This is a genomic window from Paenibacillus oryzae (assembly GCF_001675045.1).
Taxonomy (GTDB): Bacteria; Bacillota; Bacilli; order Paenibacillales; family Paenibacillaceae; genus Pristimantibacillus; species Pristimantibacillus oryzae.
The window spans coordinates 346,029-441,962 of the sequence record NZ_LYPA01000080.1 but is presented as its reverse complement, the minus strand read 5'-3'; the positions used below and the strand labels follow the sequence as shown (position 1 = coordinate 441,962).

Sequence of the window (95,934 nt, the reverse complement as noted above, 5' to 3'; positions counted from 1 at the left end):
TTAAATGACTCATTCGGCATCGAGGCCCTTAGTTCCTGTTTGTTCCAAAAATTCACTTAGTAGAGCACCTAAGTAGTAACGTTTCTTCGTACAAAACTGCACGACTTCGACGCCGGGGCGACCTGTTTGTATGTTTTTTCATACAAACCGAGGCTGCCGAGGACCCATAGCGCACACTTTGTACGATCTTCCATACAAAACTGGGTCCGCCGATTGTAAATAAGACGTCGATTGGACGTTTTTTCATACAAACGATGTCTGCGATGTCTGCGATGTCTGCGATGTCCGCGATGTTTGCCAAGAAAAAACAGTTACAGCTGCAGCACTGAAATGGCCTCCCCGTTGAAAGCTTCGCCGTTATCGCGGAAGCCAAAGCACTCGTAAAGCTTTTTGGCGGCAAAATTGTCCTGCTTATAGGGAATCCAGCAGCACTCCGCCGACCCTGCGGGGAAGGTACGGATAAACGCTGTTATTTGGGCCATAGCCCGCCGTCCATAACCCTTGTTCTGGTGCGCCTTGTCGATCATCAAACGCAAAATACAATAGTTGTCCACCGCAAACGACGGTTCATCGTAGCCCGTTGTTCCGTATACAATCATAACAAACCCGACCGGCTGCTCATCGGCATAAATAATAAAGGGAAAAGGCTGTGCTCCATTCGTCGCAAGCACGTAACAGGATGCCACGCTGGACAGATTGGATGCAACATATTGCCGCTGCTCCTCCGTTACCTCCAGGTTAAACATGGCGCGCCGGTTTTCCAGTGTTATCGTTCTGAGCGTAATTACCGGACTTGCAGGAGGTGTCGATTTCATAGGTATCATAGATGCCGTTTCCTTCTTTCTTTAAATGATTGCGCCGCGGTCGCACCATTAACCTTACTCATTTATCGAAAAAAGGTATAGACTGATATTTTATTTTTTTATATACTATTGTTTATCCATGCCATTTTTAGAGGTGTGGTTTTTTTATCCCCCCATCTCACCGCTTTTGTTTTCTCTTACAGCTTAGCTCCCTTCAAACGCTTACTTGGGATTTTCATTAATGTAGAGCTCGCTGGGCTGGATCTTATGCTGACCTGTATGCAGCAGCTCCGGCAAGCGTCCAATTCGTTCGGCCAAGCGGGATAGCTTCTGCTCATTAAAATTAGCTAACCCCGTATAAATCCGGTCATGGAATGGATCAATCCATCTTTCCTCCAAGCTATTGGGACCAAAATATACGCCAAGCAAAGAACCGGCAGTTGCCCCAAAGCTGTCCGTATCGTTGCCCTGCATGACCTGCTTGCAAATTCCGTCACCCACGTTTTCTGCAAATAGGAACGTATTTATTAAGGTGCCTATTTCTTGATATACTTGACAGTGCGAATAACGGCCGTATTTTTCATTAATGCTATGGTAGGCTTCCAGCCAATCGCTTGCATTCGCAACCAGCTGCAAGCAATCCTGGGCAATCTCGTAGAATCGGCTTCTTCCGGGTACAAATTGCAGAGCGGTTCTTACGATTTCAATACGATCATGAAGCACGTGAGCGACAGAAATCGCCGCGGCAATAAACATGGTCGCGTACACGCCGGTACGGCGATGGGTAAAGCTTGCGTCTCTCCATGCCAGCTCGGCGGCAAGAGCAGGTTGACCCGGGCAGGCATAGCCATAGGCATCCGAGCGAATCGCAGCTCCACAAAGCTCCGTATCCTGCACCAGGAGGTCTGGCCAAGCCTCGATTTCAGAAGGATTGAAATGGTCTTTATCATGCTCCAAATAGCTCATACCCGAGCGCAGCAAAATGGCTCTTTCCGGTCCCCAGGTGTTGATTAATGGAAGGTGATTTAACCATAGATCCCTTACATTTCTTTTCGTAAACCCGGCTCCGAACTGCTCTAGCGCGATCATTCCCATCAGTGTGTAATTAATATCGTCGTCAGGCGCGACATAAGAAATACGTCCCCGGGCCGTCTCGTACCAAGACCAATGGCGCCGGCCTAAAGCTTGTAGAGCTTCAACGGAAATATAATCGTTTAGCGGCCATTCCCCTGAAGCCATCAGCGCTTGACGCAATTCCGACAGACTGGGGTTTATCTCAATAGGCTTTCCCAGCATAGAGCCGCAAACGGATGCAAGAAACGCCGCCTCGACCCGCTTGGCGCTGTCCCTTACATTCAGAATGCCAACCTGACCGAGAGGCCGGGCCGGATCACATTCCGACCAAATCTCATCTAAATCATTTGGCTCATAGTAGGACCAATTTTCCCTCATCGGGATGACAGCCAGCTGCTGCGCGAACTCAGCATATGCGTCGTAGCTTTCCGGCAGCTGCGCCAGCTTGGCCAAGTAGCCTGAGGTTTGATGTCCCTGCTCGAATTTATTGTACAGAATCCCCTCCAGCTGGCGTTTAAGAAACGGGAGTGATGGAAGCATAGTTGTATCTCCTTCTCAGATTCCATTATTCTTTTACAGATCCCAACGTAATTCCGCTAATAAAAAATCTTTGCAAAAACGGATAAATAACTAGAACAGGCATCATGGCAATAAAAATTTTGGCTGCGTTTAATGTCTGATTGGAAAGCTCGCTCATTTTTTGAATTTGTTCCGCCGTCATGGTTTGCGCATCAATAATAACGACCAATTGCTGGATGTAGGTTTGCAACGGATACATATCGGCATTGGACATCAGAACCAGCCCGTTAAAAAACTCATTCCAATGGTACACTATGCTGAATAAAGTGACCGTTGCCAATACAGGCACAGCGACAGGCATAAAAATGTTAATAAGCATTTGCCACGGTCCCGCTCCATCTACCAACGCCGCCTCTTCCAGCTCCTTGGGAAGATTACGAAAGTAGTTGATGACAAGAATAACACTGAATACGGGAACGCTATGCCCCAATACAAGCGCCCAAATATTATTGATCAAGCCAAGTGATTTAATGGTTTGATACCAGGGAATCAGACCGCCATTAAACAGCATGGTAAACACTAATATCCACATGAATACATTACGAAAGGGCAGCACTGCCGCATTTTTGGATAATGGATATCCCAAAAGAAGGATGATAACAAAATTAAGACTCGCACCTAAGGCGACACGCTGGATCGAAATCCAGAACGAATTAAAAAACTTGCTGTCACCCATTATTTCCTGATACGCGCTCAGATTAAATCCTACCGGCCACAGCCCTACCCGCCCAGCGGAAGCCGCTGCATTTTCGCTTAACGAAACGGAGAGCGTATACCATAAGGGAAGCACGCACAATAGAGCTGTTCCGCCCAAAAACACAACAAGCAAAACATCAAATAATTTGGAGCCGAATGTTTTTTCTAAAACCATAATAATGCTCCTTTAAAAAATTCGATAGTTGGCAAACTTGGCCGCCAGGAAATACGAAGCTGCGATTAGCACAAAGCTAATAACGGATTTCAACAAGCCCATTGCCGTTGCTAGTCCATACTGCAAGTTCAATAAACCGGTTCGGTACACCCAGGTGTCGATGATATCCCCGGTTGAATAAACAAGAGGATTATAGAGGTTGAAAATTTGTTCAAAGCCGGCATTCAAAACATTGCCTAGACTTAGTACAGAGAGCAAAATAATAGTGGTCATGATGCCCGGGAGTGTAATGCTCCGCAAACGCTGCAGGCGCGACGCGCCGTCGATTGCAGCCGCTTCATATAAAGAGGGATTGATTCCCGTTAGAGCCGCTAAATAAATGATCGTGTTAAATCCAAACTCCTTCCAAACATCGCTGCCAACAATAATAAAGGGAAACAAATCAGCTCTGGCAAAAAATAAGGTTGGACTTACACCAAACATAGATAAAACAGCATTAATCGGCCCATTAAATGAAAAAATATCCAGCAAAATGCCTGAAAGAATAACCCATGATAAAAAATGGGGTAAATAAACGATGGTCTGAATCCATCTTTTTAACACAGATATACGCAATTCATTCAACAGCAAGGCAAAAACAAGCGGTACAATCAAATTCGCCACAATCTTCATCACAGCAATAAAAATGGTATTGAAAAATATGCTTTTACTATCATTAAGCGTAAACATATACTTGAAGTTTTCCAATCCGATCCACTCGGAACGCAGCATGCCTAAACCCGGATTAAAATCCTGAAAAGCGATAACGATCCCAAACATAGGCACGATGCTAAAAAGAGTCAACCAAATAAATCCGGGAAGAAGCATAAGATAATAATGCTTGGCATAACCCCTGGTCTTCATATTGCATGTCACTTCCATTCTTCCTTGGTAAGAGAAAGAGGCTGTCCGAAGAGTCAAGTGGAATAAATAACTATTCAGCAGAGAGGACCGGACGGGAAAGGGTGTCTTGAGGGCGAGTTTTTTTGTCTGCTTTTTTCCACTAAAAATAGGATCAAAATAAGGCGGACAAATAGGTTTGAAGCTTCCAAGACACCCTTTTCCGGTAGGGACCGGTTTTACTGAATAATGATTCAACGTAACAAACTTTTCAGACAGCCCTTGCGGGGTTACGGGTTTATAAGCTCATCAACTTCAGCAAGAATTTCATCGCCGCCTTGCTTCTTCCAATCGATCACAAATTGATCAAAGGAATCTAATGGAGCGGCGCCCATAATAATTTTGAGAAAGGTTTCCTTTTCCAGTTTATCTAAGGTAGCCCATTTTCTCTCCATTGTTTTGGTCTGCGAATAGGTAAGGCTGTACGTTCTCTTAAATGGCTGCTGCAATGGGGCTATGCCAACAAGCGTAGAGTACATCCGTTTCCACACGCCTATATCCGCATCAGGGTCCCAATACTGAATGTCATTGTTATCATAAGGCTCAAGCTTAACCTTCTTGACGTTTTCGGCATCTGACTTCAGCAGGTTATATCCGGGGCGGTCTACCTCGTCAGGCTGCTTCGTCCCTGCCAAAATCTCCTTCATCACATTATAGGTAACATCCATAACATCCATCGGGGCATAAACCAAACGTAATGGATAATTTCCGATGGCAACATTTACATCAAATTTGGATTCATCGCGATAAAGCAAATTTTGCATTTTAATTGCTGCCTCCGGATGCTCATAGCCCTTGCGTACAACCAGATATTGGTTTGACGGATTACCCATATGCGGAGTAAACTCGCCGTTACTATCGAGAGGTACAGCATAAGCCTGCCAATTGGCTTCCGGGTTGTTTTTGATTGCATCAGCTAAAGGCCCATATCCGCCCGACCACCATACACCAAAGTAAATACCAGCGGTACCGTTCTTAACCAGCTCCTGGGCATTTTTGCGAATGCTCATTTCCTTGTCAATTAAACCCTTGGCATAGAAGTCGCGCAGCTTAGAAAGCGCTTCCTTTGTTTCCGGCTGAATGGAGCCATACGTTGTTTTCCCCTCAGAATCCTTTATCCAAAAGCCGGGATAGGCATGAAAGGAAGAGAAGACCGGGTCAAACCCGAAATTATTGTTGTTGGGATTTAAGAAATCCGCATGGAGGTTCCCGCCTAATTGCGGGCCCGAAATTCCGACTGTATCTGCCTTTCCGTTGCCATCGGGGTCCTGCTCAACAAATGCGGTTGCCACCATTTCCAGCTCATCTATCGTTTTCGGCGGCTCCAGGCCAAGTTTATCTAACCAATCTTTACGAATCCACATGTAATGAACCATATCGGCTTCAGGCGTTACATTGGGCAAGGCATACATTTTTCCATCAACGGTGACGGATTGCATAGCAAGTCCCTTCGTTGTTTCGATGATCTCTTTGAGGGTTGGCGAAGCATATTTATTAAATGCCTCAGTTAAATCCTCCAGCTGGCCGCTTTTAACCATTTGCCGAAATTGCGTCTCTTTTACGACCATAGCATCCGGCAAGTCATTGCTGGCAATGGATAAATTAATTTTTTGCTCAAAATCTTTACCGGCAGCCGCCTGCCAAACAATCTTTGTATCTACGTTCAATTGCTCTTTAACATGGCGGGTGTACTGGTTGTTTTCAGGAGAATCTCCCGCTGGAAGGCTCTTATCCGTCGCATCAATTTCTTTTCCGATTCGAATGGTTACCGGTTCCTGGAATTTGCCGAACGGATCTTCTTGCGTGTAAGTCTCACTTGGCTTTACTTCTCCCGTTGCAGGATTGGGTTCATTGGAAGGCCCCGAATTACTGCATGCAGGTAAGATGACTAACATCGTTGCAAGTAACAGCTGAAATCTCTTTTTTATTCTGCTCATGCGTGTCCCCTCTTTCGCATTTGAATTTGTCTGCAACTAAAAGTTAACACACAAAAGCTTCTTGTTTAGATAGACGGAAGTACCGTAAATAGAGAGATAAATGACCGGAGATTAGCCACGTATTACGCTCCCTTTATGCAGCTTTCGCACAATCCTCTCCTATAGAACGGTCATATCTCTACCTATTGCTGCTCTCTAGCGTGCATTTGCCGGTATTTACTCGGAAGCATTCCCGTCTGCTCGCGAAAGGTTCGGCTAAAATATTTTTCATCCGCATAACCAACGCTTTCTGCGATCCATTGAACTGTTTTGTTGGTATACAGCAAATATTCCTTTGCTTTTTCCATACGCACCTGACGTAAATAATCGCTAAAATTGCTACCGGCAATTTCTTTAAAGCATTGGCTAAAGTAGCTCCGGCTCATATTGACCCTCTTTGCAAGATTAACCGCTGTTATCTGCTGGCTCATTTCGTCATGAGCAATTTGGACAGCTTTAAGAATACATTCCACAACCTCTTGGGAGAATGAAGGTCTAATTATGGCTTTACGGATCGTATTGCGTATAGTTATACACCAGGAATAAACATGTTCCCAGGAATCAAATGAATCCGGCAGCTTGATTTTGTCCACACCAACGGAATAAAACAAAAGATTCCATTTATCAATTAACGAATACAGCAAGCCTAACAGCATAGCTTGAGGTAAGCGCATCAGCTTCAAAGCATGGAGATGCTCATGAAATACGCCGTCCTGATAAATCCATTCATTCGATGACCATTGCTCCTTCAAACGATCCATGCTTTCCTCAGACCGTACCTGCTTGTGGCTGTCAGCCTCTTGAAGCGAAAGAGACCCAACGCCAGAATCCGGCACATAGTCGTAAAAGAAATCTTTGTCTCTATATTCTCTTAGCCGCCGATGAACATCCTTATCATGCTTGCCCATAAGACCGCTCAGCCTAATCAGGCTCCAGCCCGGCTTTGTTCCCATTTCCTTTAAAAGCCGTTCCAGCCACAATTGATTCGACTGCTCCAACGGCTGCGTCCAAAACCACAGATTAGTATCCGCCTCAATCATGGATATGTCTGATTTATCGTGCCACTCCTTTATCCAGTACTCTCGAGTCGTTTTGTTTACGGACAACAAGACAAACCCCGTATCTATAGAAATACTCTCATTTGCATTGTAATCTCGTCTTGGTTCTTCCATCATTCGGTTATAAATTCTTTCAAGCACTTCCTCAAAGCAATCCTTTTCAAGCTGAACTTTAGCAATATAATCAATTGCGCCTAATCGGAGCGCCTCCTGGATATACTCAAAATCTTGATGAAGCGTCAAAACGACCGTATAGACATGCGGGAATTCTTTTCGAGCCCTTCTAATTAGTTCAACACCTGACATTACGGGCATAGCTAAATCGGTTAGCATTAAATCAACGTTATGGGATTCTAAAAATTCCAACGCTTTTAATCCATTGCTTGCTTCACCAACAACCTCCATGCCAAACTTCTTCCAGGGCATTACAGAAATTAACCCCTTGCGGACTAAATTATCATCGTCAACAACCATCACTTTAATCATGATTTGGTTCAACCTCCACGAGAGGAATTCGTAACAAAACACTCGTCCCTTTTCCCAGCACGCTATTAATGTTCAACTCTGCCCGTTCGCCATATTGGGATTCAATGATACGCTTCACATAGCTCATCCCTATCCCCATGCCAACCTTGTTATTTTCAACCTCCGAGCTATTCAGCAGTTTATCAATGGTTTCCTCTGACATTCCCGCACCGTTATCATGAATGGAAATATGGATCATTTGCGATAACGTTACATTAACCCGTATGAAGCCTTCATCGTTTAAACCATGATAAAGCGAGTTTTCTACAATTGGCTGCAGGATGAACCGCGGAATCGGCATTTTTAATACTTCTTCATCTATATGAATCTGTACATCAAACTGAAAATTATAACGAATTTGCTGCAAAATCAGATATTGCTTCAAGGCCTCGAGCTCTTCCTGAATGGTCGAGGATTTTCCTAGCTTGCCTAAATTATAATGGAGCAGCTTATTTAACGATGATACCAGCCTGTCAATTTCATTCTGCCCATTCATGACCGCCAGCCAATGTACAGTATCCAGCGTATTCATCAAAAAATGAGGATTGATCTGGTAAAGCAGCTTTTCGACTTCAAGATTTGCTCTGCTTCTCTCCTTCTGCTCAACCTCCGCAAACAAATCCCAAATCTGCACTTTCATTTGCCTAAATTGATCCAGGAGGAAGTCAAACTCTGGTATTTTTGTTTTTGCTATTCCCGTCTGGGTACCGTTTTGAGACATCAGTTTAATTTCTTTATTGAAGCCGCTTAATGGCCGATATACCATTTTCCACAATAGCCAAGCCAAAAATAAACTCATGCCCAAAAAGATGACCGAAAATAATAAAATTTGAACAAACCATTGATTCATCTCTTTGTTATATTCTGCTTTTGGGATCACAGAAACAATGCTCCAGCCTTGGCTACCAACCTTCCTGAACCATTTATATCCCTCATATGTGCCAGAAGCTTCCTTTTCTTCAAAGCCAGGGAACGTTGTATTTAATGCAAATGTCTCTGGTACCTCGCTATACGTTATTTTGCCGTCATTATCAAGAAATATATGGTAGCTCTCTCCCCCGGTTCGATCATTATTAAGAATGTTTTGCGTTAAGCGCAATCCTGTTTCGATATAAACATATACATCATCCCGAGTGGGCAGCTCGACTTTTCTTAAAGCAGACAATACGTATTGATTATCGAAACGGTTATTGCTTACATGCGGGCCATAATAGGAAATTCCTGAGTATTGGGCAAGCAGCGGCAATTTCTCTGGAAAAAAATCCTCTCTGACTCCGGAATTTTCAAGATCATAGGAATGGTCATTCTGAAAATAATACAATGTTAATCCAATGCTGGGGTTCGTAAAGGTGATAAGGCTTAATTGCTCCTTCAGATTGCTTATCATTTTGTAGCGTTCAAAGGGCTTGCGCTCCTTACTTGCCAGCAATTCATCCAATTTCTTGCCTACGCTGCCTTCAAAAGCAAGCTGTTGCGAAACATGATTTAAGTTGCTGATGGTGTTTTCTAACGAAAGCTCAACTTGAGTTAAATTGCTTTGAATGCCGCTTTGAATTTTGTTGGTCAGAATGGAATAGATAGTGTAATAGGATATGAGGCCAATACTAATAAACGGGACGAGCGTGCTAAGTAAAAAGATATATATAATTCTCTTTTTCAAGGTTAAATAATCATAAAAAAATGATGTTAACCTGTTCTTCATGCCATAAAACATATAAATGCACGCCCCTATAACAAATGGATTGTGAATCAATCCTGACAAAAATGATTTATTAATAACTTTATAGCGCAAATAACTAAAAACGGCAAAGCCTTATTTATGCAGCTTTGCCGTTTTCGATATAAAAAATGATTATTGTCTCTGTTATCAATTTTTCACTCTGTTAATTAGCCGTTAAGGCCGGGCCGAGGTCCCGTCGGGAAGACGAGCCAGCGTCCAGGCGGGAAGCACGTTTTCACATGGAAACCTGGCAGCCATTTTTTCATCCATATCAATGCCGAGTCCTGGTTTCTCGTTGGGATATACGTACCCGTTCCTAGCTTCCGGTATTCCGGAGAATACTTCGTAAACCTCGTCCTTAAAGCCATTCCATTCCTGTATGCCGAAATTGATGGCACTGACATCCAGATGAACATTTGCCGCATGTCCGACAGGCGAAACATCGCCAGGGCCATGCCATGCCGTACGAATGCCATAGGCTTCACAAAGCGAAATCAGCTTGCGGGCTGGAGTGATTCCGCCAATCTGGCTGACGTGAATGCGAATAAAGTCGATTAAACGTTCCGTGATTAACGGCATCCATTCGTTTGGATTGTTAAACAGCTCGCCCATCGCGACAGGTGTTGTTGTATGCTGGCGAATATGCTTAAACCATTGTATTTGCTCCGGAGGCAGCGCATCCTCCAAATAAAACAGCTGGAATTTCTCTAGCTGCTTAGCGAAGCCTACCGCATCAATTGGCGTCAGCCGTTCATGGACATCATGGATAAGCTCTGCCTCCCAGCCAATAGTGCTCCGTAAGTGCTCGAACATTTCAATAATGCCTCTCATATATGCCTTAGGATCATAGTAAATACCGTCCAGCGCTTGGTCGGGCTTCACCATTTTTTGATCGCGGCCACCATACAAGCCCATTTGACAACGAATATAACGATAACCCTCGTCCAGACATTTACGCACATTGTTTTCTACTTCTTCTTTGCTGCCGCCATCGGCATGCTTATAGATTGCCGCCCCCTCGCGGCACTTGCCGCCAAGCAGCTGATAAACCGGCAGCCCCGCAATTTTGCCCTTGATATCCCAAAGGGCCATGTCTACTCCGGACAATGCATTGTTAAATTCCGGCCCGTTTCTCCAATATCCGCTGACCATTGCAGTCTGCCAAATATCCTCGATGCGGTGCACATCCTTACCCAGCAAAAACGGTTTCAAGTAATCCTCAATAGCGGAGGCTACAGTCAAATAACGCTGAGTAAATGTAGCACAGCCCAGGCCATACAAACCAGGCTCTGAGGTTTCAATTTTTATAACGACCAGATTAATGCCCTCTGGAGCAGTCAAGATGGCTTTTACATCGCGGATTGTAATCATATATGTTCTCCTTTAATCCTATATGTTGGCAGGGGGCTAGGCCGCCGCGAGGAAGGATCTTCCGATCGCAGTTGTTTCCAGATTTCTTGATTGTATTTGTATAATGTAGAAATCCGGAAACACAAGCGAACACTCCGCTTCTCCAGAACCATCCTCACTTTGGCCTGCAGCTGCCAGTTTTTAGTTGAACTTATGTTGTTCAATTTATAACTATCAATCGATCCATATTAACAAGGTAACATATAAAAGCCTTCTCCGAGGTAGACGCAGGTACCGCGTTTAGAGCGGTAATTGACCGGAAAAAGGCAAGACTTAGCGGCTTATCTTGTAATATTCCTGCAATTATCTACCTATCCACCGGTCATCTTTCTACCTGATCTATAGAATACATTGCTGGAGCTTAGCCAAGGGGCAGCGGAATCGTTGTCCTGTTTAATGACTTGCTGTCCGGATTGGCGAAAGCAGATATATAGCCGATTCAATGGCATCGCTTGGTTGGATAATGAGGGGACTCCAACTCCCGGTATACCTCAGGATCACAAACATGCTTTTCATGGAGCGCAGAATATCAAGCAAAAACCCGCTGTTCAAAGCTAATGCAAAGTTTTCCCCGCTTCTATCCGTTAAGCTGACCTCATCTCTGACATCGCCTATTTCCGCCGTTTTGGACAATAAAAAAAGCGCCTTGCCTGCTGTCGACAGCTGTAAAATACCTTCTCCCGCCAAAACCGCCGCTCGTTCTACCGCATGAAGGAAAGCTGCCGTTTCCGTTATGGCCTCCGAAAGATACCTCTTTGGTATAATACTCTGGACAACGGGATAGGCGCCTTCAATCAACGCCGACTGAATCAGCAGATTTTGGGCCGAGAAACAAATCTGGTTACTGCTAATTCCGATTGTGGCCGCGCTATCCGCATCCTGGAGCAGCTTGGCTGCCTCAGCGGCATTTTTTCCCGGCACAATTGCGCTGAAGCCCTCGCATCCCTGATGTTCATGCTGAATTATTCGGGATGCCAGCCGAACTCCGTCCGTAGCCGTCAGATGAAGCCCTTTATCTCCCCATTCAAAATAAATCCCGCTCAAAACCGGCCTGCTCTCGGAGGTAGAGACAGATGGGAACACCTGCCTGACAGATTCACTCAACAGTTCAGCCGGAATGCTAAACGACGTTAAGAAAGCCGAGCCTTTTGCACCCCGGATTGGTGGAAACTCCGACGCGTCCATGCCGCATAACGAAATGTGCGATTTCCCTGACGTAATGGTAAGCTTCAACCCTTCTAATATCTCCAAACCTATCCACTCATCGGTGCATCTCCGGATAATATCGTAGAAATAGCGCGCCGGTACAACGATGGCCCCGCTCCTGCGGACCGTCACTCCCCTGTCCCCTTGATGTATTTTATATTGAATGCTCATGCTGGAGCTGCTCCCTGTAATAATCAGCTCCTCCGGCAGCGCCTGAATGCTTATCCCCGTCAGGATAGGGTATGGACTGTTAGCCGACACCGCTCTCAATACGAGCTGGAGCGCTTTTACAAGGCAATCCTTAACGACATAAACCAACACGGCATTTACCTACCCTTCAGAGTGGGATGCAGAAAAATAATTCTCCAGCATATGACGAAGCGCTTCCGAACGGGATAATTGCCGGCTTGAGCAATGCTCCTCCAGCTTCTCCCATATCTCCTCCGTTAAGGTGATGGAAACTTTTTTTGTGACGCCAATGCTTTTTCTGCCGGCGCCCTCACGAAGACCTCCTTTTGTCGATAAAAAACCTAATTGGCCTTCTTTATTGGAAACGCCGATTTTTATTTTGTCGCTCAACTTCCGCTCACACCCTTTTATTGATTTAAGTTACCTAAATCTAATTGCCTATATTAAGTCTAGCACACCCATTCGCACCTTACAATAACTGCCTTTGCACTAAAACAAATCTTTTTGTACAGCAAAAAAGGCCATCCTGACGGACAACCCCTTCTGATGACCAAAGGCTGACGACAGTGGTCGTCAGCCTTAACTATTTTTCCTACAATACCAGCCTCAATGCTTCTTACTTCACTGCTGCCACTCGCGCAACGATGCGGTTGTTTTCATAAGTGAGGGTTACCTCATATCCGGGGGCCGTTACGGAAGCAAATTGGCCTTTAATTTTATCTGCCGTCATCAGAGTAAATTCCGCGGAATCGCCAATGTTGAGGTTAGAGAAATCCAGATTCAGATTTCCGCCCTCCAGATAAAGAGTTCCTCCCACCTTCACTTGACTGCTGTCCTGGTCCATCCCCAGCGTTAAAGCACCCGCATTCATCGTGAAATGACCGTCAATATTCAAGCTGCCGGCGGTCCGAACCTCAACCGTTCCGTTCTCTACATAAAGATCGCCTTTGCCAAAAGCAGTGGCAGATTCCGCTACCAGCGTGCCGCCTTCCAGCACGGTTCCTCCCGTATAGCTGTTGTTTCCTGTCAGGACAAGCGTTCCTGTGCCTTGCTTCGTGAGCATGCCAGTGCCGCCAATGTTATTTCTCCACCAGTCCTTGGCATTGAATCTTCCTTTGGATGCATCCATATTTACCGTCACATTGTCCAGGAATGCGCCATATCCGTCCGCCGCCATAACGAGATCGATTCTGCCCCAGCCATTGGATTCGTCGATTACCGGGTAACCGGAATCCAGCTCGGTTGTGTACAACACCTCTCTGCGCTGTTCAGCCGTCAAATAAGGCTGGCGCATTTCCAGCAGAACCTCTGCACCTTCGGGCACAACAGGGGCCAGACCTTTTACGCCGGTTTGCGGAATGCCTGACGTCATTTTTTCGCGGTAAAAGGCTTTGTTGGCTTCATGGTTTTCCCATTTCGTTGGACCATACGCGGTTTCAAAGGTATAAGGCTCCGTTACGGTATGGGCATACTCATACAAGCTCATGCCTTTTGCTTCAGCCAAAGCGCCAAATACTTCTCCTGTGTTCTTATAGGCGTTATCCAGAACTTCCCTGCTCTGAGGAAGATGCAGCGCATAAGCAGCCATCGCCGTAGACATTATTCTTCCGCCAATAACATCAAACGGGGAATGCATGCCGGTGACGATCCGATTTTCGCCATATTGAGCAGAACGCGTTAAAAATTCAGAGTATCGTTCCGGGATAGCAAAGGCAAAAGGAAACGCAGATAGATACCCCGCATTTGTATGTCCGCTTGGGAAGGCTCCATCCTTCCCGGCCCCTTCCTCCGCCGCTCTTTTTACATATTCAAGGGCAGGAATGATTTTGACGTTTGTTTCATATTGCTGGTAATTCTTTTTCCCGCTTGTTTTTCTGCCGCCTGTCGGCAACGCTTCTTCAACCTTGGCGCCGCTGCCGATGGAGGTCCAGACAGCAAGGCCGTTTTCATCAACCACTTCCTTGACCTCTCCCTGAGCATTCATTCTCCAAGGTCTTGGCGAAGAATAGAAGTATTTGGCCGGATTAGATGAAGCAGGGATTTTGTAGCGCACCATATCGACCAACTTCACCAAATCAGCCAGCTCGGTAGTTTCCCAGTTGGAGCCTAGGCCTATTCCTTGATTTTCGTCCTCCGCTGTTTCTTCCTCCAGCACCGTATTCATCTCGCTGATATCCCGTACAACTGCGGTGGTCGCTCCTACTGTGTCAACATACGTATTGGCCAACGGGCCTAACGCGTCCAAAACGCCGTAAATTTTATCCCGCTGATCATCATAATACGCAGCTAAAGCCTCCTCATCCGTCCGGTTTTGCGTCGCATTTTCTACATACCTGATATTAGCGACCCAGGCCTCCGGGTTTCTGATTTCTGCATTCGCAAACGTTTTTTTGTTTGCTACAATGGCGTTTGGATCATTCTTGTACCCGTCAAAATATACCTCAGGCCCATCTCCGTATTTAGCCGTTCTTCCGTTTTCTCCAATCGTTGCTGCGGTCCCGTCTGTCCAGGTTGGCTGGTTCAGCGACCAGACCTTGTCAAAGCCGCCGAGAATGTTAATAAAGGGATTGGTTGCAGCAATATCCTTTGTGGCGCTGTCACCCGCAAGAGCCCCGTTTTTAATGACAGGCAAAGGAAGCGAAACCGTTGGCGGAGCAACATTCAGTTCATTGGTTGTTCCAACTGGCTTGGCCGGCTTGGAAATCACGCTGCCGCCGGGAATGGACGGACCGGGATTAAAGACTGGCGGGTTTGCGGTTGCGCCAGGAGCCGGAGTTGCCGTTTGGGTTGGCTCTGGCTTTACTTCTTCACTGGGAGCAGGGCTTGGGGTTAAAGCCTCCTGGTAATCCAAAGCATTATCCAAAGCGGCAACGGCTTCTGCGCGCGTCATTTGCTTGAGCGGTCTAAACGTTTGATCCCCGAACCCAACCATAATAGCCGAACCGGCTACCGCCCCGACATAACCTTTGCTCCATGCTGCAATAGAAGCTGCATCCCTGAAGGCATTAGCCATATCCTCATCCGGCTCCAATTGGTTGATCGACGCTATAATTTTGGCAGCTTCCTGACGTGTGATCGGATTTTGCGGCCGCATAGTAGCATCGCTATAACCGCTCATATAGCCTGCAGCGCGGGCAATGGATACCGCCTCGTAAAACCACGCATCCTTAGGGACGTCAGTAAAGCTGATGTCGGCTTCTTCCGTAAAATGAAAGGACGTATTAACCAGACTCATAAATTCCGCTCTAGTCATGTAATTGTCCGGCTTGAAGGAACCGTCCTGATACCCCCGGACCAAGCCCTCATTAATCCAGTCCTGTATTTTTGCCTCTGCCCAGTGTCCTTTAATATCAGGAGCCTGACCTGTTTTATTTGCGGCGAAGCTTTCGCCATGGAATGTTGGGATAACTATAGATAGCGCTACAAGCAATGCCAATGCCCTTTTACCTTTTGAACCTTTAGACAACGTGATCCTCTCCTTGGCCTTTGTTGTTTTTCTGCTGCACCTTGACGATCAGCCTGAACCGATCATCCTTGCAGGTACGCTGTTAATGTAGCATTGGCGAGGTCCGTCATCTATAGAACGATTTCCGTTTTATATGAATATTGTACGATCTGCTTGTATTCCGGTAGAAAAATCGTATGCTGCTGGCGGGAATGGGTAAGGTTTTTCTTTTCAAGGAGGGGAAAAGCTGTTAGGATAGTGTCTATCTGCTTTAGCAGCCGCGGTTCGAAACTATCCCGCGTTACCAAAACTATAGGAGGCTTTTTTGTTATGTTTAATTTCGTTTGGGGCATTTTCTTTATGCTCGCTCACTTCGGCCTGTTTCTGCTGTGCTACCGTTTTTTCGGCAAAAAAGGGCTTTACGCCTGGATCGGCTTTGCCACGGTTATCGCCAATATTCAGGTTGCCAAAACGATCGAGATGTCTATCGGCACCTTCGGCATCGTCATGACGCTGGGCAATACCATCTATACCTCAATCTACATGTCCACGGATTTGCTCAATGAAAAATTTGGGCAGAAGGCGGCTAAGCAAGCTGTATGGTTCGGATTTTTTACCCTTATTTCTTCCACGATCCTGATGCAAATGACGCTTGGTTTTGTTCCGCAGGCAGAGGATTTTGCCCATGAGCCGATGAAGGCGTTGTTCGGTTTTCTCCCGCAGGTTGCGGCGGGAAGCATGTGCGCGTATTTTGTCAGCCAGTTTCTGGACGTGCGCGTTTTCAGCTATCTGAAAAAGAAGTTTCCGGTGCGCAATCAATTCTGGATTCGGATAAACGGCAGCTCGCTTGTCAGTCAGTTGGTTGATTCGCTTGTGTTTTGCAGCATTGCTTTTTACAAAATCCATTCCTTCGATATCTGGATTCAAATTTTCCTGACGACTTATCTGCTGAAGCTGCTCATTTCCTTCCTGGCTACGCCAGTGCTCTATTGGGCTAGAAATATGAAGGTTTCCGAGGACTAAATAATGGCCCGGCTAAAAGGGAGCCTTTGACTCCTTGGGCTTTAACATAGGACGAAGGCGGGGCTGTTTTTTCTTCCCGAAACACAAAACAGCCCCCGGAATAATACCGGGAGCCGCTTAACAGAGCAGATTTAGGGAATAAAGCCAGGATTAGAGCCTGACCGGTTTCTGGCTTACCTCTCTGTCGCGCCTGTTCTGAACATTTCGCCTTCCATTACGGGACTTTCTTTTGCCGTGATATGGCGCGGAACAAGCCGGCAAACTTGAACAGGCCCGCCGAATACCGCCGATCTGTACTTGTCGACATGCTGCTTGGACAAAGGCCGGTTATAATAGCCCGGCACGTATTTATTCAGCATTTCCTGAAGGACGCCGGTAGCCTCGTCCAAATCCGCGATGGGCTCTGCTTGTCCAAAGAGCATGACGCTCATATAGGCGGTATCCGTTTTAGCGGGCACTGGATCGGCAATGGTGCCGTATTCCTCGCAAACCGTAAAGCACACCTCAGAGTTTTCGCTCATGACCCGATTGCGTCTTCCGTCTCCCGCTCCGTGAAAATAAAGCTTGCCATCCATCCACACATAATTAAGCGGCACAACATAAGGGGCATTGCCGTCAGCCAGCCCAAGATAGCCGATTCTTGTCCGCTTCAAAAAAGCATCAATCTTCTCCTGATCCTTACATTCTCTTACCTTATAACGAACGGTATCTATTTTAAACAGCTCCTCTCACCCTACAACCTTCCACTCCCGGCATCAATAGTTTGCAAAGCCTGAGTGTTTATTTCGGTAGTATAGCAGTGATTGGCAGTTGCTAAAATATCCAAAGATGATCATTTTGAACAATCCATAATCTTACGCTTTATTGGTGATCATCGTATGAGCCTTACTCAAATTGGACCTGAAATAGGTCGTAAAGCTCCAGTGTTGATAACGCTGCGGCACCTCTATCTCATCCATACTTTTTTCACTTTGAACGGCATCTTGCACAAGCGCCATAATATCGGCTATATCCCCCTTCACCTCATAAAGCTCCTGCAGGGAGCATACTTCTCCATGCCCCGGAACTATGGCTTCAATATCCAACTGCTCGACCTGCTCCAGAATATCCAGCCAATCCTGCGGATGGGCATTCGTTAACACCGGATGATGCTTGGAGAGCACCAAGTCTCCTATGATCAAGATTTTGTCTTGGGGAATGTAAATGATGGTGTCACTTTGCGAATGCCCGCCGCCAAAGGTGAGGAGCTGAGCGCTGCGCTTGCTGCCATAAATCGTCAATTGCCGATCAAAGGTTAAATTCGGCGGAGATAGCACTAGAGCGGGGAGAGATTTCATATATTCACGGTCGCTGGCATGCTCCCATGTCATTTCCATTTTCAGCTTTTCATTGCTTTCTTTTTGTATATTTCCTTCAAGCTCGTCGATAGCCTGAAGCAGCTGCTCCGGGTTTTCCTGAAAACGGGCTAACCGCTCTCTGGCAAACGTGTCCATAACCTCGCGGGTAACGGCTGTTGAAATGATTGGCGACACGGGGGAAAACACCTGATTTCCAGAGGTATGGTCGCTGTGCCAATGCGTGTTGATGACATACGATACCGGCTTTCCTGTTATGTATTCCGCCGCTGCTTTTAAATCCTCCGCTGCCTGGATTGTTGCGAAGGTATCTACCACCATTGCAATATCGCCCAAATCAATAATGGACGCGTTCCCCACAGCGCCGCTTCCCGGAGCCGCTATCGCCGCAATGACGGAATCAGCGACGTAATGGAGCCGGAAATGGGTGGAGCCTTGAAATGATTCAATCCTGTTTTTCATGGTTGCCTCTCCCTTCCAATATGGGAATAAATTATAAGCCAAATGGCTGGGGCAGACAATCATTTTTTTAGGTTACGATTACGGTAGGCGTCGCCCAATATCCCCGCGATGCAAAAAGCGAGCAGACGCTTAACCGCGCTGCCAGTGCTGCGCTTATGACGGCAAAGGAAATGGGGCGCAATCAGGTAGCCTTGGCCCCCAACGAGGAGATGGTTATGAAATCCTGCTACTATCCTTCAACCGCTGTGCGCCAATTAAAAATACTCGCCGAGCAACTGAAAAAGAAAGAATCTGTCTTGCTCCGCGAAGCCTTAAACGACCTGCTGAGGAAATATGATAACCAATAAAGAGACTAGGACGTGTCTGAAAACCCGCTTGAGGTCATCTTGCACCGCCTTTTCTCCCCCTGCTGCGTCAGTTTTGCTTGACTTACCCCCGGTAAGCCTGCACAAAACTTCCTTGTAGGGAACGAAAATTCGGCACAACCTGTTCCTCTCGGAGTATTCNCCCGCTTGAGGTCATCTTGCACCGCCTTTTCTCCCCCTGCTGCGTCAGTTTTGCTTGACTTACCCCCGGTAAGCCTGCACAAAACTTCCTTGTAGGGAACGAAAATTCGGCACAACCTGTTCCTCTCGGAGTATTCAGACACGCCCTAGTATTATCATTAAGTAACGAAAGAGGAATGGATGTTGCTTTTTTCATAACATTCTGACAAAATGTATTTAGTTGTTAGGTATGCGTAACTGGCGAAACGTGGAGTACCACGGGGGAGCGCATACTTCATATGGCCGGTCGCCTGGGCAGAGGTAAGGAGATATTCTCCTTGCCTCTTTCTGTTTTTTAACAAACTGAGAGGGATGATGACAATGAACGCCAATTTACTCATTCTGGACGGTAATCAGGTTGCCGCAAAAATCAAGGAGCAATTAGAAGCTCGCATATCAAGACTCGCTACAAAAGGAGTCGTCCCTTGCCTGGCCACAATCCTGGTAGGCGACGATCCGGCTTCAACGACTTATGTACGGATGAAAGGCAATGCTTGCAAACGGCTTGGCATCAAATCCATTCGCATTGATTTGCCTGCGGAAACATCAACGGATCAATTGATAGCGACAATAAAACAGCTTAATGAGGATTCAGAGGTTCATGGTATCTTGTTGCAGCACCCAGTCCCTCATCACATTGATGAACGTGCCGCCTTCGACTCTATTTCCATTGACAAGGATGTAGATGGAGTGTCGACACAAAGCTTCGCTCAAAACGCTTTTGGCTTTGCAGCTTTTCCCTCTTGTACGCCGGCAGCTATTATGGCGATTCTGGAGTATTACAAGCTGCCGGTGTCAGGCAAGCACGCGGTAGTCATCGGCAGAAGCCCTATACTCGGCAAGCCCGTTTCCGCTATGCTGCTGAACAAAGATGCAACGGTGACAACGTGTCATTCAAAAACCACCGAATTGGAGCGTTTCGTTCGCTCGGCGGATATTGTCATCGCTGCGGTCGGGAAGCCTAATTTCGTTCAGGGTGACTGGATTAAACCCGGGGCCGTCATCTTGGACGCCGGGTATAATCCCGGGAATATCGGGGATGTGGACTATGAGGCATGCCTTCCGTACGCTTCTGCTATTACTCCTGTCCCTGCCGGAGTTGGTCCTGTTACAATCGCTACCTTGTTGAAGCATACCGTTGACTCGGCTGAGAAAAAACAGGGAATATGAACGTTTGTCCCTGCCTCCAAATGACGAAAGGACATCCCCTGCGAGATTAGCCGCTTTCCATAAAAGAAAAAGTTGGGCGGAAAACATTACGTTTTTCGCTCAACTTTTTTATATAGAACTTTTCAGATACCCTTTTAAAAAAATTCATATAGACCTTCAAAGTAACTCACTTCTTCTCTAGACACCTTGTACCGTGTATAGCCTTCATAGAAAGCATGCAAGAACGCAGGATTATCGTGAAAGTGACTAATGGCTAATGTCTCGTCATACCGGGGGTCCCCAATTGTCATACCTGAAACATCAATAAACATATGTGCTTTACCATCCAATACAAGGACATTGTCCGTTGTACAATCACCATGAACAATGGTTTGAAGGACAGGATCAGGTTTATTGCACTCTAAAAATCGTAATAATTGAGGACTTCCGCTGGTCAATCCGCCCTCGACATATTCTCTTGCAGTTGATAATTGCCTTTTCAGCCAATCTCCATCATTTTGTACTACAGCCGATACTTCCTTCATATGAAATCGATTCAAAAACTGTCCAAAGCTTCGAATTAGTACTAACTTCTCTGACTCAGATTCCGCTTTATGAATAGCAGCAGTCAATGTGCTGCCAGGTTCATAGGACATTAGTAGATGACTACTATGCTTGTCCTCGAAAAAGCCAATGTATTTAGGAAGAGGAATACTCTTTTGCCGGCCCATATCCTTCAACACTTTTGCCTCATTCATCAGCCAGCTTCTATATTTTTCTTTTGTGACACTTTTGAGAATAAAAGAACCTTCAGTTGTCATAATGCGACTTACTTCTGAGGTACATCCTTGTTCATCCAAAATGATTACCTCTGCCATTCGCCCAACGATTTGTTCTATTTGCTGTTTCAAGCTGTGATTAATAATAGTCATGCCCCCTTCAGTACATTAACCCTTATTTCCGACCAGCTTTTCCTCAGCCTCGGGAGCCTCCTCCCCCTGCCACAAAAGCCGCATTTCTTCGCTTGTTGCCAGCAATTCGGACAAGCTGCCTTCCGCCTCGATCCGGCCATCCTTCAAGACGATGATATGATCAGCCTTGGACAGCGCGGCCCTCCGGTGAGATACGGCGATGCAGGTCATATCGGGCTCCTTGAACAAGCCGTCCCATACCCTCTGCTCGGTCTCCACATCAAGCGCGCTAGACAAGTCGTCAAAAATATACAGATCGGCGCCCGTCATCAGCATGCGTGCAGTCGCGGCCCGTTGAATCTGGCCGCCGGACAACATGACGCCTCTTGGTCCAACGGCCGTTTCCAAGCCATTATCCAGATCGCCAATATCCTTATCCAGAACGGATAATGCTATCGCGCGTTCCAGAGCGGACTCGGACTCGCTGTCCTTTTTGCCTACCGTTATATTTTCCCTCAGCGTATCGCTGAACAAGCGCGGAACCTGCGGCGTATACGCAGTATAAGGAGGCATTAGAAAGCTCGACGGATCAACCTCCCGCCCGTTCCAGGCTATGCTTCCTTGCTGCTTGGGCAACAGCCCGAGCAGCGTCCTGACCAGCGTCGATTTGCCCGAGCCGATACGGCCCGTAATGACGAGGAATTGCCCCCGCTTCAGCTTCAGTTTAATATTTTCGATCCCGTTTTCCGAATCGGGATAGCGGTAGGTCAAACCGCTTACCTCCAATTCCCGCAGCTTTTCACCTTCAGCTCGCGGCGTCTCCGTTTCCACGGGCGGGTCCTTATGCAGATAGGTTTCCCGATACTCCATAATGCGGTCCTCTTCTCCCGCACGGAACAGCATCCGCATCCGGTCAAATGAGACCTTCAGCCGCTTATGCTGAAACACCATATAGCCAAACAAAGATATGCTGTAGCCGATATTCATCAGATAGCTTGAAAATAACGCAAAATCGCCTACCGTAAATTGCCCGGCCTTCATCTCGGAAGCGCACATGAGAAGAACAAGCCCGGTGCTGATGCTTAGCACATGCTGGCTGAGCGATTTCATCCATTGCTTGAACAAATCATCCTTAAGCGCCGCCTGACGACGCGTTTCGTTCAAATGCTGAAAGCGTCTGAACACATTATCCACCGCTTGCCCAAGCTTCAACGTTTGCACGGCTCCAAAGGTTTCGGCAATAAAGCTCGTTACCTTCCCTGTCGCTTCGCGGTTTTGCTTTCCATAGCGGCGGGCACGATTTCCCGACAAGTTGTTGATCAGCGTCACCAGCGCAAACGGCAGCAGTGCAACAAGCGTGATTTTCCAGTTAATCGAAGCCATAATGCCGACAGATAGGACAGCGAATACGAACATTCCCCAAAAATCAACCCAGGATTCCACGTATTCAACCGCTTCATCAACATCATCCCGAAACCGGCTCATCGCCTCGCCGGGCGTTGCGGGCAAATTCCTTCCGGGCCAGCGCATAATACCCGCCAGCATATTCGTACGCAGAATGGCTTGAATGTGATAGATATAAGTAATCCATGTATAAAACGCCCCGAAAAATACGCCAACCCGTCCCAGCCTGACAATCGCAATTAGCACCAGCGGTGCGGCCAGCCACATAAACTCCGCGCCTTCAACGGCCACCCGATCAAAAAACTGCTGCATCCCGATACCGATCAGCAGCGGAAGTGAATGAAAGGTGCACCATAACAGTCCGTTTACAAGAAACAAGACCAGTCTGAAACGGAAGAGTCGGCCAATAAATCCCGTAATGGTCATGCAAGCTCCTCCTCTCGTCCGCTTTGCAGAAGTCTGGCGTAATGGGATGATGGATTCCCGGCCAGCTCCTTCCGCGATCCAAATTCCAGTAAACGGCCGTCTCCTACCACCATAATTTTATCGACCTGCTCAAGCGTAGCCAGCCGATGGGCAATGATTACGCCCGTGCTTTGCCGGAGCAGCCGATCTACCCCGGATTGCAGCATCGCCTCCGTTGCGGCGTCTAGCCGGGAGGATGGTTCATCCAATACAATCAGGCTTGGCTTGGCAAGAAACACTCTGGCCAGCGCGAACAGCTGCGCTTCTCCGGCCGACAACGACGAGCCGCTCGCCGACAAATGGGTGTCCAGCCCTTCTGGCTGTGCCAAAATCCACGGACTGAGCCCCAATTGTTCAATCGTCTCCATAATGGCCTCATCGTCCACTTTTTCATTAAACAAGGTCAAATTGTCGCGCAGGGTGCCATCGAACAATTGAACATCCTGTGTCACCATGCCTACCCGGCGATAAAGAGCCGGTAAAGACAGCCCTGCGATATCAACCCCGCCGATGCGAATAACGCCGCTGTCCAGATTGTACAAGCGAAGCAGCACCCGGCTCAGGCTGGACTTCCCGCTGCCTGTTCGCCCGATGATGCCAAGCCGCTCTCCCGGCTTTAGCGAAAACGAAATATTTTGCAGGACAGGCTTATCCTTGTTATAACTAAAGCAAACCTGGTCAAACTCCAGACTAAGCGCACCCTCCGGAAGCTGCTTGTCTTCGCCGTCCTGAATGTCCGATTGCTGAGACAGCAATTCCCGGGAACGCAGCATGCCCGACTTTGCCTTTTGGAATTCCTGCACCTGGTCGCCAAGCCTTTCAATGGGATCATTCAGCATTTGCGTATATTGATAAATCAAATACAGCATGCCCAGGCTGATCTCGCCGAGCATATATGATCGAACGCCCAGCAGCATAACAGCCGTCACCGCCAGCGTAAACAACGAAACCGTTACATTCCAAGGCACAACCCGGAGCATCCATGCTTTTCTTCCTTTTAAAAAGACGGAGCTCATGGCCCGGTAGAAGCGATTCATGACGTAAGGCACATGACCGTTCGCCTGTACGTCTTCAATACCGGCAATCCTTTCTTCGATCAAGCCAAACAGCGTTGCGCTTGCTTCGCGATCATTTTTGGAGGACTGAACACCCAGATTCCGGATAATCATCATTCCCAAAATGGATAAAAGCGTAAATGCCGTCATGACAACAGCAATTGGCACATTAACGGTAAACATAAACCCGAGGATGCCGGCAAGCAATACAAAGCTGCCAATAACCTGCACGATAAACATGGAAAAAAAGTTGGAAATGCTGGATACGTCGCCGTCAATCCGTTCGATCATCTCGCCCGGCGTTTTCCGGTTGTGAAAGCTCATATCCAGCCGCAGGCAATGCCTCAGCAAATCGCCGCGCAGGCGGTTCGTCGTACGCCAGGATACATCACTTCCCAGGTAAGTGACCACAACCCCCATAGTCTGATTAACAACAGCGAGCACAAGAAACAAAGCCGCAAGCTCCAGCAGCTCGGCCATTCCACCGCTTCCCGCCGCCTCATCAATAAACCTTTGAATGACTTGCGGATTTATTAATTGCAGCCCAGTCGTTCCAAGCAGCAATATAAACAACAGTGCGATTCTGCCCTTAACTGGCTTTAAATAGCGCAGCAACCAAAACATAGATATTTTCTGCTGGTCAGCCATGGCAATTCCCCCTTCATTTCGGCAACCACAAAGAATAGTCTATCCGATGTTCAGGCATGCCGCCAGATATAAAACGGTTATAGTTAAACTCACTTGGACGGCAGTCATGAAAAACCAGATGTTTTACCCGACGCGGGCATTTTCCTGAAGCAGGCTTTTCCTGAAGCAGGTATTGTCCTTAAATCAAAGCCCAAAAAGAACAGAAAGTTACATTTTAATGTTTACAAAGGTAACTATAGGTGATAATATGTAATCAAACGGACAGCGGAGGTGTTTGAAATGGCTGATTTGTTTACGGTTGATCAATTGGCTCAAATGCTCGACATGCATCCTAGAACGATCAGAAGATACATCCGGGAAGAGCAGCTCAAAGCATCAAAGGTTGGAGGCGAATGGAGAATACGGAAGGAGGACGCCGAAATGTTCATTGGCAGCAAGCTGGACGAAATCAAGTCAGATGCGATGGACGATATTCAGGCTTTTATCGAAGGAAAAGACAGCGTGGTTGAAGGTCAGCTTCAAGTATGCACGATGCTGGATTGTTACGTTGATACAGAAGAGGCCGTCCACATTTCCGAGATCATCATGCGCCACATGAATCAACCCGACCCTTCCAGAGGAAAAGCGAAGATGCAATATTTTTTCGACGACAATGAACAAAAAGGGCGTTATATCATCTGGGGAACGCCCGCCTTTATCGGCAAAGTCCTTTCAGCCGTTGGCGAAGCCGTGAAGAAATAGATTCAGAAACAGATACGGGCGGCGGCGAATACGCAACTAACTGACCCAATCACCGCTAGCGGACATAAAAGTCCGCTAGCGGTAATTTTTGAGTCTTTTTGCAGATGCAAGAGACATCCATGTCCGCTACAGCAAAGAAACCACGTAATTATAGCTGTTTTACTTATGTAGCGGACATACATTTCCGTTACAGTGACAGCAAAGCTGCTTTTGCACTTCTAACGGACTTTTTTGTCCGGTTAAAAATCGGCGGCACTCAGAACAAATTCGATAACATCCTTTGCGAATCGGTCAGGTTCTTCAAAATGCGGCAGATGTCCGCTCTCCTCATACAGGTTGACTATTCCGTTCCGGACCTCTTTTACAAACGCTTCAGTTTGTTCTTCGCAAATAATAGGATCATGTCTGCCTTTTATCAAAAGAACGGGCATAGGCAATGTTCCTAGCTTCGGAAGCAGCGATTCAAAAATACATCCTTCATCAACCAGCTTGGAAAAATGGATGCTGCTGCGTCTTCCAAACTCCTCCATCTGACTTTCGGAATAAAGTATTGTTTCATAGTTATCGCCGTCGTTTGGCGTATAAACCTTCATCCTGAGCTCGCCTAATCCTTGACTCAGCTTAATAAAGCCATTTAAGGTATCCAGCGGAGATTGATTACCATCCGCCGTTCCCAAGCATTCCCGCGCCTCTTCCGTTTTCCCGATGCTTTCATATAGACTTGCCGCTTTGCGCAGCCAATTTTTTAAAGACTTGCTGAGGTCAAATGAAGGCCCTTCCAAAATGAGACATTCAATGGTATCTGGATGACAACTGGCATAACGCACTCCCAATAAACCTCCAAAAGAGTGCCCCAGCACCGACCACTTCTCAATGCCCAGTTGTTTGCGAAGCTGCTCGCAATCCTCCACCAAATCCTGAAGCCGGAGCGTCTCCTCCTCCTCAATGGCATGGGAGCGCCATACCCCGCGCTGATCAATGCCAATTAATCTAAGCTTCTCGGACAGCTTTTGGGCCTGATGCAGCATAAATTCATAACAGCTTTCTCCTGGACCTCCATGAAGGTATAATAGCGGCGGCGCCTCTTCGTTACCGTGAATTTCCACATATAATCCCTTTCCGTTGACTTCAATCCATTCACCAATCATGTAAGCGCCTCCATTTTTATAGATGTTATGCCGCCATCTTTACGGATGGGATTTTATCATTAACCGTTATAATTAGTCAATATTACCAGCTTTCGATGGACTCTTTTCGCCATAACTGACAAAAAGGATTTGCAGCCTTATAATGGTTTCATACTATCCATATACAGCAATAACCAGGGGGACCTTATGTTATTTCAACCAGTCTACAATAATGGAGAAATGTTTCTTCCAAAAATTGAATTGCCCATGAGAGACAATCAAACCATTGGCGTTATAACGGACTTGAAACGAAGACAATACTTAATGAATCAATTGATGGACCCTTCCCGTTACTATTTGTTCCGGGTTCAACAAAATGAATATATGCGTTTAACCGTAGAAGAGCTCCTAACCTTTCTTATTCATGTATCTGAGCGAAATGAAAGCGCCGATCGGCTTCTGGATTATTTTTCAATAAAAGAGGACCGGAAAACGAAAGTCGGGGCTTTGAGCCCCTCCAAAAAAATGTATGTAACCTTGCTCCGCGTCTACTTTGCCCATCAGCCTACGCTTGTGCTGGAGGAGCCTTTCTTTTTTCTGGAGGAAGGAGACCGCCGCAAATTCAAGGTCATTCTGGACGACCTTTCGAGAGAAAAACAAATCCTGATTCTAACCTCGAATTTGGAGGACGCCCTTATTTCCTGCGATGCCATCTTTCGTATAAATGAGCTTGGCTTTCATCCATTGGATATTCAAGATTCAGACGAGGAGAAACAGGAAACGCCGGAACAGGATTCAGCAAATATAACCCTGCAAAAAATTTATACCAAAAGAAACGGCAAGGTTATTTTATTCAATCCGCCCGAAATTGATTTTATCGAAAGCGTGGAAGGCTCCATTCTTGTTCACGTGGATGGGGAAAATTACGACTGCGCGTTGACGCTGACGGAGCTTGAGCAGAGATTGGCCAATTTCGGTTTTTTCAGATGCCATCGCTCCTATATCGTGAATCTGCAAAAAATAAGAGAGATTATTACCTGGACCAAAAACAGCTACAGCCTCCGGTTGATTACCGGCAAAGATGCCGTAGTTCCGCTATCCCGTTCAAAGCTGCAGGAATTAAAGTCCCTTCTTAACCTTTAATAGCCCCATAATGGCGAATCAGTCAACCATTTCAGGGTACAATTCAGCTCCAAACAGCTACATTTCAGGGGATTTTGATGGCTGACTTCGCGCAATCCCGATATAGTTAAGCCATCAACTCGAAGGAAGTGGTGTTCATGGCTGTTATCCAGGTCGATCATATTCGGAAGAGCTTTGGAAAGAAGGATGCGCTGTCCGATGTATCTTTTTCTATTCCAAAAGGAGAAGTTTTTGGTTTTCTGGGCCCAAGCGGCTCGGGAAAAACAACCTTAATTAAGCTATTAACAGCACAGCTAAATCCAACCAGCGGGCAAGCAAAGGTTTTTAACGAGCCTGCGGAAATGATGCAGAAATCGATTCAGAAAAAACGGTTTGGCATTTTGACAGATAACAGCGGTCTATACGAGCGTTTAACAATAGAGGAAAATCTGGAGCTGTATCGCCAGCTCTACGATCTTCCGGCATCCTCCATTGATAAGGTGCTGCAGTTTGTAAACATGAGCGGAGAGCGCAAAAAGAAATTTAATCAATTGTCCAAAGGAATGCGTCAGCGCATCCAGCTGGCAGCCGCCATTATCCATGAGCCGGAGCTGCTTTTTCTGGATGAGCCTACCTCGGCTCTGGACCCCGTCAACTCGGCTCATATCTACAAGGGCTTGCGCTATTTGAACGAAAACGGAACAACGATTTTTCTGACGACCCATGATATGGCGGAGGCAGAATTGTTATGCAATCGGGTAGCTATTCTGTATAAGGGTCAAATCCAGACCATCGGCTCGCCCAAGGAGCTTAAAAAGCAGCATCGCGAAAACGTCGTTTGCGTTGAATTAGCGAATGGAGAAGCCTACGAGCTCCCCTTCAATGACGAAACCGCTGATAAAATCAATCACTGGATGAAGTCGGGATTAATTGACCGCTTGGAGACAAAAGAACCTACCTTAGGCGATATTTTTATCAAAATGACAGGAAGTGAGCTGCTATGAATATCTCAATAAAGCGCGTGCGAGCCATTTTCGTAAAGGATTATAAGGAGTTTTCGCGCAATTATGCGGTTTCCATTTGCCTCACCTTCCCGCTTATATTTGCTTTTATATTCCGCGGCGCCGGTTCGGACATGTCCCATGCTGCTTTAGCCCAGTCAGCGGGATTTCTTTTTAACGTTTCATTTGTCATTGTGACTTGTTTAGTGCAGGCATGCCTGATCGCCGAGGAGAAGGAGCGCAATACGCTGCGATCCTTAATGATGACTCCGGCTACGACCACGGATGTTTTAATCGGTAAAAGCTCGCTGGCATTTGTTTTGTCGGCCGTTATCCTGGCTATTTCTACGTATATTTTGGGCTATGAGCCTGCGAGCCTGTGGGCGTTTGTTGGCGGCATCGTTTTTTCCACTCTTTTCTACATCGCAGCCGGAACGATCTGCGGTTTATACTCCAAGTCGGTGCTTGAGGCCTCGTTAGCCGTGCTGCCTGTTGGGGTTATATTTACCGGGGCGACCTGGGGTGCGCTTCTGCAGAGCCGTTATCCAATCTTTAAAGTGCTGGACTACATGCCAAGCAGCCAGTTTAATCACTTGCTGGGGTTATCCCCCGACTTTACAATGGGCGATGTCCTGAAGCCCCTTCTTATTATTTTGGCATGGACGATTGTTCTAACGATTGTGGCTGTTATGTTGTACAAGCGGCGCTTAAAGGATGAGTAAACTACAAATTTTCAACACTCAAGCAAGGGCGTGCTTCCAAAGACGTCCTGGGCCAGGGGGGTTCAAATTTCCATGAAAACTGCCGTCAAATTTGTTCAGCATTTCCGGGAACGGGACGCCCGCCTCAGACTGCAGCGGTATTGGGACAAAGTCGCACTCATCACTCAACGAAATTTGGAGGCATGGGATAAGGAGCAGCTGCAAGCGGAATCTCTCCGTCTCAAAGGGGAGGCTTTGGCGGGCACGCCCCTTGACGATTTGCTTATAGATGCCTATGCGCTTGTTTGCGAGGCAGCCAAAAGAACGCTTGGCTTGCAGCCCTATGGTGTTCAAATAATGGCGGCTATCGCGCTGCACGAAAGGTATATGATCGAGCAGCATACCGGCGAAGGCAAAACGCTTTCGGCCGTTATGCCCGCTTATCTGCATGCTTTAACCGGCGAAGGCGTTCATGTGTTGACCTTTAACGATTATTTGGCCAAGCGGGATGCAGAGTGGATGGGCCCGATCTATGGCTTCCTGGGGCTGACGGCCGATGCGGTTCAGGCAGGCATGGACATGCAGCGGAAACGGAGTGCGTATGCCGCGGACATCACCTATGTGACGGCCAAAGAGGCTGGCTTCGATTATTTGCGGGATACAATCGCGCTGGACGAAGCCGATACCGTACACCGCCCCTTCCACTACGTCATCGTCGACGAAGCGGACTCGCTGCTCCTTGACGAAGCACGGGTGCCCCTAGTTATTGCAGGCGATCCCGGCGCCTCCAGCCAAGATAACAATAGCCTTAACAACAGCAAGCCCAACAACCGTAACTTTAATGACAACAGCTTAAACGCCGACAGTAACTTAAGCAGCAGCATTGAAGGCTATAGAAGCAACGACCATAGCTTCGCCGCTGGAAGCAGCGGCTGCGATGGCGAGGTTTTGGCGGAAATAGTCCGGCAGCTTCATGAGGAGCATTACGACTTCGACGAGTTCAAGCGCAACGTTTATTTAAGCGAAGCAGGTTCGGCAAAGGCGGAATCGCTGCTGGGCTGCGGCAACTTATACGAAGCACGCAACGATCAGTTATTAATGTCGTTAAACTGTGCGCTGCATGCGGAGTTGTTATTAAAGAAGGACGTCGATTACATCGTCCGCCACGGCAAAATCGAGCTTATCGACGAATATACCGGCCGCGTAGCGGAAAACAGGCATTTGCCGGAAGGTTTGCAAGCGGCCCTCTACGCCAAAGAAGGGCTGCCGCCCAACACCGTGGGCAGAGTTCTTGGCACCATCACCCTCCAGCACTTTCTTAGCCTGTATCCAAAGATTAGCGGAATGACGGCCACCGCATATGTGTCTGCCATCGAATTTGAAGAGATTTATGGCCTTGAGGTGGTGCAAATCCCGCCAAACCGGGCGAATCAGCGAATTGACTTTCCACATCGGATTTTCACCCATAAGGAAGCTAAATATAAGGCGCTGGTACAGGAAATTAAGGCCATACATGGGTCGGGACGCCCGATACTCATTGGTACATCAAGCGTCGAGGAATCCGACTTGCTGGCGGAGGCGCTGGCCCTCGCCGGTGTCTCTTGTCAGGTTCTGAATGCCAAAAATGATGCCGAAGAAGCCGAAATTATTGCCAAAGCGGGAGAAATCGGCGCTGTGACGGTATCGACGAATATGGCGGGACGCGGCGTGGATATTCGGCTTGGCGGCGGCAATCCCGAGCAAGGCGAAGCCGTCGCCAGGCTGGGCGGCTTATACGTGATTGGCACGCATATGCATCAAAGCGTACGAATCGACAATCAGCTGCGCGGACGGGCTGGCCGCCAGGGCGATCCGGGAGCCTCCGTCTTTTTCGTTAGCCTGGAGGACGAGCTGCTGGTTCAATTCGGCCATGCCATAATGAAGCACAGCCACAGGCAGGATGAAGCGCTCAAGGACGCGGCGCTCCAGGACAAAATCGACCATATCCAGCGTACGATTATGGGCCAAAACTTTCATATCCGGCAGGAGCTGAACAGCTATTCGGATGTTTTGGAAAAACAGCGGCGGGAGTTGTACGGCGAGCGGCTCCATATTTTAAAGGGAAAAGTTATTATGAGTCCATCAGAACAGCGGGTCCGGCTTTTTTTCATCGACAAGTTTTGGGCCGATCACTTGGCTTACGCTTCCTACATTCGGGAGAGCATCCATCTGACTGGCCTGATGAAGCACAATCCGATTGACGAATTTCAAGAGCAAATCATGAGGGCCTACGAGCAAATTCCGGCAGGATTACAAAGGGAAACAGCGGATATGCTCGCCAAGCTTGGAGGCTCCAATGATCCTGCCCTTTGGGATCAATTCGGGCTGAAGAATCCTCCCTCCACCTGGACCTACATCATGAATGATCAATATCAGGATCACCTGCTGAACCGCGGCTCATGGACCCACGGCACAATGCTTGCTTATCTGCTGCGCCGCTTGGCAAGGCCGATTTTTGGGTTGTCGAAGTTTTGACCAGCCCTAATAGAAGCACGACTGCGCCTAGAACCGGGAGCGCAGTCCGTTCAAAAACAGCTTGGCCGAGAACGGTACGAATGAAGATGCGAAGCAGCGAAATATAGCTCAATTGCCGGACCACTCTCTTCATACCCGTTGCTTCTCATCCACTCTGGCGTTTTCCTCCCTCTATGTTCCGCGTAAAGCTTGCTGTATTCTCTCTACTCCATTAACTCCATCATGCTGGTTAGCTTATTGCTTTTTAATGTCCGTGCAATTTCCTCAAGCGTAAGGTTGCTTGGTCCAATAAAGGAGCTGTCTTTTACAGAATAGAAGGAAAATGTATTTAATGTGTGGAATAATTTAGTAGGTTAAATAGAGGAGGATTACAGAGATATGAGTTCTTATGACGTAGATATCGGCAAGTTGATTAGTGGGAGACGTGAATTGGAAGGCAGCGGGACCTATATTATCTGTTCACCTGATAAGGAGATTGTGGAAGTTAGTACAAAACCCGAAACCGGAATATTTGTCAGCTCAAAAGACATAGAAGATGCTCTTTATGATTTTTGCAAGTCTGCTATAAACGAATATATTGCAGAAGGCAACAACCAGGATGTCTACACCTTTTCCATTTTTACAGACACAGCTTACGGCAGTTACGTTATTTACATTAACAATGTGGAATCATTAAACCAAAGTGTGGATGAAGCCTATCTCCGATACCAAGAGAAATTTCATGAGAATGGTGATGAAGACTACAACCAGAGCCGCGAGCACCTATACGACCAATTTAAACATGCCGAAGGCGATTATCCCTTTATGTATGAGGAAATGCCGGAGCGTCTTGAAAATTGGCTGGCTATTCTCAGTCAAATCATTGAAGGAGAACCTCAATATCTCGATATTGCTGAGCCTTATTTTTTCGAGAAAAGCATTATCGACTCCCAGCTTTTTCTGATTGCTATTGATGTCATTCATCGGCTGGTTGAAGATTTCAAACAATTGGATCAAACTGAAGATTTTATTGCATACGTATCTGCGGCCGATGGCGTTGGCGGCGACTACTTGACCACTAGCCAATTGATTCGAAAATGTGTAAGCGAGGATCAATTGTATCGTGCTATGCCGGAAGTGAAAAAGAAAGATATGGCCTTTAGGTCTGCTATCGCAGCGGTCAAGCAGAAGCCGCTTCGCGAACAAGTTCAGCATTGGGTTACCGTTATTGAAGAAGGCGAATTCGGCGAAAACAGCGTGCATAGTTTCTGGAAAACCGATTATGAATCCTATGAGCAATTAGTAGAACTCGGCCACACGGCAGTGCCTTACATTCAAGAAAATATGCACAGAGAAAAATCTATTCTTGAGATCGTGTTAGCTGATTTGGAAAACTAACAGCTACCCGCACAAAAAAAGGCTGTCCGAAAAAGTCAAGCGGAATGAATCATTATTCAGCAGGGACAGGTTTGCTGAATAATGATTCACCTGATTCACCGTAACAGACTTTTTGGACGGTCGTATTTTATTTATAAAAGGATGATACGTCATAATGACAGAACCGCAGCGCTTGAATTGCATGAAATGCCGCCATTATTATGTAACTTGGGACCCTGGCGCGCCTAGAGGCTGCAGAGCCTTTGGATTTAAATCGCAGGCAATGCCAAGCCAGCTAGTGTTGGCCTCCTCCGGAAAGCCATGCATGAACTTTGAAGCTAAAGGCAAGGAATAAGGGAAAACACCCTCCTTCATAAGAAGCGTGAAATTGTACAATAAAATAAATCAGTACATAATAAATTTTAAGAAAGAAAACCCCAAGAACGTTAAAATTACAACATTCTCAGGGTTCGCTATTCGTTCTTTTCTTTTTACTCCGATTCAATAATAATGTCCTTCAGCTTGAGGTTAACCGGATTTGCGAGCGAATCGCCAACCGGGCATTTGCTCTCCAGAAATTTAACGAACTCCTCCACCTTTTCCTTTGGCGAATCGGTTTTAATTCTGAAGGTATACCGAATGTCGGAATAGCCTGGCCGCACATCGGACTTGTTGAAGAAGCCGTCCAGGTCAATATCGCCTTCTACGTCCACGAAGAAATCCTTGAGCTCAACGCCAAATTTAGGGGCGTACACTCTGGCAACGATTGACTGACATGCACCCAGCGAGGCCAGCAAAGCTTCGACCGGATTCATGCCCGTATCGGTTCCTCCCAGACTTTTGGGCTCGTCAATAATAAACTCGAAGTTCCGGGATGCTACTTTCACCTGAACTCCTTCTTGCAAATGCGCAGATGCTTTAAAGGTTTGCGGGGTAGCCATTGAAAAGTCTCCTTTTGCCGATTCATTTTTGCTTTATTTCCAAGTTATTCGCTATGATTAGTTTAAATAAATTCTTCCAGCCTGTCAATCTATAATATTCAACTATTTTATGATTTACAACATTTTCTAAATATGGTACGATTATTTTGAAAACGTTTTCATTTTATTTAATAATGACCTATGCAAAGCTTGCTTCCTGCAGCATTGCCGCTGGTCGCGAAAGGGGGAGGCCGCCACAGTATTGAGAGGCGTTACATTTCAATAGTAGCAAGTTGATTAGCTGCTAAGAGAGTAACAGAACTAAGACATTTAGAGTTCACTCCAATCTGCAAGGCCAAAACATCTATTATTAAGGAGGAAAAGTGAAATGAAAAAACTTATGATTCTTGTTTTACTCATTGCGCTGCTCGTCCCATCGATGTCCTACGCCCAATCGTCAACGCAAAATACAAATGGTGTATCCCCGCTGTCTACTGGCGGAACGATCATTCCGGCACCTCAGGGATACGACGCCTACCGTCCCAATATTGCTCGCGGAAATGTACAACAAATATCCTACTACTCTTCAACCGTAGGTAAAATGCGAAACGCTATGGTTTATACGCCTCCTGGCTATAATCCATCACAAACCTATAATGTTCTCTACTTGCTGCACGGCATTGGCGGAGATCAATATGAATGGCTTAACGGGATGAATCCTAGAAACATTTTGGACAACCTGTATGCCGACAACAAGCTGGAGCCGATGATTGTTGTTTTCCCGAATGGCCGCGCCATGTGGGATGATCGTCCAATCGGCGATATTTTTGCACCGGACAAGGTGGCCGCCTTTGAAACCTTCGAATTTGATCTGATTAACGACCTCGTTCCTTACATTGACAACAACTTCCCGGTATATGCAAATGCTCAAAATCGCGCTTTGGCCGGTCTGTCGATGGGCGGCGGACAATCGCTGAACTTCGGGCTAAAGCATCTGGACAAGTTTACCTGGATCGGCGCATTTTCATCCGCTCCCAATACAAAATCGGCGTCGCAGCTTATCCCCAACCCGGCCCAAACGGCCAGTAAGCTGAACCTGCTCTGGCTGTCATGTGGAGCTTCCGACTATCTGTTATGGGTAAGCCAAAACTTCCATAACAGCGTGGATGCCATGAATGTTCCTCATATGTGGTATCTGGATGTCGGAGGACATGAAGGAAAGGTTTGGAGCAGCGGGCTCTATCAGTTCGCTCAGCGCATTTTCAAATAGATTTATAACAGCATCAAGGGGCTGTCCAAAAGTCTGTTACGAAGAATAATGATCCAGCAAACCGGTCCCTCCCGGAAAAGGGTGTCTTGGAAGCTCAAACATTTTTGTCCGCTTTTTTTGATCCTGTGTTTAGTGGAAAAAGCGGACAAAAAAACTCGCCCTCAAGTCACCCTTTCCCGTCCGGTCCTCTCTGCTGAATAATTATTTACAGACTTTTTGAACAGCCCCTGTTGCATAATCCTGCTAGGGTATAAAATGTGATTTACCCTTAATCTATAATCTTGGCCTGCGGTTCACCGTGGGTAACTGGTATCATCCACTGGTAATGGGTCTTGTCGTGAAGCTGATACCGCTCTATATTAGGAGCTGCCGGCTGGAATCCAAACGATTGCAGGATCAGCATCAGACTAAAGCAAGCGTAGGGATCGGTTGACAAGCAATCCAGTGTTACGAATAATGTCGGGGGGATGATCTCAAGCTCGGCATCAAGCCCCGCTTCATCTATCCATTCGCCAGAATGGGCAGACTTCATAGCCAGGCGAAAACCTACTTTGCCTAACATCTCATTCCCGATTACCCGCTCGTGCCGCACATAGGCCTCCTTTGCCTGCAAAAGTCCCCGCTTTTCCAGGAAAGCCGCGCTTTCATCTATCGCCTGTGCAAAAGGACTCGCCTGACGCTTGACGCGATGCCGGAACCACAGCATTTTTGTAGGCTGAGACCATCGCACTAACCGGATATGCTCGTCCACGGAATCTACGCCATCCAGATACTGTTTGGCTACATTCAGCGCCAGCAGCTTCGCATCGACGTCCTGTCGCCACTTTCGCAGCCAATCGGCTTGAGCTTCAGCATCCGCAGCAAAATAATGACGTATCTCGCTTAAGCCGATTCCCGCTTGGCGCAATGTATGGATCTTTAAAGCACTCGGAACCTGATCCTCCCGGTAATAGCGATAGCCATTATCCGCGCGATGACTCGGCTGGAGCAGCCCTTCTTTTTCATAATAACGAAGCGTGCTGGCAGGAAGACCCGTCCGCTCGGAAAAGCTCTGAATCGTCATATTTCCTTTCAACGGTTCCTCCTCCTGACACTTCATTTATTTTTTAATTCTATTTCTCAATAATAGCTCCACACATTCAGACGATTGCCGTCCGGATCGTAGAAATGGAAGCCCTTCCAACGCTCACCGACAATGTCCGATACCTCAATTCCTTGTTCCTTCAACCATTCGTTTTTCTTATACAGGTCCTTTTGCTCTTTAATCTGAAAATACAATCTGGCGCCGGGATTGGCTTTTTTCGATAATTGCTCGCTATCCACCTTTTCCAGCCAGGCAAAATCCCAAGCTTCGCGCATTAATGCAAATCCGCGATCCTGAAAATTTTTGTTGGAACTTGTCCAGCCGCATATCCGCGAATACCATTCAATTGAAGCATCCAGATCAGACACGCCCAGCCACAATGGCTTAGCTGCATATTGAATGACACGCGATTCCGGGAATTTCCCCTCCAGCTTTTTGTCCTCGCTTAAGGTTAGACGAACATTTCCGAATGCGAAAATATCGGCTGAACGTGTTCTGTCCGGCATCTTTACCGGCGTGCTGCATGTAACGCCTTGACGATCGAAATAGTCCAATGTCTGGTCCAGATTAGCTGTGCGGAAGCAAAATCTGCAAGTACCCTCATGATAATCCTCGGACGTAAAGTGGCTTAAATCGCTTTCAAACGTTTTTAAATTGGCTTGTCCGGTACCAGGCATTTTGAAAAAAGCCTTCCTTCCAACTGGCGGCCCTTCGCCCCTACCGATTAACGTCCAGCCCATTTTTTCACCATACCATTCAACTGCTTCATCGAATTGATCCCAAGGCACCATAATAAAACCGCCGTCAAACGTCATTCTAGTATCTGTCATTGATACGCCCTCCACTTTGTTATGTATTCCCGGGTAAGACCATCATACACCTTAAAGCAGCTTTAAGGTCAAGGGGTATTTTTCCAGCAATGCTACTATTACACTCTCCGATGCCTGACGGGTACTTTCAGGCAAGAGTTTTAAAAAAACCTTTATGTGATAGTTAGTTCATATACCTTGGGATGCAGGCCATGAAGACTAAGACTGTACATATCGATTAACTGCAATCCGTTTTTTTCGGCTCCCCTAGCTATTTCCTCATGACAATCCGTAAGCAGCACGATCCGCCCCGACGGCTTTAGTATTCGTTTGGCCTCCGACAAAAATCTTATATAAAGCTTTTGAACGTCCCCTACTGCAATTTGCTTATTCCAGGGGGGATTGCATACAATGATGTCTACGCTTGCAGACTTGGACGGCATTTTTGTTGCATCAGCATGAAATACGATCACTTTGCCCCTTCCATTTTTTTCAGCCGTCCATACAGCCCTTTCCTCCATATCGCTCGCCATAATTCTTCTTGCGGGAAAGGCAGCCCGTTCATTCGATATCGTTCCCGAGCCGCAAAACGGGTCATAAAAAACATCATTTTTGCATGGTTTGCTTATTCTGACAAGCGCGGCTGCAACCGTTGGTCTGATGCCCCCTTTTAAAAATATCCGGTCATTGCCTCGAAAACGGAACTCGGCATTCGTCAGCTTAATCGAGATTCTGCAGGCTTGCCCATCAATATCGGCGCGAATAAATAAAGCATCGGCGTCTTTTGGAGCATGTTTAAATCCGTGTTTCTCCAGGGTTTTTTCAATGCTTTTGATCATATCAAACCGTGAATAAGCATGTTCTCCTCTTCTGCTGGCGCTTGCGCAAATTCCACTTGATGACTCCGAATATTGAAAGGCAAGCCGTTTCCAGTGCAATTTATCAATGGAAGCAGCAAGCTGAGTTAAGTCCGATTTATGCGGTCCAATCTGGAACTCCGCCAGAATTCTATATATATTGTCGGCGCAGCGCAGCTTTATCAGTTGTGAGGGATCTCCCGTCGCATGGAATATGACCTTGCCTCGTTCACATTTTATCCCCCGCGCTTTAATGCCCAGCGCTTCAATTTCTTCTGCAAGAACCGCTTCCAGCCCGCATGCAACCGTTGCGAAAAAATAAGTATTCATGCCCTTATCATACAAACCAGCATTTATGAAAAATATGGCTTGTATATGTTAAGCTATTTTCGGCATAAATGTTGAACCCTGGCTCGCTGGTTCCTTTATAGTGTTCCAAATGCTACGATCAAGGCCAGAACTATAAAAAAGATATTTACGCCAAGCTCCCGGTACTCTTTTAGCCAAATATGAAACAGCATTCCAAGCAGTACGAACAACTCATGAAGCCCGTTCTCCAGACCATGAGTGACTGGGGAGCTGGGCATGTCCAACATATGCAGAAGCTATATGGCGAAGCAGAGACAAGTCCAACCGATCTTCAGAAAACGGATTACTTGCGCTAATCGTTTCTGTACTAATCGCACGCTAAAAAAGCCCGCAAAGATCGCGGGCTTAGAAGAGTGAATGAAGTTCGCATATTCTCGAAACAATGTAAATCATTCCATATTAATACCACAATTCTTTAAATGATTTATTATGTTTTCATATGAATGATCATTCCAAATAATAACATAATATTTTTCCCTGTTTAATTTCTGTAATGCACCAAGTCGATGATTGCCGTCATGTAATCTAAAATTCCCATTTTCAATGTTCACAATCAAAGGAGGCATGTCCCATCCGGATTCTAATCTACTGCAAATTTGATCAATGTTATAGTTCCACCAATTAATATCCTCTACATATTCCAAATGTTCTTCTGGTCCAACTATTCTTTCCAGATATTTTATGTCAATTTCAATAGGTCCTAACCAATATCTTTTTTCCTTTTTTAATCCTTCTGACATGACTATATTGTCGCCTTCTCCATTTAAAAAAAGATGAACCCACGTTTCAATATCATTGGCTTGAGCATATTCATTAGCAGCGCTTAATGTAAAAGCATTCATCTGTCTTCCTCACCTTCAATTTAAGCTTCTATTCTGCTATTGATTATGCAATAGAACCCCAATAAAACGGAAGGTTAGATTTAAATTAAAGCGTTCTTTACTGCTCAATACGTATCTTGTTCCGTTAGTTTAGCTTCCCGTAGGCTAATGACGATAAACGTGAATGAATTCCGAATGAGAGAGCAACATTTCAAAAGTAGCCTTGCAATATAATTAGCCATGAATTCCAAACAAGGAGATGACGGCATGAGTAAGTTGAAGGGTAAAATCGCTTTAGTAACCGGCGCAAGCCGGGGGATTGGTCGTAGCATTGCATTGCGTCTGGCGCAGGAGGGCGCAGTGGTTGCAGTACACTATGGAAAAAGACAAAACGAAGCAGAGGAAGTTGTTCATCAGATAGAGCAAAATGGAGGTGCCGCATTCGCGATCGGCGCTGACTTAAGTACCCTTGACGGCATTCATTATTTATATGCGACTTTAGATGAAGCCCTTCAGGAACGTATAGGCGATAATCGTTTTGACATTCTTGTGAATAACGCTGGAATCGGACAAATTGTAACCTTTGAAGAGACGACGGAAGAATCTTTCAACGAGGTCATGAACATTAATGTCAAAGCACCGCTTTTTGTTACCCAACAAGCTTTACCGCGTCTGAGAGACGGAGGCCATATAATCAATATCTCTTCGTTTGTAACACGTGTGGCCTCCCCCAGTGTTTTCGCTTACAGCATATCGAAGGGTGCAGTCGATACGTTTACGCACGTCTTGGCTCAACAGCTTGGGAGTCGTAATATTACGGTGAACGCCATCCAGCCCGGCATCATTAATACAGAGATGAATGCCGGGACGTTGCAAAATCCCAATGGACAGAAATCTGCCGCTGGTCTTTCAACTTTTAAAAGGTGGGGGGAGCCTGAAGATGTTGCAGATATTGCTGCCTTTCTGGCCTCGTCGGACAGCCGTTGGGTCACTGGTCAATTAATTGATGCAAGTGGCGGATCTCATCTGTAAATTAACGGGTTCGAAAACCTGCCAGAAGGACTAGGTTTTTATGCCTGACGGAAGCCTTAAACCGAAAAATCGCATCATCGCGGCAGTCACTTGGGTACATCCTTGCTCCGGATAATCGCCGCTTGCCATAGCGATGGCAGCGAACGGAAAATACAAAGAGGGCTCACAGTAGCCTGCCCCTCGGCAACCTGTCGAGCCCTCTAACCTGCGTTCGACGCGGCCTCTCAGTTCTTACTCTTCTCCCTTCGCCACTGGGTTGACTGCAAAGATGGAATGAATGTTCCCCTCCGGGTCTGCAAAGAACCCCGTTGTGTGCCCCCAAGACATCGACTTAGGCTCTGTAATCCCCGTAGCTCCTTTCGAGACGAAATCATGATAAGTTCCGCGGGCTTCTTCAGGTGAATCACATTTAAAATTAAGCTCAAAAGCTTGTCCTTTGCGTTCTTCCGTAAAAGAAGGATGATCGTTCGTGTTGTCCGCCATTAATGGTTTTGAAAAAATCGCTAGGCGAACTCCGCTATTTTCAAATTCAACATAATGATTTTCCTCAATTACTGTATTAAATCCCAGGACATCACGATAAAATCTAGCCAATCGGGGGACATCATTCGCTAAAACTGTAATCCCTTCTAATTGCGCTCTCATGCTTATCAAGCCCACCTTTGCACAATAATATAACGTTTACTACCATAATATAGCATAAAGAATAAATGAGATCAAATGTTCGCTTTTTGATAAACGACGTCAATTTTTCTAGTATGGCATCTTCTGAAGTGGTTCCGCTTCTTGCTTGCAAGCTTGTTTCTAAAAGAGCAAAAGAGGGCCGCAACAGGTCACTAGCTCACAACCTGTCACAACCCCCAAACCCGCGTCCTACGTGGCTTCCCGGCTCTTACTCCTCCCCCGTCGCCACCGGATTCTCGCTATACGAGATCCAATCGCTCCAGCTCCCCGCATACAAACGCACCTTCGTAAAGCCCGCTTCCTGCAGGGCGATAACGTTAGGCGTCGCCGTTACGCCGGAGCCGCAATAAACAACAATTTCGCCATCCTTGTCCAGATCGGCAAAACGCTCCGCCTGGGCTTCAGCGTCCTTCCAGGAGCCGTCTGCCGTCAAGCCATCCTTCCAGAAGCGGTTGATAGCACCCGGAATATGTCCCGCCACCCGGTCCAGCGGCTCCACCTCGCCGCGATAACGAGGCGCTTCGCGGGAATCAATTAGCGTCAGGCTTTCATCCTTCAGCCGCTCCCGCAGCTCGTCCATTTCCATCAAGATGGAATGCTCCACGACGGCAAGGAATTTAGCAGGCTGAACGGCCTCCACCTCTGACGTAACTGAATATCCCGCCTTAACCCAAGCCGCAAATCCTTCATCCAATACGGCCGCCTCTTTATGACCCAAATAATTAAGCAGCCACCACAAGCGGGAAGCCATCGCTCCGCCTTGATCGTCATAGGCGATAACGCGGGAATCATTACCGATGCCAACCCGGCTTAACGCCATCGTCAAATCTACGATATCTGGCAGCGGATGGCGTCCGCCATGCTCATCGACGGGACCAGATAAGTCCTGCTCCAAATCCAGATAAACCGCTCCCGGAATATGCGAAGCTTCGTACTGCTCCCGGCCCGCATTCGGCTGCCCCATCACAAAACGGCAATCTACAACCACCACATCGGGCTTTTCCAATGAGTCAAACAGCTCTTGCAAGGACACGATATTTTTCATAAAAGAAATTCCGCCTTCCTCTTACCTCTTTATGCCTCCCATTATATCAAACAACGGGCAAAGCTGCTGTAGGGATTGAGCGTCTGCATCAAGCGCAAAGAAACAAAATCCCTTCCGGCTTATTGAGGAGGCCATGCATTTACCTGCGGACCTTCATAGGCGGCACAGTCCGATACGTAATCGCTCTCCACACCCACTCCAGCGGCCCCATCCTGAACCGGCTAATCCAGAATCTGCTAAACAATATTTGAGCTGTAAAAAGACAGATTGAAATGAGCAATCTTCCAGCATCCCCTACTTGGCCAAAATAACCAAAACCATATCCGTAAAAAATCAATGTCCCGATCACGGACTGAAAAATGTAGTTGGTAAAGGCCATTCGTCCGACATAAAGGAACGGTCTGAGCAGCCTCCTTCCCAGTGTTGTGCGCCACGCAAGAACAATAACACACATATAAAACATAGCTCCAATCGGCCATCCCAGCAGCATGGCAAGGTCCGACCACGGTTTAACATTCAGGAACGCTAGCGCGCTTAAGCCTGCGAATAGCAGAAGCATAACGGCACATAACCTCTTTAGCAGGACGATATGGTCTTCAGCATGGTGGAACCATTTTTTCCTGGAAAAATAAGCCCCCAGCAAAAACATCCCCAGCAAGTGAGGGTAAAATCCGATTTGCTCTGCAGCCGTGCCCATCCACTCCATAATTCTTTGCTTCAAAATGACGCTGTACGAGCCTTCTCCATAAATCATAGTATTGAATTCAAGATAGTCATTAAAATAGGAGGGCGTTTGGAAGCTGCCCGATCCGCCGCTCAGCAAAATCAGAAGCGGCATCATGGACAACAGCAATACCGCGCCGATCATCATCGTTCTGGGTTTGCGGTTAATAAAGAGCAGCAGCAGAAAACCCAACACCGCATAATGCAGCAAAATATCCCCATACCAGATGAGCCAGCCATGAAGCAAGCCAAACAGCGCCAGCGCGAGCAGCCGCCTTGTAATAAGCGGAGCAAACCATACCTCTCTCTTTTTTGCGCTTTCAAGCATCAACACCATACCGAAACCAAACAAAAATGAAAAGATAGATATAAATTTGCCAGCCACAAGCGAGGTTTCCAACCCGGCTACAAGCCTGTCCCAAAATCCAGGCCATAACTCGACTTTATAAGCAATCGCCAGATAAGGCGTACTAAAAAATCTCATATTAATAATTAATACACCTAATAAAGCAACCCCGCGTATAACATCAATGACTTCAATTCGCTGCTTTTGTTCTTCAATGCCCACTGCAACTGTTCCCCTTTCAAGATTCGTCCTACTCCAATCCTATTAGCACCCCCAATTATTCACAATTGTTTAACATTACAGTTCCCTTACAACATTGTTAGTTTGGAAAACTAAGGTTGAATAACCACCTAAAAATTTGAATAGAAGGAAATACAAACTTTCCTCCATTTCCTCCATTACGGCGCCTTAAATCCATCGATACAATAGAGTTAATAAATATACACATGGAGGAATCAACATGATGGAAAATAAACAAAACTATACGATCAGGCCCGCTCAAGAAGGGGACCTGCCCCGTTTAAAATCACTGATGCTTGAATATATCGTGGATTTTTATGGCTGCAATCCGCCTGACGATAAGCGGCTGGAGGCTCTGATGAAGCAGCTCCTTGAGCAAAAGGAAGGCATTCAATTTGTAGCGGATAACGGAGAAAAGCTGGCGGGTTTTGCAACGCTATATTTTACATTCAGCACCTTAAGGGCGTCGCGGGTTGTCGTTATGAACGATCTTTATGTAGTGGAGGAGCAAAGGGGCCGTGATGTTGCGGCCGCGCTTGTTCAAGCCTGCCGGCGTTATACCGCGCAAAATGGTTTTGCCGGTATGAGCTGGGTTACAGCCCATGACAACCATCGCGCCCAGCGTTTTTATGACAAAATTGGCGGAGAACGCGAGGAATGGATCACCTACAACATTAGTCCAGAGTTTTAATGCAACACGAACTAGGCCTAGATGAAAAAAAGGGATACCTGCTGGCCTATTAAGCCAAGCAGGTATCCCTCTGAATGAATTTATATTTACAAAACGCGCTTTGCAAAAGGCAGCATTTTAAGGATGGATGCGACCATAAAGCAACAAACTATTGAAAGAATCGAAACAACTGCCCATTTGACTGCTGAAGGCAAAGGCAAGCCTTGAAAAGCCATCGTCCAACCCACCACAACAGCGGGATGAATCAGATATACAGCATAAGCATGTCGGGATAACCATTGCTTCAATGGACTGGTTGAATAAAAGCGCCTTCGAAACAAAGAAAGCAAGGTCAAAATAATGCCAATACATACAAATGGCTCCCATATGGCATATAAAAATGCCTCCGCGTTCACTCCTCCTTCAAAATGAACCTCTCCATCAAGCGCGCCTGTGAGTACAAGGATGACAGGCAGGACTGGTATAAGGCCAAGAGACAGCCACTGCCAGCCTTTTTGCAATTTGGGTGGTATATTATCCAGCCAACCATTTTTCTGAGCAATAATTCCAGCAATGTAAAGCACAATATAAGAAGGGAAATAACCAAGCTGCAATTCCAGCGGCCCCTCGCCTGTTGGATAAATCAAACGTGTCACAAATGCAGCCAGCCCCATTCCAACTGCAAGCCATAACAGCTGAGCTCCCTTTGGAAACGAAAATCTTGGAGCTGCCTTCTTCATTTTTTTAAGCACAATTTCAAAAAAAACATGTATAACCGCAAAATAAATAGATGCCTGCAAAAACCAGGCGGGTCCAAAAAAAGTCCTCTCAAAACTCCATACATACTGATTGTAAAACTCTGCAAGCGTTAACTGTAGACGATAATGAGCAAACCATACTGTAATCGGTCCGATTAAAAAATAATAAACCAGCATCGGTATACCTAAGCGAAGCAGTCTGTCCTTTATAAACGTCGAACTTCCTTTCCTGGATAGCGATACCGAGGAAAAATAGGCGGAAATAAAGAAAAATAGCCCCATAAAGAAGGTTTGGCAAACTGCAGTAAATAAAGTTAAGAAAACGGCCGTTATGCTCATCTCATCCTGATTCGAATCCTTTAATATCCATGAACCTGCCGCTCCGTAAGCAATAGCCGCATGAAATATAATGACCAAAGCTGTCAAAAAAACCTTAAGATTATCCAACTCATTAAGCCTTTTCAAAAACCGGTTCCCCCTGTTTCACAATCTCAGATATCCCCTTATTCTTACTCTTCATCCCTCTCAATGCTGCTATGATTAGAACACCTCCTGCGCTTGCAGAAACCCCCTAGATGGGTTAAAATAATAGCGAAACGCAAATAGCCCCTTCTGGTAAAAGGGACAAGCAAATCTTTATTCAAGCTGGTAACTTGATTAGATTTGTGCTGTTGTTTCACACTAATTTCATAAGGAGGTGTCTAAGATGGCTAAAGACGTACTTTGCGAGGTTGACACTTGTGTCCACTGGCATAGCGGCAACAAATGCGCTGCTGAACAAATCTACATCACATCTCATGAAAAAGCTCACACATCTGCTGAAACAGACTGCAAAACATTCGAAGTTAAATAATGATCCGGAGAAGGGATACTGGGGTATTCCTTCTTCTTTTTTTATTTTAACAATAACGATAATTGTTATCAAGCTTTTTTTGATAATTTTTTTCAATTAGCCACACAGCCAAAAAAGCCGCTTGGGGAGAACGTAAATGTCTCCACAAGCGGCTTCCTGATTACGGATCGCTTTGCGATTGCAGATCGCTTCCTGCTTACCGATAGCTTTACATCTGCGGATCGCTTCCTGCTTACCGATAGCTTTACATCTGCAGATCGCTTCCTGATTCCGATAGCTTAACGCTTACGGACATCGCCGACCTTTAGAAGCTTCTTTTTGCGATATATCAGCTTCTAAAGGACATTGGCGTCCGTAACAGCTAGCTTTTCATCATGAATGTGCCATTTTCCAGCGCTAAAGGACACAGGTGACCGTAACCAGAAACGAACCTGCCCAATTCCCACTGTAACGGTCACAAATGACCATCATACCAGCAAACTGCAGTCCAGCGCCAAAATACCATTCAGCGATCCGCCACGCAATAACCCAGCACGCAACGCCATTCAATGATCCGCCACGCAATAATCCAGCACGCAACGCCATTCAATGACCTTCCGCCACTCAATGGCTCGGCTGAGGAGCCGTTTCCCCTTCACCCGAAGACCGGTTTGCCCGCTTCAGCAGCAGCGTCAGGATCAGCGCCAGCACAACCAGGCCAAAAGCGATCAGAAACGCGCTTTTCATGCCTGCCATCATGGCCGCTATCGTCATTGCGGGGTCGCTGGCCGCATCCTCCCCCGCCTCCACAAGAAAGCTTGCGGAACGATTGCTCATTACCGTCACAAGCAACGCCGTTCCGATTGCGCCCGATACCTGCTGCAGCGTGCTTAAAATCGCCGTTCCATGTGTATAAAGCTTTGGCGGTAAAGCGTTTAGCGCGTTTGTCATAACCGGCATCATCATCATGGAAATGCCCAGCATCAGCAGGGTATTCATGACCATAATGAACGCATACGGCGTTTCAGGCGTCAGGCCGGAGAACTGCCACAGCGTATTGGCAAGCAAGGCGAGGCCGATAATGGACAGCCACTTGGCGCCAAAACGGTCGAACAACCGACCGTTGATCGGGGACATGATCCCCATCAGAATACCGCCGGGCAGCATAACGAGCCCTGCTTCGAGCGGCGTATATTGCAGCGCCTCCTGCAGAAACATCGGAAGCAGCAGCATCGCCGAAAACATCGCCATCATCACAATCATCATAATTGGCGTGGACAGGCTGAATATGCGATACGTGAAGGTCCGCAAATCTAGCAGCGGCTCCTTAAGCGTCAGCTGTCTCCAGACAAACAACAGCAGGGCGATACCTCCCGCAATGACAGGAATAAGCACGGTCAAGCTGTTCCAGCTTCCGTGTCCCTCCCCCGCGCTGCTAAAGCCGTATACCAGTCCCCCAAAACCGATGGTCGACAGCAGCATGGAGAACAGATCGATGCGCGGCTTGCTCGTTTCCGTTACATTTTGCAGCTTGTAGTAAGCGAACAAAATAACAAACAGAGCAATGGGAAGCACGCTATAGAACAATACCCGCCAGCTGAAATGCTCCACAATGATCCCCGAAAGCGTTGGCCCGATTGCCGGAGCGAACGTAATAACGATACCGATCGTCCCCATCGCGGAGCCCCTTTTTTCCATCGGCACAACCGAAAAAACAACGTTGGTCAATAGAGGGAATAGAAGCCCCGTGCCGGAAGCTTGCAATATGCGTCCCAGCAGGAGAGGCTCGAAGCCGGACGAAAGCGCAGCAACCAGCGTCCCCGCCATAAATAGCGCCATTGCCGACAGAAACAGGCTTCGGGTTGGGAAGCGCCTCATCAAATAAGCCGTCATCGGGATCAACACGCCAATAACAAGCAAATACCCCGTGCTCAGCCATTGCGCCTTGCTTGCGGGAATATCCAAATCCGCTCTGATCTGCGGCAGCGCCACGTTCAGCAGCGTTTCATTCAGAATGGCGACGAATACGCCAAGAATCATAACCATCACGACAATAAAATTGCTGCGGCTGCCAAAAGCGCCGCCTGTCTCTTCCTTGCGCATGTCTCCACTCCTCTTCATTCATCTTCATTCAAAATCTTTTACAACGGAATGCGGTACTCCGAATTCAACTCCACGATATGCTCGCCCTGATTGTATACCCAGCAAAAATGAAACGTATTGCCCGTATAACGGGTACGCTCGCGGATATCCGGCACAATCGTATCCTCCATATGAGAGATCACGATGTTTTCCATCTCCTCCAGCCTCCGGCCCGTCTCGGCCGTCATTCCTTCCGCCTGCTCTTGTGACATTGTCAGCAGAAAGTAGCTCAGTGCCGTCTCCTCGAAGCCGGCATCCTCGCTTATCGCACTGCCTGCGCCGCGCAAAACCTCCAGAGCCGTTTTGGCCCAATCGGTTTTAAGATCGATCGTAATTTCATACATTGATATCCGTACCCCCATTATTATCCTTCGTTGAGTCGCCGCCCTTGATTTTCATCAGAAACGACAGCACAATCGCCGTCAGCAGCAGCAAAAATGGCACGATGCTGATCAATACGCGGAAGGTGGTCTCGGGATCGGGTCCCGGCTCATCCCCGCTTTTGTACCCGTATATCTGTCCAACAATAAAAAAGGCCAGCACCGAAATCAAGCCGCTGGAGCGCGTAATAAAGCCCGCAACAGCCGTATAAATCCCTTCCCTGCGCCGTCCCGTATCATCAAAGTCCCGATCGATGATCAGGCCGCTGACAACAGGCGGCGTAACCAGAAAACCCGCCATGCCGAAACCAACGATCACTCCTGCCGCCACGCCCGCTCCAAGGCCGTTGCCGAACCAGAGCGGCAGAACGGAAAGCGCGTAAGCGCCCAGCGACAGTCGCCATGCCTTGACGGGGTCCATCCGGCGCACGAGCCAATACCATACGCCCACGAGCGGAATGACCGAAACAAAGATGGCGGCCAGCAGAATAGTGACCTGTCCCTCCGGAATCCTCAACACGTATTTGGCGTAAAAGGGAATGATAGAGCTAAGCAGCCCATTAACCGTTTGAGCAAAAGAATTGGAAATATTAAATACCCAAAACGGCTTATTGGTTAGTGTTGCGCTAAACGCTTCCTTCAATCCCATACGCGGCGTCTTGAGCGCCTCCGGGTCCTCCTGGACATATCTCATACACAATAGCATGAAGAAGGCAAACGCCACCGCGTAAATCATCGACATGGAGCCAAAGCCCAGCTTATTGAACAAAATAGGGGTCAAAGCAGTGCCGATGAGAAGCGCCACAATCTGATACCCCTGCTGCACGGCGGATGCCTTGGTGCGAAGCGCACCGCCCCGGAACAGCTCCGGAAACAACGCGCCATAGTTGACCCACAATATCGTTGCGGCGGCTTCATACAAAATAAGCGCAATAAGGAACCACACGAACAGCCCATAACCCGACAGTCCGCCCGGCACCATAAAAACCAGCATAAAGGTCAGCATAAAAAGAGGCACTGCCACATAAATCCACGGCTTGCGGCGGCCGTAACGCGATTGGGTCCGGTCGGAGAAATAACCCGCGAGCGGCTGGTTGACTGCATCCCATACCATAAAGATTACCCGCGCCAAGGTCGCAAGACCCAACGCCAGGCCAAGCTTTTCGATATAATAGTACGTATAAAACGTGCTGAACGCCTGACTCGGTATCATCATCGCCAGCATCCCGAATGCATACGTCCACGGTGAATTTATTCCTTTACCCCGCCTCATAGTTTCCACCCATCCCGTTTAAAAGGTTGTTCAAAACCAATGGCCAAAATGCTTCCCGAGATACGCCAGCTTGACCTCCGTATGCCTCGCCCCTCCGCCTTCGTGGCCGTTAAAGGGATAGATATGGATTTCCTTCTCCGCCTGTATCCGGTTATAGGTGGCGAAATACATGAGCGGCGGACAAATTTCATCTTTAAGCGCTACAGATGCCAGCACCGGACAGGTGATGCGGTCGGCCATGTTCATGGTGTCAAAATAGCTCAGGTTGTCCATCACGAGATCCGTCTGTTCGGGATGCTTCTTCAAATAGTCGGCCACGGCGCCAAACGCTCCGTGATTGCCGCGAACCCGCTCAACCAGATCGCTGTTGCTCGGCACATCAACCATTGCGAGCTTGGGCCGGTCGTCCAATGCGGCAACCGCCATGCCCAGCGCTCCTCCTTGGCTTCCGCCCTCCACGATAATGCGGCTGGCATCAACCTCCGGCTGCCCGCAAGCAAAATCAACGGCCTTCAGACAATCGGTATAGACATGGCGAAAATAATATTCGTACCGGCTGTGCACGCCCTTGCTGGCTACGTTGCCGGAAAACCCGTGGCTGTACGGAGCCTGGCTCCCGGTGCGGCCGCCCTGCTCGCGGCAATCGACCGACAAAACCGCAAGGCCCATCATCGCCCAATGCATCAGCTCGGACGGCTCGCCCCGGCTGCCGCCGAAGCCGTGGTAATGAATCAGACACGGATAGGTTTCTTTGCCCATAAACGACGGCACAATAAACCATCCGTGAATCCTTGTTCCGTCAACCCCGCTATACGAAATTTCGTTCACCGTTACCGCCTTGGACGGGTAATCCAGCTTTGTTCTTTCCGGATGGAGCGGAGCCGCCTGCGCTTCTGCTATCGTCTGTTCCCAAAACTCATCAAAATCCTCTTTTTTAGTCAGCAAAGGAAAGTACTGAAACAAATCCTTTGACGCGTCCTCTACATAACCCACAACCAAGCCTCCTATGTAAGCAAAAAATGAAGCCTCATGATTTATAGCTCCGGCAATCAATGCCTTGTTAACGAGCAGTGGAGCCAATAAAAGCCCACTTTGTATTATACTTCATTCAACTACGAGAAAAAGAAAAACTTTCGCCTTTTACCAAAAATATGGACACAAAAAAAAGGACGGTCCGAAAAGTCAAGCCGTAACAGACTTTTCGAACAGCCCCTCATGTTTTACTTTCCATTAATCCACCGGCCTCGCACTGATGCTTCCGCCCGTAATCAGCTTGAGCTTGATATCAAACGAAAACGGAATCTCCGAAAATTGCCGGTCCCAATTATCTTTCATTTGATTCCACGTCTTGGGATTTTTGCGATAAATCGCGTTGCCAATTCCGATTACGTCAAGCTTCTCCTTTTGAATAAAAGCCAGCGCCTCCTTTGCCTCCTTCTCCATCTGCCGCTCAACTCCGCTTACAAATCGCTTTTCGTCGGCTTCGTTTTTAATCGAGGTGCATTTAAGCTCCGTTGCCGCAATTTCACCACGGATCTTCACATCGACAACCAGTCTGCCCTTAACATAATGAGGCGTTTTTTCGACCGATAGAGCCAATACCTCGCTTGTTTCCTCCATTCTCTCCTTCCCTTCGCACGGCGCCTCCATAATGCCCTTGCGGAGCTTGTTTTGCAGAATCAATATTCCCTTCACCTTTTCAGCGGGAACAATGCTCGCCAGCTTGCCGTCCCGCAGAAGCGCTATACCGGCAGCTGACCATAGCGCGGGATCAGCCTTATCTTCGTAGACATAAGCAACAGAGGCATCGCTATTTGGGCTTTTCACTTGAAGGATCATGTCCAGCAGGGTCGTATCCAATGTTTTGCCTGTGTTGAGAAAGGAGGATTCGCTAGAGCGCAGAAGCTGCTGCGAGGTGGTTTGTTCGATCAGCGGCTTTTTTTCCAGGAGCTTGGCGGCTTTTCCTTTTGTAATCATAAGAGTAACGCTGCTGCGTGGTTCATGATCCCTGTGAAAGAAATCAAGCATGCTCATCAGGTCCATTTTTTTGGCAAACTGCTCCCCTACCAAAATGACCCGGAGATGACTCCACTGCGCTTTGCGCCCCAGATGAATGGGGATATCGCGTATCGCTCCCATGACCGTATCATTGACGGTTTCGATATTGATGCTGGATTCAGCGGGATTATTGCCAGGCCTATCTGCTTGAGGGGAGGAAGGACGGTAGATTTGCGTCAGCAGCTCTACCTGTCCATTCTGATTGCGGTCAATAGCAACGCCCATGACGAATCCGCGCTCCGTCAATTCGTATTTGCTCCAGCAGCCCGGCAACAGCAGCAGGAAGATGAACAAAACCGCCAGCCTGACCTTCATGTCTTCATCTGCCTCCTCCAGTAACTCTCCAGGGCGTGCCTTCGCCTGAGACATCCCGCGGGCATCCCCTAAACGATGGATTTATGCCGTTTGGCATTACGGGGATGGCGCAGCAATTTTTTCAAGGATTGACGGAAAGCAATATCGCGTAAATCTGCAAATCTAAACGGCGCAAGAGAAGCCAGATAGGGACGTCCCAGCGTCCTTAGCTTGCATAGATGCAGCAGAATGAGCAGCAGACAAATCATCATGCCGAAGCCGCCCATCAGCGCAGCGCTGATCATAAGCGGAAATCGCAATATCCGCAAAGCAATCGCCATTCCGTATTGCGGCATGGAGAAGGAGGCAATGCCCGTCAAAGCCACCACGATAACCATTATGGGCGATGCAATGCCCGCGCTGATGGCGGCATCTCCGATAACAAGCGCCCCCACAATGCTGACTGCTGAACCGATTGGACGCGGGAGACGGACTCCCGCTTCTCTCAGCAGCTCGAAAAAAAACTCCATCAGCAGCGCTTCAAAAAATGCCGGCAGAGGAATACCCTCCCGGGCATTTGCAATAGCCAGCAGCAAAACGGTAGGAATTAGCTCGGGATGAAACGTGGACAGCGCTATGTAGACAGAAGGAAGCATCAGGGCAATAACAAAAGCCAGCATGCGCAGCCAGCGAAGCATGCTGGACAACACGGTTCGCTGATAATAATCCTCGCTGCTCTGGAAAAATTCCACGAACAAGCCGGGACACAGCAGGATGCTTCCCGTCCCTTGAACCAGCACCGCTATTTTACCGTCCAGCAGCCCTGCTACCGCCATATCCGTCCTCTCCGTGTAGCGGTGCTGAGGAAACGGCGAATAGGTAGAATCCTCGATCAATTGCTCGATATAGGACGTTTCCAAAACTTCAACCGAGCTGATCTGCTCTATCTTTTTTCGGAACTCCCGCAGCAGCTCGCCGTCAACCGCCCCGTCCAGGTAAGCGTATGCGACCGTTGTATTGGTGGCTCCCCCGCCTGTCAGCATACATATTTTAAACTTTGGCGTTTTGAGACGCAGACGGAGAAGGCCCAGATTTTTTTGCAGATTTTCAACTGAGCTTTCACGGGGGCCTTGAACAACCGATTCGTTGACCGGCTCCGTCACTTGCCTGGTTTCAACGGAAGCCGCCAAGTAATTAAGGGCCTTGTCCCAGCCGTCTATAAAAATCAATAACCGGCCGTTTGAAATTTCGCTGACAGCAGTGTCGAGATCAGCCACAACCAGCGCTTTTTTAGCGGATACGCCATCCTTTTCGAAAAAATGGATAAGCTTTTCCAGCGTAATATCCGTTGCGGGGCCTATTTCGTGGGTGTCGAGGTCCTGCAGCGACATTTTCATATAATTGACGGTATCTTCCTGGATCAGCGAGCTGTAATAAACCGAACATGCGCGGAGCTGCAAGCCGGGGCCGTAGTTCCAATGCTTGTACACGATATCGGAGCTTCCGTCGAACAACGCATGGATTTGCTCCATGACAGCATCCAGCTCCTTGGGAATAGCGGTTGACTCCGCGCCCGTCCCGTCGGTATTGCCCGTCGAAATCGAAGTGTCCGCAGAGACGGAGTTTGATGTAGAGCTGAAGCTGTCTGCCACTTGAACCACCTCAAGGTGTGGGAAATGTAACGTTCTCTTCCATTATTTCCTCTCCGGCTTTCCTTCATGCAAAAAAAAGAGCCAAGCTTACGCAGCCCGGCGCTATTCTGTACACAAACATCATTTAGTTGTAGCCCGGCTGTGAATCCTGAGCGATCTATAAGGACTCCTCTTATGAGTAGAAATAGTCAATGTCAGTAAGGATTTCGTCAGCCAGAGGAAACAGCAGCTCTGCTTCCAAGCGGAAATATTCCTGCATAATCAGGCAAGCCTGCGCCATGTGGGAAGTGGCATGTTTAATTTTTGTATGTGTTTCCTCGTTATGCTCCTTCACCTTCAAATCCAGGAAGGATTGAATAAACAGCATGCCCATTTCGCGGTCCTTTTCCAGTCCCCAATAGGATGGAGTAATGGAAGGTCCCGGTCTTTTGTGAAAATAATCGTCTACCAGCGGGAATAAATCCTCGTCTTCCCATTCCAGATACTTATGAAGATTGCTTACAAAAGCTTCGGTTCGCATCCTAAGGTCGGCAAGCAGTTGAAACACATTATCGCAGTCCGCGTTGCGTCCAACCTCCAAAGCGTCGATATAGATGGATTTCATCTCGTTCATCAAGCCTTCTCGCTCTTCCTGCAGTCGTTCTACGGCATACATAAATCCTGTCGGTCGGGCGGAGTTCTGAGAAACGGTCAACAACGCCTTCTTTCCGTACATTATTTTTTCCTCCTTTAAACACCGAGTCGAAGCAACGATGTTATGCCAATAGTATAAACATCGCTGCCTCCCCCTGCTGTGAACTATCTCACGATTTGCCGTAAATGGGAGTCATTTGAGAACAATTTGTGACAAAGTCCTCTTTATCAGGATTGCTTATTTAGCTCTGCCGCTCCGGGCGCAACAATTGGCTGGGGAGCCGGCTGCTGGGCCGAAAGCTTGCTTTTGATGGGGGTAATAAGCCAATACAGCGCTCCTACAAAAATACCGCCGCCAACCATATTGCCCAGCGTTACGGGAATCATATTATGGAACCAGCCGGCAAGCGTTATCGTTTCGGGGTGGTTTGGAAGCAATAGCGCCAGACCCAGAACCGTCATGTTGGCGATGCTGTGCTCATAGCCGGAGGCAATAAACGCAAACAGCATCCAGAAGATGAGGATCAGCTTGGCTGTATCCTCCTTCGCGCGAATGGATGTCCAAATCGCCAGACATACAAGCCAGTTGCACATAATGCCGCGGAAAAACAAGGAGACAACATCCAGATTCATTTTTTTGGCGGCAGCCGTAAATAGCAGATGATCGGGCGCGATGCTGCCAAACAACTCCGTCTTGTAAATAATCAGGCACAAGGCCATGGCTCCAATCAAGTTGCCAACAAAGCACCAGACCCAGTTATTAATGGCATCCCGCCATCTCGTTGCTTTTGACAAGCTGCTGACTGTAAAAATCATATTGTTTCCGGTGAATAACTCGGCTCCGGCAAAAATGACCAGCGTCAACGCTATGCCGAAGGACAAGCCCATGACCATTCCCGAGAAGGGGGACCCCGCTGCCGCGAGGGTTCCGCCTAACGTAAAGATCAAAATAATGCCGATGCCGACATAAGCGCCCGCCAGAGCGGCGGCTATCATATATCGAAGCTTGCTGGAGTCGAACAATGCTTTGCGAGCCAATGCGGATTTGACGACCGTCTCCAATGTCTCCTTGAACATATGCGGCTTCCTCCCTATCGTTATGCGGGCAGTCCCACCAAAATTTCATCGTTTTCAATTACTGCGGGATAGGTTATAGCTTGGCCTGTATCCGGTGCTTGCACAGCTCCGGTTGCCAGGTCGATTTTGGTATCGTACAGCGGATCGTAAAGGCTGTGGCCGGAAACAATACCTTCGGAGAGCGGCCCGCCCTTTCTGTGAGGGTTCACATTATTCAGGGCAAATACCGCGTTATCGGTTGTCCGGAAGATGGCGATCTCTTGCTCCCCCACCTTAACCGCGCGTCCCACCCGTGTCGGAAATGATTCCAGCTTGCCAACGCTGACGTAACGCACCGCAGTGCCTTGTGCCTCTGTGTGTGACATAATACTTTCGCTCCCTTCTTAATTGGTTACCAAAGTTGTATTTCCGTAGTAGCTTTCGCGCTCTACTTTATCTTCAACTACACGTTTCCACGGATCTTTGACGCCTTCAAGCGCTTCGTAAATTCTCGCTGTCAACCCATTGCGGTTTTCGATATCATCCAGAACGCTCGCTTTGACCCAATCCAGGCCAAGGCGTTCAATCCAGTCCGAGGTGCGCTCCAGATAGTTGGCAGTTTCGCGGTACAGCTGAACGTAAGCTGCTGTAATTTCGATCAGCTCGTCATCGGTTTTTACCTTGCACAGCAAATCCGCAATCCGAGGTTTGATGCCGCCGTTGCCGCCGACGTAAATTTCCCAGCCGCCGTCATTGCCCACAAACCCGATATCCTTCGTGCAGGATTCGGCACAGTTGCGCGGGCAGCCGTTAACGGCCATTTTCAGCTTGGCCGGCATATCCAGCCGCTCGAACATCTTTTCCAGCGTAATGCCCATGCCGATGGAATCCTGGGTGCCAAAACGGCAGTAGAGCGAGCCGACGCAGGTTTTGACGGTGCGCAACGCTTTGGCGTAGCCATAGCCGGAAGGCATATCCAGCTCTTTCCATACATCCGGCAAATCCTCTTTTTTAACTCCGATAAGGTCGATCCGCTGACCGCCCGTTACCTTAACCATCGGCAAATCGTATTTGACCGCTACATCGGCGATGCGCTGTAATTCCTGCGGAGTCGTAACGCCGCCGTACATCCGCGGAATAACGGTGTAGGTGCCGTCCTTTTGAATGTTGGCGTTTAGCCTTTCATTGACAAAACGGGAATCCTTTTCGTCCTCATGCTCTTTTGGCCAAACCATGTTGAGGAAATAGTTTAGCGCCGGGCGGCATTTGGAGCAGCCTTCCGTTTGATTCCATTCCAATACGTGCATTATTTCACGAGTGGTCGTAAGACGCTTCTCACGAATCGCCGCCACGATTTCATCACGGCTCAGCGTCGTGCATCCGCAAATGCCTGTTTTTGCCCCCGCCCCCGCATAGCTATCGCCCAGCGCAAGCTGGAGCAAATTGCTTACCGTCGGGATACAGCCGCCGCAGGAACGTCCCGCTCCGGTACAGCTTTTGATCTCATCCACCGTGGTCAAGCCGTCGTTCTTAATCACTTCCAGTATCCGTCCTTTGGATACGCCATTGCAGCCGCAAACGATTTCGTCGTCCGACATAGCAGCCACCCGGTCAAGCGGGGATTTCTCCGAACCGCCGGATACGCCCATAAATTCCGCATACAGCTCTTCGTTTAAAGTCACTCCGTTTTTGATCCATTGCTGCACAACGGCGGAATCCGTAACATCGCCGAACAATACGCCGCCAACGACCTTGCCGTCCTCCAGCAGAAGCTTTTTGTAGACGTTTTTCCATTCATCCTGCTTGCGCAGCACTTTCAACTCCGGGCTGTCCATAAAGCGTCCTGCGGAAAATACATCAACCCCGGATATTTTGAGCTTGGTCGATAATACCGAACCTTCATACGGCTGTGTCTCGGCGCCTGCCAAATGTTTGGCCAAAATTTGTCCTTGCTCGAACAAGGGAGCAACCAGGCCATAAGCGATTCCGCGATGCTCGTTGCATTCACCTACTGCATATACATCAGGCTCCGATGTTTGCATATAGTCATCCACCACGATACCGCGGTTCACTTGCAAGCCCGCTTCAGCGGCAAGCGCTGTGTTGGGACGAATGCCAACTGCCATAACGACGATATCCGCTTCCAGCTCCGAGCCATCCTTGAAGCGTACGCCCTCAACCCGGTCACTGCCAAGCAGCTCCGCCGTTTGAGCTTCCATCTTGAACTCAATGCCTTGACGCTCCAGCTCCGCCTTCAGCATCGCCGATGCGGTAGGGTCCAGCTGACGCTCCATCAAGTCCGGCATCAGGTGAATTACGGTTGCTTTCATTCCCAGATTGACAAGCCCTTTGGCTGCTTCAAGTCCGAGCAAACCGCCGCCGATAACTGCTGCCCTGCCGTAATTTTTGGATGCATGGATCATGGCGCTGCAATCGCCGATATCGCGGAAGCCGATCACGCCTTCCTTTTCCTTGCCTGGCACAGGCAGCACGATCGGATTGGAGCCGGTAGCGATAATAAGCTTGTCGTATGGCTGGCTGATTCCATTTTCCGCGTATACTATGCGTTCCTTCGTATCGATTCGGGTTACGGCTGTTCCGGTATGGAGCTTGATGCCGTTTTCCTCATACCACGACCAATTGTTCAGGATAATGTCGTCGATGGTTTTGCTGCCCTCCAGCACATACGACAGCATAATCCGGTTGTAGTTCGGATAAGGCTCGCTGCCAAACACAATAATGTCAAATCGCGATTTGGCGAGCTTCAGAATATGCTCGATTGTATTAATGCCCGCCATGCCATTTCCAATCAGTACAAGCTTTTCCTTGGGTGCTGTCATAACAGTACGCCTCCTATCCCATCTCTGGTCTAACTACCTTTATCTTAGCGCGCCGCAAACCATAAAAATCATCAGGGAATCCCCCGAATTTCATCTTTCATTTCCCTAAATCCTTTAAATTTGTGATCTGGCTCACGCAAAACAGCCTGAATCAACCAATAATGGTCAGATTCAGGCTATATCAACTAAAATAGTGTTGGCAGGAGTCAAGACCGCCGACTGCCGTCATGCAGCGAAACACCGTACGCCGGGAGCTGCGTGCGGTGCGTAAAAGAGTCCGCCGCTATGATTTGTCTTTTGCCGGCCATTCATGACCGTTACCGTCTAAAAGGGCTAGCTTTTCCTTAAGCAACGGACACCCGTGTCCTTTAAAGCTCCAAATTGGCTCATTCGGTCGGGATTTAGAGGCGTTACGGACGCCAATGTCCATTACAAATTGAATCTCCTTCAAAAACAGCTCCTAAAGGTCATCCATGTCCGCAGGAATGAGGGCGCCACAACAATCACTTTTTGACTTTTTGATTCGGGCACTCTTTATAATGTATTGAGTTATAACTATTTTTTAGGGACGTAAAAGATAATTTCCGTGCCTTGGCCTGGGTTAGAGTGGACTTCAAGCCGCCCTCCAATGCCATTAGCGCGTTCTTCCATGCTGAACAAGCCTACGCTTCGTACAATAAGCGATGGATTAAAGCCGTGACCACGGTCTGTTACCCGAACCTCGACCTCCTCGTCGCTTTCCTTAAGAACAACAGACGCTTCCATCACATCCGCATATTTAGCTACATTTGTAAGCGCCTCCTGAATAACGCGGTAAATCGCCGTTTCCTTCATAACGCCAAGCCTGCTTTTCAGGCCGCATTCCAGATGAACTCCAATGCCAAAATGCTGCGAGTAATTGTCCACATAGGTACGGATAGCCGGTACAACTCCCAAATCATCCAGCACGGCGGGCCGCAGCTCCCAGGCTAGCCCTCTAACATCCTCCATCATGCCGGATACATCCTCGCGCAGCTCCCTCAGCTCGGCAATTTCATCCCGTTCCATAATTAGGCGATCCAGCTTGATCAGGAGCGAAAAGAGACTTTGGCCAACGCCATCATGAAGCTCGCGCGAAAAACGCTTGCGCTCCTCCTCCTGAATCTCCATCACTCTGACCATCATTTCCTTTAATTCCTGCTCCGCCGCCTTGCGCTGAGTGATCTCATTGCGGATAGCCAAATATTGATAGGGCTTGCCGCTGTCGTCATCAATAAAAGGAACAATGGTTGTGCTGACCCAATAGTAGCTGCCATCCTTTGCCCTGTTTTTGATTTCGCCCTTCCAGACCTCGCCCGAAGAAATGGTCCGCCACAAGTCGCCGAAAAACTCTTTTCCGTGATACCCTGAATTAATAATCCGGTGATCCTTTCCCAGCAGCTCTTCCCGTGCATATTTGGAAATCTCGCAAAACTTGTCATTCACATACTGAATCGTTCCCCGCGCGTCCGTTATAGCCACAATCGACGATTCATCAAGCGCAAATTTTACGTCGGCCAATTGCTTGAGCGATTGATTCATGCGTACCCGGAGGTCTGCATCATCCACATGTCCGGCCAACGTCGAGAGCAAATAGTCGACGTCCTCGCCAATTACCTCGCGATAACGTTTAATGCTGCTGCTATTCAAAGTTCAACAGCCCCTTTTTCAATGCAAATTTGATCAGCTCAGGCCTTGTTTTCAGACCGAGCTTCTCCATCAGGTTGCTTTTATGGGATTCGACCGTTTTTACGCTAATGACGAGACTGTCGGCAATTTCCTTGTTGGAATACCCCTTTGCAATCCAGCCCAGAATTTCCTTCTCCCGATCGGACAACGCATCGTAAGGCCCCGCGGCCTCCCCGCCTTGCTTCACCTTGACGAGGTATTCGCTCATCAGCCGTTTGGTTGCCGTTGGATACAGGTACGCATTTCCGCTCGCCACCGACAGGATAGCCGACATCAGCTCCTCATGCGGAGCGTTTTTCAAAATATAGCCGGATGCTCCGATTTGAATCGCGCGGAACAAATATTCATCGTCGTCAAACATGGTCAGAATAAGCACGGAAACGTTTGGCATCAGCTTCTTAAGCTCCGTCGTCGCCGTCATTCCGTCCTTTCCATGCGGCATGCTGAGGTCCATCAGCACCACATCGGGCTCAAGCTCCTGAGCCATGCGGATAGCCTCGTCGCCTTCCGACGCCTCGCCTACGACCTCGATCCCTTGGTTGCCATGCAGCAGCATGCGGAGTCCCGATCGCACCACCGCATGATCGTCGCATATTAACAACTTGATCATTCTTTCACTCCCCAGCCATCCCCGGAAGAACCGTTTTTGCTTATTATACCAGAATGCGGCATCTTTCTCAGCCACAATTCCGTTTCGCTAACTAATATTGGTGAAAAAGATTCAAAACAAACTCAAGCTCCAAAACAAATACAATGTCCAAAAAAAATTCGATATCGAACAAGTTCAATGACAAACAAATTTAATATCCAAACAAGTTCAATATCCAAACAAGTCCAATATCCAAACAAGTTAAATATCCAAACAAGTTAAATATCCAAACAAGTCCAATATCCAAACAAGTCAGCCGTTGTCCCATTCAGTATCTGTTCCAACATCATACAAAATCAACAGTCATACCTTCATCAGAGAGATTTTGTATGATCCTTCATACAAAATCAACAGTCATACCCTTCACCAGAGCGATTTTGTATGATCCTTCGTACAAAATCAACAATGAACCCCCTTGACCAGAGCGTTTTTGTACGATTCATCGTACAAAACCAACAATCAAACCCTCCTCCAGAACGTTTTTGTACGATTCATCGTACAAAACCAACAATCAAACCCTCCTCCAGAACGTTTTTGTACGATTCATCGTACAAAACCAACAATCAAACCCTCCTCCAGAACGTTTTTGTACGATTCATCGTACAAAACCAACAATCAAACCCTCCTCCAGAACGTTTTTGTACGATTCATCGTACAAAACCAACAATCAAACCCTCCTCCAGAACGTTTTTGTACGATTCATCGTACAAAACCAACAATCAAACCCTCCTCCAGAACGTTTTTGTACGATTCATCGTACAAAACCAACAATCAAACCCTCCTCCAGAACGTTTTTGTACGATTCATCGTACAAAACCAACAATCAAACCCTCCTCCAGAACGTTTTTGTACGATTCATCGTACAAAACCAACAATCAAACCCTCCTCCAGAACGTTTTTGTACGATTCATCGTACAAAACCAACAATCAAACCCTCCTCCAGAACGTTTTTGTACGATTCATCGTACAAAACCAACAATCAAACCCTCCTCCAGAACGTTTTTGTACGATTCATCGTACAAAACCAACAATCAAACCCTCCTCCAGAACGTTTTTGTACGATTCATCGTACAAAACCAACAATCAAACCCTCCTCCAGAACGTTTTTGTACGATTCATCGTACAAAACCAACAATCAAACCCTCCTCCAGAACGTTTTTGTACGATTCATCGTACAAAACCAACAATCAAACCCTCCTCCAGAACGTTTTTGTACGATTCATCGTACAAAACCAACAATCAAACCCTCCTCCAGAACGTTTTTGTACGATCCATCGTACAAAATCAACAATCAAACCTTCCACCAGGGCGTTTTTGTACGATCCATCGTACAAAATCAACAATCAAACCTTCCACCAGGGCGTTTTTGTACGATCCATCGTACAAAACCAACAATCAAACCCTCCTCCAGAACGTTTTTGTACGATCCATCGTACAAAACAACTAAAAAGATCCTCGCGGGAGAGAAAACAAGAAGAAAATTTTCGAGCACTACGTTCTTACCAGAACGAAAAAACTAACCAAAACGAAAAAATGCAACTACCAATAAAGTCACAAACATTCAAGATACATGAACAAGGGGATAAGGAAGCGCCTCCGCCCCCTTATCCCCTTATTAATACACGTTAGTTAGTTTATTGATTTTTTTGCCTTACATGCGTTCTAGCTTTTACATGCAATCTTGCACCTACATGCGTTCTTGCTCTCTTGCACTTACATACGTTCTTGCTCTCACATACGCTCTTGCTCTCACAAGCGTTCTTGCTCGAACATATGGCATTTGCTCATGCATTCATGACTCTACGGGACCGTCAAGCCGTTGATTCCGCTCCCGAGATCTGCTTTGCCGCTTCCCAGGCTGAGTCGATCTGTTCCGAACTGTATGCATTGTCCGTTCTTCTGCCCAGCAGCAGCACGCCATGAATGCCGCCATTCCATTCCAACGGAAGCGTCGCCGCTGAACGAAGCCGCTCGCCAAGCATAACGGTTTCCCCCAGCTTGAACACATCGGCGTCAGTTGTAACCGGACCGGAACGCGCCGGCCGGCCGGAACGGATCGCCATCCCCGACAATCCCGCAGCCAGCTTTTGCTCCACGAGCAGCGTCCGCCCGCTGATGCTTCCCGAAGCGGTATGCCAGCGCAGCTTGCGCGACGCCTTATCGATCAGACCGAGTCCGGCGAAGTCGCTATGGGTGTCCTGCATGATCCTCTCCAAGCTGGAAGCAAGTTCGGCGTTTATTGTATTCATTTTGCCCCCTCCTCGCCTTTCTCCAAACAATCTTTTTTTCCAATAGACATACATTATTATTGTAGGTTCCCTTAAAGGTTGTTCAAAAATTCCGTTTCCATTACGGAGCATGCCAAGTCGCCCAGCGGCATAAACAGCATCGAATATGACCGAACTAATTGAACACTCATTTCAAGAACCTTTATCTATTCCGCTTTTTCACCTTAAACCTATTGTAAAGCTTTTATTGGTCATTGTATGTCAGGGAATTCCCTGAATTATTTTTTTGTGATCACCCTCACAGCTTTTTCAGGATTTTCCCCCTATGAGATTCAGGAGATACCCTGATATGATCTTTCGCACGTTGGGGGTATTATAAAGATATCAAAGGAAGCGCCGACGAGGGGGACTTACAATGAGTATATATTTCGCAACAGAAACGGAAAACACGGAGACAAGAGGCGAGAAGCTGGTTCAGAACGGAAATGGCTCGTTATTCACGGAGGGACAGCTTGACCAGCTTGCAAGCGTGATGCATGTGAAAAAAATCGCGAGCGGCAGTCATCTATTCTGGGAAGGGGACGACGCGGTATCGGTTTATTGGGTTCGCAAGGGCCGCATCAAGCTTCGCAAGTCGACCGGAGACGGCAAGGACCTGCTGATTTCGATCATGCAAGCCGGCGATCTGCTGGCAGATATCGATGCTTGGGATACTAGCCACCGCTACAGCGCAGAGGCTATGGACGAGGTTGAAGTAGGCGTTGTGTCGAGGCTCCAGCTTGAGCTTCTGATGAGTAAAAGCGGAGATTTCTCGTACCGTTTCGCCATGTGGATGAGTCTGATGCAGCGCAAGACGGAATCGAAGCTTCGAGATTTGCTGCTCGGAGGCAAAAACGGCGCATTGGCTTCGATCCTGGTTCGGCTTAGCAACAGCTTTGGCGTCATGAAGCCGGATGGCATCCTGCTGGACATCAAGCTCACCAACAGCGAAATGGCCGACCTGGTTGGCACAACGCGCGAAAGCGTCAACCGGATGCTGAGCAGCATGAGAACGGACGGCATCGTTGAGGCTGTACCGGGCGGAATGCTGAAGATTCTGGATCTCGAAGCGCTGAGAGTTATGGCTGGCTGCCCTGATTGCCCGGCATGCCCCAAAGAGATTTGCCGGATTTAGATAGGTTGTTTTGAACAAGTACCATAATATGTTTATTTTGGGTCAGTGACTTTAAACACAGTTGTTGGACCGCAAAAGGCTTACGATAGATTACAAATCCTATATTACGCACGAAGGAGTGGAATCTGGAATGGCTGTCAAAGAAACCGCGGTCCAAAAACAGCAGAGCGCAAAAAGCATGGTCGACACTCTGGTAACAAGGGCTAAAAAAGCGCAAGAGCAATTTATGTCACTGACACAAGAGGAAGTTGATGTCATCGTACAGAAGATGGCGCTCGCCGGCTTGGACAAACATATGTATTTGGCAAAGCTGGCCGTAGATGAAACCGGACGCGGTGTTTATGAGGATAAAATTACAAAAAACATCTTCGCCACGGAATATATCTACAACAGTATCAAATACAACAAAACCGTAGGTGTAATCGAACACAACACCTATGAGAACTACAAGATGATTGCCGAGCCGGTTGGCGTCATTGCCGGAGTAACACCCGTTACCAATCCGACATCCACTACGATGTTCAAAGCGCTGATCGCCATCAAAACGCGCAATCCGATCATTTTCGGATTTCACCCTTCGGCGCAGCATTCCAGCACCGAAGCCGCGCGTGTACTACTGGAAGCAGCTGTTCAAGCTGGCGCGCCGGCCAATTGCATTCAATGGATCGACCTGCCTTCCATGGAAGCGACCGGACTGCTGATGAATCACCCTGATGTCGCGCTCGTCCTTGCAACAGGCGGCTCCGCTATGGTCAAGGCCGCTTACAGCACAGGAAAGCCCGCACTGGGCGTCGGACCCGGCAACGTGCCATGCTTTATTGACAGAACCGCGAATCTGAAGCAAGCCGTTACCGATCTTATTTTGTCCAAGACCTTCGACAACGGCATGATTTGCGCGTCGGAGCAAGCGGTTATTTTGGAGGAAGTGATCTATGATTCGGTCAAAAAGATGATGAGCGTGCTAGGCTGCCACTTCCTGAGCAAAGATGAGATCGAAGCTGTATCCAAGTTGGTTATCAATCCAGAGAAATGCGCTGTAAACGCCGTAATCGTTGGCCAATCCGCTACAAAGATCGCGGAATTGGCCGGCATCAAGGTTGCACCTGACACCCGGATGCTTGTTGCCGAGCTGGATGGCGTAGGAGAAAAATATCCTCTGTCAGCCGAAAAGCTAAGCCCTGTGCTAGCTTGCTACAAGGTGAAAAACGCGGAGCAAGGCATCGAGCGCGCCGCGGAAATCGTGTCCTTCGGCGGAATGGGCCACTCGTCGGTTATCCATTCCAAGGATCAGGAAACGATTCAGCAATTCGCAACACGGCTGCAAACCGGACGCGTTATCGTCAATTCGCCTTCGACGCACGGCGCCATCGGCGATATTTACAATACCAACTTGCCATCCCTGACGCTGGGCTGCGGATCGTACGGCTCCAACTCCACGACCAACAACGTGTCGGCCGTCAATTTGCTCAATATCAAGCGGGTTGCCGAAAGGACCGTCAATATGCAATGGTTTAAGATTCCGCCAAAGGTTTATTTTGAAAAAGGCGCAACGCAATACCTGTCCAAAATGACGGACATTTCCCGAGTTCTGATCATAACGGACGAAATGATGGTTAAGCTGGGTTACGTCGACAAGGTACAATATTATTTACGCAAAAGAAAGCTGCCCGTTCAAATCGAAGTGTTCACCGATGTTGAGCCCGATCCATCCGTAGAAACCGTCAATCGCGGAACGGCTGCCATGAACCGCTTCCAGCCGGACTGCATTATTGCCCTCGGCGGAGGTTCGCCAATGGACGCCGCCAAAGCGATGTGGCTGTTCTACGAATATCCGGACACCGACTTCGATGGAATGAAACAAAAGTTTCTGGATATCCGCAAGCGGATCTACAAATACCCGCGCCTGGGACAAAAAGCGAAGTTTGTTGCAATCCCGACAACTTCCGGCACAGGCTCGGAGGTCACATCGTTTGCAGTCATCACTGACAAAAACAACGGCAACACCAAGTATCCGCTGGCTGATTACGAGCTGACTCCGGACGTTGCGATTATCGATCCCGAATACGTCTACTCCCTGCCGCAAACCGTGGTTGCGGATACCGGCATGGACGTATTGACGCACGCGATCGAGGCGTATGTTTCCATCCAAGCTAACGATTTCACGGACGGCCTAGCTATAAAGGCGATCCAGCTTGTATTCGAAAACCTGGAGAAGTCGTTCCAGTCTGCCGATCCCGTTGCAAGAGAAAAAATGCACAATGCTTCAACCATCGCAGGCATGGCATTCGCAAACGCCTTTCTGGGCATCAACCATAGTCTTGCCCATAAGTTCGGCGCAGAATTCCATACCGCTCATGGCCGTACAAACGCTATATTGCTGCCGCATGTCATTGCCTACAATTCGCAGCGGCCAACCAAGTTTCAATCGTTCCCGAAATACGATTATTTCAAAGCCGATGAGCGTTATGCAGAAATCGCCCGCATTCTGGGCCTGCCTGCCCGCACAATCCAGGAGGGTGTAAGCAGCCTGGTGGATGCGATTCGCAAGCTGAACCGTTCCCTCGGCATTCCGGAAAGCTTCCAGGCTGCCGGAGTTGATGCAGATGCTTTTGAAAGCCGCGCCGATTACTTGGCAGACCGCGCTTTCGAGGATCAATGTACAACCGCAAATCCTAGGCTGCCGCTTGTAACCGAGCTTGCCGATTTGTACCGCAGAGCCTTCTACGGAAACTTCCAGTCATAAATCTCAAATAACGGATAGGAGGATTTCACAATGGCAACAACAGAAAAATCTTTGCAACAACAGGTGCCGTCGAATGATGCATGGAGAGGCTTTACACCCGGTGCATGGGGAGAGAAAGTAAACGTACGCGATTTTATTATCGCCAACGTCTCCCCTTATCTGGGAGATGACACCTTCCTGGCCGGGCCAACAGAAGCTACAACCAAGCTGTGGGAAGTCGTAAGTGATCTGACACGCAAGGAACGCGAACGCGGAGGCGTTTTGGATGTGGATATGAATCCATCCTCCATCGTTTCCCATGGACCAGGCTACCTGGACCAAAATCTGGAGCAAATCGTCGGCGTTCAGACCGATGCTCCATTCAAACGCTCCATCCAGCCTTACGGCGGTATCCGTATGGTGCAGGACGCTTGCGTAGCCTACGGCTTCGAATTGCCTGAAGAAATCGTCAAACTGTTTACCGATATCCGCAAAACGCATAACCAAGGCGTGTTCGATGCTTATACCGCTGATATGCGGAATGCTCGTAAAGCGGGCATTATTACCGGCCTTCCTGACGCATACGGCCGCGGCCGCATCATTGGCGACTATCGCCGCGTTGCGCTGTACGGTATTGATCGCTTGATTAAAGAGAAAAAAGCCGATCTGAAGCTGACTGAAAAATCGCCGATGTCCGAAGCGGTTATCCGCGAGCGCGAGGAGCACAACGAGCAAATCCGCGCCCTGCAAGAGCTGAAAACGATGGCGGCATCTTATGGTTACGATATTTCCGCACCTGCGCAAAATGCAAAAGAAGCTGTTCAATGGCTGTACTTCGGCTACCTTGGCGCAATCAAGGAGCAAAACGGCGCGGCAATGAGCCTTGGACGTACATCCACTTTCCTTGATATTTATTTCGAGCGCGATCTGAAGGAAGGCACTTTGACCGAAGAGCAAGCTCAAGAAATTTATGACCACTTCGTTATGAAGCTGCGTATCGTTAAATTCCTGCGCACGCCAGATTATAACGAATTGTTCAGCGGTGACCCAACATGGGTAACGGAATCCATTGGCGGCGTCGCCGAAGACGGCCGACCGCTTGTGACAAAAAGCTCATTCCGTATGCTGCACACTCTTTACAACCTGGGACCTGCTCCAGAGCCAAACCTGACTGTACTGTGGTCCACTCAATTGCCGCAAGGCTTTAAGGATTTCTGTGCAAAAGTATCCATTGAAACCAGCTCCATTCAATATGAAAACGACGATATTATGCGCCCGGTGTACGGCGACGACTACGCCATCGCATGCTGCGTATCCGCTATGCGCGTCGGCAAGCAAATGCAATTTTTCGGAGCACGCGCCAACCTTGCCAAAGCTTTGCTGTATGCCATCAACGGCGGCAAGGACGAAAAAATCGGCCTTCAAGTGGCTCCCGTCACCGCTCCGATTACAGACGAGGTGCTCGACTACGATACCGTTCGCGAGCGCTACGATGCAACGATGGATTGGCTGGCAGAGCTGTATGTCAATACGCTAAACGTCATTCACTACATGCATGACAAGTATTGCTATGAACGCCTTGAATTTGCTCTGCATGATCGTGAAATTATTCGCACAATGGCATGCGGCATTGCCGGCTTGTCCGTTGTAGCCGATTCCTTGAGCGCTATCAAATACGCCAAGGTTCGTCCGATCCGCAACGAAGAAGGCATCGCCGTTGATTTTGAAATCGAAGGCGAATACCCGCAATACGGCAACAACGATTCCCGCGTCGACGATATTGCAGTGGAATTGGTAGAAACCTTTATGTCGAAGCTCAAAAAACATCCGACCTACCGCGATTCCATCCATACCCAATCCGTTCTGACGATTACATCCAACGTGGTGTACGGCAAAAAAACCGGCTCTACGCCGGACGGACGGAAAGCCGGCGAGCCGTTTGCGCCAGGCGCCAACCCGATGCACGGACGCGATCGCAAAGGCGCGCTTGCTTCACTCGCCAGCGTTGCGAAGCTGCCATACGATCATTCGCTTGACGGCATCTCCAACACCTTCTCCATTGTCGGAAAGGCGCTGGGCCGCGAAGAGGAAACTCGCGTACGCAACCTGACATCGCTGCTGGACGGCTACATGTCGCAAAACGCGCATCACCTGAACGTCAACGTGTTCGATCGCGCTACACTGCAAGATGCTATGGATCATCCGGAGCAATATCCGCAGCTTACGGTACGGGTTTCCGGTTATGCGGTCAACTTCATCAAGCTGACCCGCGAACAGCAGCTTGAAGTTATGAACCGGACATTCCACGGCTCCATGTAATCAAGAATTTTCCAAACAACGATTTTCCAACTACCAGGGGAGGGACGCGCTATGGGCGTACAACAAAGAGGACATCAGGATTCGGAGGCCAAGGGGCGTGTCCACTCCCTTGAAACATTTGGCACAGTTGATGGACCAGGCATAAGGTTTGTACTATTTTTGCAAGGCTGCGCGCTTCGCTGTCAATTTTGCCACAACCCGGATACATGGGACACAGCTACAGGCAAAGTAATGACTGTGGAGGACGTAATTGCGGAGATCGAACCCTATGTCAACTATTTCAAAATGTCGGGCGGCGGCCTCACCGTAACAGGCGGGGAGCCTACCCTGCAAGCACCCTTTGTTGCCGCTTTGTTCCGCGAGGTGAAGAAACGGTTTGGCCTTCACACGACGCTGGACAGCTCCGGCTTCTGCGAGCCTTCACATGCAGATGCATCGGGTCTGCTTGAAGCAACCGATCTTGTGCTGCTGGATTTGAAGCAGCTGAACAATGAGCGTCACACCGCTTTGACCACGCAGTCCAATGAGCGTATCCTGCGGTTTGCCCGTCATTTGTCAAACAAAGGGACGTCCATCTGGATTCGGCACGTGCTTATTCCCGGCGTGACGGACAGCTATGAGGATTTGCATGCTTTAGGCGCATTTGTCGGCTCCTTAAACGGCGTAGAAAAAGTCGAGCTTCTCTCCTACCACCGAATGGGCGTTTACAAGTGGGAGCAGCTTGGCCTGGATTATCCGCTGGAAGGCGTGCAAAGCCCAACCGACAAAGAGGTTGAAAGAGCAAGAGGAATTATCGAGATTGGCCGCCAGAGCGCCTTCTCGCTTCAAGAAGAATGGAATGAAGCAGCTCCAGCAGCCGATTCCAAGCTGCCGATCTCATAACATCCTATCGTCAAAAAGAAAGGCTGAGCAAGAGACTCCATTTATGAGTCCTCTGCTCAGCCTTTTTTGTTGAGATTGTTCAAACATCTGCTTTGATTAAAAAACATGCCCCAGGCATGAATGGCGTCGGGCATGACTTTCAGCCAGTCCGCCAATCCATAACCTTGGTTTTAGCCTGCGATCCTTGCCACCAATTAGCCTGCTACAGGGGCTTTTGAAGCAAACTGGCTGTTATACAAATCGGCGTAGAAGCCGCCTTGCTCCAGCAGCTCGTCGTGACTTCCCTGCTCGATTACCGAACCCTTGTTCATAACCAGAATAAGATCCGCATCACGGATGGTCGATAATCTGTGGGCTATGACAAAGCTGGTACGGCCGGTCATCAGGTGGTTCATCGCATGCTGAATCTGCACCTCGGTCCGGGTATCGACGCTGCTCGTCGCTTCGTCCAGAATGAGAATAGCCGGGTCTGCCAGAATCGCTCTGGCAATCGTCAACAGCTGCTTCTGCCCTTGAGAAATATTCGACGCCTCTTCATTCAACACCGTATTATAGCCTTCCGGCAGTGTCCGAATAAAATGATCTGCATGTGCAGCCACTGCCGCAGCCACAATTTCCTCTTCCGTTGCACCTGGTCTTCCATAGCCGATATTATCGCGTATCGTGCCGTTAAACAGCCAGGTATCCTGCAGCACCATGCCGAATTGATTCCGCAAATGACCTCGCTGCATGCCCTGAATCGGCTGCCCGTCGATCGTTATAGAACCGCCCGTCACCTCGTAGAATCGCATGAGCAGGTTAACAAGCGTTGTTTTTCCTGCGCCCGTAGGTCCAACAATGGCAACGGTCTGCCCGCTTTTCACCTCGATATTCATCCTTTCGATAAGCGGAACGTCAGGCTTGTAATAGAACTCGACATCGTGGAATGCAACATCGCCGCGAGGCTGCTTCAAAACAACCGGCCTCACCGGCTCCGCGCCTTCCTCTTCCTCGTCCATCAGCTCGAATACCCGCTCTGCGGATGCAATGGTGGATTGGATGATATTCGCAATATTGGCCGTTTGGGTAATCGGCATTGTAAATTGTCTTGCGTATTGAATAAATGCCTGAATATCGCCAACCGTAATCGCGCGTTGCGTAACCAAAATACCGCCCACCACGCAAATCAGCACATAGCCGATATTTCCGATCAGGTTCATCAACGGCATCATAATGCCGGAAATAAATTGCGCCTTCCAGCTGGATTTGTACAGCCTGTCATTAATTTCATCAAATTGCTGAATCGATTTCTGTTCATGGCCAAACGCTTTTACAATCGTATGCCCGGTATACATTTCTTCTACGTGGCCGTTAAGAGCGCCAAGCTCGGCTTGCTGGCTTTTGAAATATAACTGTGACCGCTTTGCAATAAAACCGACTACCATAAAGCTGAGCGGCAGCGTAAGCACCAGAATAACCGTCAGCAGCGGACTGATCGTCAGCATCATCACAATAACCCCGACCAGGGTAACAATGGAAGTAATCAGCTGCGTCAAGCTTTGCTGAAGCGTATTGCTAATGTTGTCGACATCATTGGTTACCCGGCTCATAATATCTCCATGAGAGCGGGAATCAAAAAACTTCAGCGGCAGTCTGCCAAGCTTGTCGTTTACATCATTCCGAAGCCGGTAAACGACCTTTTGGGCAACGCCGGACATTAAATATTGCTGGATAAAACCGAACAAAGCGCTTATGATGTACAATCCCGCCAGCAGCGCCAAAATAAAGGCAATGCCTTCAAAATCAATCGCCGCTCCGGGAACTCCTTTTATTTTGGCCATCATGCCGTCAAATAGCAGGTCGGTTGCCCGGCCCAATATTTTGGGGCTTGCAATGGAAAATATGGTACTCAATATAGCTGCGGCCAAAACCAGAATCAGCGTTAAAGTAAATGGCTTGAGGTAAACTAAAAGGCGCTTTAACGAGCCTTTAAAGTTTTTGGCCTTTTGGCCGGGCATTGCCATCATGCCGGGACCATGTCCAGGTCCAAAGCCGCCGCCCGGACGCGGCGGGCTGGACGGCCCTTTAGCACTTCCATGCCCCTTGTTGTCATGCCCGTTTCCTGCGCCGCTCATGCGATCTCCTCCTCTGACAGCTGGGATGCAACAATTTCGCGATAGACAGAGGAATGCTCCATCAGCTCCCGATGGGTGCCGATGCCGGAAATGATACCTTCGTCCAGAACGATAATCTGATCCGCATCCATAACCGTACTAACGCGCTGCGCCACAATAATGACCGTAGCATCCGAGGTTTCCTCCTTCAAGGCGGCCCTCAGCCTGGCATCCGTTTTGTAGTCCAGCGCAGAGAAGCTATCGTCGAACAGAAATACTTTAGGACGCCGCACAAGCGCTCGCGCAATGGACAACCGTTGCTTTTGTCCGCCGGATACATTGACTCCGCCTTGCGCGATCATAGTATCAAATTTCTCAGGCATTTCCGATACAAAATCAAGCGCCTGCGCCGTTTTGGACGCTGCGATTATTTCTTCCTCCGTCGCGTCTTCCTTGCCGTAGCGGATATTTTCGGATACCGTGCCTGTAAACAATACGGCTTTTTGAGGCACCAGCGAAATGCCGCTCCTCAGCGGCTCCTGCCCCCATTTTCTCACATCCACGCCATCCACAGTCACCGAACCTTCACCAACGTCGAAAAATCGCGGAATGAGCCCCAGTAGAGTCGATTTGCCCGAGCCGGTCCCGCCGATAATAGCCGTCACCTGGCCAGGCTTTGCTGTAAACGAAATATCGCTCAGAGCGGGACGCTCCGCGCCGGGATAATGGAAGGAAACATTTCTGAATTCTACCGTCCCTTGCTTGACGGAGCTGCTTGCTTTTTGCATGGCGGCTGGATCAACTACGGTTGGCTCCAGATCAATAACCTCATTAATACGCTGCGCGGACGCGGCGGCGCGAGGCACCATAACAAACATCATGGAGAACATCAGCAGAGAAAACATAATTTGCATCGCATATTGGATAAATGCCATCAAGTCGCCAACGCCCATCGCGCCGCTGCCGATCCGAAGGCCGCCGAACCAAACGATCGCAATCGTGGACAAGTTCATAATAAGCATCATAAGCGGCATCATAAACGCCATAATACGATTTACTTTTATGGCATTATCCATCAAGTCGGCGTTTGCGGCAACAAAACGTTCTCTTTCATGCTCTGTCCGGTTGAACGAGCGAATAACCCGGATACCGGTCAAGTTTTCGCGAAGCACCAGATTGATCCGGTCCAGCTTTTTCTGGATTGCCTTAAAATAAGGCATTCCTTTGGAGGTAATCAGCCAGATGGCCAGCGCGAGCACCGGCAGCGCCACCAGAAGCACAAGCGTTAGCTTGGCATCCTTGTAAAGCGCCATAATAATGCCCCCGATGCACATCATCGGCGCCATGACCATCATACGCAGCATCATCATCAGCACCTGCTGCACCTGGTTGATGTCGTTCGTTGTTCTCGTAATTAGCGATGCCGTACCGATCTTGTCAAATTCCTGCAGCGAAAAGCCTTCTACATGGGAGAATACCTTGCTTCGCACCAAACGGCCAAAGCCGGAGGAAATCCGGGAGGCATACAAGCTGGCAAGCACAGAAACAAGCGTACCGGCTAACGTTACGCCTAGCATGAATCCGCCCATTCGCCAAATATAAGCTTTGTTGCCCTCTATTACTCCTTTGTTGACAATGTCGGCCATCAAGGTTGGAAGATACAGCTCTGCCAGCGATTGCAGCAGAATCAGCATCATGACCAAGCCAATGGCAGCGCGGTAGGGTTTGAGCAAGCGAAACAATTTGACCATGTCATTCATCCTCCCGCTTAAAGCTTTAGTTATAAATAGTTCAGCTATTTAATAATTATAACTCCCGCTCCCGCAGGATTTCAAGACGCCTCAAGGCTTCTCATTGCCCGTTGCAGCGCAACGTCAAAAAAGTCCGGGTACCTTGAAAACAGGGTGCTCCGGACCAGACTTTTTCATGCACATAAATGTATAATACCCAGGTTTTAATGATACCGATTCCGTTTAGCCTCATTTGCTTCCATCATTAAAAACAAGAGACTGAAGCGTGTCCATGGCATTAACGATAGCTTCCATTTCGGACGGCGAAATTTCGCCCATTCTATTCATTAACCTGCTTTCCATCTGGGCAAAAATAGATTTCATTCTTTCTTCCCCCGCGGAAGACAACGTAATATGCTGCTTGCGCCGATCTACTTCATCTGTATATTTACTGCACAAGCCCATTTCCGCAAGCTTTCTCAGCTCCCGGCTCGCATTAGGCATCGACATGCCCAAGCACTCACTAATCCCGCTAAGCGTTACTGGCTGGTCCACAGCGATATATTCCAAAATGGCGTATTGAACCGGCGTCATGCCGTCCAGATTAATATCCTTGCCCAGTTCAACCTGGATGCGATGAACCGCTGCAACAAATGTTACCATCCGATAAAATAATGCCGATTTGCCCATTCGCAATCACCTCTTCTGTCAACACGATAACAAATTTATTATCTAAATACAACTATATAAGTCCAACATAACGCAAAAACAGCGAAGCGCCGTAGAAAACGGCTCTTCGCTGCCATTTGAATCAGCTATTCAGACAACCTGTACCAGCATCAAAATGATAGAGGACAGGCCGAGACAGGTGCTTAGCAGAATGAGAAACAGCAGGGCCTGCTTGTGGTTCAGCCCCGCCCGCAGAAGACGGTAATGAGCTTGGCTGGCGTCCGCCTGATAAATGGACTTGCCTTGAATAAACCGTTTGACGACAACGAACAAATTATCAAAAATAGGAACGCCCAGCGCCAAAATCGGAATAAACAGCGACAGCACCGTTGCTTGCTTGAAAGCGCCGTCCAGAGCGATCACCGCAAGCACGAATCCCAGGAAGGTTGCTCCCGCATCTCCCATAAATACCTTTGCCGGCGGTTTGTTAAAGCGCAGATAGGCCAAGGTAACGCCCACAAGAATAACAGCCATAATGGCGGAATTGGATTGTCCCATTGCCAGCGCAACAACAAACAGCGTAGCGGCGGATATAGCCGACAGGCCGCCTGCAAGACCGTCCAGTCCGTCCGAAAAGTTAATAACTGTCGTTACACCAAATATCCACAATATAGTCAGCACAAACTGCAAAATGACGGGAAGCTCTATGTAATCTCCGGAGAAGGGATTCACGAAGCCCGTAAACACAACGCCCGATGCATATACGAGCACCGCAGCCGACATCTGCACAATCAGCTTGGGCAAGGCCGGAAAGTCCTTCCCTTTTGTTTTGTACCAGTCGTCAATGGTTCCGATAACGAGCAGCATAACGCCCCCTGCAAACAAAGCCGCCGTCTCCCGGTTGATCTCTCTGGACACAAGCAGATAGGCTGCAAAAAAACCGATAAAGATGGCATAACTTGCCGTCAGCGGAATCGGCTCCCGATGAAGCTTGCGCTCCACATCCTTGCGGGGCTTGTCCACAAAATCAAGCTTGAAGGCCAGCTTGCTGAACGGAGGAATCAGCAGATAAACAACAACAAACGATATCAGGAATGCAATTACGTAAGAAATGTGGTCCACCACCATATCCATTATTAACATTGCAGTCTCTATTATACTTTTTTTGCGCGGCGCTGTCGAATGATAGGGAAATACAGGAAAAAGAGAAAGCGCGCCGCAACGCCGGCATGCTCCCTCTTTTATTCTCTACCGTATGTTTCTTGCAATACCTTGCGATTAATTGCTGCTTTCCCCGCTTTCGTCAAGCTGCCCCATTTTGGTGAAATGGGCTTCAACCTTGCGGCTAATCCACCAGGCAAGTGCTACGAACAGGACAATAAAGACGATCTCCCAGGGACGCCGGGCAAAGCGCTCCAGATCATATCCGATATAGGAAACATAAAAAATCATGATCGCCTTGCCAGGCAGAAGCGCCGCGAGATAAGAGCGAACCGTCATGCCGGACACCGCGGCCGCCACATTGACAGCAACGAACGGCCCCATCGGAAACAGGCTTAGCACAAACACGTAGCTGAACGCGTTGCGCCTGGCCCAGTGCAATGCCTTCTGTACCTTGGGCTTTTGCCGCCATCTCTGCACATAACGCAGATTCGACGCCTTGCGGACCAGCATAAACGTCGTTAGACATCCGCTAACAATGCCGATCCAGGAGTAAAGAAACCCCTGCCAGAGACCATAAACAGCAGCGTTTAATCCGATAATAACCATGGTAGGCAGCGGCGGCACAAATGATTTCATAAAGGTAAGCAAAATACCGGGAAGCGGCCCGAAGGAGCGAAAGTGCTCCAGCCATGCCCTGAGATCGCCTTCCGTCCACGAGGACAGCAATGCTATTGTATTCATTCTGGATTAATCATCCTTCTTCTTACTTGTCTGCGCTATATACCAAACCCCACTGCTTGCGGATTTCGTCGAGCGTTCCCATAATAGCCTGCGTTTCCGAAAGAGGCATTATACTAGACTCCAGCTTTCCTTCGCGCAAGCATGCCATAGCCTCTTCCGCCTCGAAGGCATACCCCTCCGCTTCCCGGGCATCGGCATAATGCTCCGGCTCCTTATCCTTGGCGAACAGGGTTGCGGATTTGCCGAACAGAAAGTCTGGAATACGGATATACCCCTCCGTGCCATAAATATAAGCGTCATTAACCATTCCAAGCTGCACGGCTCCGTTCAACACCGCGCTGCGGCCCCCGGGATAACCAAACAACAGCGAAAATTGCTCGTCCACGCCCGTTTTGCCGATGGAAGCGACGCTTGAAATGGTTTCCGGCTGCTGGCCGAACACCATGGATGCAAAGGATACCGGGTAAATGCCCGCATCCAGCAGCGCTCCGCCGCCCTGAGCAGGGTCCAGCAGCCGGCTGCCGGGATTCCAGCCGATGTTGAAGCCGAAATCCGCCTTCAGCATCCGCACCTCGCCGATTCTCCCTTCAGCAAGCCACTGTCTGACTTTTATAATGGGCGGCAAATAACGCGTCCACATAGCTTCCATCAGAAATACGCCATGCTCCCGCGCTGTCTGAATCAGCTCCGCCGCTTCCCCTTCATTCATCGTAAAAGGTTTTTCGCAAAGCACCGATTTGCCGCCCTTTAGCAGCGCTAACGCATTTTCTTTATGTACAGTGTGAAGCGTGCCAACGTAAACAATATCTACATCGGGGTCCTGCGCCAGCTCTTCAACTGAACCGTAAGCCCTCGGAATGTTATAGGTTTTCGCAAATTGTACGGCCTTCTCCAATCTTCTGCCGCCAACTGCGATCAATTCCGCTCCTTTGGCAAACTTAAGGTCCTTAACAAATTTGGACGAGATCCAGCCCGGGCCAAAAACGCCCCATTTGATGCTTTTTTCCGACATCTTACATTCCAGCTCCTTTTTTGATGAAAAGTAGTGAATGCCTTTTTAGTGCAAGAGTGCGAGTTCAACCTTACAGAGTCATTTTATCACAGAGCGGCCCCCCTGTCGCAGAATTGACCGAACTTATGCCCAAAAAATGCGGCTCCATAGACGTCCGCAGGACATCCATGAAACCGCATTTTTCATTTCATGAGCTTTATTTATTTAATTCCTTGCTCCTGCACATATTGCAGCCATTGCTTTTTGTATTCAGCCTGAATTTTTTCGAGGCCCGCCTGGTTTGCTTTTTCCATAAATGTTTTCAAACCGGCGTCAATGTCCTTGACAATGCCCGCATTCAGCGGGAACAGATATTGCTTTTCTACCTGCTCAAGAGCTGCTCTTTCTGCCTGATAAGTCGTGTAGTCCTCTGCAAAACCAGTAAACTTGTCTGGAACCTGAATTTTGTCCAGCTCGTCGAAGATTGCTTTAACGCCGTCATAGTTTTTGTCGAACAGCATATACTCTGGATTCCGCCAAGCCCAGCCGTTCATGCCTTCACGCGGAAAGCCGTTGGAATTGGAATCTCCGATCATGCTGTAGTAGCCGTCAACAATTTCGTAGTTCGTTCCCTCAACGCCATATTGTGTAAGCAGATTGTAACGTTTGTCCGTCACCATTTTTTCATAGAAGGCCAATGCGCGCTCTGCGTTTTTGCTGCTTGCAGGAACGGCAAAGCCGTTGTGAATCGGATGTACCGGAGTAGCCAAACCATTAGTCAGCGGGAATGGATAATAGCCCAGTTCCCAGTCAGGATGAGTCGCTTGAATTTTGATAACCATGTCGTTGAAACGAGTCGGGTTGTCGCCCAGAATAGCTGCGGCTTTACCGCTAGTAATCTGATCCTGCATCGTATCCTTCACGGCCAGCACGTTTTTCACCATATAGCCGTTGTCTTGCCAACGCTTCATCGTTACCAGGTCCTGCTTATGCTCTTCCGTGCCCCAATAAGCTGTCATTTCACTTGGGGAATGGTAATCTACATCAAGACCGTATGGAAGCGCGCCAATAGGTGTGCCGGAAATCGCTCTGAAGCGGTCCATCAGATTGGTTTTAACATCGGAGTTCATCGAAAGAGGCGTTACATTAGGCTCGTTTTTCTTGATACCGTCCAGATATTGCTCAAAAGTTTCGATATCTACCGGTTTAGGCAGGTTATATTTCTTGCGCAAATCTTCTCTCCATACAAAGCCGTCTGTTACATATTCCTTGTACGTAGCAGGAACTGTGTAAATCTTATCGTCGATTTTTACAGCTTCCCACATATCTTTTGGCACAAAATCATACAAAGCAGGAGCAGCTACAGGCAGCAGCTCATCAAGCGGCAGGAATGCGCCGCGTTTGGCATAGGATTGATATTGTGTCCATTCTGCAGTAAAGATCAGGTCAACCTGTTGGCCGGAGCCAAGCAGCAATTTGTACTTTTGATCCCAGTCCGTCCAAGATGTATAGTTGAATTTAACGGTTGCATTGAGATCTTCTTTTGCCATTTTGTTAATTGCGTCCTGAATGGACGACAAGTCCTTGGGCGCATCACCCAGCATGTAGAATTGAAGCTCGACTGCCTTGGAGGTGTCTATGCCGGGTTTGGCTCCTTCTCCGTCTGTTCCGCTTCCTTCATTTGTTGCTTGCGAAGACTCTGGCGAAGCTGTAGGAGTTGCTGTTCCGCCATTACTCGAGCATGCCGCAAGCAATACGGCAACGAGTACAAAGGATAGCAGTACGGATAAGGCCTTTGCTGATTTTTTCATCTTTAATATCCTCCCTTTTTATCATGCTTTCCTCTATGTTAGCCAGTAGCGAAGGCTTTGCCTCCGTCCGGTTCTAACCTTTTACCGCTCCGATCGTAAGACCCTTGACAAAATAACGCTGTACGAACGGATACAAGAATAGAATGGGGCCTGTGACAATAATAGCCATTGCCATTTTCGTGGATTCCGTTGGCAGGTCGCCAATCGAAACACCTGTGCCTGCACCCATTTGCGCCACGAAGCTCATGGCATTAATGACGTTGTACAGGTAATACTGCAGCTGGTACATGTTTGTATCGTTGATGAACAACGAGGATGTGAACCAGTCATTCCAATATTGGAGCGCCAGGAACAAACCAACCGTCGCGATGCCGGGCATGGACAGGTGAAGCACAATCCGGCTGTAGATCGTGAAATCGTTGGCGCCGTCGATCTTGGCGGATTCGATGACCTCATCCGGCACTGCAGAGCGAATAAAGTTTTTCATCAATATAATAAGAAACGGCGTCATAAGGCCGGGGAATATCAAAACAGTGTACGTATCCGTCAGCTTCAAATATTTAGTTAACAGAATGTACCATGGCACCAGACCGCCGCCAAATAACGTCGTGAAATAAATCATGAAAGCAAAGAAGTTGCGATATTTAAAATCCTTTCGCTGAAGCACGTAACCCGCCATTGTCATAAAGAACAGTCCCAGCAGGGTGCCGGTAACAGTGGCGAAGCCTGTGATTCCGTACGCTCTTAGAACCTGTTCCGGAAACCGGAACACCGTCTTGTAGCCCTCCAGTGAAAATACGGTTGGGATAAGATTGTAACCGTCCCTGATAATGGCTTCGTTCTGAGTAAGTGAAGCCGAGATAATAAGCAGAAGCGGAAACAGACAGGCTACGCTGGTGAGCAGAATAACAACAAAAGCTAACAGCCTGAACCACTTCATATAATTGTCGTCTTTAATTTTCATTGTAAACCTCCCGCTTTCATCGCTAACTGATAAGGAAGCAGCCTTTATCTAGAACAAGGCGTATTCGTCGTTGATTTTTTTGATAATGGCATTCACCGTCATGATCAGAATAAATCCGAATAGCGATTGATACAGGCCGGCTGCTGTCGACATCCCGATATCAAAGGTAACCTTCAGCGAACGGTATACGTAGGTGTCCAGAATATCTGTCGTGTTATATAGCATTCCGTTATTTCCAACTAGCTGATAGAACAAATCGAACTGCCCTTTCATGATGCTGCCAAGAGCAAAAAGCAAAAGCATAACAAACGTTGTTTTCAGCATGGGAATTGTTATATACCAGATCCGTTGGAAGATATTCGCGCCGTCGATCTTGGCGGCTTCGTAATACTCTTCGCTGATGCCTGTTATGGAAGCCAGATAAATAACCATGCTGTAGCCGATATTTTTCCAAAGATAAAAGATGATAATCAGAAAAATCCAAATCCATGGCATATTATAGATATCCAGCGGTTCTGCGCCAAGCTTGGCTAAAAACGTATTCAAAAAACCGCTTTCGTAGTTGAACATGTTGTACACGATAACGCTGAGAATAACAAAGGATACGAAATAAGGCAGGAACATAATAGATTGAGTCAGCTTTTTGAACCATTTCAGCCTTAGTTCACTAATCAGCACCGCCAAGGCGATCGCAAGCACATTGCCCAATAAGATGAACGCTAGGTTGTAGCCAATGGTATTAAAAGTTAATCTGGCTAAAACACCTGATTTCCATAGAAACTCAAAGTTCTGCAGACCAACAAATTGGCTGTTGAACAAGCTGGTATTGAAGTCGAACCGAGTAAATGCATAATAGATGCCCACCATCGGGGTATAAGAATTGATTAGAAAAAATAGTACAGTTGGCAAGAGCATCAGAAACAGCAGCCGGTTTACCACCAGTTCCTTCAGTAACCCACTCTTCCTTTGCATGTGTTGCATTCTCCCTTCGATGCGTGCGTAATTTAAATGTGATGCGGCTGTCCGTAAAAGCGGTTACAGGATGATGCCGAAGTTCTTAATGCATGCCGCCGCATCGGTCGCTTGAACTGCCTTTAGTGTACGACCGTAAAGCAGCTATGCGAAAGAGCACAATATCAAGGAAAGTGAACAAAAAGAAGAAAACCGAATTGAACAATTAGTATCATTGTGTAAAACGGCGAGGCACAAGCAAAAGCCCGCGGGACAGGCATTTGCGGTGATAAAGTTCATTAAAGTTAAAATTGTTCACTGTCGGTTTTGGGGTTCGGTTCACCAATATCCATTTAATTCATTGTTTTGCTTCACACTGCACCTTATAATAAAAAAACAAAAAAAGAAAACGCTTTCTAAAAAGGGCGCACAGATCACAAGCTGTTCGCTGAAAGTCTGGTTAAAGGGGGATTGCAATGTCAGCTTTTTCATGGAAGAGCAATGGGAAGCTTTACGGAAAGCTGCTCTTTACGACGTCCTTGTGCATCGCGCTGACACTGTTGGTATCGTCGCTATTTTACTTCTTTGCCTATATGCAGCTTGATCTGCGTAAAACGTATCAATCCGATGCCAGCAACCTGGCGCAAACCAGCAAGGAAGTTATCAGCATGACGGAAAACGCACAATCGCTCTCCTTCCAGATTTACCGGTCATTTGCGATAACGAAGTTAATGTTTTATTCCGAGCCAAGCTATTATGATGTTAGAATCGCTATGAACGAGCTGGACAATTATTTGAATTCTATGCCTTATATTGAATCGATTTATGTCTACAATTCAGCCAGCGATCTGTTTTATACCGCCAGGCGCCAGGGACAAGGCGGCACATTAAGCCGGACCGAGCTTGAGGATCAGGGAATATTGGACATTCTGAACCAATTCCAGAGCTATCGTCCCTTTACGCCTATTCCGCGCACCTATACAACAGAGCTGCTGGAGGGCGAGCAGACAACCAGGGCCTATACGTATCTGGGCTATGATGCAATCGGCAAAAGCAACCAGATTAATTCCGCCGTTATTATCAATATTTCCGCCGCATGGATTAACCGGGATATTGGGGCAGCCGTTAAGCCCAGAGGCGCAAAATCTTATATTATGGATAATCAGAATCAGCTTTTGTCGGGTGACACGCTTGAACCAGCGCAGCTAGACATAAATGATCTGGCCTTGCTGGAACGGGAGGTAGACAATCAGCCGTCGGGCTATATCGTTGCGGATTTCCAAGGACGTAAGTCGTTTATCTCCTACACCGCACCGGATGCACTGGAATGGCAGTATGTCCGGGTTACTCCCTATAGCGAAATTACCGCAGGGACAACATCCATTGTAAACAGGACAATCTGGATTGCCGCAGGCATACTTGCAGGGGGATTGTTTGTATCCTGGCTGCTTTCTCATATGCTTTACAAGCCCATTCGGCTGATGGAAAGCCAGATGAACATGCTGGAAAATGAAAGAAGGAACACCTCCTATACCATCCGGCAAAATTGGCTGAGGGGCTTGATGCAAGGCTCAAAAAAATTGCAGACGCCTGCACAGATGCAGAGAATGGCGCAAAGCGGCATTACATTCGACTTTCAAGCCGGGTATCGGGTTGTGCTGATCCGGATTGACCGCTTTGCTCACCTGAAGGAAACAAGAGGCGACGATTTGCTTCCTTACCGCTTTGCAATTATGAATATAAGCGGCGAAATCAGCGCCCGTTATTTCAAGGCGGAAACGGTAGACATGGAAGAGGACAGCGTTGTGCTGCTGTTAAGTCCGCTTGAGGATGAGGGAGCGCCGGGCGAGCAAGAGCTGCTTAAGGAATTGCTGAACCAGATTCAGCAATCCGCTTGGGACTTCCTTAAGCTTGGACTATCCATTACCTGGGGCCGTGAAGGCGAAGGCGCGGAGCAGCTTCCCCTGCTCTACAAGGAAGTGCGCGAGGCATCCATGCACAGGCTGTTTTACGGACATGGCAGCATCATCGACGCGGAGTCCGTCACGGCGCTTAAAGCCAATGATTATGTCTTCCCGCTGGAGAGAGAAAAGAAGCTGACCGATGCCCTCATGACCGGTAAAAGCGACGAGGCCAAACGTCTGCTGTCCGACATTTTGAAGGAAACGTCGGCCTATTCGTTCCACGTTGTACGGATGACGAGCGCCCATTTGTCCATGACGGTCAACAACCATCTGTCAACGATTCAGAAAAACAACAATCTGGATATGAACGGGATTGGGTATTTACATCTGCCGTCGCTGGATCAGGTGGAAACGATGAAGGAAATCGAGGACGCCTTCTACAAGCTGTTTGATGCGCTTCAGGAAAAGCTTTCCGTCAAGCGCTCCTCCAGGCACGAGGAGCTTATAGCCCGCATCAACAAACGGATATCCGAGCTGTATGCCGATTCCTCCTTAAGCCTCAACAGCATCGCGGAGGAGATGGGCATGTCGCCCATTTATTTGAGCCGTCTGTATAAGCAATATGCGCTGACGCCGATTGTTGATGCCATTAATCAAGTCAGAATGGAAGCCGCTAAGCAATACCTGGAGCAAAGCGATATGCCTGTTGTTGACATAGCTCCACAATGCGGCTATACCAGCAGCTCCTATTTTCACCGCATGTTCAAAAAAAGCTTCGGCGTAACGCCAGCCGATTACCGCAAAATGAAAGCCCAGCCGGATAACAGCAGCAGGCCAACGGCAGAGGCTTGAGTCGCCTAAAAGCGCAAAGCATAAGCAACGCCATGGACAGCGGGGGCAGAATTACCGCCCTTTCGCAGTCCATGGCGTACATTTTCTTTGCAGCGCATCCAGTCCCTTGAACAGCAGCAGCCCCACAAGGCCAAGGGTCAAGATGCCGCCAAACATTTCGGGATAGTTCATTTTGGTCCACGCGCTTAAAATATAATAGCCGATTCCGTAGGTCGTTGCGTAATTTTCAGCAAAAAACAGCGAAGCGAGCGATATTCCGATGCTGATCCGCAAGCCGGTGAACATATGGGGCAAGACGGCAGGCAATACAAGGTAACGATAGGTCTGCCACGAGCTTGCGCGAAATCCCTTCATCACCTGGAAATAGAGCCCCGGTATGCTATCTACGCCATCTCGTACCGACAGCATAATCTGGAACATAATGATCCAGATCATCAATATAATTTTGGACACGTTGCCCAAACCGAACAACAGCATAAAAACAGGCAAAAACGCCACCTTGGGAATGGGATATATAAAATAAACAAACGGCGACACCAGCGTTCTGAACCATTTGTTCCCGCCCAGCAGCAGCCCGGCCGGCACTGCTATTGCAAGCGACACAGCAATCGCCGCCATAACGCGCAACACGCTCGCCCCTGCATGCAGCACAAGCTCCCTTGGCTCAGCCAGCATCTGCTTAATCGTTTCCGCCGGGGTTGGAATAACTCGGATATCAAGCGCCAGACAAATCAATTGCCACAAAAGAAGAAAGCTGATAAACCCAAACACCTGCGCTCCAACAAACCTTCGCATTTTCTTCATAGCGCATTCATCCATTGACGAAGCTCGATGCACGATTCGTAAAAGCGGATGTCCTCACGGGCCGTTCCACCCTCAAAATCAGCGGTTTTCCGACTGGAAAGCCCTCCGCCGGCTTCCAGCAGAAAAATAACATCCCCAAGCAATACAGCTTCTTCTATATCATGCGTGACAAACAGCAGAGTTGCCCCCCGTTTGCGCTGCTGCTCCTGCACCAGCAGCTGAATGCTTTCCTTCGTTACCGCATCCAGCGAGGACGTTGGCTCGTCCATTAATAAAAAATCCGGCTCGCCTATCAGCGTTCTGGCAAGCGCCGCCCTCTGCCTCTGGCCTCCGCTCAGCTGAGCGGGATAAGAGCCTGCAACCCCTTCAAGTCCCAGCTCTGCCAGCAGCCCTGCCGTTTTATTCGCAATTTCTTTTTTGTCCGTTACGCCGCCGGCCAGCCTCAATGGCATGCCAACGGCCTCGGCAACGGTTTGCCAAGGAAACAAGCCTAATTCCTGCTGTAAAAAAGCGGTTCCCCGCCTCGGACCGTTCACAGGCTCTCCGCCCACCGTCAAGCTCCCGGAGCCGGGAGTCAAATATCCGGCGATCAGATTCAGCAGCGTGCTTTTTCCCACACCCGACTTGCCGATCAGCGCATAGGAAACGCCCCGCTCCAGCCTGGCATTCATCCCGGCAAAGATTTCCTTGCCTCCCAAACGAATACCTATCTCTGTCAGCTCTACAAAAGGAGCCATGCCCACCCTCATTTCCACTGGCCTCATTACTTTCGTGTAATAATAACATAGGAACTGTGCTGCTAACAATCCAATCGGATGACCTCAAAACGGCCTGTGATAATAGTCACAAGTACATTTTTGGCGCTATGTTAAAATAAAATCATTCATACACTGCCTGCAAAATGCTGCATGGTTAGGAGGAGAACGATGAGCTTTTCAACTTTAATGTATCATGAGCTGCGGCTTTCCGATGAATGGAAACCCGAGCAGCCTTCACCCATTGATGTACGCCAGAGCTACGAGGATGCGCTCCCCCTCCCCTTATTCGCATCGGTTGAGCGCTTCAAGGAGCAGATGGCCTATCTTCAAGACAAGGAATATCATACCTTGACGCTGGACGAGCTGAAACGCCATTACGGCGAAGGCGAGCCCCTTCCGGAACGTTCGGTGCTGCTGACCTTTGACGATTGCTTTCAATCGCTCAAAACATATGCTTATCCCATTTTGAAGGAATACAGGTTTCATGCCGTCGCATTTGTTGTATCCGGCTGGCTGCATAACGAGCCAAAACCGTTTAATCCTCTTCAATCGGCCTGTTTGGCAGTTAATGAGCTGGATGACATCTCCGATGTGTTTGAATTCGCCAATCATACCCATCACTTTCATCAACGGACGGGGCCGGACAGCAGCAGTCTTACATTGAAAAGCGACGAGGAATTCCGCCTTGATCTCATAGAATGCAACAAGCTCTGGCAGCTTAACAACCGGGACGTATTCGCCTATCCTTTTGGCATATACAAAAGCCGTAACGTCGAGGTGCTGAAGCAATCCGGCTTCAAGCTGGCCTTTACAACGGAGCCTGGTCTCAACGACAGCACCACCGATCCGCTTCAACTGAAGCGAAATGTAGTTCCCTACTTTATGGATCTCGACGCCTTTGCGCGCATCCTATAACTTTGAAAAGAGGTAGACATCATGAAACAAAAATGGGTTGCGGCAGTTCTCACAGCTATTTTGCTGCTGACAGCAGCATGCGGAAGCGCGGCTAGCAATAACGCTCCCGCCGTATCCAATGAACCAACGGGCAAAAGCTTTACCGTAGGCATTTTGCCGGCTGAAGGAGCCATTCCGATCATTCTCGCTCATGAGCTGGGCTATTTGAAGGAGGAAGGCGCTGAGCTATCTATCAAGGCGTTCGCCTCTCCTAACGACCGCAACGTGGCGGTGCAGGCAGGAGAGCTCGACGCTACAATCGGCGACATCATGACGGAGGCCGCATTTAAACAAAACGGCATCGAGATGGTCATCACCTCCGATATAAGCGAGGATTTCAAAATTTTATCCTCTCCCGGCTCCGGCATTACTTCCATTGATGGCTTGGCGGACAAAAAGGTATCCCTTGTGCCAAACTTCCTGCTGGAGTACATCATGGACCACTTTGCCGATCAAAGCGGCTACAGCTACAGCATCGTCGAAATTCCATCCTTCTCCGGCCGGGCTGAAGCGCTGCTGTCGGATCAGATCGACGGCGTAGTATTTACGGAGCCGCAAGCCAGCATGCTTGTTCAGCAAGGCGCTCATCTGCTTGCGGGGTCGCGCGAAGCCGGCATCAAAGGCGGAACACTGCAATTTACCGAAAAAATGGTCAAGGAGCGTCCTGGCGACATTGCCGCTTTCTACAGGGCCTACAACCGCGCAGTGGACTATATGAACGTAACTGATGCTTCGGAGTATGTCGATATTCTGACGAATTACCAGTTCCCCGAGCAAATCGGCCATTATCTGGCGGGCTTGAAAAACAGCTTTCAGCATGCCGCTCCGATTAGCGAGGAGCAAGTCAACAGCATTGTGGACTGGAGCGTGTCCAAAGGAATGCTCAAGCAGCCTTTTACGTATGAGGAGCTAACGAATTTCACCTTTTTGCCTTAAACCGGCCTTAAGCCGCAAAAGTCTCCTATTCATTTTATAGGCAGCCAAAAAACAAAAAAAGACCTGCATGCCTTCTGGAGCATTTGCAGGTCTTTTTAGCTTTTGCCCTCTTTTTTTCGCGTTACGATGCAATATAAATGATTGTGAAGTTGGCCGCTTCTAACAGAATTGCTTAAGCAGCTCCTCGCCTTGCAGCAAGGTTGATAGCGGGTCGGATACAAAATATTTGTCCCATTCCAGCGTCATAACTTGACTATTCAGCGTTGCCCCCCATTTTTCCCAATTGGTGAGAAGAGGAAGTGACGGCGCTTGGCGCAATGTTGAGTATGCAGGATGAAGCTGCGAAATGGAACAAATCGTTTGACAAGCGCGTCAATGCTGCCCGCAAAAAAGTATCGGACGCCGTTCCCAAAGGAGCTACCTTCGCTATTGTTGAATACAACTTACGCCTCATTTTTTGATCCACAGCTTGGAAAAATCCAGCCAGCCAAAGGAGTCTTGCGCCAGTCCTTGCAGCGTTTGAGGCAGCAATGTCCGGAAATCCATATGATACATATACAGCAGCCAGTTGTCTCGGCGCAGAACACGTTCGGCATCCTCCATAATTGCAGCTCTTGCATCCCGGGGCTCCACTCGGACATACGCAGCCAAAATGCTGCGCAGCTCTCCCAGCTGGTTCTCATTGAAAAAATGCTCAAAATTACTGTCTCCATTAAAAAACAGCCGCAAAAGACCCAGTTCAGTATCCTTTTCCAGAACCTCAGTAGCCAGCATCATCTGGGCATCCTGTCCAAGTTTCTGCACCGTATGTTCGGCAAAGCTGTAAGGCTTCAGCTCCAGTGTCAGGCCAATCCCCAACGCTCTCCGGCGCAGCCACAGCATGTCCTGCAGCTCCACCGGACGCCCATGATAATAAAGGCTGACCGTCTCTCCCCCATAGCCACTCTCCCGCAAAAGCCTTCCCGCTTCAAGCAACGAGCTTTCCTGCAAATCTCCAGCCCCCTCAGACCATATGGCATTTTTCCGCTTATACCTCTCCATCTCTGACAAATAGCCATTTTTCCAGGCCTCTTCCCGGCTTCTTGCCACAAGGAAGCTATTTGCCGGCATGGAGCGGCGGTCACCCAGCTCATTAATCAGCAGGCCCCTGTCGAGCAGCAGGCGCATTGCCTGGCGGAAGCAAGGGTCTTGCTGGATGCCAGGCCGATTAAAATTAAAAATCAAGTAACGGCAAACATCCAGCTTGGAATCCATATCCTGGTTAGCGTCAATGCCTGTTTCGTCCACTGCTCCCTCCGAATGAGGCAAGGAAAACCGCCTCTCCCTTGGGCTATCCGAAGGAATATGCCAAATTTCCACAACATCCAGCCAGGCCCGCTCGCGAAAATAATCATCAAACGCTTCTAGCCTGAGCACCTGGGCAGCATTCTCCGCCACCTTAAAGGCCCCTGTGCCTAACATCTTCTGCTCGGAAAAGCCTTCATCATGCGGAATAATCGACATTGTGGCGCTGCTGAAGAAATGTAGAAAAAAAGGATTGGGCTTTTTGAGGCGCAGTAACAGGCAATGCTCTCCGATGATTTGTATTTCCGAAATATCCTCGTATTGCCAGCAGGACGGAGATTGTACGTCCCGCAGCCGCTCCAGTGAATACCGAACATCCTCTGCCGTAAATACAAGTCCGTGATGGAACCGCACGCCCTTGCGCAGATAAAAGGTCCATTCCGTATAATCCTGATTGCTTTCCCATGCATGTGCAAGGGACGGGACAAAGCGCTCGCCGACCGAATCAAAATCGATCAGGCGGCTATAGATTTGCTCCAGCAAAAAAACCTCGGTGGTCGTGTACGAAAAAGCCGGATCAATGATGCCAAGCTTCCGGGCAACGGTTACCCGCAGTACATCCAGCTCCGATAAGCCTGCCTGCTTAAGCTGGAAGCCCATATGCTTTTCAAGCATAATGCGCAGTCTGCCGCGAAAAGCCGGGTTGAGCTCCTCTCTGGTGACCCAATCCACCGCTTCCTTCATCCTTCCTTTTTCCAGCAGCCCGTTTACATGCTCCGCAAGTACTTCCTCAAGTCCTCGAACAACGGCCAATTGCGAGATATTTCCTCGCCCGATGCCAGCCCTCCAGTCTACATACCCCTCTTCCACCAGCCTCCGCAGCACAAGCTTCACATTGCGGGAGGTACAATTCAACACGGTTGTCAGCTCCTGAATGGTTATGGCGATTATGGCCCCCGCATGCTTATGGTCGGGCCGGGCCAGCAGCAGCTCTATATAATGCTCAATATGCTTCATCTTTTACCCATCCTTAAAAAGGTGAAATTACAATTTTAATCTTACTCTTTTTATTCTCGTTTTCCCAGCTACAATTAAGGCTACACAACAGGAAGGGGGCCGACTCTATGTTCAGGCTATTGGACCGCAATATTAAAATCAGAATTTGGACTACATTTTTGACACGCTGCGTCGAAGCCATGGTTTTGCCTTTTATGGCGATTTATTTCACGCAGAGACTTGGAGCCGGTCTTGCGGGCCTGCTGCTTCTGGCCAACCTGCTGATGCAAATTGGCGGAAGCATGTACGGCGGGTACATGTCGGATCTCCACGGGAGAAAAAAAATAATGGCTTGCGCCCAGATTCTCCGTTTTGCCGCGGTGCTGGTGATGGCGTTTGCTAACTCCCCCTATCTGGATTCCACTTGGCTGACATTCTCCATGCTTCTGCTGATCAGCATCGGCAACGGCTTGTTTAATCCAGCGGCGGAAGCCATGCTGATTGACGTCAGCAGCAAGGAAAATCGGGCCTTTATTTATAGCATTAACTTTTGGGCAATCAATCTTTCACTTTCAATTGGCGCGCCAATCGGCGGTTTTTTATTCGCCACGCATCGGATGGAGCTGCTGACGGCAATGGGAGCAGCGAGTCTGATAACGCTGGTATTAACCTTGTTTTTTATAAGGGAAACCCACTTCCCGGTGGTATCTCGCCAAAGAAAAAGCGAAGGGCGCGGGCCGCTTCGCAACATGGCCGTCCATTACCGGATGGTAGCAAAGGACAAGCTATTTATTTTGTACAGCATCGGCGGTCTGTTAATCCGTTCGCTTGAAATCCACCTGTATAACTATGTGAGCGTTCGTTTGCAAGCCGAGTTTGTTCCGAGACAGCTGCATCTCATAGAAAGCTACTCCATCCCATTAACCGGCATTCGCATGACCAGCCTGCTACAGATTGAAAATACACTCATCATTGTTATATTTGCCATTTGGACAGCCAGCTTTGTTCGCCGCTTCAAGCCAGCCAGAATGATTTACATAGGCGTACTTCTTTACACTGCAGGCTACGCGATTGTCGGCTACAGCAATTCGGTATGGCTTCTCATCATCTCCATGCTGGGGGCGACTATTGGGGAACTGATTTTTACGCCGATCAGACAAGCCTACCTCGCTGAAATTGTAGATGATCGGGCACGCAGCTCATATCTTGCCGTCTATGGCCTGCTGAGCCAATTTGCGGGAGCCTTCGGCGCACTTGCCGTCAGTCTGGGGGCTGTTCTACAGTCCGGCTACATGGCGCTTATCTTTTTCACAATGGGTATAACGGGATTGCTGCTCACTCAATATGTCTTTCAACAAAAGGCTCCGGGAACCGATCATATACAACCAGCAGCAAAGGCTGCCGCAGGCGGATAGAAACACTCAGCAAACATTCAGTCAGTCTTCAGAAAGCCTTAACCTTCCCCCTTCACAATAACGAATATGCTTCTAGCAAGCAGTTATAGGATTAGGAGGCGATAGCCATAAAACGAAGGTTGAAAAAAAAGCTTCTGCTATCGCTGGGAGGTTTGCTGCTGGCGGTTATGGCTGCACTCTACTTGCTCGCTGACCGTTATCTGATTGAACATGTCGAGCTTGTCGTGACGCCTTCCCCCATTGCTGCCGATACGGATGGCTCTGCCGGTGGAGCTGAAGAAGACAAATCTTCCGGCTCCATTGTTAAGGACGACTGGAATTATGCCAGTGATGATATTAGCATAGCTATTCGCGAGGTGCAGGAAGGCGAGGGAGATGATCGGATCACCTATTATGTGGCTGATGTAGAGTTATCGGACTTATCCAGCCTGAGCGCCGCCTTTGCCAAAAACAGCTTTGGCCGCAATATTATTGAACCGACTTCGGCCATCGCAGAAAACAACGGAGCCTTATTTGCCATTAACGGCGATTATTACGGCTTCCGCGACGATGGAGTCATCATCCGTAACGGCGTCTTGTACCGCGACGAACCTGTCAGGGACGCCATGGCTATTTTCCGCGACGGCTCGGTTGAGATCTTCAATGAAAACTCGGTTGCATCCCGGGATTTGCTTGCCCGCAAGGTATTGCATACCTACTCTTTTGGCCCGGCGCTTGTAGCGGACGGTAAAGCCAAGGACGGTCTGGACCAAGTCGCCATTGATACCAACTTTGGCAACCGCTCCATCGAAGATGCCAATCCTCGAACAGCCTTCGGTATTATTGATTCTGGTCACTACCTGTTCATTGTCGTTGACGGCCGAAGCCGAGGTTATAGCCGCGGTATGACCCTGAATGAATTGGCCGACCTTTTTGTGAAGCTTGGCGCATCGGAAGCCTATAATCTGGACGGGTGAGGCTCCTCGACCATGTATTTTAACGGCAGAGTGGTCAATCGCCCCTCCGGTAAAGAAAAGGAACGCGGCGTCAGCGATATTCTCTATGTGGCTGAATAAAGGGTCAGCGGAAGGTCACGACAACAGGGAGGCTGGCGAACATGTATGTGTTAATACCGGCTTATGAGCCCGATATGCGGATGATTGCATTAATTGAAAGCTTGAAGGAGACCAACCCGCAGCCTGGCATCATCATCGTGGACGATGGCAGCGGCGCATGTTATGAAGAGCTGTTCCAGACTGCCTCCAGGATGGGCTGCATCGTGCTGACCCATGAGACCAATCGAGGCAAGGGGTGCGCGCTCAAAACAGGCTTTTCCTATTTGAAGGGAATCGGAGCAAGCGGAGAAGTGGTATGCGCGGATAGCGATGGACAACATTTGCCCAAGGATATTATGAGGGTAGGCTCCTGCGTGGAGCCCGATAGCCGATCCATGGTGCTTGGAGGCCGCCGTTTTAGCGGAAAAGTTCCGCTGCGCAGCCGATTCGGCAATTCGGCAACCCGCTTTGTCTATGCCCGCAGTACCGGCGTTAAGATCCACGATACGCAAACCGGGCTTAGAGGCTACTCAACCGACATGCTGGATTTTCTTCTTGAGGTTCCGGGAGAGCGCTTCGAATATGAAATGAATGTTTTACTGACCGCAGCCAAATACGGGTATGCCATTAAAGAAATAACCATTGATACCGTCTATTTAAACAACAATGAATCCTCTCATTTCCGCCCGATAGCGGATTCAGCCAGCGTGTATCTCCCTTTTCTCAAATTCAGCGGGTCATCGCTTATATCCGGAGCCGTCGACTTCGTTCTGGTTCTTCTTCTGCACAGTCTTAGCTCCAGCCTCATATTGGCCGTTTGGGGAGTGCGTTGTATCAGCGCCTTGCTGAACTATACCTTAAATCGAAATGTTGTTTTTTTCAAGGAGAGCGGCATACGCCATCGAACGGCCTTTCCGAGGTATGCATTGCTGGCGGTGCTGATTGCCTGCCTGAACTACTTGCTGCTGTTCCTGCTCTACAAAAAGGCTGGCATACCGCTGCCCCTTGCCAAAATTTTAACGGAAATTCCACTTTTCCTGCTTAGCTACTGGAGCCAGAAATCGTTTATTTTCACACTGCTTAATCCCAACGGGTAAGCACAATCGGCCCATCCTTTGTCACCGCAATGGTATGCTCAAACTGGGCCGCCCATCCGCCGTCTACCGTGCGCGCCGTCCAGCCGTCCCGCCCGATGAGGATATCAGGACGGCCAGTCGTAACAATCGGCTCGACCGTAATAACCATGCCTTCTTCCAGAACGACGCCTTGCCCTGGAGGTCCCATATGGTCAACATCAGGATATTCGTGCATGCTGCGGCCAATGCCATGCCCCACAAACATGGGCACAACACAAAAGCCATGACGCTCCGCCCGAGTTTGCACCGCATGACCAATATCTCCGACATGATTGCCAGGCACCGCCTTTTTGATGCCTTCCAGCATTGCATCCTTGGCTGCCTTAAGCAGCTTGCCTGTAGAAGCGCTTGTTTTACCAATGCTATAGCTCCAGGCGGAATCCGCCTTCCATCCATTCAAATCCGCCACCATATCAATAGTCACGATATCGCCAGCCTCCAGCGGCTCAGCATCGGGAAAACCGTGGCAAACCACGTCGTTAACGGACGCGCAAATCGCGTATGGATAACCCTTGTAGCCCTTTTGCGCGGGCTGCGCTCCCCTGTCCAGCATAAAGCGTTCAACAAACCGGTCAATTTCGAGCGTGGTTACTCCAGGCGCAAGACGTCTGGACAACGCTTTATGGCAGGCCGCAACTATACGGCCCGCCTTGCGTATTCCCCTGATATGCTCTCTCGTCTTAAGCTCCACCGACATGTTTGCCAGCCTCCTTCTTCGTCATGCCCAATAGCAGAATCTGGGGGTATATGCTACCCTATTCCACAAAGAAGGAACTCATGCCCATATTCTATTGAGCGACCAAAAAAAGAAAAAGCCAGGCTTCATTAAGAAGGCCGGGCTTTGTACCCATTTCAGCTTTATACTTTTTGCAGCTCTTCAAGCTGTTTGTTTTTTTCTTTAAAGCGGTCGTTATGGGAGGAAACATAGCCATAAGGAGTGGCTTCAGGGTCCAGATATATCTTAACGCTGTTTAATGCCAATACAGCATCGGTGAACGTGCCCGCAATCAAACCTACCTTGCCTTCAAAACCAACGAAGTCCCCTGCGCCAAAAATACCCGGTATATTGGTTTCCATTTTGTGGGTTACATTGGCTTTCCACTCGCCCATATCTAATCCCCAATCGCGGATTGGACCAAAATCACTCCTCATACCGTGATTGACAATAACGGCGTCCACATTCAACTGATGCTGCTCCTCTGTCTCGACATGCTGAATCGTCACCTTGTCGATTTGCGCTCCGTCACTGCTGCTTAACGCCTGCAAGGCGTAAGGCGTCAGCACTCGCACCGAAGACTCCTTCATACGGGTTACATTACGCTCCAGACCGCCAAAAGCGTCGCGCCGGTGTACAACGGTAACGCTTGCAGCCAAAGGCTCCAATTCGTTGGCCCAATCCACTGCCGAGTCGCCGCCGCCGGAAATCAACACATGCTTGCCCCGGAAGGTCTCTATATCCTGAACCGTATAATAGAGATTACTCACCTCGTAGCGTTCAGCGCCTTCGATTTCCAGCTTCGCCATTTTGCGAATGCCGTAGCCGCAAGCCATAACGATAGCGCGCGTATGATGCTTTTCCCCGTTGTTGGCGGTCAAAATAAAGGTGCCGTCCTCTTGACGATCCAGACTAACGATTTGCTGGCCTAGCACAATGGTTGGATCAAAGGTTTTTCCCTGCTCCACCAGCTGCTTGATCAGATTTTCACAACGGGTTGGCGTCACGCCTCCTACATCCCAAATAATTTTTTCAGGATAAATCAGCATGCGCCCGCCAAGCTCCTCCTGTGCTTCAATCAGCTTTGTTTTCATTTCTCTCATACCGCTATAAAAAGCGGAATAAAGGCCTGCAGGCCCGCCTCCGATAATCGTTACGTCAAACAGCTCCAGCTGCTCATTCATTCCAATCCTTCCTTTCTGTTATCAAGATTTGGATCTTGCCAGCAAATAAAGGAAATACGGCGCCCCGATAACCGCTACCACGATGCCTACAGGCACTTCCTTCGGCTGCAAGATGGAACGGCCCAGCAAATCCGCCGTAAGCACAAGCAATGCGCCCAGAAAAGCGGATGCTGGCAATACAAACCGATGATTGGAGCCAACCAGCCTGCGCGCCAGATGGGGACCAATCAAACCTACAAAGCCAATGGAGCCGCTAATTGCAACGCAAGCGCCAGCAAGGCCAACCCCTGCGCCAATCAGCTTCAGCTGCTCCTTACTCACATGGGCGCCCAGGCCTTTTGCCGTTGCATCGCCAAGATTAAGCACGTTAAGAGTACGGGCTTTAATCATGACATACGGAATCAGCACAAAAATCCAGGGCAAAAGCGCATAAACATACTTCCAGGTCGTTCCCCAGATGCTGCCGGCCATCCACGTTGCAACAAATTGATATTTGTCTGGGTCCAGCTTGAGCGTCAGAACAATCATGGCCGCACTAATGCCCGCAGCCACCGCGATACCGGTCAAAAGCAGCCGGGTTGGCGTTATACCTTCTCCGCGCTTGTAGGACAATGAAAAAATAAGTACAGCCGTTAAGCCGGCTCCAAGAAGTGCCAGCAGAGGCAGCATAAACGGCGGCGCAGCTGTTGTCGTTGGAAAATAAAAGATAAACAGCATCACCATCAGTCCGGCGCCCGCATTAATGCCAAGAATGCCGGGATCAGCAAGCGCATTCCGGGAAATGCCCTGCATAATGGCGCCGGATACTGAAAGCCCAGCCCCGATCAGCACTGCAATAACGATACGCGGCAAACGAAACTGAAACAGGATCAAGCTTTGGTTATGCGTTCCGTAACCAAACAGCGTTTTTATCACATCAAGGGGAGAAAGCCGGATATGTCCCGTATTCATGCTAATAATAAATACAATAATAATAAGTGCGACCAATATGCCGACAACAAGCAT

The 95,934-nt window shown here is 48.4% G+C and carries 79 protein-coding genes and 1 riboswitch (1 of these 80 cut by a window edge); of the genes, 25 read left to right on the top strand and 54 right to left on the bottom strand.

Translation table 11 applies throughout. The features are described from left to right. Positions 1-311: 311 nt before the first annotated feature. The 11 genes from A7K91_RS25895 to A7K91_RS27355 form a co-directional block, all read right to left on the bottom strand. Complete coding sequence (locus tag A7K91_RS25895) at positions 312-824, bottom strand: GNAT family N-acetyltransferase (protein WP_245697825.1); 513 nt, start codon at positions 822-824, stop codon at positions 312-314. Positions 825-1,025: 201 nt separating this feature from the next. After that, positions 1,026-2,417, bottom strand: coding sequence for an ADP-ribosylglycohydrolase family protein (locus tag A7K91_RS25890; protein ID WP_068687365.1), 1,392 nt, complete (start codon positions 2,415-2,417; stop codon positions 1,026-1,028). A 25-nt stretch (positions 2,418-2,442) separates the two neighbouring features. Beyond that, positions 2,443-3,327, bottom strand: a complete 885-nt coding sequence (locus A7K91_RS25885) for a carbohydrate ABC transporter permease (protein ID WP_068687364.1) — start codon at positions 3,325-3,327, stop codon at positions 2,443-2,445. A 12-nt stretch (positions 3,328-3,339) separates the two neighbouring features. Then, positions 3,340-4,230 carry an ABC transporter permease gene (locus tag A7K91_RS25880; RefSeq protein ID WP_068687363.1) on the bottom strand — a complete coding sequence of 297 codons (891 nt, stop codon included), beginning with the start codon at positions 4,228-4,230 and terminating at the stop codon, positions 3,340-3,342. Positions 4,231-4,496: 266 nt separating this feature from the next. Further along, positions 4,497-6,203, bottom strand: a complete 1,707-nt coding sequence (locus A7K91_RS25875) for an extracellular solute-binding protein (protein ID WP_068687362.1) — start codon at positions 6,201-6,203, stop codon at positions 4,497-4,499. A gap of 182 nt (positions 6,204-6,385) precedes the next feature. Then, a complete protein-coding gene (locus A7K91_RS25870; protein ID WP_068687361.1) occupies positions 6,386-7,786 on the bottom strand; it encodes a response regulator transcription factor in 1,401 nt (466 codons plus the stop codon). Then, a complete protein-coding gene (locus tag A7K91_RS25865; RefSeq protein ID WP_068687400.1) occupies positions 7,779-9,527 on the bottom strand; it encodes a sensor histidine kinase in 1,749 nt (582 codons plus the stop codon). Before A7K91_RS25865 ends, A7K91_RS25870 begins: the two co-directional genes overlap by 8 nt. A 192-nt stretch (positions 9,528-9,719) precedes the next feature. Next, the gene (locus A7K91_RS25860) at positions 9,720-10,916 is read right to left on the bottom strand and encodes an enolase C-terminal domain-like protein (protein WP_068687360.1); all 1,197 of its coding nucleotides are present in this window, start codon (positions 10,914-10,916) and stop codon (positions 9,720-9,722) included. A gap of 432 nt (positions 10,917-11,348) precedes the next feature. Further along, the gene (gene dnaN, locus A7K91_RS25855; protein WP_068687359.1) at positions 11,349-12,482 is read right to left on the bottom strand and encodes a DNA polymerase III subunit beta; all 1,134 of its coding nucleotides are present in this window, start codon (positions 12,480-12,482) and stop codon (positions 11,349-11,351) included. 9 nt (positions 12,483-12,491) lie between these two features. Next, positions 12,492-12,740: a ribbon-helix-helix domain-containing protein gene (locus A7K91_RS25850; RefSeq protein ID WP_068687358.1), complete on the bottom strand. Its 249-nt coding sequence runs from the start codon at positions 12,738-12,740 to the stop codon at positions 12,492-12,494. Positions 12,741-12,966: 226 nt separating this feature from the next. Next, complete coding sequence (locus A7K91_RS27355; protein WP_068687357.1) at positions 12,967-15,816, bottom strand: S-layer homology domain-containing protein; 2,850 nt, start codon at positions 15,814-15,816, stop codon at positions 12,967-12,969. A 309-nt stretch (positions 15,817-16,125) separates the two neighbouring features. Between A7K91_RS27355 and A7K91_RS25840 the strand changes: the two genes are divergently transcribed. Further along, positions 16,126-16,818, top strand: coding sequence for a queuosine precursor transporter (locus tag A7K91_RS25840; RefSeq protein ID WP_068687356.1), 693 nt, complete (start codon positions 16,126-16,128; stop codon positions 16,816-16,818). 173 nt (positions 16,819-16,991) lie between these two features. On the opposite strand, the gene A7K91_RS25835 is transcribed toward A7K91_RS25840, so the two are convergent. Then, positions 16,992-17,531 carry a pyridoxamine 5'-phosphate oxidase family protein gene (locus A7K91_RS25835; RefSeq protein ID WP_068687355.1) on the bottom strand — a complete coding sequence of 180 codons (540 nt, stop codon included), beginning with the start codon at positions 17,529-17,531 and terminating at the stop codon, positions 16,992-16,994. 141 nt (positions 17,532-17,672) lie between these two features. After that, a complete protein-coding gene (locus A7K91_RS25830) occupies positions 17,673-18,635 on the bottom strand; it encodes an MBL fold metallo-hydrolase (RefSeq protein ID WP_068687354.1) in 963 nt (320 codons plus the stop codon). A 155-nt stretch (positions 18,636-18,790) separates the two neighbouring features. Between A7K91_RS25830 and A7K91_RS26655 the strand changes: the two genes are divergently transcribed. Together A7K91_RS26655 and A7K91_RS25825 are read left to right on the top strand one after the other, a co-directional pair. Further along, the gene (locus A7K91_RS26655; protein WP_156739816.1) at positions 18,791-18,982 is read left to right on the top strand and encodes a ribbon-helix-helix domain-containing protein; all 192 of its coding nucleotides are present in this window, start codon (positions 18,791-18,793) and stop codon (positions 18,980-18,982) included. A gap of 382 nt (positions 18,983-19,364) precedes the next feature. Beyond that, a riboswitch (ZMP/ZTP riboswitch) is annotated at positions 19,365-19,444 on the top strand. 57 nt (positions 19,445-19,501) lie between these two features. Continuing rightward, positions 19,502-20,350 carry a bifunctional 5,10-methylenetetrahydrofolate dehydrogenase/5,10-methenyltetrahydrofolate cyclohydrolase gene (locus A7K91_RS25825; protein ID WP_068687353.1) on the top strand — a complete coding sequence of 283 codons (849 nt, stop codon included), beginning with the start codon at positions 19,502-19,504 and terminating at the stop codon, positions 20,348-20,350. Between the two features lie 134 nt (positions 20,351-20,484). On the opposite strand, the gene A7K91_RS25820 is transcribed toward A7K91_RS25825, so the two are convergent. From A7K91_RS25820 to A7K91_RS25810, 3 genes are read right to left on the bottom strand one after another with little or no spacing between them, the layout of a single operon-like run. After that, the gene (locus A7K91_RS25820; protein ID WP_245697823.1) at positions 20,485-21,261 is read right to left on the bottom strand and encodes a phosphotransferase family protein; all 777 of its coding nucleotides are present in this window, start codon (positions 21,259-21,261) and stop codon (positions 20,485-20,487) included. A gap of 15 nt (positions 21,262-21,276) precedes the next feature. Next, a complete protein-coding gene (locus A7K91_RS25815) occupies positions 21,277-23,070 on the bottom strand; it encodes an ABC transporter ATP-binding protein (RefSeq protein ID WP_068687352.1) in 1,794 nt (597 codons plus the stop codon). After that, the gene (locus A7K91_RS25810; RefSeq protein WP_068687351.1) at positions 23,067-24,812 is read right to left on the bottom strand and encodes an ABC transporter ATP-binding protein; all 1,746 of its coding nucleotides are present in this window, start codon (positions 24,810-24,812) and stop codon (positions 23,067-23,069) included. Before A7K91_RS25810 ends, A7K91_RS25815 begins: the two co-directional genes overlap by 4 nt. 279 nt (positions 24,813-25,091) lie before the next feature. Here A7K91_RS25810 and A7K91_RS25805 point away from each other — a divergent pair, with 279 nt between their 5' ends. Further along, positions 25,092-25,553 carry a helix-turn-helix domain-containing protein gene (locus tag A7K91_RS25805; protein ID WP_068687350.1) on the top strand — a complete coding sequence of 154 codons (462 nt, stop codon included), beginning with the start codon at positions 25,092-25,094 and terminating at the stop codon, positions 25,551-25,553. A gap of 239 nt (positions 25,554-25,792) precedes the next feature. On the opposite strand, the gene A7K91_RS25800 is transcribed toward A7K91_RS25805, so the two are convergent. Continuing rightward, on the bottom strand, positions 25,793-26,701 hold the full coding sequence (locus A7K91_RS25800; RefSeq protein WP_068687349.1) for an alpha/beta fold hydrolase: 909 nt from the start codon (positions 26,699-26,701) through the stop codon (positions 25,793-25,795). 186 nt (positions 26,702-26,887) lie between these two features. On the opposite strand from A7K91_RS25800, the gene A7K91_RS25795 reads away from it, so the two are divergent. The 6 genes from A7K91_RS25795 (at position 26,888) to A7K91_RS25770 (ending at position 33,729) form a co-directional block, all read left to right on the top strand. Beyond that, the gene (locus A7K91_RS25795; RefSeq protein WP_068687348.1) at positions 26,888-27,823 is read left to right on the top strand and encodes a LytTR family transcriptional regulator DNA-binding domain-containing protein; all 936 of its coding nucleotides are present in this window, start codon (positions 26,888-26,890) and stop codon (positions 27,821-27,823) included. 137 nt (positions 27,824-27,960) lie between these two features. Further along, positions 27,961-28,806: an ABC transporter ATP-binding protein gene (locus tag A7K91_RS25790; RefSeq protein WP_068687347.1), complete on the top strand. Its 846-nt coding sequence runs from the start codon at positions 27,961-27,963 to the stop codon at positions 28,804-28,806. After that, positions 28,803-29,525 (top strand): ABC transporter permease, encoded by a 723-nt coding sequence (locus A7K91_RS25785; RefSeq protein ID WP_068687346.1) that lies wholly within the window; start codon positions 28,803-28,805, stop codon positions 29,523-29,525. Before A7K91_RS25790 ends, A7K91_RS25785 begins: the two co-directional genes overlap by 4 nt. A 72-nt stretch (positions 29,526-29,597) precedes the next feature. Next, positions 29,598-32,018, top strand: coding sequence for a preprotein translocase subunit SecA (locus A7K91_RS25780; protein WP_082967752.1), 2,421 nt, complete (start codon positions 29,598-29,600; stop codon positions 32,016-32,018). A gap of 378 nt (positions 32,019-32,396) precedes the next feature. Continuing rightward, positions 32,397-33,395: a DUF4303 domain-containing protein gene (locus A7K91_RS25775; RefSeq protein WP_068687345.1), complete on the top strand. Its 999-nt coding sequence runs from the start codon at positions 32,397-32,399 to the stop codon at positions 33,393-33,395. A gap of 154 nt (positions 33,396-33,549) precedes the next feature. Next, entirely contained in the window at positions 33,550-33,729 is a 180-nt protein-coding gene (locus A7K91_RS25770) for a uracil-DNA glycosylase (protein ID WP_068687344.1), read from the top strand. A gap of 136 nt (positions 33,730-33,865) precedes the next feature. On the opposite strand, the gene A7K91_RS25765 is transcribed toward A7K91_RS25770, so the two are convergent. Next, positions 33,866-34,315, bottom strand: a complete 450-nt coding sequence (locus A7K91_RS25765) for an OsmC family protein (protein WP_068687343.1) — start codon at positions 34,313-34,315, stop codon at positions 33,866-33,868. A 367-nt stretch (positions 34,316-34,682) separates the two neighbouring features. On the opposite strand from A7K91_RS25765, the gene A7K91_RS25760 reads away from it, so the two are divergent. After that, entirely contained in the window at positions 34,683-35,564 is an 882-nt protein-coding gene (locus A7K91_RS25760) for an alpha/beta hydrolase (protein WP_068687342.1), read from the top strand. Positions 35,565-35,832: 268 nt separating this feature from the next. Here A7K91_RS25760 and A7K91_RS25755 read toward each other — a convergent pair whose 3' ends face one another. From A7K91_RS25755 to A7K91_RS25740, 4 genes are all read right to left on the bottom strand, one after another. Next, positions 35,833-36,639, bottom strand: a complete 807-nt coding sequence (locus A7K91_RS25755; RefSeq protein WP_068687341.1) for a helix-turn-helix domain-containing protein — start codon at positions 36,637-36,639, stop codon at positions 35,833-35,835. A 44-nt stretch (positions 36,640-36,683) separates the two neighbouring features. Next, positions 36,684-37,478: a VOC family protein gene (locus A7K91_RS25750; RefSeq protein ID WP_068687340.1), complete on the bottom strand. Its 795-nt coding sequence runs from the start codon at positions 37,476-37,478 to the stop codon at positions 36,684-36,686. Positions 37,479-37,630: 152 nt separating this feature from the next. Then, positions 37,631-38,644, bottom strand: coding sequence for a methyltransferase (locus A7K91_RS25745; protein WP_068687339.1), 1,014 nt, complete (start codon positions 38,642-38,644; stop codon positions 37,631-37,633). A 428-nt stretch (positions 38,645-39,072) separates the two neighbouring features. Beyond that, positions 39,073-39,525 (bottom strand): ParB N-terminal domain-containing protein, encoded by a 453-nt coding sequence (locus tag A7K91_RS25740; RefSeq protein ID WP_068687338.1) that lies wholly within the window; start codon positions 39,523-39,525, stop codon positions 39,073-39,075. A gap of 246 nt (positions 39,526-39,771) precedes the next feature. Here A7K91_RS25740 and A7K91_RS25735 point away from each other — a divergent pair, with 246 nt between their 5' ends. Further along, positions 39,772-40,536: an SDR family oxidoreductase gene (locus tag A7K91_RS25735; protein WP_068687337.1), complete on the top strand. Its 765-nt coding sequence runs from the start codon at positions 39,772-39,774 to the stop codon at positions 40,534-40,536. A 231-nt stretch (positions 40,537-40,767) separates the two neighbouring features. On the opposite strand, the gene A7K91_RS25730 is transcribed toward A7K91_RS25735, so the two are convergent. The 3 genes from A7K91_RS25730 to A7K91_RS25720 all read right to left on the bottom strand — a co-directional run bounded on the left by A7K91_RS25730 (position 40,768) and on the right by A7K91_RS25720 (position 43,556). Beyond that, the gene (locus tag A7K91_RS25730) at positions 40,768-41,181 is read right to left on the bottom strand and encodes a VOC family protein (protein WP_068687336.1); all 414 of its coding nucleotides are present in this window, start codon (positions 41,179-41,181) and stop codon (positions 40,768-40,770) included. 247 nt (positions 41,182-41,428) lie between these two features. Beyond that, positions 41,429-42,265 carry a sulfurtransferase gene (locus A7K91_RS25725; RefSeq protein WP_068687335.1) on the bottom strand — a complete coding sequence of 279 codons (837 nt, stop codon included), beginning with the start codon at positions 42,263-42,265 and terminating at the stop codon, positions 41,429-41,431. 139 nt (positions 42,266-42,404) lie between these two features. After that, positions 42,405-43,556, bottom strand: coding sequence for a DUF418 domain-containing protein (locus tag A7K91_RS25720; RefSeq protein WP_068687334.1), 1,152 nt, complete (start codon positions 43,554-43,556; stop codon positions 42,405-42,407). A gap of 238 nt (positions 43,557-43,794) precedes the next feature. Between A7K91_RS25720 and A7K91_RS25715 the strand changes: the two genes are divergently transcribed. Next, on the top strand, positions 43,795-44,265 hold the full coding sequence (locus A7K91_RS25715) for a GNAT family N-acetyltransferase (protein ID WP_245697821.1): 471 nt from the start codon (positions 43,795-43,797) through the stop codon (positions 44,263-44,265). A gap of 86 nt (positions 44,266-44,351) precedes the next feature. Here A7K91_RS25715 and A7K91_RS25710 read toward each other — a convergent pair whose 3' ends face one another. Further along, a complete protein-coding gene (locus A7K91_RS25710) occupies positions 44,352-45,467 on the bottom strand; it encodes an acyltransferase family protein (RefSeq protein ID WP_068687333.1) in 1,116 nt (371 codons plus the stop codon). Positions 45,468-45,708: 241 nt separating this feature from the next. Between A7K91_RS25710 and A7K91_RS26295 the strand changes: the two genes are divergently transcribed. Next, entirely contained in the window at positions 45,709-45,855 is a 147-nt protein-coding gene (locus A7K91_RS26295; RefSeq protein ID WP_082967750.1) for a DUF1540 domain-containing protein, read from the top strand. A 603-nt stretch (positions 45,856-46,458) separates the two neighbouring features. Here the strand turns inward: A7K91_RS26295 and A7K91_RS25695 are convergent. From A7K91_RS25695 to A7K91_RS25635, 13 genes are all read right to left on the bottom strand, one after another. After that, the gene (locus A7K91_RS25695; RefSeq protein ID WP_068687330.1) at positions 46,459-47,937 is read right to left on the bottom strand and encodes a DHA2 family efflux MFS transporter permease subunit; all 1,479 of its coding nucleotides are present in this window, start codon (positions 47,935-47,937) and stop codon (positions 46,459-46,461) included. A gap of 38 nt (positions 47,938-47,975) precedes the next feature. Continuing rightward, positions 47,976-48,320 carry a hypothetical protein gene (locus A7K91_RS25690; protein ID WP_068687329.1) on the bottom strand — a complete coding sequence of 115 codons (345 nt, stop codon included), beginning with the start codon at positions 48,318-48,320 and terminating at the stop codon, positions 47,976-47,978. Next, complete coding sequence (locus tag A7K91_RS25685; protein ID WP_068687328.1) at positions 48,313-49,629, bottom strand: MFS transporter; 1,317 nt, start codon at positions 49,627-49,629, stop codon at positions 48,313-48,315. The genes A7K91_RS25690 and A7K91_RS25685 overlap by 8 nt, the downstream gene beginning before the upstream one ends. Positions 49,630-49,659: 30 nt before the next feature. Continuing rightward, positions 49,660-50,622 carry an acetylxylan esterase gene (locus tag A7K91_RS25680; RefSeq protein WP_068687397.1) on the bottom strand — a complete coding sequence of 321 codons (963 nt, stop codon included), beginning with the start codon at positions 50,620-50,622 and terminating at the stop codon, positions 49,660-49,662. A 237-nt stretch (positions 50,623-50,859) separates the two neighbouring features. Continuing rightward, on the bottom strand, positions 50,860-52,002 hold the full coding sequence (locus A7K91_RS25675) for a Ger(x)C family spore germination protein (RefSeq protein WP_068687327.1): 1,143 nt from the start codon (positions 52,000-52,002) through the stop codon (positions 50,860-50,862). A gap of 68 nt (positions 52,003-52,070) precedes the next feature. After that, positions 52,071-53,633, bottom strand: a complete 1,563-nt coding sequence (locus A7K91_RS25670; protein WP_342671759.1) for a spore germination protein — start codon at positions 53,631-53,633, stop codon at positions 52,071-52,073. A 172-nt stretch (positions 53,634-53,805) separates the two neighbouring features. Beyond that, a complete protein-coding gene (locus A7K91_RS25665) occupies positions 53,806-54,348 on the bottom strand; it encodes a hypothetical protein (RefSeq protein WP_068687326.1) in 543 nt (180 codons plus the stop codon). A 146-nt stretch (positions 54,349-54,494) separates the two neighbouring features. Then, on the bottom strand, positions 54,495-55,343 hold the full coding sequence (locus A7K91_RS25660) for a formate/nitrite transporter family protein (RefSeq protein ID WP_068687325.1): 849 nt from the start codon (positions 55,341-55,343) through the stop codon (positions 54,495-54,497). Between the two features lie 20 nt (positions 55,344-55,363). After that, positions 55,364-55,708 (bottom strand): nitrite reductase small subunit NirD, encoded by a 345-nt coding sequence (gene nirD, locus A7K91_RS25655; protein ID WP_068687324.1) that lies wholly within the window; start codon positions 55,706-55,708, stop codon positions 55,364-55,366. A gap of 18 nt (positions 55,709-55,726) precedes the next feature. Beyond that, positions 55,727-58,162: a nitrite reductase large subunit NirB gene (gene nirB / locus A7K91_RS25650; RefSeq protein WP_068687323.1), complete on the bottom strand. Its 2,436-nt coding sequence runs from the start codon at positions 58,160-58,162 to the stop codon at positions 55,727-55,729. A gap of 555 nt (positions 58,163-58,717) precedes the next feature. Next, positions 58,718-59,830, bottom strand: a complete 1,113-nt coding sequence (locus tag A7K91_RS25645) for a PAS domain-containing sensor histidine kinase (protein WP_068687322.1) — start codon at positions 59,828-59,830, stop codon at positions 58,718-58,720. Further along, positions 59,823-60,479, bottom strand: a complete 657-nt coding sequence (locus A7K91_RS25640) for a response regulator transcription factor (protein ID WP_068687321.1) — start codon at positions 60,477-60,479, stop codon at positions 59,823-59,825. The genes A7K91_RS25645 and A7K91_RS25640 overlap by 8 nt, the downstream gene beginning before the upstream one ends. Positions 60,480-62,329: 1,850 nt before the next feature. Continuing rightward, the gene (locus tag A7K91_RS25635; protein ID WP_068687320.1) at positions 62,330-62,767 is read right to left on the bottom strand and encodes a GAF domain-containing protein; all 438 of its coding nucleotides are present in this window, start codon (positions 62,765-62,767) and stop codon (positions 62,330-62,332) included. Between the two features lie 394 nt (positions 62,768-63,161). On the opposite strand from A7K91_RS25635, the gene A7K91_RS25630 reads away from it, so the two are divergent. From A7K91_RS25630 to pflA, 4 genes are all read left to right on the top strand, one after another. Then, the gene (locus A7K91_RS25630) at positions 63,162-63,920 is read left to right on the top strand and encodes a Crp/Fnr family transcriptional regulator (RefSeq protein WP_068687319.1); all 759 of its coding nucleotides are present in this window, start codon (positions 63,162-63,164) and stop codon (positions 63,918-63,920) included. Between the two features lie 130 nt (positions 63,921-64,050). Then, entirely contained in the window at positions 64,051-66,663 is a 2,613-nt protein-coding gene (gene adhE / locus A7K91_RS25625) for a bifunctional acetaldehyde-CoA/alcohol dehydrogenase (protein WP_068687318.1), read from the top strand. A gap of 30 nt (positions 66,664-66,693) precedes the next feature. Beyond that, positions 66,694-68,961 (top strand): formate C-acetyltransferase, encoded by a 2,268-nt coding sequence (gene pflB, locus A7K91_RS25620; protein WP_068687317.1) that lies wholly within the window; start codon positions 66,694-66,696, stop codon positions 68,959-68,961. Positions 68,962-69,012: 51 nt separating this feature from the next. Next, complete coding sequence (pflA, locus tag A7K91_RS25615) at positions 69,013-69,843, top strand: pyruvate formate-lyase-activating protein (RefSeq protein ID WP_068687316.1); 831 nt, start codon at positions 69,013-69,015, stop codon at positions 69,841-69,843. 194 nt (positions 69,844-70,037) lie between these two features. Here the strand turns inward: pflA and A7K91_RS25610 are convergent, their stop codons facing one another. The 9 genes from A7K91_RS25610 to A7K91_RS25570 form a co-directional block, all read right to left on the bottom strand. Beyond that, positions 70,038-71,849, bottom strand: coding sequence for an ABC transporter ATP-binding protein (locus A7K91_RS25610; protein WP_068687395.1), 1,812 nt, complete (start codon positions 71,847-71,849; stop codon positions 70,038-70,040). A 104-nt stretch (positions 71,850-71,953) separates the two neighbouring features. Beyond that, positions 71,954-73,687 (bottom strand): ABC transporter ATP-binding protein, encoded by a 1,734-nt coding sequence (locus tag A7K91_RS25605; protein ID WP_068687315.1) that lies wholly within the window; start codon positions 73,685-73,687, stop codon positions 71,954-71,956. A 228-nt stretch (positions 73,688-73,915) separates the two neighbouring features. Then, positions 73,916-74,356, bottom strand: a complete 441-nt coding sequence (locus A7K91_RS25600; protein WP_068687314.1) for a MarR family winged helix-turn-helix transcriptional regulator — start codon at positions 74,354-74,356, stop codon at positions 73,916-73,918. Between the two features lie 129 nt (positions 74,357-74,485). Then, positions 74,486-75,463, bottom strand: coding sequence for an MraY family glycosyltransferase (locus tag A7K91_RS25595; RefSeq protein ID WP_068687394.1), 978 nt, complete (start codon positions 75,461-75,463; stop codon positions 74,486-74,488). Positions 75,464-75,613: 150 nt separating this feature from the next. After that, complete coding sequence (locus A7K91_RS25590; protein WP_068687313.1) at positions 75,614-76,240, bottom strand: TVP38/TMEM64 family protein; 627 nt, start codon at positions 76,238-76,240, stop codon at positions 75,614-75,616. 22 nt (positions 76,241-76,262) lie between these two features. Further along, positions 76,263-77,252 (bottom strand): Gfo/Idh/MocA family protein, encoded by a 990-nt coding sequence (locus A7K91_RS25585; RefSeq protein ID WP_068687312.1) that lies wholly within the window; start codon positions 77,250-77,252, stop codon positions 76,263-76,265. Between the two features lie 200 nt (positions 77,253-77,452). After that, positions 77,453-79,042, bottom strand: coding sequence for an extracellular solute-binding protein (locus tag A7K91_RS25580; protein ID WP_068687311.1), 1,590 nt, complete (start codon positions 79,040-79,042; stop codon positions 77,453-77,455). A 73-nt stretch (positions 79,043-79,115) separates the two neighbouring features. Further along, a complete protein-coding gene (locus A7K91_RS25575; RefSeq protein WP_068687310.1) occupies positions 79,116-80,006 on the bottom strand; it encodes a carbohydrate ABC transporter permease in 891 nt (296 codons plus the stop codon). 48 nt (positions 80,007-80,054) lie between these two features. Continuing rightward, on the bottom strand, positions 80,055-80,978 hold the full coding sequence (locus A7K91_RS25570) for an ABC transporter permease (RefSeq protein ID WP_156739814.1): 924 nt from the start codon (positions 80,976-80,978) through the stop codon (positions 80,055-80,057). A 455-nt stretch (positions 80,979-81,433) separates the two neighbouring features. Here A7K91_RS25570 and A7K91_RS25565 point away from each other — a divergent pair, with 455 nt between their 5' ends. Beyond that, the gene (locus A7K91_RS25565) at positions 81,434-83,713 is read left to right on the top strand and encodes an AraC family transcriptional regulator (RefSeq protein WP_068687308.1); all 2,280 of its coding nucleotides are present in this window, start codon (positions 81,434-81,436) and stop codon (positions 83,711-83,713) included. Between the two features lie 51 nt (positions 83,714-83,764). On the opposite strand, the gene A7K91_RS25560 is transcribed toward A7K91_RS25565, so the two are convergent. Then, entirely contained in the window at positions 83,765-84,517 is a 753-nt protein-coding gene (locus A7K91_RS25560; RefSeq protein WP_068687307.1) for an ABC transporter permease, read from the bottom strand. Further along, positions 84,514-85,266, bottom strand: a complete 753-nt coding sequence (locus A7K91_RS25555) for an ABC transporter ATP-binding protein (RefSeq protein WP_211274568.1) — start codon at positions 85,264-85,266, stop codon at positions 84,514-84,516. Before A7K91_RS25555 ends, A7K91_RS25560 begins: the two co-directional genes overlap by 4 nt. A 177-nt stretch (positions 85,267-85,443) precedes the next feature. Here A7K91_RS25555 and A7K91_RS25550 point away from each other — a divergent pair, with 177 nt between their 5' ends. The 3 genes from A7K91_RS25550 (at position 85,444) to A7K91_RS26650 (ending at position 87,626) form a co-directional block, all read left to right on the top strand. Beyond that, entirely contained in the window at positions 85,444-86,190 is a 747-nt protein-coding gene (locus A7K91_RS25550) for a polysaccharide deacetylase family protein (protein ID WP_068687306.1), read from the top strand. Positions 86,191-86,211: 21 nt separating this feature from the next. Beyond that, positions 86,212-87,165, top strand: a complete 954-nt coding sequence (locus A7K91_RS25545; protein WP_068687305.1) for an ABC transporter substrate-binding protein — start codon at positions 86,212-86,214, stop codon at positions 87,163-87,165. A gap of 299 nt (positions 87,166-87,464) precedes the next feature. Then, positions 87,465-87,626, top strand: coding sequence for a TroA family protein (locus A7K91_RS26650; RefSeq protein WP_156739811.1), 162 nt, complete (start codon positions 87,465-87,467; stop codon positions 87,624-87,626). Here the strand turns inward: A7K91_RS26650 and A7K91_RS25540 are convergent. Continuing rightward, complete coding sequence (locus tag A7K91_RS25540; protein WP_068687304.1) at positions 87,616-89,466, bottom strand: ABC transporter substrate-binding protein; 1,851 nt, start codon at positions 89,464-89,466, stop codon at positions 87,616-87,618. The two genes, A7K91_RS26650 and A7K91_RS25540, sit on opposite strands and share 11 nt — an antisense overlap. A gap of 107 nt (positions 89,467-89,573) precedes the next feature. Between A7K91_RS25540 and A7K91_RS25535 the strand changes: the two genes are divergently transcribed. From A7K91_RS25535 to A7K91_RS25525, 3 genes are all read left to right on the top strand, one after another. Next, complete coding sequence (locus tag A7K91_RS25535) at positions 89,574-90,860, top strand: MDR family MFS transporter (RefSeq protein ID WP_068687303.1); 1,287 nt, start codon at positions 89,574-89,576, stop codon at positions 90,858-90,860. 119 nt (positions 90,861-90,979) lie between these two features. Further along, on the top strand, positions 90,980-91,816 hold the full coding sequence (locus A7K91_RS25530) for a phosphodiester glycosidase family protein (protein ID WP_245697817.1): 837 nt from the start codon (positions 90,980-90,982) through the stop codon (positions 91,814-91,816). A gap of 140 nt (positions 91,817-91,956) precedes the next feature. Further along, on the top strand, positions 91,957-92,991 hold the full coding sequence (locus A7K91_RS25525) for a GtrA family protein (RefSeq protein ID WP_068687302.1): 1,035 nt from the start codon (positions 91,957-91,959) through the stop codon (positions 92,989-92,991). Here the strand turns inward: A7K91_RS25525 and map are convergent. The 3 genes from map to A7K91_RS25510 all read right to left on the bottom strand — a co-directional run. Next, positions 92,975-93,727 (bottom strand): type I methionyl aminopeptidase, encoded by a 753-nt coding sequence (gene map / locus A7K91_RS25520; protein ID WP_068687301.1) that lies wholly within the window; start codon positions 93,725-93,727, stop codon positions 92,975-92,977. The genes A7K91_RS25525 and map overlap by 17 nt on opposite strands. A 161-nt stretch (positions 93,728-93,888) precedes the next feature. Next, entirely contained in the window at positions 93,889-94,929 is a 1,041-nt protein-coding gene (locus A7K91_RS25515; RefSeq protein ID WP_068687300.1) for an NAD(P)/FAD-dependent oxidoreductase, read from the bottom strand. A gap of 21 nt (positions 94,930-94,950) precedes the next feature. After that, positions 94,951-95,934, bottom strand: partial view of a FecCD family ABC transporter permease gene (locus A7K91_RS25510; protein WP_068687299.1) — the 3' portion only. 51 nt of this gene lie beyond the right edge of the window; the window shows 984 of its 1,035 coding nt (coding positions 52-1,035); its start codon lies off the right edge, out of view; its stop codon occupies positions 94,951-94,953.

Excerpts from the sequence above, each read along its gene's own strand:
- A7K91_RS25840 (WP_068687356.1), top strand. The coding sequence starts at position 16,126 with ATGTTTAATTTCGTTTGGGGCATTTTCTTTATGCTCGCTCACTTCGGC.
- A7K91_RS25640 (WP_068687321.1), bottom strand. The coding sequence starts at position 60,479 with ATGATCAAGTTGTTAATATGCGACGATCATGCGGTGGTGCGATCGGGA.
- A7K91_RS25665 (WP_068687326.1), bottom strand. The coding sequence starts at position 54,348 with ATGTACGGAAAGAAGGCGTTGTTGACCGTTTCTCAGAACTCCGCCCGA.
- A7K91_RS25795 (WP_068687348.1), top strand. The coding sequence starts at position 26,888 with ATGTTATTTCAACCAGTCTACAATAATGGAGAAATGTTTCTTCCAAAA.
- A7K91_RS25595 (WP_068687394.1), bottom strand. The coding sequence starts at position 75,463 with ATGGTGGTGGACCACATTTCTTACGTAATTGCATTCCTGATATCGTTT.
- A7K91_RS25560 (WP_068687307.1), bottom strand. The coding sequence starts at position 84,517 with ATGAAGAAAATGCGAAGGTTTGTTGGAGCGCAGGTGTTTGGGTTTATC.
- nirB (WP_068687323.1), bottom strand. The coding sequence starts at position 58,162 with ATGACAGCACCCAAGGAAAAGCTTGTACTGATTGGAAATGGCATGGCG.
- A7K91_RS25860 (WP_068687360.1), bottom strand. The coding sequence starts at position 10,916 with ATGATTACAATCCGCGATGTAAAAGCCATCTTGACTGCTCCAGAGGGC.
- A7K91_RS25765 (WP_068687343.1), bottom strand. The coding sequence starts at position 34,315 with ATGGCTACCCCGCAAACCTTTAAAGCATCTGCGCATTTGCAAGAAGGA.
- A7K91_RS25545 (WP_068687305.1), top strand. The coding sequence starts at position 86,212 with ATGAAACAAAAATGGGTTGCGGCAGTTCTCACAGCTATTTTGCTGCTG.
- adhE (WP_068687318.1), top strand. The coding sequence starts at position 64,051 with ATGGCTGTCAAAGAAACCGCGGTCCAAAAACAGCAGAGCGCAAAAAGC.
- A7K91_RS25735 (WP_068687337.1), top strand. The coding sequence starts at position 39,772 with ATGAGTAAGTTGAAGGGTAAAATCGCTTTAGTAACCGGCGCAAGCCGG.
- A7K91_RS25590 (WP_068687313.1), bottom strand. The coding sequence starts at position 76,240 with ATGAATACAATAGCATTGCTGTCCTCGTGGACGGAAGGCGATCTCAGG.
- A7K91_RS25890 (WP_068687365.1), bottom strand. The coding sequence starts at position 2,417 with ATGCTTCCATCACTCCCGTTTCTTAAACGCCAGCTGGAGGGGATTCTG.
- A7K91_RS25695 (WP_068687330.1), bottom strand. The coding sequence starts at position 47,937 with ATGCGCAAGGAAGAGACAGGCGGCGCTTTTGGCAGCCGCAGCAATTTT.
- A7K91_RS25630 (WP_068687319.1), top strand. The coding sequence starts at position 63,162 with ATGAGTATATATTTCGCAACAGAAACGGAAAACACGGAGACAAGAGGC.
- A7K91_RS25715 (WP_245697821.1), top strand. The coding sequence starts at position 43,795 with ATGATGGAAAATAAACAAAACTATACGATCAGGCCCGCTCAAGAAGGG.
- map (WP_068687301.1), bottom strand. The coding sequence starts at position 93,727 with ATGTCGGTGGAGCTTAAGACGAGAGAGCATATCAGGGGAATACGCAAG.
- A7K91_RS25550 (WP_068687306.1), top strand. The coding sequence starts at position 85,444 with ATGAGCTTTTCAACTTTAATGTATCATGAGCTGCGGCTTTCCGATGAA.
- A7K91_RS25740 (WP_068687338.1), bottom strand. The coding sequence starts at position 39,525 with ATGAATGCTTTTACATTAAGCGCTGCTAATGAATATGCTCAAGCCAAT.
- A7K91_RS25770 (WP_068687344.1), top strand. The coding sequence starts at position 33,550 with ATGACAGAACCGCAGCGCTTGAATTGCATGAAATGCCGCCATTATTAT.
- A7K91_RS25610 (WP_068687395.1), bottom strand. The coding sequence starts at position 71,849 with ATGATGGCAATGCCCGGCCAAAAGGCCAAAAACTTTAAAGGCTCGTTA.
- A7K91_RS25540 (WP_068687304.1), bottom strand. The coding sequence starts at position 89,466 with ATGAAGCATATTGAGCATTATATAGAGCTGCTGCTGGCCCGGCCCGAC.
- A7K91_RS25605 (WP_068687315.1), bottom strand. The coding sequence starts at position 73,687 with ATGGTCAAATTGTTTCGCTTGCTCAAACCCTACCGCGCTGCCATTGGC.
- A7K91_RS25800 (WP_068687349.1), bottom strand. The coding sequence starts at position 26,701 with ATGATTGGTGAATGGATTGAAGTCAACGGAAAGGGATTATATGTGGAA.
- A7K91_RS25725 (WP_068687335.1), bottom strand. The coding sequence starts at position 42,265 with ATGAAAAATATCGTGTCCTTGCAAGAGCTGTTTGACTCATTGGAAAAG.
- A7K91_RS26295 (WP_082967750.1), top strand. The coding sequence starts at position 45,709 with ATGGCTAAAGACGTACTTTGCGAGGTTGACACTTGTGTCCACTGGCAT.
- A7K91_RS25830 (WP_068687354.1), bottom strand. The coding sequence starts at position 18,635 with ATGAAAAACAGGATTGAATCATTTCAAGGCTCCACCCATTTCCGGCTC.
- A7K91_RS25690 (WP_068687329.1), bottom strand. The coding sequence starts at position 48,320 with ATGTATGAAATTACGATCGATCTTAAAACCGATTGGGCCAAAACGGCT.
- A7K91_RS25570 (WP_156739814.1), bottom strand. The coding sequence starts at position 80,978 with ATGCAAAGGAAGAGTGGGTTACTGAAGGAACTGGTGGTAAACCGGCTG.
- A7K91_RS25775 (WP_068687345.1), top strand. The coding sequence starts at position 32,397 with ATGAGTTCTTATGACGTAGATATCGGCAAGTTGATTAGTGGGAGACGT.
- A7K91_RS25635 (WP_068687320.1), bottom strand. The coding sequence starts at position 62,767 with ATGAATACAATAAACGCCGAACTTGCTTCCAGCTTGGAGAGGATCATG.
- A7K91_RS25815 (WP_068687352.1), bottom strand. The coding sequence starts at position 23,070 with ATGACCATTACGGGATTTATTGGCCGACTCTTCCGTTTCAGACTGGTC.
- pflA (WP_068687316.1), top strand. The coding sequence starts at position 69,013 with ATGGGCGTACAACAAAGAGGACATCAGGATTCGGAGGCCAAGGGGCGT.
- A7K91_RS25875 (WP_068687362.1), bottom strand. The coding sequence starts at position 6,203 with ATGAGCAGAATAAAAAAGAGATTTCAGCTGTTACTTGCAACGATGTTA.
- A7K91_RS25750 (WP_068687340.1), bottom strand. The coding sequence starts at position 37,478 with ATGACAGATACTAGAATGACGTTTGACGGCGGTTTTATTATGGTGCCT.
- A7K91_RS25515 (WP_068687300.1), bottom strand. The coding sequence starts at position 94,929 with ATGAATGAGCAGCTGGAGCTGTTTGACGTAACGATTATCGGAGGCGGG.
- A7K91_RS25580 (WP_068687311.1), bottom strand. The coding sequence starts at position 79,042 with ATGAAAAAATCAGCAAAGGCCTTATCCGTACTGCTATCCTTTGTACTC.
- A7K91_RS26655 (WP_156739816.1), top strand. The coding sequence starts at position 18,791 with ATGACGGCAAAGGAAATGGGGCGCAATCAGGTAGCCTTGGCCCCCAAC.
- A7K91_RS25575 (WP_068687310.1), bottom strand. The coding sequence starts at position 80,006 with ATGAAAATTAAAGACGACAATTATATGAAGTGGTTCAGGCTGTTAGCT.
- A7K91_RS25880 (WP_068687363.1), bottom strand. The coding sequence starts at position 4,230 with ATGAAGACCAGGGGTTATGCCAAGCATTATTATCTTATGCTTCTTCCC.
- A7K91_RS25810 (WP_068687351.1), bottom strand. The coding sequence starts at position 24,812 with ATGGCTGACCAGCAGAAAATATCTATGTTTTGGTTGCTGCGCTATTTA.
- A7K91_RS25660 (WP_068687325.1), bottom strand. The coding sequence starts at position 55,343 with ATGTTCAAGGAGACATTGGAGACGGTCGTCAAATCCGCATTGGCTCGC.
- nirD (WP_068687324.1), bottom strand. The coding sequence starts at position 55,708 with ATGTCACACACAGAGGCACAAGGCACTGCGGTGCGTTACGTCAGCGTT.
- A7K91_RS25730 (WP_068687336.1), bottom strand. The coding sequence starts at position 41,181 with ATGAGAGCGCAATTAGAAGGGATTACAGTTTTAGCGAATGATGTCCCC.
- A7K91_RS25790 (WP_068687347.1), top strand. The coding sequence starts at position 27,961 with ATGGCTGTTATCCAGGTCGATCATATTCGGAAGAGCTTTGGAAAGAAG.
- A7K91_RS25525 (WP_068687302.1), top strand. The coding sequence starts at position 91,957 with ATGTATGTGTTAATACCGGCTTATGAGCCCGATATGCGGATGATTGCA.
- A7K91_RS25600 (WP_068687314.1), bottom strand. The coding sequence starts at position 74,356 with ATGGGCAAATCGGCATTATTTTATCGGATGGTAACATTTGTTGCAGCG.
- A7K91_RS25685 (WP_068687328.1), bottom strand. The coding sequence starts at position 49,629 with ATGAGGCGGGGTAAAGGAATAAATTCACCGTGGACGTATGCATTCGGG.
- A7K91_RS25585 (WP_068687312.1), bottom strand. The coding sequence starts at position 77,252 with ATGTCGGAAAAAAGCATCAAATGGGGCGTTTTTGGCCCGGGCTGGATC.
- pflB (WP_068687317.1), top strand. The coding sequence starts at position 66,694 with ATGGCAACAACAGAAAAATCTTTGCAACAACAGGTGCCGTCGAATGAT.
- A7K91_RS25885 (WP_068687364.1), bottom strand. The coding sequence starts at position 3,327 with ATGGTTTTAGAAAAAACATTCGGCTCCAAATTATTTGATGTTTTGCTT.
- A7K91_RS25760 (WP_068687342.1), top strand. The coding sequence starts at position 34,683 with ATGAAAAAACTTATGATTCTTGTTTTACTCATTGCGCTGCTCGTCCCA.
- A7K91_RS25805 (WP_068687350.1), top strand. The coding sequence starts at position 25,092 with ATGGCTGATTTGTTTACGGTTGATCAATTGGCTCAAATGCTCGACATG.
- A7K91_RS25870 (WP_068687361.1), bottom strand. The coding sequence starts at position 7,786 with ATGATTAAAGTGATGGTTGTTGACGATGATAATTTAGTCCGCAAGGGG.
- A7K91_RS25780 (WP_082967752.1), top strand. The coding sequence starts at position 29,598 with ATGAAAACTGCCGTCAAATTTGTTCAGCATTTCCGGGAACGGGACGCC.
- A7K91_RS25555 (WP_211274568.1), bottom strand. The coding sequence starts at position 85,266 with ATGAGGGTGGGCATGGCTCCTTTTGTAGAGCTGACAGAGATAGGTATT.
- A7K91_RS25895 (WP_245697825.1), bottom strand. The coding sequence starts at position 824 with ATGATACCTATGAAATCGACACCTCCTGCAAGTCCGGTAATTACGCTC.
- A7K91_RS25535 (WP_068687303.1), top strand. The coding sequence starts at position 89,574 with ATGTTCAGGCTATTGGACCGCAATATTAAAATCAGAATTTGGACTACA.
- A7K91_RS25675 (WP_068687327.1), bottom strand. The coding sequence starts at position 52,002 with ATGAAGGTCAGGCTGGCGGTTTTGTTCATCTTCCTGCTGCTGTTGCCG.
- A7K91_RS25785 (WP_068687346.1), top strand. The coding sequence starts at position 28,803 with ATGAATATCTCAATAAAGCGCGTGCGAGCCATTTTCGTAAAGGATTAT.
- A7K91_RS25565 (WP_068687308.1), top strand. The coding sequence starts at position 81,434 with ATGTCAGCTTTTTCATGGAAGAGCAATGGGAAGCTTTACGGAAAGCTG.
- A7K91_RS25865 (WP_068687400.1), bottom strand. The coding sequence starts at position 9,527 with ATGAAGAACAGGTTAACATCATTTTTTTATGATTATTTAACCTTGAAA.
- A7K91_RS25820 (WP_245697823.1), bottom strand. The coding sequence starts at position 21,261 with ATGACTATTATTAATCACAGCTTGAAACAGCAAATAGAACAAATCGTT.
- A7K91_RS25745 (WP_068687339.1), bottom strand. The coding sequence starts at position 38,644 with ATGAATACTTATTTTTTCGCAACGGTTGCATGCGGGCTGGAAGCGGTT.
- A7K91_RS25825 (WP_068687353.1), top strand. The coding sequence starts at position 19,502 with ATGAACGCCAATTTACTCATTCTGGACGGTAATCAGGTTGCCGCAAAA.